This is a genomic window from Corynebacterium sp. HMSC05H05 (assembly GCF_001807265.1).
In the GTDB taxonomy this organism is placed as follows: domain Bacteria; phylum Actinomycetota; class Actinomycetes; order Mycobacteriales; family Mycobacteriaceae; genus Corynebacterium.
In genome coordinates this window covers 24378-138247 of the sequence record NZ_KV788391.1, presented here as the reverse complement: position 1 = coordinate 138247, position 113870 = coordinate 24378, and the positions used below count along the sequence as shown (strand labels likewise).

The following is a 113870-nucleotide window of genomic DNA, read 5'->3' as shown; positions in this document are numbered from 1 at the left end:
GTTGAACCGAGCCAGGCTCCGGCGGGCACCTCGTTTGCGCTGGCAGCGTCCTTCGATGCGGAAGGGTGGCAGGCCTCTGTGGACCCGAAAACGGGTGCCATTACGGCTGTCCGCAACGGTGATGAGGCTGACCCGCAGGCGACGCTGATCCCGGTGGTGGTGACCTTTGCTGACGGTTCCCAGCGTGTCGTGGAGGTGCCGGCAACTACCGTGCGCGGCACTGCGGCGCTAACGCAGGTGACGTACCCGCGTGTGACCATCAACGCTGGCCAAACCGCCATTTTGCGGCCGAATGTTTCGGGCGCGTCGTTCTCCCTGGTCAAGCCGATTCCTGGGCTGCGCACGAAGGTGGATTCGGTTACGGGCGAGCTCACCGTCGCGAGCTACGACGGCACTGTCCCGGGGCCGCGCGACATTCCGGTGCAGGTCACGTTCGAGGATTCCTCGCACACGATCACGTCTGCTCGGGTTGAGGTCCGCACCAAGTCCGGCAAGGACACGCTCGCTGAGAGCATCATGCTTAACGACGTCTCCGCTGTCGGCCGCCCCGACTCCACCACACGAGTCACGCTGCCGGTGCCCAGCAAGGCCGCAGACCAGCCGTTCAGCCTGGGCGAGTTCGACGCGGACGGCTGGGAGGTGTCTCTGGACCGCGCCCGCGGCGTGCTGGACGTGCATGTTCCGGCTGATGCCGCCGGGCAGGTCAAGGAGATTCCGGTGAACGTGTTGCTTGCCGACGGCTCCACGGGCCAGTTCAAGGTCGTTGTCGATGTGGATGGTGCGCGGCCGATGGCTCCTCGAAACCCTCGCCGGTGGTGTGGGTGCTTGCGGTGATTGGATTGTTGGGCGCAGCTGGCAAGGTTCTGTATGATAACCGAGATAGTTTTCAACACTTTTTAGAGCGGTGGATGTAGGCACATGATGCACACAGGGAAGAAAGTGATCGCGGCTGCTGTCGCGCTGGGCCTCACCGCCGGTGTCGCGCTGCCGGTTCAGGCGAACGCGGCCGTGGACCTGTCCAAGAGCCACCTGGTTGGTGTTACCACCGGTGTCGCCGAGGGCTTCCAGAACGTGGACGTGAACAAGGGGCGCGTGTCCTGGCTGATGTACAACAGCCTCACCTACGGCTTGATGCCCACCGCCTTCTACTTGGATGCGTACGCGGACGGGAAGAAGGTCGAGTTCGCTGGCGAGGCCACCAAGGTGGAGCCCGCTTCGAACGCGGACGGCGACGTAGTCACCCTCACCCACACCGACCCGAAGCTCGGCGTGCAGCTGGTGCGCACGTTTACCGTTACCTCCAAGGAAGTGGACGTGCGGGTGGAGCTGAAAAGCACCTCCGGCAACAAGGACCTGAAGCTGGTGCTCACGGACGCGCTGATCGGCCAGGACTACCCGATCAGCTCGTCGGCGGAAGGTACCAACGAGTACACCGTCGACGTGGGCAGCCGCTACCAGCTGCAGACCAAGTTCGAGGGCGCCGATTCCACCGGCAAGGGCAAGAGCCTGCAGTCCGCAGAGACCGACGCGGGGGACGGCGAGAACTACCTCGCGGGCGTGTGGGAAGCCAACGCCGAAACGCTGAGCGCCCGCATGACTATCGCCGGTGATGCGAACGAAGCGCTGCAGGATTCCGACGGCGACGGCCTCCCGGACGACTGGGAAATCAACGGCTACACCGACGCCGACGGAAACCAGTTCCCGCTGCACCGTTGGGGCGCGGACCCGAACAAGCCGGACCTGTTTTTGCAGTTGAACTGGATGAAGTCCGAGTGGGAGACCAATGGCTGCTCCGAGAAGCGCGACTATGCAGCTACGGAGCAGGACTTCGGCGAGTTCTTGGAGTGCGCCGACGCGAACGTGAACGTCTACCGCCCGTCGCGCAAGATTCTCAACGACCTGGTGGATCTGTTCGACCGCCGCGGCTACAACCTGCACATCGACGCAGGCGACTACTACAGCAACATCCCCGGCATCACGCCCCAGGGCGGCGACACGATCGACTTCGCGCCGATCTACTTCAAGGACGACAAGGGCCGCGCGGAGGTGCCTGGTGTGCGCCTGGTCAAGGACCGCAAGAACCTGCTCGGTGCGCGCCAGTCCGTCTTCCGCGTCGGCATCATCGGCGACCAGCAGGAGGCAGGCAACCTGTCCTCCGGCAACGGACTGATCTCCGACGGCGCGTTCTACGTGGCCAAGAACTACCTGATGACGTCCCAGGAGCAGATGCGCAACACCATCCTCCACGAATTCGGCCACAACCTGGGCCTGACCCACTCCGGCGCGTCCAACGTGGACAAGCCGAACAGTGACTACGTGCCCAAGTACAAGTCCGTGATGAACTACCTGTACCAGTTCAGCCACTTCGACTACTCGGACAAGAACTCCACAGCCAACGACAACATCAGCATCCCGCAGGCGTGCTTCGACGGCACCGCGAATTGCTTCACCGGCAACTACGACATTGCCCCGGACTGGCAAAACCTGGACATCGTCAACGGCGAGATTGCCAAGGCCACCGGTTCCGCCGGTGTGTCCGAGGACCCGTTGGAGTCCGGCCACAGCCACCCGCAGGTGGATGAACTCGTCCTCATGGCGGCGGAGGAGAACAACGGCAAGGCCGGCATCCGCGTGCTGGGCAAGCGCGAGGGCATCAAGAACGTGATCATCGCCAACCGCTCGGACTCCAAGGTGCACCTGGAGCTGTCCAACCTGGGCATCGACTTGCACAAGTTCACCCTCCAGGTGGACTACCCGGGCGGCAAGTTCCGCAAGACGTACCCGGTGGAAGGCGCACTGACCGACCACGACAAGCTCAACGTCGAGGTGCCTATCGCCAACACCGCGGGCTACAAGAACACCACCATGCCGGTGAAGTTCCGCGTGTACAACACGCAGGGCCACCTGGTCGCGGAGGAGACCAACGAGTTCTCGGTGCTCAACTACACCACCAAGCAGATGGACGATCTGGTCAAGGACTTGAAGAAGAACAACTCCAAGCTTCTCCAGGCTGCGCGCGACACCGTGGGCAAGAAGGACCCGGCGAAGCCCACTTTGGCCAAGCCGGCGCCGGTGCCCACCGCCGCGAATGAGCCGGTGCAGCCCGGCAACCGCCGCCCGGCGGTGACCGAGCTCAACGGCGCGACTCAGCCGAAGCCGGCGCCGAAGCCGGAGACGGCCCCGACGCAGAGCGAGCCGACCCCGAAGACCCAGGCCGGCGAAACCGGCAAGGGCGGCAAGGAGGCCGGCAGCAGCGCCGGCACCATCGTGGGCGTGATCATTGCGATCCTGGCGGTTGTCGGCCTCGGCGGCGCGGCAGCCATGATGGGCGGCTTCATCTAAGCACTCCCGCCCGAAACGGCCGCCGTAGTCCTGACAGATTACGGCGGCCGTTTGTGCTTACCTGGTCCGATGGGTCCGGTCTGACAGATTCCGCCGCGAAGTGTCGGCGGGCGCCCCGCCCAGCCGGACCCTAGAACCAGGTGGCGGGCCGGACCTTGTTGGCCAGGTCCACCAGCGCGTACCGGTGCTTCGGATACGGCGCCACCCGGGCCTGCTCCCGCAGCGTCTGGGCCAGGCCGCGGCGCAGCCCCCGGATGGTGAACGGGTACTCGAATAGCGCCACGTTTGTGGAGGCCTGGTGGGAGCGCAGGTACGTCAGTCCGGCCTCGATCACGGCCACCTTGATCTGCAAAAAGCGCGGCTCGGTGGAGGGGATCTGCTCCAGGCGACGGGCGGCAAGGCGGATCTGGTCTTCGGTGGCGCCCTCGGCAACCAGGCACAAAATGGCGGTCAGCTGCGCCATGCGGTAGTGCCGCGACGCGTTGGGCACCTTGTCCAGCGCCTTGATGGCCAGGCCCACTTCGCCCTCGCACACGAGCATGCGCGCCAGGCCGAACGCGGAGGAGACGGTGGTGGGGTTGGTCATCCACACCAGGGCGTAGAGGCGGGTGGCGTGGAAGCGCAGGCCTTCGGGTGAGGTCACGGTCAATGACCAGGTGCCGTCTGTGAATCCGGCGGAGGCCATGTGCTCGAACACGGAGTCCGGGATGTCGTGGAGGTGTTGGGTGAGGCCGGCGGCGGCGGGCGGGAGCTCGTCGTCAAGCAGTTCGCTCGATTGGTACCCGCCCTCCTGCAGGATGAGCTCGCTGACTGCGGCAAGCGCCAGCTTGGGTGCGGCCTCGCCGGGCAGCTGGTTGAGCACCTGCGAAAACGACAGTTTGGCGGAGGCGAAGTCGCCCAAAAGCGTCTCCACCACACCCGCGTACCAGGAGTAGCGCCAGTTGTCGCCGAAGCGTTCAGAGAGCGAGCGCAGCCAGGTTCGCGCCTGGGAGGTTAGGCCCAGGTCGATCATGGTGCGCACGACGCCGAAGGGGATTTCGATGGAGTGCTCGTACTGCGGGGTGGACATGGCCTGGCGCAGTGTTTCCAGCGTTTCGCGCGGCTCGGCATACGAGGAGCCTTGCAGCATCGCGGCGCCGACGTCTTCGCGGTTGATCAGCGGCGACGGCAGCGCGGCGACGACTTCTTGCGGGGTGATGTCCACGCTGCGGGCGATGCCGTCGATGAGCTGGTCGGTGCGGAAGACCAGGTGTTTGGTGCCGAACGTTGTGCGTTGCGGGGAGAACAGGGAGTGCTGCGCGGGGAAGGTGCGCCCGTCGCGCACGGCGATGATCTCGCGCAGGACGCCGAGCAGCTGCGCCTCCAGCTCGGTGAGGCTGGTGAAACGCTGTTCGGGGTCCTCGTTGCAGCAGCGCGCGAGCAGCCGGTACAGGGAGGTGTACTGGCGAAACAGCGGTTCGTCGATGGGGGAGGGTAGGCCCGGGTCGTACACCCCGTCGGTTTGCGGCAGGTCCACCACCAGCGAGGCGAGGGTGCGTCCCACGGTGTACACGTCGGAGGCGATCGACGGCCCCTCGGTGGCCACCTCCGGTGCCTGGAATCCCTTCGTGCCGTAGATGAAGCCGAAGGCGCCGATGCCGGAGACCGCGCCCATGTCGATGAGCTTGACCTGGTCTTCGGTGACGATGATGTTGTCGGGCTTCAGGTCGTTGTACACCACCCCGCGCGAGTGCAGGTAGTCCAGTGCGGGCAGCACTTCGAGGATGTAGGCGATGGCGATGTCTGGTTGGAGCACTTTGCTTGTCGACGCATTCCGCCACGCCCGCAAACTCGGCCCACCCACGTACTCCATCACAGTGAATCCGCCGGGCACGCGGGGGTCGTCGATGAAGTTGAAGATTTGCACGATGCCGGGGTGCGTCATCTCCGCCAGGAATTCGCGCTCGGCTGCGGCGGCCGCCGCCTCGTCGGGGTTGTCGGTGGAGTGCAGGCCTTTGAGCACCACCACGCGGCCGGCCACGTGGTGGTCTTGGGCCAGGTAGATCCAGCCCATGCCGCCGTGGGCGATGACGCCCATGATCTCGTATTGGCTGGCCACCACGTCGCCCGGATGCAGCACGGGCGGGGCGATGCCCTTCTTCACCACGGCCGGCTCCGGGTCGATCAGCGCTTCCTTCGGTTCGGTGGGCTCCACCCAGGGCAGCTCCACCATGCCGTCTGCGACGACGCGGGTGGCGCGCCGGGTGCCGCGGCGCTCGCGGAAGGTGTCCAGTGCCAGGCGGCGCGAGCGCTGGGAGGTGTCCTCCCGGTTGCCGCCCACGCGCAACTTGTCCAGGTCCTTGAGCAGGCCGGCCATCTCGCCCATGGCGGAGTAGTCCGTCTCGCCGTCGGAACCCCAGTCGTCGTCCCAGTCCTCGTCGTCGTCGGCGAAGGGGTCGTACGCGACGGCTTCGGTGCCCGGCTCCTCATCCTCCTCGTCGGCGAACGGGTCGAAGGCCACCGCCTCGGTGTGCTGCTCCAGCGGATCCAGCTCGTCTCGCTCGGTGCTCACTGTTCCTCCTTGCGGTACATCAGCGGCGGCGGGGACGACTCCGCGATGGAGCCCCCGAGCCAGGTGGAGTAGAGCTGCGACCACGTGCCGTCGTTACGCATCCGCTCCAGCGTCGAGTTGACCTGCCGCACCAGGTCCGCCTGGCCCTTCGGGATGCCCACGCCGTAGTACTGCGACGCGAGCGTGCCGGGCAGGATCGTCGCGTACGGGTCCTGGGCGGACAGGCCGGTCAGGATGGAATCATCCGCCACGATCGCGTCCGCCTGGAACTGTTGGGTGGCCATCAGGCAGTCCGACCAGGAGCGGGTGCGCAAAATATTCGAGTGCGGTGTGAAGGTGCGCGCGATCTGGGTCAGGTTGGTGCCGTCCACGATGCACACTGTTTTGCCGCTCAGCTGGTTGATGTCGTCCACACCACGGTCCCGCGGCACCAGCACGCGCACACGCGACGTCAGGTACGGAGTGGAAAAGTCGATGGCCTTCGCACGCTCCGGGGTGATGGACATGGTGCGGATGACCACGTCCACCTCCCCCTGGTTCAGCGCCTCGGCGCGCGCCGCCGAGTCCACGAACCGCAGGTCCAGCCGGTTCACCCCGGGGTTGTCCTCGCCGAAGATGTCGGCGGCGATCGCGCGGGCGAGGTCCACCTCCAGCCCGCGCAGCTCGCCGCTCGCGGTGTCGCGGAACGCCAACAGATACAGGGACTGGTCGATGCCCACCACCAGCCGGCCCCGGCGTTTGATGCGGTCCACGTTGGGGGTTTCCTCCGCAGTACTCCGCGGGTTCAGCGAGCCTTCCCAGTCCAGCTTCGACGGCACGTACGGCTCCGCAGGCACACCCTCCGCGTCCTCGAGCTGCGCGCCGGGCGGCAGGGGCAGCAGCTCGCGGGTGGTTGTGGTTTCCTGCTCCGGGGCGACGGTGGCGCGCACCGGCGACGGCTCGTCGGAGCACCCCGCCAACGACAACGCCAACGCCGTCACCCCCGAGCACACGGCCCACGTCCTTCTCACAAGTACTCACCCAGCCTTCTACGGATGCCCAGCCACGTGCACACCACGGCCAGCACGGACAGCAGCGCCACCACCGCGGAGACCTGCCGCGTCGCGTCCAACGAGGCGTCAATGTAGGCCTGCGTGCCCTCCCTTGAAGAGGCGATGAGCTTGGACAGCGTTGCGTCCAGCTCCCTGAACGGCGCCTCGCCCGCCCCGCCGCCGGAGGCCAGAAGCGCCGCCGCCTGCTCGTAGCTGCCCGAGTTCAGCGCGCCGACCAGCTCGTTGTGCTCGTAGGCCCAGGTGCGCAGGGCGTCGCGTGCGTCGTCGATAAGCTGCTGCTCCCCGCCGTACTCCTCGGCCGTTGCCAGCGCTGCGCTCACCGACGCATACGTGCCGTCAAATGCCCGCGACGAATGCACCACCGACTGGCGGCGCAAAAGCGCGAACGTCTCGTCCGTGCGCGTCTCCAGTGCATCAAAACGGGCGACGGTGAGTTCCTCCCACGGCTGCGCGGCCCGCTCGTACTCGACAGAACCGTTGCGCCAGGACTGGTAGTTCGACACCGCGGCCCAGCTCAACGCCACCACCACCGCGAGCGTGCCGGCGAGAAAACCCTTGTTCAGGCGGCGGCGGAACACCCGCCACAACCACCACTGGGTGAGCGCCAAGAACCCCAGCGCCGCCACCAGGCCGGACAGCGGCACCCACTGCGGCTCGGACAGACGCCGCATCTCCTTGGCCACATCATCGCGGGTCAGCGCGTTGATCTCCGAGGCCGCCACCAGCATGCGGGTGCGCATGATGCTGGACGCCTCGGACATGTACGCCACGCCCACCGGGTTGCCCATGCGCTGGTTCACGCGTGCGCGCTCGTTCAACCCTGCGTAGACGGGCAGGTCCCGCTGAATGTCGCTGACCAGCTCCTCGATGCGCGCGCTGGTGGCGGTGTCGGCTTCCACCGCGCCCTTGTAAATCTCGCCGGCGGAGCTGACCGCCGTGTCCAGCGCCGCCGAGTAGGCCTGTACGTCTTCGTGCGACAGCGGCCCGGGCTGGACAAACCCGCCCGCCGCGATGGTGTCCGCGCGCAGCAGGGAAGTGGACAGCAGGTGCGCGGCCGCGCTCATCGGCTCCGTGGCTTCGCGCACGGTGTCCAGCGCCTGGTTGCGGCTGGACATGGACTGGCTCATGGACAGCCCCGCCGCCAGCAGCATGGCGGTCAGCAGCACCATCACCACGATGATCTTGCCCGGGGTGGTTTGCGCGAACGCGTGGCCGCGCCGCCCCATTCTTAAGGGCCCGGCTAGCGGGCCGTGGAGGACCCCGTGCAGGCGCGGGTGCGCCGGGCGCGCTTCAAGCTCGTCGAGCCACGCGTCGTCGCTCGGCCTGCTTTGCGTCACCATTCCGCAATAATAACCGTTCGCACCTACAGTGGGGGCCATGCTTGGCGACGGAAACGGCTGGGTCACCACACCCGACGGCACAAAACTCTGGGGGCGCTTCGGCGCCGCCGGCCTGTTCCTTGTCGCCGGCCGGGGAACGGACGCGAAAGTGCTGCTGCAGCACCGCGCCGACTGGACCGCCCAGGGCGGCACCTGGGGCATCCCCGGCGGCGCCCGCGACAGCCACGAAACCCCGGCGCAGGCGGCGGTGCGCGAGTCCGTGGAGGAGTGCGCCATCGACCCGGGCCGCATCGACGTGGTCGAAGAGGTGGTGACCACGGACCTGCCGGAGTGGAGCTACACCACCGTCATCGCGCTGTGCGAGGCGCCGCTTGCCGTGACCGCCAACGAAGAGTCGGAGGAACTGCGCTGGGTTGCCCTGACGGACGTTTCGGGGTTTGAGCTGCACCCGGGCTTTGCGGCGTCGCTAAGCAATGTGCTCGCGAAAGCCATGGTGCATACTGAACCGCATGATTGAAGTGCAAGGCCTGACCAAACGGTACGGCGCCGTCCAAGCGGTTGACGACCTCACGTTCACCGTCAAACCCGGCGTCGTCACCGGCTTCCTCGGACCCAACGGCGCAGGGAAATCCACCACCATGCGCATGATCCTGGGCCTGGACCGCCCCACCTCCGGCACCGCGCTCATCGACGGCGTGCCCTACCGCTCGCTGCAGAATCCGTCGCGCAAAGTGGGCGCGCTTCTCGACGCCAAAGGTGTCCACCCCAACCGCTCCGCCCGCGCCAGCCTGCTCTGGCAAGCGCAAGCCGCCGGACTGCCCCGCACCCGCGTCGACGAGGTGCTCGAGCTGGTGGGCTTAAGCGACGTCGCCGGCAAACGCGTCGGCGGATTCTCCCTCGGCATGGGGCAACGCCTTGGCATCGCGGCGGCGCTGCTCGGCGACCCGGAATACCTGATCCTGGACGAGCCCGTCAACGGCCTCGACCCCGCCGGCATCCGCTGGGTGCGCGGACTGCTGCAGTCCCTGGCCGCCGAGGGGCGCACCGTTTTGGTGTCCTCCCACCTGCTCGCCGAAATGGCGCAGACCGCCGAGGACCTGATCATCATCGGCCGCGGCCGCCTCGTGGCCAACACGTCCATGGCGGAGTTCATCCGCGAAAACTCCGGCGTGACCACCATCGTGCGCACCCCCACCGAAGACGCCGCCGCCGCGCTGGCCGCGGCGCTGCAGCACGCGGATGTGGCCATGCCGTTCACGCGCGCGGTCGACGGCGACGGCCGCGCCGTGTTCGAGATCCCGGACCGCACCTCCGATGACGTCGGCCGCGTCGCCTTCGCCGCCGGGGTGCCGCTGTCCGAGCTTGCCGAGCGCCGCGCCTCCCTCGAAGAGGCCTACATGCAATCCACCGAGGGCCACGCCCAGTACGTCTCCGGAGGTACCAATGCTTAACCTGTTTCCCGCCGAGTGGACCAAACTGCGCTCCACCGCCTCCTTCTGGTGGACCTCCGCGCTGATCATCGTCTTCGGCGCCTTCTACGGAGCCCTGTTCGGGTTTGCTTCCAAACTCGGCGGCATGCCCTATGCGCCCCTGACCGTCGCCGCGACCATGGCCCTGACCGTCGCGATCGTCGTGATCGTACAGGCCTCCATGACCGTGACCACCGAGTACCGGTTCGGCATCCCACCGACAAACTTCAGGGTGGCGCCGAAGCGGTGGCAGGTGGCCGTCGCAAAGCTTGTGCTCGGGGCTGTTTTGGCCGCGCTTTTGACCTTCGTGGGGCTCGCCGTCGCGTTTATGGTCGGCGATCTCACCGCGCCCGTGCCCGCGAATTGGGTGAGCAACACCGCCTCCCGACGCGCCCTGTGGGCCATCCCCCTCGGCATGGCCCTGATCACCCTGTTCCAGCAGGGCGTGGGCTGGATCACGCGCAACACCTCGGGCGCAGTGGTCACCGGCATGGGCATGATGCTGCTGGTGGAATCCATCGTCGGCTTCATCCCGCGCTACGGCGCCGACGTGGCCAAGTTCCTGCCGTTTGGCAACCTCATGGCGTTCATGACCAACAGCCCCACCCAGGACTGGACGCTGCCCGTGTCGCTGTTGATCTTCGCGGTGTGGGCCGTCGCGGCGTGGATCATTGGCGTGGTGCTGCTGGAGACCCGCGACGCGTAGGGGGTTTGGGTCCGCCCCTCCTCCCGCCGCCCCTCCAGCCTTGCCGCCGCCCCGCCTCCCGCACCACAACGCGCAAACCGGCTACCTACAACCGGCTGCCTTGCCCTTTTCCGGCACACAGCCGGTACTAGGTAGCCGGTTCTTGTTTCGGGGAGGGGATCGACAGGCGCGTGCGGGTGCGCTTTGCTAGCCTTTACCTGTCAACGGGGGATGGCCAGAATCTGGGGGGACCATGGATCGCGCACGCCTAGCTGGGATGCTTATGTCTAAGCGAGCAGCCGAATCTCAAGAATGCCGACAGTTATCGGCAACGAAGTTCATCGCCATCGCTGACTGGAATGGCCTTGAATCTCACGAGCAGGAGTATCTCCGTTGCTATTCCGTTTCGGCGGCTGCGTACAAATCGGTGCTCGTAGGGAGATCCGCTGCCCGTATGCACGGCATGTGGGTTATCCCCAACAAGGATGAACTGGTTGAACTGGCGCAGTGCAACGGCAACCCTCCGCCGAAGAAGCAGTGGCCGACAGGGGTGGTGTACCGCCACATCAGCGTTCCCGAGATCGACACCGTGGTCCGTGATCCGATCGACCGTGCGGGCGCGGGAGCAACCCTTCGCCTGACGACGCCACCCCGCACCGTCGTAGACATCGCCAGGTTCCATGGTCTCGTGGACGCTACTGCGGCCATCGACGGGCAGTACCGCGAAATGGCACCGCTTCAGCAACAGATGTGGTGCGACGACATTATGGCGGTGGCGCAGCGCATGCGGGGCAAGCGGGGGATCGGCCGCGTGAAAGAGGCTGTCGCCTTGAGCTCATCACTGTCGGAGTCGCCGTTCGAGTCCGTTGTGAGGGTGCTGTTGGCGTTGCGCGGAATCAAGGTGAGAGAGCAGATGTGGATCGGGAGGTACTACCGGGTCGACCTGCTGTGGGGGACGCTGGTCATCGAGATCGACGGGTATCTCAAGTTCAAAGACAAGCCTTTCGAGGCAGTGATCAAACAGGAGAAACGCGAACGCTGGCTCAGGGAACAAGGGTATACGGTGATTCGTCTTTTCCCAGCCGAAATCATCAGGGACCCTGAAGATTGCATACGCCGCATTTTGGCCAGCAAGGCGGAGGCGGATGCCAACCCATCGGTGCGAATTTCCGCTACCTCTCGACGTCCACGCTAGGCCATAGTCGCTCCCGCGCCGCGGCATACTTCGCCCGCAACCGGCTCACTACAACCGGCTACCACGCCCTAAAACGCCTGATGGCCGGTTGTAGGTAGCCGGTTTAGCGGTGGGGGCGAGCAAGGAGTGGCGAGGCGTCGGGGACCGGCGCGGCGGGACAGAGGCACCACCGCGCACCACCGCGCACCGAAACCCCTACTGCAGCGCGGACGTCAGCTTCAACACGTTGTCCACGTAGCGCCGGTACCAGGGCCTGCGCGCCCACCGCTCAAGCGTCAGCTCGCGCGAGACGGCCTGGTAGTTCGCGCCCAGCTGTTCCAGCGCCTCAAGCAGCGCGCCGGAGGCGACGAACAGGGAGGATTCGTAGTTCAGCGAGAAGGAGCGGATGTCCATGTTGGAGGATCCGAGGACGCCGACGGAATCCTCCCGCCCCGGGTCCGCCAGCACGAACTTGGTGTGCAGCACGTACGGCGCGGGGAATTCCCAGATGCGTACCCCGGCTTCGAGCAGCGCCTCGTAGTACGCGGATTGTGCGTGGTGCACCATGAATTGGTCGGCCTTTTCGCCGACGAAGAGGTCGACGCGCACGCCGCGGTAACACGCGGAGGTGATGGCCTCCAGCAGCGATTCCTCGGGCACGAAGTACGGCGAGCACAGCGTGAGCTGCTCTTTTGCGTTGTGGACGATGGAGTTGAACATGCGCAGGTTCGGCTCGGTGAGGTAGCCGGGCCCGGAGGGGACAAGCTGGAGCACATCGCCTGTCGACGGCTCCGCCACCCCCTCATTCCTAGCTCCAGCCACAATGTCGAGTGTCTCGCCGGATTCGGTGTACCAGTCCACGGCGAACATGGACTCGACGGACTCGACGATCGGCCCCTCTAGCTCGACGAAGGCGTCGACCCACTGGCGGCCGGCGCGGACGTGGCCCGGCATGAGGTAGCCGCGGTCGATGAGGTTAAACGAGCCGACGAACGCCACCTCCGAGTCGATGACCACGACCTTGCGGTGGTTGCGCAGGTCGGGGCGGCGCCAGCGCCCGCGCAGGGGAGCCAGGGGCAGCATCATGTGCCAGTCCACGCCGATGTCGGTCAGCCGCCGCTTCAGTTTCCTAAAGCCGGGGTATTTGGCGGAGCCGATGTGGTCGAAAAGCAGACGCACGTGCACGCCCCGCGCCACGGCGCGCTCCAGCGCCCGGAACACCACGTCCGTGGTGTCGTCCCAGGCGACGGCATAGATTTCGATGGAGATGGAGGCGGATGCTTCGTCGATAAGCTTGGCAATGCGCAGCATGGTCTTGCGGTAGTCCGCCCACAGCGCGCGGACCTCGCCGCGGACGGCGGGGTAGCCGGTGAGTTCGCGGTTGAGGTGGATCAGCGAGGCGGTTTCGGGCGGCAGGTGCGCGCTCGTGTCGTCGGGGCCCGCCCACGCCCCGTCGAGCATGCGCCGCGCCTGGACTTGGATGCGGTGACGGCGCCGGGACACGAACGTGGAGCCGAACAGCAGGTACAGCGGCAGGCCCACCACCGGCAAAAGCAGGATCAGCAGCAGCCACGCGTTGGCCGAGGACGGCTTGCGCCCGCCGGGCACCACGCCGATCATCACGAACTTGATGGCGTAGTCCACGACCATGGCCGCGAACTGCCACCAGGACAAATCCAGGCTCATCGCACCTCGTCGTAGGTCAGGCCGCGGGTGTCGTAGTCCACGATCACGGGCGCGTGGTCGGACGCGCCCTTGCCTTTGCGCTCCTCCACGTCCACGAACGCGCGCTGGACCCGCTCGAACATGGGCTTGGTGGCCAGCTGGAAGTCGATGAGCATGCCCTCGTTCTTCTGAAAGCGCATGGCCTTGTAGTCCCAAAACGAGTACGGCTGCTCGTGCGTGACCTCGTACAGCCCGGCCTCCAGCAGCATCTGGAAGGCGGCGCGCTCCGGCTCGGTCACGTGCGTTTTGCCTTCGAACCAGGACACGTCCCACACGTCCGTATCGCGGGGTGCGACGTTGAAGTCGCCCATGTACAGCTGCAGCTCCCCGGGGTCGACCTGGTCGGCCAGGGACCAGAGGAACTGCAGTTTGTAGTCGTAGTGCGGGTCGCCGATGTCGCGGCCGTTGGGCACGTACAGGCTCCACACGTCCACCCCGCCGCACACCGCGCCCACGGCGCGCGCCTCCACGGACGGGTCGCCCTTTTTAGCAAACGCGGGTTGGCGGGTGAAGCTGTCGCGGACGTTGTCCAGTCCCACGCGCGAGGCGATGGCTACGCCGTTCCACTGGTTGACCCCCACGTGCGCGACCTCGTAGCCTGCGGCTTCGAAGGTGGCGTAGGGGAATTTGTCGTCGGCGGTTTTGGTTTCCTGCATCGCCAGCACGTCCACGTCCTCGCTTTCGAGGAAGGCGGCGATCCGCTCGGCGCGGGTGCGCACCGAGTTGACGTTCCATGTGGCGATTCGCATGCGGCCTAGCCTAGCGCCAGCCGCCTACGGTGGTGTTCCAGCGCCCCTTCGGGCACATTGCCTATCGACGCCACACCAAAGGACTCCCCCGCAACCCAGACAATTTGCTCGTCCTGGAGCTCCCACGCGCTATCGAGCACCTTCAACGCCGGTTTGCCGATCCGCTCGGGGATGAGCAGTCGCACCGGCAGTCCCCGCTGGTCGTAGAAGGACCGGATGGCGTCGAGAGGCAACGGCTCGAAGCCCGCCGAGGGGCCGAGCGGGACCGCGGAGCTGGCCTCATCGGTGTCGCCGACGCGCATGAGCCAGCCGCCGGCCCAGGCGGATTCGCGCACGTCGAGGCGGTCTGCGAGGCGTTTTTCCAGCCCGCGGATCTCCGAGTTGCGTACCGTGCGCGGGGAGAGCTTCTTGATGATGTGCAGGTCCGTGACCTCGATCGCCTCCTTGGAGGAAGGGAAGCCGCCGACCTCCTGCGGGCGGATTACCAGCGGCTCGAGGCTGAGCACGTGCCCGATGATGTCGCTGGCGTGCTCGCCGCGGCGCTGGCGCACCACGACGCGGTCGCCCACCGCCACCTCGTCGGAGCGGAAAATCCGGGACACGTTTACTTGCGGGCCCCGCGCGGGCGGATCGCGCCGGTGAGCACCAGGGCCGCGCCGATCATCAGCGAGAGCATGCCGATGGCGATCAGGGCGCGCATCGGGGTGCCGGTGTCGGCGAGGTCGTCGTCGCGCTCGTCGTCGTCCTCGGTCGTGGTGGTCGAGGAGGTCTTGGACGTGGTGGTCGAGGAGGAGGTGGTCGAGCTAGAGGTGGTCGAGCTAGAGGTCGCCGACGTGGTGCGGTTTTCCATCACCGAACGTGCAGAGCTGCTCGACGACGCGGTGGAGGCCCCGGTGGTCGTCTCTGCCGCCGTGGTGGTGGACGTGGCGGATTCGGTTGCCGTGCCCGTGGTGGTGGACGAGGTCTCCGTCGTCGTGGAGTCCGTCGTGGTCTCCGAAGAGGTGGTTTCGGTGGTGGTCTCGTCGTCGTTGTCGGTGTCCTGGAGGCGCTCTACGCGGTGGGTCACCTCGGGTCCGAACGCGGCGGAAGTGCTGGTCGCCGTGCTGGTCGCCGTGCTGGTTGGGGCGGTGGTCGACGTGGTCGGCTCCTCCACTACGGTCGGCTTGGTCGGCTTGGTCGGCTTGGTTGTAACCGGAACGGTCGGCTCGGCGTCCGCAACATCCTCATCGGCGGACTCCGCATCGCGTGTGCGTTCCGCGCCGGGGATGCCGTACACGATCGGGGCGTCGCCGGCCTCGGAGCGCTCGAACGCGTCAAACGCGGTGGTGCCGAGGAGCCCGCCGAGACCTTCGATGGGGGCGGGCACGACCACGGGTTCGTCGTCAGGCAGAAGCTCCGCGCGCAGCTGGCGCACGCCGGCGCGCTCGCGCTTGAGCGCCGCAGACGCCTCGTCGAAGGTGGCCTTTTCCTCCTCGGTCAGGCCGTCTTCTGCCGCTTCCTCGCGCAGCTCCGCAAGCTCGTCGGAGGCTGCGATGAGCTCCTTGCGCCACGCGATGAGCACGTCTCGGACCTCGTCGTCCGTCTCCGCGCTGTTGATTGCGGTGATGGAGGAGGTGTGGGTGACGGAGACGTCGTCAAGCAACTGCTCAACTGGCTCCACGGGCGTCGCGGGGGTGAGGGTGAGCGACGCGGCGGCGATAACGGCGGGGATACGCATGGCGAACATCTTAGCGTGTTAATCGTCGTGGCCGAACGGATCTTCGTCCGTGCCCGGAAGCCAAGTGTGGCCGGCTTCCTTCCAGCCGTTGTCGCGGATCACGCGCTTGGCCTCCTTCTTGTAGCGGCCGGTGAGCACGTCGGTGTACAAAAAGCCGTCCAGGTGGCCCGTCTCGTGCTGCAGGCAGCGGGCGAAAAAGCCGGTGCCCTCGACCTCGATCTCGTTGCCGTTCTCGTCCAGGCCGGTCACCTTCGCCCATTCCGCGCGGCCGGTGGGCCAGCCGTAGCCGGGCACGGACAGGCAGCCTTCGTCGTCCTCGCCGGTGTCGGCGGGCATGGTTTTGGGGATCTCGGAGGTCTCCAGCACCGGGTTGATCACGGTGCCGCGGCGCATCTGGTCGCCGTCCGGGCAGTGGTAGACGAAGATGCGCAGCGGCACGCCGATCTGGTTGGCGGCCAGGCCCACGCCGTGGGCTGCGTCCATGGTTTCGTGCATGTCGGCGATGAGCTCTTGCAGCTCCTCCACGGGCTGCGTGACTTCTTTGGTCGGTTCGTGCAGCACCGGATCGCCGTGGATAACGATGGGTCGGATGGTCATGCCAATATATTAGGCATGCTTACAGAGACCGACCTTTCCGTGCTCCGCTTCGCCGCGCGCGCCCCCAGGTCGATCGGCGCGCGCGAGGACGCGGTGCGCTCTGAGCTGGGCATGCAGCCCATCCGCTACTACCAGCATCTGAATCGCTTGCTGGACTCGCCCGATGCGCTCGCGGCCGAGCCCCAGCTGGTCCGGCGCTTGCAAAGGCTTCGCGACGGCCAAAGGTCCCCCAACCTCTAGTTCAGCTTTACGGTGTGTTGTGCCTGCTTTCCGGGGCGGTGTGGTTAGAGTTGCCGATGTGACTAACGACAACTTTGGCAACAACCGTCCCGACTCCGGCTCCGAGTTCGAGCCGGGTTCCGGCTCCACGCGCTACACAGGCAACACCGACTCGTTTGACGGCGCGTACGACTACGACGCCGAGCCGATCGAGGCCGAAATCGTCGACGATTACTCCGCCGCTGGCGCTGGTGTGGCTGGTGCCGGCACCGAGTACCGTGGCGCGCACCGCCGCGACGACGACTCCGAGTACATCGAGGACGTCGATTACGGCGCAGGTTACGCAGACGACACCCGCAACGCCGACGACGCCATCTATGAGGAGCCTTACGAGGGCGAACCGGAGGATCGTCGTAAGGCAGCTGCCGCAGGCGGCGCCGCGGAAGGCGGCCTGCCGAAGCGCGGCCTGGCGATGATCCTGATCGCCGTTGCGGCGCTGCTGGCGCTGTGGGGGATTTGGAAGATGACGCAGGACGACAAGGGCGGCGACGGCGAAGGCGCCGCGACGACCTCGTCCACCGTGGTGGGCACCTCCCCGGCCGCGCCTGCCGGCGACGGCGCTGGCCAGGGCGGCGCAACGCCGGGTGCTGGTCAAAGTGCTGATCAGGATGGCGCAGCAACTGGCGCTGAGGGCCAGCCGGGCCAGGAGGGCGACCGCGCAGATGACCCCAACGCCCAGGACCCGAACGCCCAGGACCCGAACGCGCATCGTCCGGAAGGCGCCGAGGGCCAGGGCGAGAACGGCCAGCCCGCACCTGCTCCGGCTCCGGCGGGCGCGGGCCTCGACAACGCTTCGGCCCAGGTCTACGTCTACAACAACTCCGGCACCCCAGAGCTGGCCAGCCGCACCGCCGACCAGCTGAAGGGCCAGTACAACGTGGCCAACAACTCCGCCGACGCCGCGGTGATGAACATGCCGGAGCAGGTCTACGGCGTCTTCCCGGAGACCTACGTCTTCTTCGACCCGGCCGTCCCGGGCGCCGAGCAGGTGGCAGCTGACATCGCCCGCCGCGTCGGTGGTGCCGCCCGCGCGAAGGGCGACCTGCCGGAGGGCGCGACGAGCATCCCGGAGCAGGCCGCGAACAACAGCTCCGCCGTGGCGGTGGTTCTGGCGGGCTAGTTCCCGCGTGCCCGGAGCGCTCCCTCCCAAAAACCGGCTACCTAGAACCGGCTACCAAGCGAAAATTAAGCTGGCAGCCGGTTCTAGGTAGCCGGTTTCGGCGCATTGGCGGGTTGGGGTGGCGTTGGCGGGGGCGTTGGTGGCGCGTAGCCCCAACGCCCAACCGCCTCGCGCATATAAACCCGCCTCCGGCACCTGCCCAGAGCGCGGCAGCGGATAGGCTCGTCCACTATGGATCCATTCCGCGACTTTGCCAGGTCTGACGGCCCCACCCTTGGCGTCGAGTGGGAGATTTGCCTCGTCGACCCGGTCACCCGCGACTTGGTGCCCCGCGCCGCCGAAGTCATCGACGAGGTGCAGGCCCGCTACCCGGACATCCACCTCGAGCCGGAGTTCCTGCAGAACACCATCGAGTTGGTCACTCCGATCTGCGCGAACACCAAAGAGGCGGTGCAGGCGCTCCAACGCGACCTCAACGCCGTCAAGGAGGTCGCCGACGAGATGGGCCTCAAACTCTGGGCGTCCGGCGGTCACCCGTTTTCGGATTTCCGCACGAATCCGCTGAGTCCGAAGCACACGTACGAGGAGATCGTTAACCGCACGCAGTACTGGGGCCAGCACATGCTGCTGTGGGGGATCCACTGCCACGTGGGCATCAGCCACGAGGACAAGGTGTGGCCGATTATTAACGCGGTGATGACGAAGTACCCGCACCTGCTGGCCATCAGCGCGTCGAGCCCGGGGTGGGACGGCATCGACACGTCCTACGCGTCGAACCGCACGATGCTGTACCAGCAGCTGCCCACCGCGGGGATGCCGTATCAGTTCCAGAGCTGGGACGAGTGGGTCGGTTTCATGCGCGACCAGCAGACGTCGGGCGTGATCAACCACACGGGCTCGATGCATTTCGACGTTCGCCCGGCCGCGAAGTGGGGCACCGTCGAGGTGCGCATTTCGGATGCGACGAGCAACCTGCGCGAGCTCGCGGCCGTCGTGGCGCTGACGCATTGCCTGGTCGTCCACTACGACCGCATGCTCGAGCGCGGCGAAAAGTTGCCGAGCTTGCAGCAGTGGCACGTCGCGGAGAACAAGTGGCGCGGCGCCCGATACGGCATGGACGCGCTGGTCATTACCTCGCGCGACACCGACGAGGATTGGATCAAGACCGAGTTGCAGTTGCTTATCGACGAGCTCACGCCCGTCGCCGCCGACCTGGGCTGCGTCGACGAGCTGAACTTGGTCCGCGAGATCATCGAGCGTGGCGCCGGCTACGAGCGCCAGCGCGCGATCTACCAGCGCACCGGCGATTGGAAGGACGTTGTGGACGCGACCTGCGCGGAGATGTGGGAGCTCAGCCTTTAGGGTTGATGCGCCGCGGGTGGTAGCTGGCGGGGCGGTCGTTGCGGGTGAGCTGCTCTTCGTCGCCGTACAGGCCTTCGCGTCGCGCGATACGGCCGAGACGCTGCGCGGTGACGGGGCTGGTCATCAGCGCGAACAGCACGAGTAGGACCATCATGCCGATGTCGCCGCGTTCGTGCACGCTGAAGTCTTCGGCGGTGACCACGCGGATGATGGTGCCGGTGATCATGAGCACCAGGCCGGTGGTCTGGGGTTTGGTGATCGCGTGCACGCGCGCCAGGGTGGAGTTGAACCGGGCGGTGCCCACGGCGGCGGAGAAGACCATGAACGCGCCGGGGAGGATGAACAGCAGTGAGATGATGTCGGCAATCATAGGGAACCGTCCCTCTTGCGGAAGCGTGCCACGGACAGGGTGGCGATGAAGCCGAGCAGGGCGATGACGATCATCACGTTGACCACCGTGGTGTCCAGCGTCCAGCAGATGTAGAGGGCCAGGGCGCACTGGAGGGAGGCGGTGATGCCGTCGTTGGCCAGCATGCGGTCCATGGAGTCGGGCCCGACGATGGCGCGCCAGGCAAAGATGAAAAACCCGGCCACCAGGAACACGGCGGCCACGGTGAGGCAGACGGTGTAGGCGGTGCTGTGCATGTCAGCGGCCTCCTTCGAAGATGGCGATCATTTGGCGCTCCAGTTTCTGCACGTTGGCGATTTCGCGTTCGATGGCGGCGTCGTTGTCGGCGTCGAGGACGTGGATGGTCCATTCGCGGTTGGCTAGGTCGAGATCGGTGACGGTGCCGCCTGGCTGCAGGTTGTAGGCGCAGGTGGCTAGGTACAGCACCAGTTCGTTGCTCAGGCGCATAGGCACCCGCAGCACGGCGTTTCGAGGCTGCGGCGCGCGGCGCAGGGACAACCACGCCACCTTCGCGGAGGCCACCAGCAGGTCGAAGAACCACTCCACCATGAAAGCGACGAGCTTCAGCCAGTCCACCCGGTTGCCGCTGCGGGGAACGGGTGGCAGGGGCAGCGCTAGCACGATGAGCAGTCCTAGGCCCAGCCCCGCGATGAGGTTGCCCCAGCTGAGCTGGCCCATCAGCAGGATCCACATGAAGGTCAGCCAGACGACGGTCAGCGGGCGGAAGCGGTGGGCGATACCGGTAAACATCAGCGGCTCACCTCATTCGGCTCCTTGTTGGACTCGGCGTCCGCGGGCTCGGGCACCATTTCGGTGGTCACGCCGGTGCTGGTGGGCCCGGCGGGGCGGGAGGAGTCCCGGTGCTCCAGGGAGTCCCGACCGCCGCCGGCGCCGGTCTGTTCGAGGAAGGCGTCAAGGTCGCGGGTCGGGGCCGAAGGGTCGTCGATAAGCACGGCGCTTCGGTAGATGGACAGGTCCTGGGCGGATTGGGCAGCGCGGTCCGTGATGTTGGAGATCGGGCCGGCCAAAAACGTGATGCCTGTCGACGCAAGCACCAAAAACGCGGTCGACAAAAACATGCCGGCGGGGACGCGGCCGACGTCGTCGCGGTCGCCCGAAGCGACCGTTTCTTCGCGCGCGGCAAGGTTTGCCGGGCGCGCCAGAACGACGTCGCCTTCGGGTGCGTCCGCGCGGTCGCGCAGGAAGCCCTTGGACCAGACGGTCATCATGGCGTACAGGGTCAACAGCGAGGTGACCACCGCGCCGCCGATGAGCACCCACGCCAGCCAGGAGCCGTCCTCCGCGCCGGCCTGGATGAGCATGACCTTGCCCAGGAAGCCGGAAAACGGCGGGATGCCGCCCAGGTTGAGTGCGGGGATGAGGTACAACAGCGCAATCACGGGCGCGGTGTAGAGCAGCGAGCCCAAACGGCGCAGCTGCGCGGAACCCGCCTGGCGTTCCACCAGGCCCACCACCAGGAACAAGGAGGTCTGCACCAGAATGTGGTGCACCGCGTAGAAGATGGCGCCGGACAGACCTGCGACGGAGCCGAGGGCGATGCCGAAGATCATGTAGCCGATGTGGCTGACCAGGGTAAAGGACATCAATCGCTTGATGTCGTTCTGGGCAATCGCGCCCATCACGCCCACAATCATGGTGAGCAGCGCGATGACCATCAGCGTGGAATCCAGGGCGCCGTCGGTGAATACCGTGGAGCGCACGCGGATGATGGCGTACACGCCCACTTTGGTCAGAAGGCCCGCGAACACGGCGGTGACGATGGAGGCGGCGGTGGGGTAGGAGTCCGGCAGCCAGGCGTCGAGCGGGAAGATCGCGGCCTTGATGCCAAAAGCCACGATGAAGGTGGCGAAGATGGCGGCGCGGGTGCCGGACGGCAGCTCCTCCATGCGGATACCGGCCTGCGCCATGTTCACGGTGCCCACCGAGGCGTACACCAGCGCGAGCGCGAACAAGAAAACCATCGAGGACGCCATAGAAACCATGACGTAGCCGATGCCGGCGCGCACGCGCTGCGGGGACGCACCCAGGGTGAGCAGCACGTAGGAGGCCACCAGGAACACTTCGAAGCCGACGTAGAGGTTGAACAGGTCGCCGGCGAGGAAGGACAGGTTCACGCCCATGCTCAACAGCATGTAGGTGGGCAGGAAGACGGCGACGGGGTCGTCGTCGTCGCCGTCGCGAAGCCCCTGCGAGATGCCGTACCACATCACCGCGAACAGCACGATGGATGAGACGAACAGCATGATCGAGCTCAGCCGGTCCGCCACCATGGTGATGCCCACCGGTGCTTCCCAGCCGCCCATCTGCACAGTCTGGATGCCGTGAGTGTCGGCGACGATGATCATCACCGCGGCGATCACTGTCAGCGCCGCCAGGGTGCCCAGGGCGATGAAGCGCTGCAGGTTCACGCCGCGGAACAGTGCGATGAGCCCGGCGGCGAACGCGGGCAGGATGATCGGCATCACCGTCAGGTACGGCATGGCGGGCAGCACCCAGTCGGCGAAGGCCATGAAGCTAGCTCGCATCGTGGCCTCCCTTGACTTCCTTCACCGGGTCCTCGAACGGCTTGGGGCCGAAGGCGTCGCCGGAGGGGCTGGCCTTGCCGGTTTGCGCGTCGTCGGATTTGTCGCGGTCCGGGGAGGCGGACTTCGGCCGCGCGGCGATTGCGCGATCCTCCTCGTCTCGCTCGACGATGTCGTCGGTGCGGTAGCGGTATTGGCGGTACGCCAGCGCGAGCATGAACCCGACCATGGCCATGGAGATCACGATGGCGGTCAGGATCATCGCCTGCGCCAGCGGGTCCGCGCTGTCGGCGGCCACTTTGGAGTCGCGCCCGATGATCGGTGGGCTTCCGGCGGGCCCGCCGGACTGCAGAAGCAGCAGGTTGGCGCCGTTGCCGATCAGGGTGACACCCATGATCATGCGGGTCATGGATTTGTCCAGCATCAGGTACACGCCGCACGCGATCAGCACGCCGGAGCCGATGAGAAGGAACAGGTTCGCTTCCATTTACTCGCCTCTCTTTCTGCGTTTGCTTATCGACGACCCGCTGGCCATCACCGCACTGCGCTCGTCGTAACGCGCCTTGCGGTCCCTGGCCATGAGCCTGCGCCGCCGTTCGTTCTTGGCCTGCAGCTCGCGCGCGCGGTCGCGGGCGCGCTGCTTTCTGGTGTCCTCTTCGCGGTCCAGGTAGGCGCCCATGGAGGCCAGCACGTGCATGATCAGCCCGACGACGATGACGTAGACGCCCGCGTCGAAGATCAGCGCCGACGGCACCGTGACATCGCCGATGAGCGGCACGTCGAACTCGGCGTACGAGGAGGTCAGCGGCGGCATCCCGAAGAACATCGGGGCGACCGCGGCCGCGGTGGTGAACATGATGCCGATGCCCAGCACCTTGCCCGGGTGCACCGGGAGCGTTTCTTCTGCCTCTCGACGTCCTCCGGCCAAGTACCGCAACGTCAGCGCAAGTGCCGCGACGAGGCCGCCGGCGAAGCCGCCGCCCGGGGCGTTGTGGCCGGAGAAGAAGAAATAGGCGGACAGCAGCATCATCGACGGGAAGAGCAGACGCGTGACCACGTCCACCAAGATGGAGCGGTTCTGCGCGGTCTCCGTCTCCACGCCGGATGCGAGCCAGCGCGGCTTGGTGGTGGACAGAGTGGGCCGGCGCGACTCGGGGTCGAAGCGGAAGGTGCCGAAGATCAGGCTGGCAATACCTGTGGCAGCGACAACCAGCACCAGCGTCTCGCCGTAGGTGTCAACAGCGCGCAGGTCCACCAGCAGCACGTTGACAGTGTTGCGGCCGTGCCCGATCTCGTAGGCCAACTCCGGCATGTACTTGGAGATCGGGTCCGCGATCCGCGCGGACATGGCCGTCATCGCCACCGTGACCACAGACACGCCGACGCCGATGGACAGCCAGGCACGCAGGCGGTTGTCCTCGTTGCGCTGCTCGGTGTCCGTGGGCATCTTTCGCAGCACGAGCATGAACACCACCATCACGATGGTTTCCACCAGTGCCTGCGTCAGCGCGAGGTCTGGCGCGCCGTGCAGGACGAAGATCAGCGCCATGAAGTAGCCGGTCAGACCCACCATGATCACTCCGGAGAGGCGGTTGCGCTGCACGGCGGCGAACAGTGCCAACCCTGCCATGACGGTGACGGCCAGGCCCTGCCAGACGTTGTCCCACACCTGCATGCGGATGTTGTTGGAGTCCCCCAGGATCAGCGCGGCCAGCGGCACCACGGCCAGGAAGGTGAAGATGACGGCCAGGTTGATGGTCAGCGAGCCGCGCTGCGTGGACGCGGTCAGCTTCAGCGACCAGCGGCGCAGCGTGTCCATGATGATGTCCCAGACCGCGTTGGCGTCGCCAAGCGCGGGACGCTCGAACTGCGCCTTGGCCACCACGGAGCGTTGCCAGAACATGATGGCGCCGGCGAAAATGATCACGCCGGACAGCGCCAGCGGCACCGTGAACCCGTGCCACAGCGCAAGCTCCGAGCCTTCAACATCCGGGAAGCGCACGTTGAGGTACTCGTTGATCGGCGACGACAACCCGGCCGGCACCACACCGAAGCCCACCGTGCAGGCGGTGAGCACAGCAGGGGAAAGCCACAGCTTCGGGCCGGGGGAGTGCATGTCGCGCACTGCCGGGGACAGGCCGTCTGCCCACGGCTGGCCCTTGGTGGCAAACGCGCCGTAAACGAAGTACAGCGAGTAGGCCATGGTGAGGATCGAGCCGGCCACCAACGCCACCAGGGTGATATTGCCCGGCATGCCGGTGAGCAGCTCCTCGTGCAGGATGGCATCCAGCGCAGTTTCCTTGGCCACGAATCCGAACAGCGGCGGGATACCCGCCATGGAGGCCGCGGAGATGATCGCCAGCGTGGCCAAAAGCGGCTGCTTTCGGCCCAGCCCGGACAGCTCGTGGATGTCGCGGGTGCCGGTGGTGTGGTCGATCGCGCCGACGATCATGAACAGCGTGGCCTTGAACAGCGAGTGCGCGAACGTGATGGCCAACCCGGCCATGGTGGCCTCGCGCGAGCCCACGCCAATGACGGTGGTGATAAAGCCCAGCTGGCTGACTGTGCCGTACGCCAAGATCAGCTTCAGGTCCCGCTGCTTCAGCGCCATCCAGCCGCCTAGCAGCATGGTGAACCCGCCGGTGGACAGCACCACCAGGTGCCAGGTGTTCACCGCTGACAGGTCCGGCGCCAGACGCGCCACCAGGTAGATACCGGCCTTCACCATCGCCGCGGAGTGCAGGTAGGCGGACACCGGGGTGGGCGCGGCCATCGCGCCGGGCAGCCAGAAGTGCCAGGGCGACTGGGCGGACTTGGTCAGCGCGCCCAGCATGATCAGCACGATGGCGGTGGAGATCGCCGGGGTGTTTTCGATGTCGGTGATTTGGGGGATGTCCGACAGCTTCCAGATCTGCGCCTTGAAGCCGAGCAGGTTGATGCCCACCAGCATGGCCAGCCCGCCGAGGGTGGTCACCATCAGCGCCTGCATGGCGGCCCGTCGAGAAGATGCGCGCTCGCCGTAGTAGGAGACAAGCATGTACGACAGCACCGACGTCAACTCCCAGAACACGTACATGAGCAGGAAGTTGTCGGCGATGACCAGGCCGTACATGACCGTGGCGAAGAACGTCAGCTCGAAGCCGAACTTGGCCAGGCGCCGCGGGTTGGAGTCGAAGTAGCCCCAGCAATACAACAGCACCAACGCGCCGACGCCCAGGATGATCAGGCTGAACAGGCCAGCGAGGGCGTCCAGGCGGAACTCGAGGTTGAGGTTCGTCGACGGCATCCACGTGAATACCGCTTTGACCTCGCCGCCGTCGCGGAACATACCGGTAGCGAATAGGCGCGCCACCCAGATGAACCCGCCCAACGGTACGAGCGCAAGAAGCCCGAACGCGGCGCGGCCCACCGTGCGGATGAGCACAGGGGCGGCCAGCGTGGCGGCGGTGAGCGCGATGAGCAATATCAGCACGAGGTGCGCAGCCCTCCTCTGGTCGTGTGCGTGCAGGGCACACCGCGCCTTAAGCGGGGGAGCTCATTGAGTTCACACAGAAAATACTCACTCCAGCCGTAACTGGGTATCTACGCGTCAACACCGGTGGCGCGGCCGTTGGCAATTAACTGTAGCGATTTTTAGTGCTACTTGCCGAAACGCTGCAAGAAAGCGGCCTCCGCCACCGCGATGCGCTCGATCTCCGTCGGATCCACGGATTCGTCCACGCCGTGGATGCCGCACATCGGCTCCTCCACGCCGTAGAGCGCGATCTCCGCATCCGGGAAGGTGTTCTGCAGCGTGATGGTCAGCGGGATCGAGCCGCCGGAGCCGACCACAGACAGCTTGTCTGCGCCGTAGGCCTCCTTGAGGCACTCACCGAGTGCGGCCACAGCACCTGCCGACGGATCCGTCGCAAAGGGCTCGTTGACGCCGCTGACCTCAACCTCGACCTTGGCACCCCACGGGGTGTGGGACTTGATGTGCTCCTCCATCTTCTGCGCGATCTCGGCGGCGCTCTGGCCGGCCGGCACGCGCAGGTTGAACTGGGCCTCCGCGCGGGCGTTCACCGCGTTCATCGCCTCAGCAACCGGGGTGGAGGTGAACCCGATCATGGTCACTGCCGGGCGGGCCCACACCAGGTCGGCCGGCTCATCGTCCGCGGTGCCGAGCAGCTGCACGCCCTCGAGCACGGTGGCGTCCTTGCGGAAGGACTCGCGGTCGTATGCGTCGCCGTCCCACTTCGTGGTGGTGTCCACGCCGTCGATCGTGGTGCGGCCGTGTTCGTCGAAAAGCGAGTTCGCAATGACCACGAGCGCGTGCGCGGCGTCCGGGGCGCCGCCGCCGTAGCTGCCGGAGTGGACCTGGTTCGCCAGCGTCTCCACCGTGACCTTCACCTGCGCGCCGCCGCGCAGCGAGGTGGTCAGCGTGGGCACGCCCACTGCCACGTTGCCGGAGTCGGCGATGAGGATCGCGTCCGCCTCGAAGACCTCCGGCTTTTCCACGATGAGCTTGCCCAGGCCGTCCTTGCCGCCGAGCTCCTCGGAGCCCTCGACCACAACCTTCAGGCCTAGGTCAGTGCCGCCGTTTTCCTCCAGCAGGCGCAGCGCCTCCAGGTGCATGGCCAGGTTGCCCTTGCAGTCTGCGGCGCCGCGGCCGTACCAGCGTCCGTTTCGCTCGGTCAGCTCGAACGGGCTGTTCGTCCAGGCGTCCGGGTTGTTCGCGGGGACGACATCGTAGTGGGAGTACAACAGCACCGTCGGCGCGCCGTTTTTGGGCTCACGCTTTGCGACGATCGTGTCCGCGTCATCCACAGTGGGGTAGCGAGTCACGTCCAGCCCCAGATCCTCCAGGGCCTTGACCGTCCAGGCGCAAGCGTCCTCGTGCTGGTCCGCCAGCTCAGGCGTGGAGTGCACCGAGTTGAAAGAGACGAGCTTGGACAGGTCGTTGAAGATGCGGTCGCGTTGGGGTGTGTAGTTCTGCGTAGTCATGGCACCACGCTAGCAGCGTTGGCGGGGCCGGTTTGGCGGTATTGGGGGGGGGCGGTGTTTGGCCGGACTTCGGCTGCAGGATGCTTACCCGGCTAGATGCTTACCCCAGGATGCTTATTGTTCGAGTAACCCTCGGCGTGCCAGCCCGCGCTACTCGAGAAGTAAGCATCCTGCAGTAAGCATCCTGGAACCGGTAAGCATCCTCGAACCGGTAAGCATCCTCGCCCCGGCACAACCACGCGCCCTTGCGTTCCTTGCACTCACCCCCGTCGAGTGCTAAAAATGTGGCTGGCACTCACGCAAACCGAGTGCCAATAAACGAACAAAGCGGGTGAGGCTGAGACCACTCGTCAGCCGTGCCGTCGCGGGCGCCTGCTTGCACCGACGACCTGAGTGATCGTCCACGAACGCCTATATACAAGGAGTGACACACTCGCATGGCAAAGATGATTGCATTCGACGAGGAAGCGCGCCGTGGCCTGGAAACCGGCCTGAACACGCTGGCTGACGCAGTAAAGGTCACGCTGGGCCCGAAGGGCCGCAACGTGGTGCTGGAGAAGTCCTGGGGCGCCCCGACCATCACCAACGACGGCGTGAGCATCGCTCGCGAGATCGACCTCGAGGACCCGTACGAGAAGATCGGCGCCGAGCTGGTCAAGGAAGTTGCGAAGAAGACTGACGACGTCGCTGGCGACGGCACCACCACCGCTACCGTGCTCGCTCAGGCGCTCGTGCGCGAGGGCCTGCGCAACGTTGCGGCTGGCTCCAACCCGATGGGCATCAAGCGCGGCATCCAGGCCGCCACCGACAAGGTGTCGAAGTACCTGCTGGACCAGGCCAAGGAAGTTGAGACCCAGGAGGAGATCGCTTCCACCGCCGGTATCTCCGCGTCCGACCCGGAGATCGGCAAGAAGATTGCCGAGGCGATGTACGCCGTGGGCAACGGTGCCGTGAACAAGGAATCCGTGATCACGGTTGAGGAGTCCAACACCTTCGGCGTGGACCTCGAGGTCACCGAGGGCATGCGCTTTGACAAGGGCTTCATCTCCGCATACTTCGCCACCGACATGGAGCGCGGCGAGGCTGTGCTGGAGGATCCGTACATCCTGCTGGTCTCCGGCAAGATCTCCAACGTCAAGGAGCTCGTGCCGGTGCTGGAGCAGGTCATGCAGTCCGGCAAGCCGCTGCTGATCATCGCCGAGGACGTCGAGGGTGAGGCCCTGTCCACCCTCGTGGTGAACAAGATCCGCGGCACCTTCAAGTCGGTTGCGGTGAAGGCGCCGGGCTTCGGTGATCGTCGCAAGGCGATGCTGCAGGACCTTGCGATCCTCACCGGCGGCCAGGTCATCTCCGAGGAGGTTGGCCTGTCCCTGGAGACCGCCGGCATCGAGCTGCTCGGCCAGGCCCGCAAGGTTGTGGTGACCAAGGACGAGACCACTATCGTCCAGGGCGCCGGCGAGCAGGCGCAGATCGACGGCCGCGTGAAGCAGATCCGCGCCGAGATCGACAACTCCGATTCCGAATACGACCGCGAGAAGCTGCAGGAGCGCCTGGCCAAGCTGGCCGGCGGCGTTGCGGTGATCAAGGTCGGCGCCGCCACCGAGGTGGAGCTGAAGGAGCAGAAGCTGCGCATCGAGGATGCTGTGCGCAACGCGAAGGCTGCCGTTGAGGAGGGCATCGTCGCCGGCGGTGGCGTGGCACTGCTGCAGGCTGCTAACGAGCTCGCCGACGACCTCGGCCTGGAGGGCGACGAGGCCACCGGCGTGAAGATCGTCCGCGAGGCCCTGTCCGCCCCGCTGAAGCAGATCGCTCTGAACGCTGGCCTGGAGCCGGGCGTGGTGGCCGACAAGGTTGCCAACCTCCCGGACGGCGAGGGCCTCAACGCCGCCACCGGCGAGTACGTGGACATGCTGTCCAGCGGCATCGCTGACCCGGCGAAGGTGACCCGCTCTGCGCTCCAGAACGCCGCGTCCATCGCCGCGCTGTTCCTCACCACTGAGGCTGTCGTGGCCGATAAGCCGGAGCCGGCTGGTGCGAACCCGGGCATGGACCCGGAAGCCATGGGCATGATGTAAATCAGCCTTAAGGTGTGAAAGCGCGTCCTTCGGGGCGCGCTTTTTTCTTGCCTATCGACGCCCCTCTGGCGCACCCCCGGAATGGTGTAAAAAGTCACGGAGGGGAGGAATTTTTGGCGTGTACAGATCGTCCGTGAAACCGGTTGAGTTACACGTTCGGCGGGATATTCAATTGGTGTTAACTTTCGATTTTCGGTCGAAGCAGGTTATCGGCTCAGTCGCGAAAAGGTTACGTTTCGGTGAACGTCTGCCAGCTTGAAGCTTCCTGTGTGGCGCAAATCTAGTTTTCAGAAAGCGCTTGACGTAGCTGGTTGATGTGGCAAAATTCCTCCTGTGACGCCCGTTGGGTGTCAGTACCTGTCAAGTTTTGCCAGACACACACTGGCACCTATCGAAAAGGGGAAATCAATGCCTTTCGATCTCAAGGCCATCCAGAAGCAGCTGAAGACCTTCAAGACCTTCTCCACCAACCTGGTGGACCTGTTCCAGAAGACCCCGAAGACCATCAAGGACTTCGCTGACAAGGTCTCCAAGTAAGCCTTCACCTCACTCGACACAAACTTTCTTTAAAGGAGAATCATCATGGAAGCATTGAACAACTGGGTTGCACTTTCCTCCGGTAACGGCGACAACGGTGTCACCCAGGTTCCGGGCGCTCTGCTCGACCTGCTCAAGAACCTCGGTGGCCTTGCTGGCAACATCGCTGAGCTGATCGGCCTGATCGCGTAACTGTAACGCGCATAGCCGAAGGTCTCGTCGCAAAGCGGCGGGGCCTTTTTTGCATATCCGGATACTTCTCCGGCATACCGTGCCCGCGCCGAATAGACTGGAAGACATGGCTGACAATAAAGACGACGAACTGCCGATGATCGACCTCGCCCAGACCGAGGGCTGGGTAGTGGACGACACCGACGAGGACGATCCGGTCCTGCTCATGCCGGACGGCACCGCCATCCAGACGTGGCGCGAGAACTACCCCTACGACGAGCGTCTGTCCCGCGACGATTACGAGAAGGAAAAGCGCGCCCTGCAGATTGAGCTGCTGAAGTGGCAGAACTGGACCAAGGACACCGGCCAGCGACACATCATCCTCTTCGAGGGCCGCGACGCAGCCGGCAAGGGCGGCACCATCAAGCGCTTTAATGAGCACCTCAACCCGCGTGGTGCGCGCACCGTGGCGCTGGAGAAACCGTCGCCGCGCGAGTCCACCTCTTGGTACTTCCAGCGCTACATCCAGCACTTCCCGTCGGCCGGCGAGATCGTCTTCTTTGACCGCTCTTGGTACAACCGCTCTGGCGTCGAGCGCGTCATGGGCTTCTGCACCGAATCCCAGCACGCCGAGTTCCTGCGCGAGGTGCCGATGCTGGAGAACATGATCCTCGGCTCCGGCATCTCCTTGACCAAGTTCTGGTTCTCCGTGACCCAGAAGGAGCAGCGCACCCGCTTCGCTATCCGTCAGGTGGACCCGGTGCGCCAGTGGAAGCTCTCGCCGATGGACCTAGCGTCCCTGGATAAGTGGGAGGACTACACCCGCGCCAAGGAAGAGCAGTTCCGCTACACGGATACGGACGAGTCGCCGTGGATCACCATTAAGTCCAACGACAAGAAGCGCGCCCGCCTCAATGCGATGCGCTACATCTTGTCCAAGTTCGAATACACGAACAAGGACCACGACGTCGTTGGCGAGCCGGATCCGCTGATTGTGAAGCGTGGCCGCGACCAGATCGGGGACTAGGGGCTTATCGCTTTTCGACGCTCGGCTGATTCCGTCAGCCGGGCGTTTTGCTGTCTATCCGTGGGGGGCGGCTGCCCAAAGGTTTCGAAGAGCGGATTTCGAAAACCATGGAAATTGGGCTGATCTTCGAAAGGTGGAACTCGAAATCTTTGGGGTGTTCAGCGGGTGGTGACGGAAAACACGTGGGCGATGGGACGCGTGCGAAGGGGGTCGTCCCCTCAAGGCAGAGCTCTGACGTGAGTTGCATAATCTCTTAACGTGCGGAAATGAGCTGCCCAGCCGAGGGGCTGGGAGAGGGCTGTGAAGAGCCGGCGTGTCCAACTTTTAAAATGCTGATTTCTCCGTGTTTTCATCTTCACGTTTCCCGCGTAGCATCCATGGCGTTATTGAAAAGTTCACAATGATCCGAGGATGCATGTCTCAGACTGGCCACCCCGCTTCCAGCCGCCGCCAGCATGGCGCCGCGGCTGTGTGGGCAGCGCTGTTCCTCGCCGCGATCTTGCTTGTCGCGGGCGTCGTGTCCCCGGGAGTGCAGCAGGCAGAAGCGCAAACTGCGTCGAGCGACGGCGTGAACTTCGGGGACTGCTCGTTCCGCAGAGGCACGGGAGTTGCCGAGACATGGGCCAACCAAATGTGCTGGCTGGATGTGTCGGACTTGACCACACCGGGCGCAAAGACGAAGAGGGTGGGCGATTACACCATCACCTTCAACCTCGGCATTGAAACGAGAAACACCAGCACCCAGTTCACCGCGAATTCCAACCCCAGCTGGTCTGGCACAGCATTTGCGAAAGCCGGCACGGGTTTCTTTGAGCGTTATCCGAGCTCGACGTCGCAGGACATCTTGCAGATGGAAGGGTCGGGTAGCCCCTTTGCCCGTTTCACTTTGTCGAACATTGTGGTGAAGCGAAACGGTGTTGTCGATCCGCTCGCGTCGTATCGCTTTGCGGTGGTGGACGGCGAGTCCACCGGTGCCGGCGGTGTCGGCGAAATGATCAGCGTCGACGGCGGGACCGTGGGCCAGCCGATCCGTCTCACCCCGCTGAACGCGAAGGATGCGTGCACCGGCGGCAGAAACTCGCAGTTCGGTCCTGGACCAGAACCACAAAACTGGGGCAGTATGTCCGACGGTCGCGACCGCGGTTTTGTCTGTTTCTCCCAGGCCACCGGCACCTACGGCACGTGGGTGGTGAGCGTGGACAACCCGAAGACGCTGCAGGTCAGCATGGGTTCCAACAGTGCCGGAACGCAGGGCGTGGCTATCGGCATCGCGCTGAGCCGCATCGCCTTCGACAAAGACGGCTCCGCCAAGGTGCAGGATGCGTTTGAGAAGGTGGCGGACCCCACGGAACGGACCGCCAGCTACTCGGCGTTTCTGCAGGACGGCTCCAACCGGACGACGCTGTCGACCCCGGCGGGCGGCTCCACCACGGCGCTTCGCCGCATCGGCTCCAACGGCGTTCCGCTGGACCAGCTGGGCTACACCTCCACGCTTAACCCGGCGGACCGCGCGTTCGTCCGCTACGACCCAGTGTGGAAGTGCACCCTCACCTCGGGCGGAACGAACAGCGAAACCTACCACATCCGCAAGGGGGCGGTGCCTACGGGCTACACGCTGACGGAAAACGCCCAGACCGGCACGTCGACGCTGCTGATCCCCGCGGCCGAAACCCGTGTCCCTAACTGCTCGGTCACTTGGGAATCCAGGTTCAAACCCGCCAAGCTCAACCTGGCAAAGACGGTGGATGGCAACGCCGCGAACTTCGCGGAAAACAGCTTGCAGAAGTACACGCTGCACTACAAGTGCACCGTGCCCGAAGGGTTCAAAGCTGCCTACCCCGACGTCAAGCTCGAAGACGACGTTGTTGTGGAAAAGGGGCGCTCCGCCAGCGTGGACAACCTGCCCCAGGGCAGCACCTGCACCATCACGGAGAAGGTCCCGGCGCCGCCTGCCGGAACGAAACTCACCCTGTCGTGGAACGGCACGGCTGCGCCGTCCGCTTCGGCACCGGTGACGGTCCAGCTGCCAACCACGGCGGCTGCTCCCACGGCTATCGGCTCGGCAAACGCCAACAACTCCTACACGTACACGCCGGGCAAGCTCGTCTTCAGCAAGACGATCGTCGGAGACCCGGTCACAGACGGCAAGGTTGGCGGGACCTACCGCTTCAACCTGACGTGCGCCGGGACCAACATCAGCCGAGAATTCACGCTGGATCTGACCCAGGCGAAGCCGTCCAACTCCGTCACCCTGGACAACATCCCGGTGGAGCGGGATTGCTCGATCACGCCGCTGACGGACCTCACCGAGGAGCAGCGAAAGACCATCGAGTTCACCGGCCGCGATGCCCAGCTCGCCGGCGCGCCGCTGAACCCGTCGGGCGCGGAGTACTACTTCACGCTCCACGAGGACGTCACGCCTGAGCTTCACTTCACCACGAGCTACGCCTACCTCACGTTCCCCCTGCACATCCGGAACCAGGTCAACGGTCTCGCCGCTGGCGATGCGGATGTGTCCAAGCTGTCCTACACGGTGCACTACAAGTGCGAGGTCGCTGGCCGCCCCGCGAAGGAGGGGACCGTCACACTAACCGGCTCCGACGGTGAAGCGGTTGTCGAGGGCGTGCCGGCCAACGCCGCGTGCAAGGTGTGGGAAGACGAACCGGGCGGAACCGCGAACACCAAGTTCATCGGTGCGCAGGTCAGCGCGTCCAGCGCCAGCGACCAAGTGACCACGCTGACCAACGCGCAAGCGAAAGACAAGGCGGTCCACACCATCCGGCAGGTCTCCGGCACAGACCGCAACCTGGTCACGGTGATCAACACCTTCGACCCGAAGCTGGGCAAGGTGCAGTTGAACAAGGTGGTCAACTCCACCGTCACCGGCAGACTTCCCAGCACGTACGCGTTCTCGTTCCGCTGCGGGACGCGCAACGTGGCCACCGGTGTGGCTGGGCAGTCCCGTTCCGTCGAGCTCACCGGCCGCGCAACCGTCGCGGCGAACGGCACCGTCACGCTCCAGGCGGACGACGCCGCGGCAAACGACCTCGGCGGCAACATGGGCGTGCCATACGGCAACACCTGCACCTTCACGGAGGACACCCCGCAGGTCGCGGGCGGCATCCTGTTCAGCACGGACGTGCAGAACGTCACTCCAACGATTTCCCAGGACACCACCACCGCCACGGTGACCAACACGTTCACGCCGGCGGGCAATGGACTGACGGTCAATTTGCGCACTGGTGGTCGGGCGACGCTGGCGCCATCGTCGTTAAGCTATGAGCTCACCTGCGACAACGGCTTCAGCGACACCTTCGACCTTGCCCCCGGCGGAAGCGCCGAGTTCACCGCCGGGCAGGTGCCGCAGGGCACGCAATGCACGCTCGCGGAACGCGGCGACAGCGCGACCCGCACCACGAAGGACGGGCGGCAGTACCCGATCAGCAACACCTCCGAGTACCTGTATGCCGCTGACACTGGCGGGAGCAAGGACGTGGGCGCCAACGGGCAGTTCACCATCGGCAAGCAGTCCACCATGGATGTGCACCACGAGTACGACCTGATCCAGGCACCGGTGCAGGGGACCAAGGAAGTGCGGTTCAACGACCCGGACAACCTGATCTCCAAGCCCCGCCGCGACATCAAGACCAACCGCGTGTTCCCCGTGACGTTGACGTGCACCAACCCGGACGGCACCGAAGGCCCGCGTCTGTCCACCACGGTGCAGCAGGGCCAAGAGCCCGGCGGCACGAAGGCTGCGGTCGGTTCCAGCTGCACCGCCACCGAAGGGGAAACCTCCACCGCGGTGGGCATCACGTTGGACAAGTCCGTGACTGTGGACGGCGCGCCGGTGGCCGGCGGCACGGCCGACTTCGTCGTCGGCGACGGCGGCACGACGCTGCTGTTCATCAACACATACTCCCGCCGAGTCACCCAGATCCAGCTGGACAAGGAAGCGATCCTTCCCACCGACAGCATCCGCACCCAGTACGCGAATGCCGGGAAGGACCTGCAGGACGCGCTGTACAACCACGCGTTCACCCTCGTGTGCCGCGACCCCGAGACGGGCGACACCGCGGTGCTGCAAGAGCAGCAGAAGTCCATCAAGGGTGAGGGCACTGCGCTTTTCGACGGCGTCCCGGTCGGCGCCGACTGCCAACTCACCGGCGATAAGTTCGGCTCCCTCGCCCTAGCGATGAACGACGGCCAGGACGACCTGAAGGCGTTCCTGCGCCCGGCCTTTGTGGACTGGGTTGTGGACCGCGAAGGCGGCAACGCGTACCCGGACCAGAAGCTGGACAACGGCACGACCACCTCGCCGGTATTCCTCACCGTGGACGACCCGGCCAACAACCATGTCCGCCTGGACAACCACTACGAGTACGAAACCTCCGCGGTGCGTCTGAGCAAGGACCTCGCCGGCGCGGCGGGCAACCTCGACGAAATCCCAGAGGACTACACCTTCAACTTCACGCTGCAGTGCAAGGCGATCGGCTATCAGACCAGCTCGGTGGGCGAGACCTCCTTCATCCCGGAGAAGCTGCGCCCGGAAGACGGCTACGTCATCCCGGCGAGCATCCGCAAGGGTGACTTCACCGACGGCGCGTTTGTCTCCGGCGAGGCGAAGGTGCCCGCCGGGTCGCTGTGCACGTTCAACGAGCAGGATGCGGAAAACGTGCCGGAGGCGCTGACCATCGCCCCGGAGCAGAAGATTGTGCGCGGCTACGCCCCCAATCCGGGCGAGACCGCACCGGCGGACCTCCACTTTGTGAACAAGGTGGAGCGACGCACCACCCCGGTGCGCCTGGCGGTGTTCAATTCCGGTTACTTCGCCGGCGCGGATGAGGCGGGCTACACCGCGCAGCTGCGTTGCGACGACCCCGCGAAGACCTCGGTGACCAGTCAGTTCCCGCTGACCGCCCTGTCAGGCTCGGAGATGCCCCGCACCTTTGAAGCCCCGGCGGGCGGACAGGTCGTGGACCTGCCAGTGGGCGCGAACTGCACGCTCGACCTCACCGGCAGCCCGGCGCTCGCCGCACGCGGCGAGCTCGAGGTGACAAATGGTGCGCGTACCCCGCTGGCGCAGTACGCCACGTGGGGGAGCGGCTCGCCCTCGTTGCCAACCGGATCCCTGTCCAACCTCGCCGCGGACGAGGTGAGCGACTCGGACAAGGTGTACTCGCACACCTTCGCCACCGCAGCGAACTTGCCGTCCGCGGAGACCGTCCTGACCGTCGGCGCGGACATCTACCATCCGCGCGCCCACTACGACGTCGCGTTCACCAAGACCGCCGCCGGGCCGAACTCCGGCACGTTCACGTTCCACCAGTCGTGCTCGGGTCACGGCGAAAAGTTCCAGCTGCGCGCCGGCGAAACCCACACCATCGCGGACGTTCCGGTCGACAGCGACTGCGCCGTGGACGAGCTCGACGACGGCAACCCGGACGCAGCATCGGTGTTCCAGGTGGTGTCCAACGGTGAATTGGTCACCCCGCTTGAAGGCGACACCGACTCGGTGGTGTTCACCGCACAGCCGGTCTCCGACCCGAAGGACCTCGCCCGCTCCGGCGACCGTTGGTCGCTCACCGCGAAGAACACCTTCCCAGGCCTGAGAGCACAGAAGCGTATCGACGGCACCCCGCTCGGCCAGCTGACCGGCGACGCCTTCGGCACCACGCTGCTGCGCCACGACGCGGCGTCCATGCGGATGACCTACACCGTGACCAACACCGGCGAATTCCCGCTGAAGGACTTCACGGTGACGGACCCCTCGCTCGCCGGCCTCGACGTCACCCGCGGCACGTCGGTCGTGCGCATCGGCGACGACGGTGTCGTCCCGCCAAGCATCTGCCCGACCACCGAGCTGGCCGCCGGCGAAGAGTTCTCGTGCACCTTCAACGTTTCCATCCCGGCGGGCGCCAACGAGACGTGGCGCTACCCGTCTGAAGGCGACGCCGCCGTGACGGTCTCCGCCACCGCGAACGCCGGCGGGGCGACCCAGACGGTGACGGCGAACGATGCGCAGGGGGCGTTGAAACCTTCGGCGTCGATAAGCATGTTGCTCCCCGAAACCGGTGAGCAGACCCTCGTCCTGTTCCTGCTGCTCGGCCTGGCGCTGTTCGGCTGGGGCGCCTGGCGGGTGAGCCGCCGCGACGAGCGCGCGGAAGGCGGTGAGCTCGTTGAGATGTAGAAAATTCGCCCGCTACAAGCGGACGGTGTACGGGCTCTCCTAAACCGGCACATGTAATTCCCAAAACCAACTCCACACACACCCCTCCAGAAAAGGAACTGCAACCATGTCGAACCTGACAAAGAAGACCTTCGCGCTCGCAGCCGCGGCCGCGTTCGCAACCGCCACCCCGCTCGCCGTCGCCCCGGACCTCGCGCCTGTCGCGGTCGCCCAGAACACCAGGCCGTTGACGTGAACAAGACGGCGAGCCTGACCATCCACAAGCAGGAAGGCGACCCGGGTAACGCCACCGGCGATGTCGCGGGCACCGAATTCACCATCGAGCGCGTGCAGATGAAAAACGGGCTGAACACCGCCGCCGGCTGGAAGGAAGCCGGCGATATCGTCAACGCAGGCGCCGATGAAGCGACGCTGGACGACACGTTCACCGCCCAGAACAAAAAGACCGGTGCTGACGGCATCGCCAAGTTCGACAACCTCAAGGTGGGCATCTACAAGGTCACCGAAAAGACCAACGGCAACTACACCGTCGCCGCCCCCTTCCTGGTCACCCTGCCGCTGACGCAGGAGGACGGTTCCCTCACCTACACCCCGACCATCTCCCCGAAGAACCAGAAGCTGGACCCGACCAAGGCCGCTGACGACGCGAACGCAAACGTCGGCGACGAAATCACCTACACCGTCAAGGCACCGGTCCCGGCCGGCGATGTGCTGCAGGACGGCACCCGCACCATCAGCCGCTTCCGAATCACCGATGACCTGCAGAAAGAACTGACCTACGTCGCCGACTCTGCTGCCGTTTCCCTCATCGGCGCCAAGGACGGGGTGGACGCTGCCCTGCAGTCCGGCGACTACACCATCACCAACGACGGCCAGAACCTCACCGTCGAGTTCACCGAGGCCGGCCTGCAGCGCCTGGAGACCCTGCGCGGCGAGAACCCGGGCCTGACTGCCCAGGTGGTGTTCAAGGCCAAGGTCAACGCGATCCCGGCAAACGGCAAGATCAACAACACCGCCAACGTCTACGTGCCCAACCGCGACGAGCCGATTTCGACCAAGCCGGAGACCACCAAGGACGGCGACCAGGACACCAACGACACCACCACGCAGTACGCCAACGTCGAGGTGACCAAGACCCTCAACGGCAATGCGGTGGAGGACGAAAAGACCGGCAACGGCGCCGAGTTCGAGATCTACCCCTGCGCACCGGAGGGCGACGGCTACAAGGTGGCCAAGGACGCCACGGCGATCAAGGGCACCGCAACCGCAGACGGCACCAAGATCGAGACCTCCTTCACCGCCCAGGGCGGCGACGTTGCCTCCGCGAAGGCCGCCGTGGCGTCCGGCTTTGGCATGCAGCTCAACCCGACCGTGCAGTACTGCGCAGTTGAGACCAAGGCCCCGGCCGGCTACCTGCTCAACCCGGACCCGCAGCTGCTCACCCGCACCACGGAGGGCACCGACACCACCCGCCCCGTGTACACCGTCGCGGTCAACGACGTGAAGGACAACATCTGGGGCCGCCTGCCTGCGACCGGTGAGCGCACCATGCTCTACATCCTGGCGCTGGGTCTCGTGCTGTTCGGCGGCGGCGCTGCGTACCAGCTGAGCCGCCGCAACGCCTAAGGCGCGCAGATGGTGAATCGCAAATGGTGAAGATGCCCCAAAGTGGCGCATTTTCACCATCCGCCATTCACCATCCGTACAAGCTCTCACTATGACAAGGAAGGACACCATGCACTCACGCACGGCACCCAGGCTCGCCGCCGCGCTCGCCGCTGCCTTCCTTGCTTGCGCGCCCACCGCTTCCGCCGCCGACCTGCGGGTCGATCTCCGCGAAAGCGTCGGCGCGGACTGGTTCGCGCGCATCGGGGACCGCGATGTGGAGCTGTTGCTTATCGACGACCTTCGGCCCACCCCCGACAACCTCCAATCCCTGGACATCCCGGCGATCACACGCGACCACCCCGACCGCCTGCGCAAGGTGGACACCAAAGTGTCGAAGGAAGGCACCGCCACCTTCACGGGCCTCAGCACCGGCGTGTACCTAGTGCGGGTGGCGGACAACCCGGACACGCAGGACGCGCGCGTGTCCTACGCCCCGTTCGTGGTGGCGGTGACCCCGGACAAGCCGGCGCAGGTGGTGGCACCGAAGGCGCAGGAGCTGGGGATCAGCGTGGACCCGCTGACGGCGTGCAACACGCTGGAATGGAAGGAAGCCGCAGCGCCTGGGACGTATGTGGAGTACGACTTTGTCTCCACCGTGCCCAACCTCTCCACGGACGGCACGCTGAACCAGTACGTGCTGACCTTGGAGTTCTCGCGGGGCCACACCGTGCAGTGGGACAACGGCGGCCCCCGCAGCGTGGTGGCGCAGGGCGACCAGGTGCTGCGCTTCGATGCAGCGGCGGCGACACCCTCCAAGCAGGTGCCGGGCACGGCGCGCAAGGAGCAGCCGGTAAACAAGCTCCAAGCCCCGCGCCTGACCATCCACGGCGCGGGCAAGAGCACCGAGCTGAAACGCGGCGAGGATTACGACGAGCAGCAGCAGGGCAACGACGAGGCGACCTTCACGCTCACCAGCGCGGGCCTGGCTAAGCTCGCCCGCGCGAAGTCGGCGGACCCCGCCACCACGGTGGAAACCTGGGTGCCGGCGAAGGCGAACGATAAGAAGCCCTGGGGCAGCGGCCCGGTGCGTGATGCCACGCTCGGGGACCTCGCCACCACCGCCACGTTGACTGCAGACGGCATGGACGCCACCCGCGCGCCCGTCACGGTCGAGCACGTCAACCACATCAACGTGGTGGAGCGAAGAAAGTGCTTCGACGCTGCCGCGGCAACCACCACCGTCACCGACGACGACCAGCGAAGCACCGAGACCGAAACCGAGACCCGAACCCCAACCAGTGCCATGCCGTCCGACGCCTCCGTCACCGAGGTGGTCACCCGCGAGACCACGCGGGCGGACGGTTCCCCGGCCACTGTGACTGAGACAGTGGTGAAAAGAGGTGAGGGGGACGGGACACCGTCGATAGGCGAGCGCGTCGGCGACCTCGCGTCCACCGGCGCGAGCGTCATCGGCATCACCGGGCTCGCCGTGCTGCTGATCCTCCTCGGACTCTTCTTGCGTAGGCGCAATGACAACGAAGAGGAGTAAGCGCCGCAGCAACGCCGTCTCTTGGATCGTGCTGATCCTGGGGGCGCTGCTGCTGCTGTACCCGATCGCGTCCACGCTGTCCGCGCAGTACCGGCAGATCCAGCAAAACGAGGAATATGCGGGGGCGGTGCAGGAGCTTAGCGACGACGCCAAGGCGCAGCAGCTGGAACTGGCACACCAGTACAACCAGCGTTTGTTGGCGAAGGGGCCGCACGCACGTGTACCGCGCGACGACGACCCGGGCTTCGACGACTACATGTCCCAGCTGACCCTGCCGGAGAGCTACCGCGTGATGGCGCGCGTGCGCATCCCGCGCATCAACGTGGACTTGCCCGTGTACCACACCACCAGGCCTGACGTGCTGTACGACGGCGCCGGGCACATGTACGGCTCCACCCTGCCTGTGGGCGGCGACGGCACAAACGCGGTGATCTCCGCGCACACCGGCATGGTCAACGCGGCGATGTTCGATCAGCTGCCCATGCTCAAGCCCGGCGACGACATCTTCATCGACGTGATGGGGCAGCGCCTGCGCTACCGCATGACCTCGCGCGACGTGGTCAAACCCGACGACTACGACGCCGTGACCTACGAGCCCGGCAAGGACAAGCTCACGCTGATCACCTGCACCCCGTACGGGCTAAACACGGACCGTCTGCTGGTGCACGCCGAGCGCGCGCCCCTGGACCCGGACACCCCGGAGCCGGCCGTGGATGCCTTCGTGTGGTCCTGGTGGATGATCGCGGTGCTCGTGCTGATCCTGCTGGTGCTCCTGCTGATCCTGTGGAAACGCTGGCGGGACCGGCGGAAGAAGCGACGCGAGGCGAAGCGGCAGTAGCTCCTCTACTGCGGCTCCACGGGGTTGCCCTGCCACACGGTCATGGCCGGCACCTCGTCGCCACGCATGACCAGCGAGCCCGGGCCCACCGTCGCGCCGGCGCCGATCGCGGACCCCGGCAGGGACACCGAGTGCGCGGCCAAGGTGGCCGAATCCTGGATGGACACCGTGTCCAGGGACATCACGCGGTCTTGGAACAGGTGCGTCTGCACCACTGTGCCCGGGCCGACCGACGCGCCGCGGCCGACTACGCACAGGTCGGTCTCCGGGAACCAGTAGGACTCGATCCACGCGCCGCGGCCCACGCGCACGCCCAGCGCGCGCAGCACCAGGTTCATCTCGCCGGAACCGGAGGCCCAGTTGAAGAACCAGGGCGCGGCGACGACCTCGACAAACTGGTCCTGCAGCTCGTTGAGCCACACGAACCAGGAGTACAGCGGGTGCTCGCCAGCCTTGTGGCGCCCGACTAGCACCCACTTCGCCACCACGGCGGACAGCACGGCCAGCACACCCACGGCCATCCAGACCAGGCCGCCGAGGAGGTACGTCCAGAAGCCGAAGCGCTCCAGCAGCGTGACCACTCCCGCGGCGAATACTGCAGCCAGCACGGCCTGGGTCATGGGCGCGAGCAGGCGCAGCGTCTCCACCACGCCGCGCTTGCGCATCAGCGACGCGGACGGCTTGTAGGTTGCCTCGCCGGCGGCCTCGACCTCGACGCGGCGCATGCGCTCCGGTGGCGAGCCCCACCAGTTGGAGCCCGCCTTGGACTTCTTCGGGGACGCGGACAGCACGGCCACCAGCGACTGTTTCGCCAACTTGCGGCCGGGTGCGACCATGCCGGAGTTGCCCACGAAGGAACGTTTGCCCACCACGGTGTGGTCGGTGCGGATCCAGCCGTCGCCGAGTTCGTAGGCGCCCACCATGGTGTCGTCGGCAAGGAATGCCCCGTCGCGCACTTCGGTCAGCTTCGGCACCATCACGGCGGTGGACACTTCAACGCGCTCGCCGATCTGCGCGCCCAGCGAGCGCAGCCACACCGGGGTGGCCAGGCCTGCGTAGATGGGGAAGTAGCGGGTGCGGGCGTCGTCCATAAGCCTGGTCACGGTCCACAGCGCCCAGCCATGCACGCTGCGCACAGGGAACACGCCGGGCTTTACGCCTATCGACGCCACCCTCACGGCCAGCCACGTCAACAGCAGCCCAGCTCCGATGTAGACCAGGCCGCCGACCGGGGCGAACACGAGCAGGCCCCACACCGACGAGGTATGCGCCAGGCGCGCCAGACCCACCGTCGCGGCCGCGCCGGCGATGCCCGCGGTGGCCGGCAACAGCGCGAGGAACAGCGAGGTCAAGCCGTAACCAAGCGCCCACAGCGGGCGGCGCGGCGGGCGCTTCTCGGGGAAGCGGTGCTTGGAACGACCCACCTTGCGGGCCGGCGAGCCCGCCCAGCGCGAGCGCTTCTTCACCGGCTTGCGGCCGGTGACGGTGGAACCGGCCTCCACGTGCGCGCCGTTGCGGATCTCGGTGCCGGGCATGAGCGTGGAGCGCGCGCCCACGCGTGCCTCCGCGCCGATGCGGACCTCGCCGACATGCAGTTCGTCGCCGTCGAGCCACACGCCCGACAGGTCCACCTCTGGCTCGATTGCGGAGCCTTCGCCGATGGAAAGCAGGCCCGTCACCGGCGCGAAGGCGTGCATGTCCACACCTTTGCCGATCGTTGCGCCCAACATGCGCGCGGTGACCTTCGCCGCGTTCGCGCTGGAGATGTTCAACGCGCCCGAGGCGGCCAGCCACCGCTCGGCCGCCCACAGCCGCACGTGCTGCGCGCCGCCGCGTGCGTACACGCCGGGCTTAATACGGCCGCGGATCAGGCGGGCACCCAGCGCGCCGACGGGGATGCGCCCGAACGGGGTGCACAGCACCACAAACGCCGCAGCCAGCCAGGACCAGCTCAGCTCGGTCAAGCCCAGCAGGTTCGCAGCGATGGCTACCCAGGTCACCGCCGTGGCGGCCTTCAATGTCATCACCGGCACCATCAGCGCAGTCTGCGCCACGCGGGTGCCGGCGCCGACGGGCTCCACCTCGCGTTCGCGCTTGGCGGTGCGGTTGGAGAGCGTGAGCTCGTCGATAAGCGACGCAAGCGTCTCCAACCTGGGGTGGTCGTAGAGGTCGCGCACCGCGATCGTGGGCACGCGCTCGCGCAGGCGCGTGATCAGCGCGGCGGCCGCGAGCGAGGAGCCGCCGAGCTCGAAGAAGTCCGCGTCACGGCCCGGCACGTCCAGGCCGAGGACCTCGACCCACTGCTGGGCCACCCAGGCTTCCGTCTCGGTCAGCCCGACCGCGTCCACGCTGGCGGGCAGCGGCCACGGCAGGGCCTTCTTGTCCACCTTGCCGGAGGTGCGGATCGGCAGCTCGTCCATCACGTGCAGGCGCGGCACCAGTGCTGCCGGCATGGCCTCGGCGAGACGCTCGCGCATCTGCGGCACGTCCAGCTCAGTGCCCTCGTTGGGGGAGACGTAGCCCACCAGCACCTTGTCGCCCGACGGCAGGGTCTGCACCGCCACGGCCGAGTTGTACACGCCCTCGAGTGCTGCGACGTTGGCCTCCACCTCGCCCAGCTCGATGCGGCGCCCGCCGATTTTGACCTGGTCGTCGGCGCGGCCGATGAACGCCAGGCCGTTATCGGTGAGCTTGACGTGGTCGCCGGTGCGGTAGGCGCGCTCCCAGTCGCCCATGGGCGCGTACTTCTCCGCGTCCTTCTCCGGATCTAGGTAGCGCGCCAGGCCAACGCCGCCGATGATGAGCTCTCCCTGTTCACCCTCGCCGTCGCTTGCGATGGCGAGATCCCAGCCGTCCAGCGGCCAACCGATGGTCACCGCCTCGCCCGGGAACAGCTGCTTCGCGCTGGCCACCACGGTCGCCTCGGTGGGGCCGTAGGTGTTCCACATCTCGCGGCCGGCGGCCAGGCGGTCGGTCAACTCCTGCGAGCAGGCCTCGCCGCCCACGATGAGCAGGCGGATGTTGTCCAGCGCCTCCTTCGGCCACAGTCCGGCCAGGGTCGGCACGGTGGACACGACCGTGATGTCGCGGCGGATCAGCCACGGGCCCAAGTCTTGGCCCGAACGCACCAGCGCGCGCGGCGCCGGCACCAGGCACGCGCCGTGGCCCCAGGCCAGCCACATCTCCTCGCACGACGCGTCGAAGGCCACTGACAGGCCAGCCAGCACGCGGTCGTCCGGGCCGAGCGGGTTGTCCTGGCAGAACAGGCGCGCCTCCGCGTCCACGAACGCGGCCGCAGAACGGTGCGTCACCGCCACACCCTTTGGTTTTCCGGTGGAGCCGGAGGTGAAAATGATCCAGCAGTCGTGGTCCGGGGTGACCTCGCCGAGCGGGGTCGGCTGCGCAGGCTTGAGTACCCGCAGGCCGTCGTCGGTCCAGATCGCGTCCACGTCCGCCTCGCCGAAGACGGTCTCCGCGCGCTCGTCCGGGTCGTCCGCGTCCACCGGCACGTACGCGCAGCCCGCGCGCATCGTGGACAGGATCGCAAGGTAGAGCTCCCTGCTTCCCGACGTCATCCGGATCCCCACGCGACCCCCATCACGCACGCCCATTGTGCGCATCTCGGCGGCACGGCGCTCGATTTCCTCCACCAATTCGGCGTAGGTGAGCACACCGTCGTCCGCGGAGTTGGCGCCGCCGTCATCGATGGCGGCGGCATCGGGGTACTCGGCGGCGGTGGCCGTCAGGACGTCGATAAGTGTGCGTTCGGGCGGGGCGAGGTGGCTGCGGAGAAGCGGATTGTCGGCCTGAGACATGCGGATAAGGCTAATAGCGCGCTATAAATCCGCAAATCATGGGAAATACCAACTATTTGCGCTTGCCCACGTTGTTGGTGTTGCGGCTCCCGGCGGCTGCCCCGGCCGGATCCAGCTAGTCGTACCTCGTTTTTCGCCCCCAGGGGCCGATTAGCCGGATCCTTGTAGCTGGATCCGCGGAAGCGCTGCGCGGTTTCGCACTCGCTGCTACTGTCAAGGCCGGTCTCGGGGGAGACAACAAGAAAATGGGGGACTGATGGATCAAGCGAAATTAGCCGCGTTGCTTGTGGCGCGCGGGGACGCCGAACACCAAGAGTGCGTGCAGCTTTCTGCGACAAAGTTTGTCCCTGCCACCAAGTGGGCAGGGCTGAAGCGCTACGAGCAGGAATTCCTGCGGTGCTACGCAATCGGCGTGAGCGCGCACAAGGCCGTGCTGATCGGCCGGTCTGCGGCGAGGGCGCTCGGCCTCGGGGTGCTGATCCAGAACCCGGAGATTGTGGAGTTGGCGCAGCGAGGGGGCCGGCCGCCGTCGAAAAGCCAATGGCCCGACGGGGTGATCTACCGCAACATCCCGGTCCCAGACATTGACATCCTCGGGCACGAAGCCTTCGATCCGGCAGGTGGCGACGGGAGCATTCGCCTGACGACGGCACCTCGCACCGCCGTCGACATCGCCCGGTTCCACGGAGTGCGCGACGCGGTTGCGGCGATGGACAGCCTGTATCGCGAGCAGACGCCGTTTGGTCAGGAGTCGATTCAGCTCGAGCTGGCGGCCACGATCAACCGGTTGGCGGGGAAGAAAGGGGTGGGGCTGGCGCGCCGGGCGCTCGAGCTCAGCTCGATGAAGTCGGAATCGGCGTACGAGTCGCTGTTCCGAGTCATCCTCATCGAGCTGGGGATTCAGCCGCAGGAGCAGATGTGGGTGAGCAGGCGTTTCCGGGTTGACCTGCTGTGGGGCACCCTCATCATCGAGATCGACGGGTACATGAAGTTCGAGGACATGCCGCACGAAGAGGTGATGAAGATGACCAGGCGGGAAAACTGGCTGAAGGAGCAGGGCTACGAGGTGCTGCACCTGTTTCCCATCGAGATCATCTTCGACGAAGCCGGGTGCATCCGCCGCCTCTACGCGGCCAAGGCGAGAGCGGACATGCGCGGCGCGGTTTCGGTGCCGGCGACGCCGTACCGGCCGCGCGCGTGACCGCACGGCCAGCGCGCCGGGAGCCCGCCCGGCCCGCGCGCCAAATCCAGCTAGTAGGACCCAGCTAATCGCTTCTCAGAGCGAGATAGCTGGGTCCTACTAGCTGGATCCGCGGAAAACGAGCGGCGGGAGTGGCGGAAAAGAAGCGGCGGAAACGCGATCCCGCGCCCTATTCCTCCGCCGCGAGGGCCTGGGAGAGCTTGCGCAGGCTCTTTAACTGCTTGTCGGAAGACGCCTCGAGCGCGCGGTCTTCCGCCTCGGCCACGTCTGCGGCGAGTTTGGCCAGCGCCTTTGTGCCCTTTTTGGTGGCGGCGACGATCTGGCGGCGGCGGTCCTTCGGGTCGCGTTCGCGGGTGACCCAGTTGTTGTTTTCCAGGTTGTCGATGAGGCGGACCATGTCGGAGGCGTCGATGCCGAGCAGTTCGGACAGCTGACGCTGGCTCATCGGTTCGCCGTTCACGCACGTGAGGATCCAGTACTCACGCATGGTGGCGGTGTGTTTGGCCAGGGTGCGCTCCACCTCGTCTTTGGTGTGTCTGCGCACGCGTTCGACCTGGAAGTGGGGGGACTTGACCAGTGCGGATGGCAGTTCGGGGAGGGCGGACATGCCCTCATCATAACTACGTTTCCGCGCCCAACAATTGGGAACGCCTAATTACTGCACTAATTCTGGTGGGGCAGCCCTTGTTCGACCCAGGCGGTGGTGCCGCCGGCGACGTTGATGACGTTGTCCCAGCCGCGGGCCTGCTCCAGGTATTCGCCGGCCTGCGCGCTGCGGCCGCCGGATTTGCAGATCAGGTAGATGTCGCGCTCCGGGTCGATTTCGTCGGTGCATGCGACGAACTCGGACAGGGGGATGTTCACGGCACCTTCGGCGCGCACGGCGCTGTACTCGTCGGGCTCGCGGACATCGATGAGCTGCGCGCCTGCGGGGACTTTATCTACGGAAACTTCCTTCATGGCTCGTATGATAACTGCCGTGAAGTACCACGTCCGCCGCATTGCCGCCCTGCTGATTCTGTTCCTTGTGGTGCGCGCAGGTTTCAAGGCATTGCTTCACGACGAACCTTCGGACCCCCCAGCGCCAGAGCAGGAGACGTCGGTGTCGGCGGAGCCTCGTCGACAAGCTGCTGCCTCGATCGCGCAGGGGCGCCCGGTGGAAATGGTGGTGCCGGTGCTGGGGCTGCGCGCCGGGTTTGAGCAGGGGGAATGTCGCGTGGTGGACGGCAAGATCGACCCGAAGAGCATGGATAAAGCCTGCGCGTTGACGGGGGAGGACTACCCGTACGAGCTGCCGGGCACGGATGCCAGCGACATCGTGGTCGTGGCGGGGCATACAGGTGCGGGGGTGGATGCTGTGTTTAACAAGCTTTACGACGGCAAAGCCGAACGCCACACCGTAGCCACGGGCGACACGCTGTTCGTCCGCACGGAGGCGTCGGGCGACGACTGGTTGAAGTACACCGCGACCGACCTGCACGACCCGGACAAAGGTGCGCTGGCGGGCAACGCGGAAATCTGGGGCACGGGGCCGATGCCGGGACGGCTGCTGACCATTTCCTGCATCCAGCCGGCGAACCTGCTGGCGGACAGTGTGCGCAACGCGGTGGTGGGGTGGCAGCTGGCCGGAACGGCGACCGGCGACGAAGTTGAGATGGCCTTCGAGCCGCGGTAGCCAAGATTTTTGCGTTTATATTGGCGTTGAACTGCGCATTTACAGTTGCTTTCCAAAAAGTCTGAAGTTTTACTTGAGGCTTGTGTGAAATGTGTTTACTGTTGTGGCGTAACCTTCGACCTGAGGTTTAGACTTTCCGATAGGAGCCCCAATGAAGCGCACCATCCGTACGCTGGCCGCAGCCGCAATGGCCGGCGCGATCGCAATTTCCGTGACCCCGGCCGCCGGCGCCCAGACCGAAACCGACACCACTGCTGTGTACAAGCAGCTGACCAAGGTTTTGGAGTCCGAGATGCCGAAGGTGTTCACCGACGGTAACGGCAACTACTTCCAGCTGGTCAACGGCGAGATCATCCAGACCGAGCTGCCGGCTGGCGCTGACAACGTGCCGGTGGTCAGTGCTACCGAAAAGGGGGAGCTGAAGATCAGCTACCCGGATGGTTCCAAGGACGACGTCGTGATCTCGCTCGTCGACGGCGTCGACGGCGCGGTTGAGGGCACTGTCGAGGTTCCGGCTCCGGAGCAGCCGCAGGGCCCGGGCAAAACCCTCACGGTGGAACCGGCCGACGAGGTTGGTGGCACCGTGGTGGCCGAGCCGCAACCGGAGGGCGAGGCTGACGTTGAGGGCGAGGCCGGCGCCGGCGCTGACGTCGAAGGTGACGTCGAGGCAGGCGGCGAGGTGCAGGCTGAGCTTTCCCCGGGTGCGATCGCGGGCATCGCTGCCGCTGCGATCGGCATCCCGGTCGTTATTGCTGGCGTGACCTACTTCCTGAACCAGGATGGCGAGACTCTCGTTGGGTCCTCGGATCGCGTGAACCAGCAGCCGACTCCGGAGGAGAAGGCGAAGTCTGACCAGCTCCGCGCTGAGCACGCTGACGAGATCGCTGCGCAGCAGGTTGCCGCGGCCGCGAACCGTGGTGTCGAGGCTGAGACTGGCTCGAACACTGTCGCACGCGCCCTGTTTGCACTGGTGATTGCATCTGTTCTGGGTGCAGCTGTCTTCGCGGCCGGCCGCCGCTTCCTGGTCTAGATTTCGGTCTGGGCAACTTAGTCTGCCCTCCCAGGGGCCCGGTTGCTGGATCGTAGCCGGGCCTCACCTGCACCTACCGGTAAGAAACCCGTGTTGCTGGAGTGAAAATTGAGGGCAACGTGTGTAAACTCTCAACCAATGCTTGAGGTTCTACTCCTCGAGCTTCCCCGAGCCTCTTAGGAGACCGTCATGTACCGCACCACCCGCGCCGCCGCCGTCGCTACCGCCGCAGCCGCAGCCCTGCTCGCAGTTCCGGTTGCCGCGACTGCGCAGGACCTGCCGACTGAAACCGCTGACGTACGCGGTGAGCAGTACTTCCTCAATGAGGAAGGGTCCCACTACGTGCGCACGCTCCAGGAGGCGGCGCAGCCGTTCGCGCAGCTGGACAGTGGCCAGCAGGAGCGTGCGGTCGCTGTTGCAGATGCCGCAGTCGCCGGGCTGATCGAGTCGGGCGTGATCCAGGGCCAGCCCGCAGATCAGCCGACCGGCGAGCCGGTGCCGACCGATCCGGAGGTCGCCGACGCCGCCGAGATGTCTGTCGCAACTTCCGCAGAGGCCCCCGCCGTCCCGGCTCCGTCCCCCGATGACGCGGCGGAAGAGCCGCTCGGGGCTGAGGATGTGAACCCTGCCAGCGAGGATCCGGTTGCCCACGGTCTGGTGAAGTTCCCGCCGGTGCTCACGCTGAACGGCGAGACGTTCTTCCTAAACAAGGACGGCCACACCTTCGTTGCCGACATCACCCGAGTCAATGCGGATGTCACCCCGGAGGAAACCGCCGACTCCGAGGCGATGGTCCGGGCCAATGCGGGTGAGATTGGACGCCAGGGGCTCGAGGCGGCGCGTGCTGCGGGCGAGGCTGTCGAAGCTGCAGCTGATAACCAGGTCGCGGCGCCGTATGCCGCGCCTGCCCGCGGCCTGGGGGCGGAGACCGGCTCCAACACTGTCGTCCGTGCGCTGTTCGCGCTCGCGCTGGCCAGCGCACTGGGTGCCGGCTTCTTCGCTTTCGCGCGCCGCCGCCTGATTTAGCCCGCAGATTTGCGCCAGCTTGGAGAATGGTGTTCTCTGGGTTGGTGAATTATAGACATCTGATTGCAGCGTGCTGTGCCGCCGCCGTCGTGGCAGGCACCGTCGCCACCCCGGCCCAGGCCGCAGTTGACCCAGTCGGCCGGGAGTGCCGCGCCGCCACCGCAGCGGCGAACATGGGCGAGCCGATCCCGAACATCGGCAACTATCTGCTGAGTAGCAACGAAAACGCCGTCGACAACGGCGTGCTGCGCATCTTCGCGCCGGCGAAGTACAAGCCGTACATCACTCAAGCAACCGACCAGTGGGCCAGCGCCACCGGCGGCTTGATGCGCTTTGAGTACGTGGATCACCCGGGCTACAAGGTAGTCACGGTGCGCGAAGCGAACCTCGGCGGTTACGTGGTTGGTCGCGTGCAGGGCAACGTGAACAACATGGAGCTTTTGCTCAACCCGGACATTCTGCGCAACGGCTATTACGAGAGCCTGGTCATGACCATCGCGCACGAACTCGGCCACGCCATGGGCCTGGCACACTCCTGCGACGGCGCGCTGATGAAGGACGGCTCTAACCGCGGCAAGGTGGCCAAGACCCCGCAGCCGCTGGATACGCAGGTGCTCATCCAGGCGAACAACCTGCGAGCAGTTCGCCTATCGACGAGCTCCGCCACCCCCACCCCAGAGCCCACCCCGACGCCAACCCCGGCGAACAACGGCAACGTCTACGAGTGGGTCGGCGAGCGCAACTCCACGACCATCGAGGTTGCCCCGACACCGATCCGGACGACGGTGACGAGGGAGCCGGAAGCGCAGCCGTCGACAAGCGAAACCCCCACCGAGCGGCGCACGACCGTGATCGACACCACGATCGCGCCGGAGCCCACCCCCGAGCGTCCGAAGCACGTCTCGCCGCTGGCGCTCATCCTGCCGGTGGCCGCGGCCGCGATCTCCGCAATCGGCCTCGGGTTCGCGTTCATGCGCAGCTGGTTCTAGCAGCGCAAAACAGAAGCCGGGCCAGCGCACGAATGCGGGCCCGGCTTTAGCCGTCGATAAGCAAATTAGTTGGCGGTCTTGGCTTCCTTCTCTTCCTCGAGGCTCTTGCGGGAGTTGTCGCCGACGCGCTCGAACTCGTCGAGCGCGGCCTGAAGAATCTTCTCCGCCTCGGCCTTGTCGCCCCAGCCGGAACCGGTGACTTCCTTGTTCGGCTCGAGGTCCTTGTAGTGCACGAAGAAGTGCTCGATCTCGTCCTTGACAAAGTCGGAGACGTCAGAGATGTCCTGGTAGGACTCGTAGCGCACGTCGTCGATGACGCAGAGCAGCTTATCGTCGCCGCCGGCCTCGTCGGTCATCTTGAACACGCCGATCGGGCGCGCGATCACGGTGACGCCCGGGAAGACGGGCTCCGGGGTGATCACAAGCGCGTCGAGCGGGTCGCCGTCGTCCGCGAGCGTGTTGTCGATGAAGCCGTAGTCCGCCGGGTACGCCATCGGGGTGAACAGGTAGCGGTCCAGGAAGACCTTGCCGGTCTCGTGGTCGACCTCGTACTTGTTGCGGGAGCCCTTGGGGATCTCGATGATGACCTCGATAGCCATTACTTCTCCTTTGTTCGGTGCCTGAAATTGGTGAATGTCCGCACGCCATCATACTTCGGCTACCATTTTGGCCGATGAAGGTATGGACTTGGGTCGCAGGCGCCGTCGCGCTCGCTGCGGTCGGCGGTGTCGCAGGCTTCGGCATCGCGGCGCACGAGCAGCTCTCGGAGATCACGCACGCGCCGCCGTACCAGCTGCAGTCGGCCCCGTCCGCGTTGGAGCCGGCGGTGCCTTCGCCTATCGACGACGCTTCGCTGCGAACCACCCTGGCAACACTTGCCGACAACCCTGACCTGGGCGTGTTCCACGGCCACGTCACGCAGTCCAGCAGCGGCGACGCGGTGTTCGACCGCGCCTCCGACGAGGCACTGAAGCCGGCGAGTGTGACGAAGGTGCTCACCGCGTCGGCGGCGCTGCTCAGCCTGGGCGCGCAGGACCGTATCACCACCGAGGTGGTGCGCGGGGCAAACCCGGGGGAAGTGGTGATCAAGGCCGCCGGCGACGTGTGGCTGGATGCCGAAGCACTCGACGAGCTCGCAGAGCAGGTGGGCCAGGCCGACACGGTGCTCATCGACACCTCCGCGTGGGACGGCATGCCGGAGCTGATGCCGGGCTGGGATCCGCTGGACATCGACGGCGGGTTCGTCGCGCCGCTGCAGCCGGCGATGCTTTCCGGCGGGCGCATAAACGGCGAAACTTCCGGCGACGTGGCCCGCTCCCACACCCCGGCGCTCGAGGTGGCGCAAGCGCTGGCGAACCGCGTCGGCGCGCAGAACGTCGGTGAAGGCCACGGCGACGGCGAGGTTGTCGCCGCGGTGGAATCGCCGACGCTGGTGGAGCGGCTCGAGCTGATGATGAAAAACTCCGACAACGTCTACGCCGAGGCCATCGGCCGCGAGGTGGCACTGGCGCGTGGCACCACGGACGCGCCGGGCGCGACCCTGAGCGTGCTGGAGGAGCGCGGTTTCAACACGGCCGGGCTCGTGCTGCGCGACAACTCCGGGCTGTCCGCGGACAACCTCATCGCGCCGAAGCTTTTGGACGCGTTGCTGTACGACGCCACCGCCCAGCCCGCGCTGCGCCCCCTGCTTGCCACGCTGCCCGTGGCCGCCGGCGAAGGCACGCTCCTGGACCGCTACAGCGACCTCGCCGGCCGCGGCTGGGTGCGCGCGAAAACGGGCACGCTCGACGGTACCGCGTCGCTTGCCGGCACTGTGACCAGCGTGAACGGCAATGTCTACACGTTCGCCCTGATCTGCAACGACGCCGACGTCCTCGCCGCGCGCCGCGCCATGGACGAGTTCACCTCCGCCCTGCGCGAATTCTGATGGAGCCGTTCTGGCCGCGCCGCTCGCCGCACTTCCTTGCCTGTCGACGAGCACTCCGCCCCTTCGGCGCCCCCGCCATCATCGGCCTGTCCGGCGGGCCCGACTCGCTCGCCTTAGCCGCCGCGGCAGCGGCAGAGAAGAGGGACGTGCGCTGCGTGGTGGTGGACCACGGGATCCAGGACGGGTCGGCGGAGGTGGCCAGGCGGGCAGTTCGGGCAGTAGAAGCCTTCGGCCTCGCAGCCGAAGTCGTCCGCGTCGAGGTTGACGGGGGCAACCTGGAGGCGGCCGCACGAAGCGCCAGGTACGAGGCCCTGCTGGCATACGGGGCCGACGTCTGGGTCGGCCACACCGCCGACGACCAGGCGGAAACGCTCCTGCTCGGTGCGCTGCGCGGCAACCCGTCCGGCATGGCTCCGCGCAACGGTCGCATCGTCCGGCCGTTTCTGGGCATCCGCCGCGCGGACACCGTCGGGGCTTGCGAGGAGCTCCGCCTCGATCCGTGGCACGACCCCATGAACGCCGACCCGGCCTTCCGCCGCGTGGCAATGCGCAATCAGGTGCTGCCCCTGCTCAGCGAGCTGCTCGGCGGCGACGCCGTCCCCGCGCTCGCGGCAACGGCAGACCGGATCGCGGCGGACCAAGCCCTCATTGCGTCGCTGACCGACCTCGCGCCGACGACCTCCTGTGCGGAGTTGGCAGACGATGCAGGGCCGGTCCGGAGGCGTCGATTAGCAGCATGGCTTCTGGGACAAGGCGTGCCGCTGCAAGGGGACCAGCTCGACGCGGTGGAAGCCTTGGTTGTCGATTGGCACGGGCAAGGGCCCGTGGCTGTCGCGGGCGGGCGTGCGGTGGTGCGCGAGGGTGGACAGCTGGCTATGCACTGACCCGAACCCCGCAGATGGTTGTACCTACAGCCTGGCAGGTGGCAAGATGTGGAAGTTACGCGCACGTAAACGCAAACTGAAGCGCTAGAACCGCGAAAGGGAAGGGCCAGCCCATGACCGAGTTGCACGACACCAAGGACTTCAACGTCCCAGCGAACCGCTACGGCGATGACGTCGAGGCGATTCTCATCCCGGAAGACGTACTCCAGGAACGCATCCAGGAGCTGGCGGACATGGTCTCGGAGAAGTACCGCGACTCGGAAGAGGACCTGATCCTGGTGTGCGTGCTCAAGGGCGCGGTGTTCTTCCTCACCGACTTCGCGCGCAAGCTGACCATCCCGGCGGAGATGGAGTTCATGGCCGTGTCTTCCTACGGCAACTCCACCACCAGCTCCGGCGTGGTGCGCATCCTGAAGGACCTGGACAAGGAGATCGCCGGCCGCGACGTGCTCGTGGTGGAAGACATCATCGATTCTGGCCTGACCCTGTCCTGGCTGCTGCGCAATCTGCGTAACCGGAACCCGAAGAGCCTCGAAGTCGTTACTCTTCTGCGCAAGCCGGAGGTGCAGACGGCCAAGATTGATCTGCTGGACATCGGCTTCGACATCCCCAACGAGTTTGTCATCGGCTACGGCCTGGATTACGCCGAGCGTTACAGGGACCTGCCGTATGTGGGCACGCTGCACCCGCGCGTGTACTCAGACGCTGACTAGAACAAAGGTTTATGAGCAAAAATAAAAAGGTTTTGCGGTGGGGCATCATTGGCGCCATCGCGCTGATCGTCCTGTATCTGCTCACGCTGATCGGGGACGATTCTCGCGCCTACCAGCGTGTGGATACCTCTGTTGCCATTGAGCAGCTGCAGAACCACAACGCGGAAGAAGTGCAGATCGACGACCGCGAGCAGCGCGTGCGCATCGACCTGCGCGAGCCGATCACCGTGGACGAGCGCGAGGGCGTCGAGGCAATCTCCTCGCAGTACCCGGCACGCACGACCCCGGAGATCTTCGGCGCGGTGCGCGAGTCCGGCGCGGACAAGTACGAGACGAACGTGACGCAGGAATCCTTCCTGATGTCCATGCTCGGCTTCATGCTGCCGATGATCCTGGTGTTCGGCCTGATCTTCTACTTCATGTACCGCATGCAGGCGGGCGGCGGTGGGCCGTTCGGCATCGGCGGCTCGAAGGCGAAGCAGCTGACCAAGGACAACCCGACCAATACGTTCGCGGACGTCGCCGGCGCCGACGAGGCGGTGGACGAGCTGCACGAGGTGGTGGACTTCCTCACCGACCCGACCGTGTACGAGGAGCTCGGCGCGAAGATTCCGCGCGGCGTGCTGCTCTACGGCCCGCCCGGCACCGGTAAGACGCTGCTCGCCCGCGCCGTGGCCGGCGAGGCGGGTGTGCCGTTCTACACCATCTCCGGTTCCGACTTTGTGGAGATGTTCGTCGGTGTGGGCGCCTCGCGTGTGCGCGACCTGTTCAAGCAGGCGCGCGAGAACAGCCCGTGCATCATCTTCGTCGACGAGATTGACGCGGTGGGCCGCCAGCGCGGCTCCGGCATGGGCGGCGGCCACGACGAGCGCGAGCAGACCCTGAACCAGCTGCTGGTGGAGATGGACGGCTTCTCCGGCCGCGAGGGCGTCATCCTCATCGCGGCGACGAACCGCCCGGACATCCTGGACCCGGCGCTCCTGCGCCCGGGCCGCTTCGACCGCCAGATCCCGGTGACCAACCCGGACATCGCTGGCCGAGCGCAGATTCTCAAGGTGCACGCCAAGAACAAGCCGCTTGCGGACGACGTCTCGCTCGACGCTTTGGCCAAGCGCACCGCCGGCATGTCCGGCGCAGATTTGGCCAACGTGCTCAACGAGGCCGCGCTGCTGACCGCCCGCATCGGCGGCAACGTCATCACCGCGGACGCGCTGGAGGAGGCGACGGACCGCGTCATCGGCGGCCCGCGCCGCTCCAGCAAGGTCATCTCCGAGCACGAGAAGAAGGTCACCGCCTACCACGAGGGCGGCCACACGCTCGCCGCCTGGGCGCTCAAGGACATCGAGCGCGTGTACAAGGTGACCATCCTCGCCCGCGGCCGCACCGGCGGGTTTGCCATGACCGCCGACGAGGACGACAAGGGCATGTACACCCGCGACGAGCTGTTCGCCCGCATGGTCTTTGCCATGGGCGGCCGCTCCGCCGAGGAACTGGTCTTCGGCGCGCCGACCACGGGCGCGTCCAACGACATCGAGCAGGCCACCAAGATCGCCCGCGCGATGGTCACCGAGTACGGCATGACCTCCGCACTCGGCCCTGTGAAGTACGGCCAGGAGCAGGGCGATCCCTTCTCCGGCCGCGGCTCGGGCGGCTCGCTGGAGTACTCGCCGGCGGTGGCCGCGAAGATCGACGAGGAGATGCAGATGCTTCTCGACGAAGCGCACCAGGTCGCCTACGCCACCCTGGAGCGCTACCGCGACGAGCTGGACACCCTGGCGTCGAAACTCCTGGAGAAGGAGACGCTGCGCCGCGGCGACCTGGAGGCCATCTTCGACACCGTCGAGCCGACCCGCCCCGCACTGCCGGCGCACGACGTGCGCTTCGGACGCCAGGCGGACCGCGAGCCGGTGAAGACCCCGGTTGAGATTGCGAAGGAGCGCGGCGAGGAGCCGCCGAAGCGTTTCTCCATCCTGGAGGCGTCCAAGGCCACCCGCGAGCGCCGCCGGAAGGAGCGCGAGACAGAGCAGAACCAGCCGCCGAAGAAGGGTTCCACCCGCTGGCAGCAGCCGAAACACAACGAGCCGCAGTACGGCGGCCCGAAGCCCCCGGAGGGCTGGACGTACAAGGGAGCACCTGCGCCGAAACAAGAGCAGCCTCAGCAGCACCCGGGCGCCCGCAACTACCCGACGGAAAACACAGAGCAGATCGGATTCCGTCTGCCGGAGAACGAGCGCCCGGACCACGCCTCTCGCGGCCCGGAGCCGGAGACGACGCCGGATGCGGAGACCGCCCAGTTGCCGCGCGAGGAGCGCGCGCCGAAGCACAGGAGGGACGATGACTAACGCGAACTTCGACCGGGAGCGCGCAGAGGCCGCCGTGCGCGAGCTGCTCATCGCGGTCGGCGAGGACCCGGACCGGGAAGGCCTGGTGGAAACCCCGGCCCGCGTCGCGCGCGCCTACGAGGAGGTCTTCGCGGGCTTGCACGAGGACCCGAAGGTGCACCTGGAGAAGTCGTTCTCCGAGAACCACCGCGAGCTGGTGCTCGTGCGTGACATCCCGATCTACTCCACGTGCGAGCACCACCTGGTGCCGTTTTACGGCGAGGCGCACATCGGCTACATCCCGGGCCCGGAGGGCAAGGTCACCGGCCTGTCCAAGCTGGCGCGGGTGGCGGACATGTACGCGAAGCGCCCGCAGGTGCAGGAGCGGCTGACGGCGCAGATTGCGGACGCGATCGTCGATAAGCTCAATGCTTCTGCGGTGATCGTGGTCATCGAGTGCGAGCACCTGTGCATGGCCATGCGCGGGATCCGCAAGCCGGGCGCGACCACCACCACCTCGGCGGTGCGCGGCGGCTTCCAGAACAACGCGGCCTCGCGCGCGGAAGTGCTGAGCCTGATTAGGGGATAGAAGATGACTACCGTTGCCGATCTGACCGTGCCGGGGCGCACCAGCGTGATGGGCATTGTCAACGTCACAGAAGATTCGTTCTCCGACGGCGGCAAGTGGCTCGCCACTGACGACGCCATCGCGCACGCCCACGAGCTGGTGCGCTTGGGCGCGGACATCATCGATGTCGGCGCTGAATCCACCCGCCCCGGCGCCACCCGCGTCCCGGCGGAGGTGGAGGCGGAGCGCATCCGGCCTGTGATCCGTGCGTTGCATGCCGACGGGATCCGCACCTCCGTGGACACCATGCGCGCCGCAACCGCGCTGGCCGCGGCCGAGGAGGGCGTGGATCTGATCAACGACGTCTCCGGCGGCCTCGCCGACAACGACATGTACCGCGTGATGGCGGAAACGAAACTCCCGGTGTGCCTGATGCACTGGCGCGCGGACGCGTTCGTCAACGCATCCGGTTCTGCGGACCACGGCGGCGACGTGGTGGGGGATGTGCACGAGGTGCTGGCGGAGCTCGTGGAGAAGGCGACCGCTGCGGGTGTGGACGAAAGCCAGATCACCCTGGATCCGGGCCTCGGCTTCGCCAAGACGGCGGCGGACAATTGGGCGCTGCTCAACGCGTTGCCCGAGTTCATCGCGAGCGGGTTCCCCATCCTCGTGGGCGCCTCGCGCAAGCGCTTCCTCATGGAAGTCCGCCAGCAGCGCGGCCTGGAACATTCGCCTATCGACGCCGACCCCGCCACCGCCGCAGTCACCGCACTGTCTGCCCAGGCCGGGGCTTGGTGTGTGCGGGTGCACGAGGTGGCGGTCTCGCGGGACGCGGTGGACGTGGCTGAGAGGTGGAAAAATGGCTGACCGGATTGAGCTGAAGGGCCTGCAGTTCCACGCCAACCACGGCGTGCTCGAGCACGAAACCGAGTTCGGGCAGGCGTTTTCGCTGGACATCACCTGCTGGCTGGATTTCGCCGGCGCGGCGCGCGACGACGATCTGACGCAGACTGTCAACTACGCCGAGCTTTCCGAAGCCGCGTTGAAGATCGCCACCGGCACCCCGCGCCAGCTCATTGAGACGGTGGTGGTGGAAATCGCCGAAACCGCGATGCGCAGCTACGACGCCCTGCACGCCGTGGAGGTCACCCTGCACAAGCCTCACGCGCCGATCCCGGCCGTGTTCGACGACGTCGCGGTGGTGGCGCGCCGCTCCCGGAAGCGGATGTAGCCGATGCGTGCCGTGCTGTCCTCCGGGTCCAACATGGGCGACGCGCGCGCCCACCTGCAGACGGTCGCCGACGAGTTCGCCCGCGAAACCCTCGCAGCAAGCTCCGTCTACGCCACCGCGCCGTGGGGAAACACAAACCAGCCGGAATTCCTGAACCAGTCCCTGCTGGTGGACGTCACCGACACCCCGCGGCAATTACTAGCCCGCTGCCAGGAGCTGGAGCAGCGCGCCCACCGCGTCCGCGAAGAGCGGTGGGGCCCGCGCACGTTGGATGTGGACATCATCTGGATCGAGGGCTACACCTCCGACGACCCGGAGCTGACCGTGCCGCACCCCCGCGCGCACCTGCGCCAGTTCGTGCTCGAGCCCTGGCTCGAGATTGATCCAGGTGCGGAGCTCAACGGAGCGTCGATAAGCCAGCTGCTTGAAAACCTCGAAGACCAGGGGGTGCGCAAACTGTGAAGCGCACGCCGTACGAGGGCTTGATCGCGGTTGCCGGGTTCTTCGCGGCAGCGGCGGTGATTCTGGTGCGCCGGTTCTACAACCTGCTGGAGTCTTTGAGCATGGTGGTGCCGCTGTCGCTGTGGGTGATGGCCGTGATCGCCGCGTGGCTCGCGCTGGTGGTGCGCAAACGCCGCAAGGAAGGCAAGGTCGGGCTGGACCGCAGCCAGCTCAACCCCATGCAGGCGGCGAACTTCATGGTCTTCGGCAAGGCCAGTGCCTGGGTGGGAGCCGTGTTCGGCGGCCTGTACGGCGGCACGCTGAGCTTCGTGGTGACCAAACTTGGCGTGCTCGAAGCGGCGCCTGGCGACGTCCCGCCGCTGGTCGCCGGCACCCTGGGCGGATTGGCGCTGTGCGCAGCCGGGGTCTGGCTGGAGAAAAACTGCGAGGTGTCGCCGCCCAACGAGGGCCAAGGCGTTAGCTAGAGTGTTGGGCATGAGTGCCCAGAATGCGTCCCCAGACCGCGCGAGCCTGTGGGTCATCGTGCCTTTTGTGGTCGCTGTCATCGGCACCGTGGTCATGCTGTTCACCAACTCCGCCAACGCGCTGAAGGTCGCACTGATCTTCGCGCTGTGGGCGGGTGCCGCCGGGATCCTGATCAATTCCAAGGTGCGCCGGGACCGCGACGCCGCCACGGCCGAGGCCGCAGCCGCCGAGCAGCGCATCCAGGAGCAGGAGCAGCGTCACCGGGAAGCGCTCGAGTCCAATCCCGCGTCCTCCGTGGACGTGGAGACGCTGCGCGAGCTGCAGGAGCAGATCCAGGCGCTGCGCGCCCAGCTGGAGGAGCTCAACGGCCGCGTCTTCGAGTACGAGCCGGCCGCCGTGCAGGCCCGCGCCCGCCGCATCAGCGAGTTGGAATCGAGGCCGGAGCCCAAGCCGGAGCCAACCCCGGAACCCGCACCTGAGCCGAAGCCGCAGCCGGCACACAGCCCGTCCACGGACGACACTGTCGTGATCAGCCGCGTGCGCCCCTCCCGTCCGACCGGCGCGCCGAGCTCGGACGCGATCGCGGGGCGCATCGGCACTCAGCCGTCGGCCCGCCCGGCGCGCAACCCGCTGTCGGACCTGATCAGCGAGCGGGAGGCGGAGAAGGCGAAGTCAGAGCAAACCCCAGAGCCGCAGCCGGAACCAACTCCTGAGCCGCAGCCGGAGCGCCGTCCGGGCCGTCGCCGCGCCGATGAGCGGGGCGAGAACGCGGTTTCCGTGGCCGAGCTGCTCGCCCGTCGGGGGAAGTAGATGCCGCCTCGCCTGTTGGTGGGGGCGGTGTTTGGTGCTTCACCGCTGGCGGAGCGTTTCGAGCGCGCCGGCCACACGGTGCGTCCGCTGGATATCGCCAATGACCCCGGCGCGGTCGCGCACGTGGATCTTGTGCTTCTCGACGCCCCAGCGGCCGACATCCGCACCGCCTGCGAGGTCCTGGCCGAGCACGCCCGCCCGCGGCAGATGTTTCTGCACACCGCGCTGGACGAGGGCCAGCAGTTGCTGGATGACGTAGAGGTTGCCCAGGCCATCACTATGTGCGCCCACAACATCTTCGGCAACGTGTGGGTCACCTCAGCCGCCGACGAGCTCGGCGAGACGGTGGTGGGGTTGCTCATCGCGGAGATAGGCGGGGTGAGCTTGCGCATTAACGACGACGCACGCCCCGCGATCGCCGCCGCCCAGGAGCTACGGTCGATGGAATCCGTTATCCGCGACGACGCGCAGGCGATCCTCGCCGACGCGGTGCCGGGGTTCGATGCGGTGGCGCACCAGTTTCTTCAGGCCCCGCCGGCGCCCCGAAGCGCCTACAGCACGCAGCAGTTGGACAAGCTCGTCCACGCGTTGCCGGATCCGGGCGTTCGCCGCCTGTTTGTGGATTTGGCGCGCAGGCGCGGCGAGGTGGACCAGGACACCGACACCGAGTTGTGGGTGATTCAGAAATACGAGGGAGGATAAATGGCTTTCGAACCAGGTCAGGCGGTGGTGGTCACCGACGAACGGATGCTGGCCACTTACGGCCGGGCATTCCGCAAGATAGGCAAGTCGGTGGTGGTTGTGCCGCTGGGCACGGACATTCACGGCGGGCACGTGGAGCTCATCCGGGCGGCGAAGTCGCTGCTCGGTTCCTACGTGGTGGTGACGTTCTCCGGCGACGAGGTCCCCGAGGTCTTCGCCCGGGAGAAGGTGGATGTGGTCTTCCACGGGGAGCTGGCCACGACCGTGCGGGTGGATTCCGGCGTGGAGCCGCTGGAGGACCCGCAGGACACGCAGAAGGAGGTCGCGCGGATCCTCGCCGCGATCAACGCCACCCACGCCACGGACGTGGTGCTGGGGGAGAAGGACTTCGAGGTGCTGGTGGCTACCCAGTACGCGGTATCCGGGCTGCGCATGGAGTGCAAGCTCCACAGCGTGCCCACGGTGCGCACACCCGATGGTTTGGCGCTGTCGAACAGGAACGCGCTTGTCGCCGTCGATAAGCGGGATGCTGCGCTCGCGCTCTCGGCCGCGCTGACGGCCGGGGCGCACGCCGCGGAGCACGGAAAAGCCAAAGTCATCGAAACCGCGCGCGGTGTCCTCGACGCCGCCGGCGTCGCACCCGCATACCTGGAACTGCGAGACCTCGCCATGCGGGAGGCGCCCGAGGAGGGAGACGCGCGGCTGCTGGGCGCGGTGGATCTGGACGGGGTGCGCTTAACCGACAATGTCGGGCTGCCGCTCGGGGTCGGCTTCAAACACGTCGAAGCATGACACCCGGTAGACTCTCGCGCATGTCCAACGCCACCATCGCCGGAATGCTCGCAGAACGCTTCGGGTTCACCTTCACCCCGGAGCAGGTTGAACAGACCGGGACCACTGAGACGTCCACGCTGTACACCGCCACCGACGATACGGGCCACGGCGTGGAGGTGGAGGTTTTCAACGCCCCTGTGGATTCCGCAGTCGGCGACGACGTGAACACCCTGAACTCTCGCCTTGCGCTGGCGGCGCACCCGGGCGCGTTCCAGCCGCGCAGCGTGGGCACCACCGAGGACGGCAAGCTGTTCGTCCTGCGCGAGGTGCCTACCGGCACCCCGCTGTCGGACGTGATCGCTGAGAAGGGCGCCGCGTTTACCCCGCAGGAGGTGCGCGATCTGCTTGCGCCGGTGGCCGAGGCGATCGACGATTACGACCTGAAGGGCCTGTCTGGCTTCGTCTCCCGCTCCATCACCCCGGATCGCCTGTTGGTGCAGCCGCAGTGGTCCACCACCCCGGTCAAGCTCACCCTGGTGGGGCCGAGCACTGACCCGGCGGAGAGCGACGAGGCCGCGGCGAAAGGCAACGTGGAGAAGTTCGCCAACGTGGTCGCGCTGATGACTGGCGACGCGCCGCGTACCGGCGCCCGCACCTGCGCCGGAGTGCTGGAGACCGCCCCGGCGGAGCAGGTGGCTATTGAAAAGCCTGACCAGTCCGTGGCGCCGCGCCCGCAGGACGGCTACCGCAAGCCACCGGAGCCCTACGCTTACGGCGCGGACGGCAATTACGTGCGCTCGGTTCCGACGAAGCAGAAAAAGACGGCGCCGTGGCCGTGGATCATTGCCATCCTCGCGTTGCTGCTGATTGCGCTGGCGGCGCTGTGGTACTGGAGCACCCACCGCGGCGAGGACTGGGCCGGTGCGGAGACGCAGATCGCGCAGGACTACCCGAATGTCGTGTCCGAGCGCGCCGGTCAGAAGGGCTGGAAGGATCTCGCGTGCGAGCCGGGCTCGCTGGACACCGACCAGGTGGGCAAGATCCGCTGCGCTAACGATGAGCTGGGTGTTTCTGTCGCGCAGTATGCTTCCGAGTCTGACCGCGACGATGCTGTGCCGGACCTGAGTGAGGCCGTGGTCCTGGGCTCTGGCGAGTGCACGATTTACTCCTACGAGCTGCCGGAGGCTAACCCGCCAGCGTATGTGATGACACCGCAGGACAAGCCGGAGTACCTGTTCATCGTCAATGGTTTCGACGCGGAGAACCAGCGACTGGACCTCCCCGTGTGCGAATAAGCTACGATTATTCGCCGTGACTACGCAGGACTTTTCAGAGCAGCAGCAAATCCGCCGGGAGAAGAGGCAGAGGCTTATCGACGAAGGGCGGGACGCCTACCCCGTCGAAGTCGATCGAACTACGTCTCTGAAGGACCTTCGCGCCAAGTACGACGGCACGCTGGAAGCGGGCGAGGAGACGCAGGACGAGGTCGCCGTTGCCGGCCGCATTATGTTCCAGCGCAACACCGGCAAGCTGTGCTTCGCCACCCTGCAGGAGGGTGACGGCACGCAACTGCAGGTCATGCTTTCCCTGGCTGAGGTCGGCGAAGAGGCGCTGGGCCGGTGGAAGGCCGACACGGACTTGGGCGATATCGTCTCCGTGCGCGGCCGCGTCATCTCGTCGCGTCGCGGCGAGCTGTCCGTGATGGCGAAGTCCTGGCACATGGCCTCGAAGTCGCTCAACCCGCTGCCGGTGGCGTTCGCGGACATGAACGAGGAGCAGCGGGTGCGCCGCCGCTACACCGACCTGATCATGCGCGAGGATGCGCGCACCAACGCCATGACCCGCATCAAGGTCATCGCCGCGGTGCGTAAGTACCTCACGGGTCTGGACTTCGTTGAGATTGAGACGCCGATGCTGCAGACGCTGCACGGCGGTGCCGCGGCACGTCCGTTTGTCACCCGCTCCAACGCGCTGGACATCGACCTGTACCTGCGCATCGCGCCGGAGCTCTTCCTCAAGCGTGCTGTGGTCGGCGGCATCGAGCGCGTCTTCGAGATCAACAGGAACTTCCGCAACGAGGGCGTGGATTCCTCCCACTCCCCGGAGTTCACCATGCTGGAGACCTACCAGGCGTGGGGCACCTACAAGGACGGCGCGGCCACCATGAAGGGGCTTGTGCAGTTCTGCGCCGAGGAAGTCTTCGGCTCCCAGAAGGTCACGCTTGCGGACGGCACGGAGTACGACTTCGGCGGCGAGTGGAAGGTCTTGGAGATGTACCCGAGCTTGAACGAGGCGCTGCAGCGCAAGTTCCCGGGGCAGCCGGAAGTGACCATCGACACCGACGTGGACACGCTCAAGGGCATCGCGGAAACCATCGGCCTGAAGGTGCCGGAAAACGCCGGTTGGCTGCACGGCAAGCTGGTGGAGGAGATCTGGGAGGAGCTGTGCTCCGACCAGCTCTACGAGCCGACCTTCGTGGTCAACTTCCCGGTGGAGACCTCGCCTTTGACCCGCGACCACCGAAGCAAAAAGGGTGTGACCGAGAAGTTCGACCTGTACGTCCGAGGCTTCGAGCTGGCCACCGGCTACTCCGAGCTGGTGGACCCGGTGGTCCAGCGCGAGCGCTTCGAGGACCAGGCCCGCCTGGCCAGCGCCGGCGACGACGAGGCGATGCAGCTCGACGAGGACTTCCTCGCCGCGATGGAGCAGGGCATGCCGCCGACAGCCGGCTGCGGCATGGGCGTGGACCGCCTGCTGATGGCCCTGACCGGCCTGGGCATTCGCGAGACGGTGCTCTTCCCGATGGTGAAGCCGGAGGCCTAACTTCCGCAGTTGTGTGTGGTGGTTATAACCAACTAACGTTTGATGCGACCAACCGTTGTGGTTGAAAGGAGCATCAGCATGGCAACCACCAAGGCGAGCCTGCAAGACCAGGCCGCCGACATCCTCGCCGGCATCGGCGGGGCGGAAAACATCGCGTCGATGACGCACTGCGCGACACGTTTGCGCTTCGAGCTTTACGACGCTTCCCTGGCCGACAAGGACCGCCTCGAGGCAAACCCCAAGGTCATGGGTGCCGTCCCGCAGGGCGGCAACCATTACCAGGTCATCGTCGGCGGCGACGTGGCCACCGTGTACAATGCGATGAACAAGCTGCCCGAGATGGCCGGGCGCGACGTGTCCAACGAGGACCTCAAAGCCCAGCAGCGCGAACGCGCCAAAGGCAAGATGCCGTGGCTGGACGCCTTCTTTGAGTACCTCTCCGACTCCTTCCGCCCTATTTTGGGTGTGCTGCTCGGCGCCTCGCTGATCATTGCCTTCGCCGCGGTGCTCGACGCGTTCCACCTTGTGGACTTCCGCGCCGAGGTGAAGACCCCTGGCTGGCAGTTCGTGGATGCAATGTGGAGCTCCGTGTTCTTCTTCCTGCCGGTGGCGGTGGCCTACAACGCGGGTAAGAAGCTGGACATCGACCCGTGGGTGCCAGCCGCGATCATGCTGGCGCTGTTCACCCCGAACTTCATGGAACTGCCCGACCACCCGGACGCGCGAGTGATCGATCTGTTCGGCGCGCCAACCGACGTCGTCGATGTCTTCGGTCTGCCCATGATCCTCAACGGCTACGACGGCAACGTCTTCGTGCCGCTGATCATGGCTGCCGTGGCTGCCCTGGTGTACAAGGGCCTGCAGAAGATTATCCCGTCCGCGGTGCACATGGTCTTCGTGCCGTTTTTGACCATGCTGATCATGATCCCGGTCACCGCGTTTCTTATCGGCCCGTTCGGCTACCTGCTCGGCGCCTGGATCGGCACCGGCCTGGCCTGGATGAACGGCAACGCGCCGTTCGTATTCGCCCTGCTGATCCCGATGCTCTACCCGTTCCTGGTGCCGCTGGGCCTGCACTGGCCGCTCAACGCGCTGATGCTGGTGAACATTGACACCCTCGGATACGACTTCATCCAGGGCCCGATGGGCGCCTGGAATTTCGCGTGTTTCGGTGCCACCGCGGCGGTGCTGGCGATCTCCCTGCGCGACCGCGACCCGTTGATGCGCCAGACCTCCGGCTCCGCGCTTGCCGCGGGCCTGCTCGGCGGCATCTCCGAGCCGTCGCTCTACGGCATCCACCTGCGTTACAAGAAGATCTACCCGCGCATGCTCGTGGGCTGCTTCGCTGGTGGCCTGACTATCGCGATCCTGGGTACCCCGTTCGGCGGCGTGAAGACGAACGCCTTCGTGTTCACCTCCATCCCGACCATGTTCGTGTTCGACCCGATGTGGGTCTACATGATCGCCATCGCCGTGGCCTTCTTCACCTCCTTCATCATCATCTTCATCACGGACTACCGCACCCCGGAGGAGAAGGCGGACGCGCTCGCCCGCGCCGCTGCCGCGCGCAATGCCGACGAAGCCGAGGAGGCCGAGCTGGTCGAGGACGAGGTCACGGCCACGGATGACCCGGCGAAGCTGACGTCGGCAAGCGATGCGGATGCCACTGTGCTCGCGCCCGTTGCGGGCCAGGCGGTCGCGATGGAAGCACTTTCTGACGCCGCGTTTGCCTCCGGCGCCCTCGGCCAGGCCGTTGGCATCACCCCCGAAAACGCCAAGCTCACCGTGGTCGCCCCGGCGGCCGGCAAGGTGATTTCCGTGGCGAAGACGGGTCACGCCTACGGCATCAAGACGGATAACGGTGTGGAGCTGCTCGTCCACATCGGCGTGGATACGGTCAAGCTCGGCGGCGAGGGTTTCACCCCGCTGGCGGAGAAGAAGCAGATGATCAACGCGGGCGACCCGCTGGCGGAGGTTGACTTCGCCGCCATCGCTGGCCACGGCGTGGACACGACGGTTATCACTACAGTGGTGAACTCGAAGAAGCTTGGCGGCGTGGGTGACGTTGCGGACGGCACGGTCGTCGCCGGCGATCCTATTCTCGAGGTCACAACTGAGGTGAACACGAATGTCTAACCGCACCGTCCTGCACGGCATCGGCGTATCGGCCGGCACCGCGTCCGGTCCGATCGCCGTGGTCACGCCCGCCGTGGGCATCGACGAGCACGAGCCCGCCTCCACTGATCCGGAGGCCGACAGCGAGCGCATCCGCGCTGTGCTTCACGACGTTGCGGCGTCGCTTTCCGCACGCGCCGAGCACGCCAACTCGGACTCGGCGAAAGCCGTGCTGGACGCAACCGCGGGGCTGGCAACCGACAAGGGGTTAATCCGCGGCATCGACAAAGAGCTGAAGAAGGGCACCGGCCCGACGAAGGCGATCCACGACGCGGTGGAGCTCTACGCCAACAAGCTGCGTAAGATCGGCGGCTACATGGCAGAGCGCGTCACCGACCTCTACGACATCCGCGACCGCGCAACCGCGCGCCTGCGGGGCCTGCCGGAGCCGGGGATCCCGGACCTGACCGAGCCGTCCATCCTGATCGCGCACGACCTCGCGCCGGCGGAAACGGCGACGCTGGACAAGAACCTGGTCCTCGGCATCGTCACCGAGGCAGGCGGCGCGACGTCGCACACCGCCATCCTGGCGGCGCAGCTGGGCATTCCGTGCGCTGTGCAGGTCAAGGGCATCGCGGAGGCGACTGTCGACGCACCGCTGATCGCCCTCGACGGCGGCGTCGGCGAGGTGATCGTCGCACCGAACGCATCCGACGTCGACGAGCTGGAGGAGCGCTCCCGCCGCCGTGCGGCTGCCCTGGCCGGCTCCTCCGGCGAGGGCGCGACCCGCGACGGGTACAAGATCAAGCTGCTGGCGAATACCGGCACCGCCGAGGACGCGCAGACGGCTGCGGGCTACGACCTCGAAGGCTCCGGCCTGTTCCGCTCCGAGTTCCTCTTCCTCGACCGCGACTCCGCACCCAGCCTGGAAGAGCAGACCGAGACCTACACGAAGGTGCTCGAGGCCTTCGGCAACCGCCGCGTTGTGGTGCGTACCCTGGACGCCGGCGCGGACAAGCCGTTGTCCTTTGCGGACCTCGGGGAGGAAGAAAACCCCGCGCTGGGGCGCCGCGGTCTGCGCCTCTCGCAGGCGCGCGAAGACCTCCTGGACACCCAGTTGAAGGCGCTTGCAAACGCAACCCGCAACGTCCCCGGCTCCGAGCTGTGGGTCATGGCCCCGATGGTCGCAACCGTGGAAGAAGCTAAGTGGTTCGCCGAGCGCGCCCGCGGCGCTGGGCTGAAGAAGGTCGGCGTGATGGTGGAAACCCCGGCGGCCGCCATCCGCGCCTGGCAGGTGCTGGAAGAGGTGGACTTCGCCTCCATCGGCACGAACGATCTGTCGCAGTACACGATGGCGGCGGACCGGATGCAGGGTGAGCTGGCCGAGCTGCTCTCCCCGTGGCAGCCCGCGGTGCTGTCCATGATCCGCGAGACTTGCCGCGGCGGCGACGCCACCGGCAAGCCGGTCGGTGTGTGCGGCGAAGCGGGCGGCGACCCACTCATGGCGCTCGTACTGGTGGGCCTCGGCGTGAAGTCCCTGTCCATGGCCCCGGGCAAGGTCAACGCCGTGCGCGCTGCTCTGCGCCTGCACGACTTCGACACCTGCCGCCAGATGGCCAACTTCGCCGTCGACGCCCGCACCGCCGCGGGCGCCCGCGAAGCCGTGCTGAACCTCGCTGATCCGGTGCTGAAGGATCTGCTGTAAGTAAATCTTCCGGAGAAAGACTGTGCTGTCTAATCTACATAGACAGCACAGTCTTTCTATATGAGGAGAGTTTCCATGAAACGTTTCGCAGCAGCCGCGTTGGCCACTGCTCTGAGTTTCGCTGCCGTTGCGTGTTCGGCTGAGTCCGCTGAAGACGAGCCGATCACGGTGCTTGCACAAGCCACCCCGCATGCCGAAATCCTGCGGTATGTGGACGAGTCCAATCCGGACTACGAGCTGGACGTCAAAGTTGTTCCCGGCGGGCCGGACCCGAACATGTCGGTATCTAACGGCTCTGCGGACGCGAATTTCTATCAGCACCCGCCGTACCTCCACGATTGGGAGAATGAGACCGGCGAACATCTGGTCAACGTCGTCGGCGTCCACATTGAGCCGTTGGGAATGTACTCGAACGCTATCGACGCCATTGATGAGCTGGAGGACGGCGCGAAAATCGTGACGCATAATTCACCGTCCAATCTCGCTCGAGCGCTTATACTGCTCGAGGCGAATGGGGTCATCGGTTTGGATCAGGGCGTCGATCCGGACAATGTGTCCAAGATCAACCTGCAGTCAATCGCTTCGAACCCGAAGAATGTAGAGATCGTGCCGGTGGAGGACACTCTGGTCATCCAGTCGCTTTCGGATAAGACCGTCGACGGCGTTATTGCCACATCCAATTTCGCGCTGGAGGTTGGGCTCAGCCCGGCGCAGGATGCAGTCATCGCGGAGAGCCCGGAGAACAACCCCTACGTGAACATCCTCGCGGCCAACGAAGAAGCGGCGAAGGATCCGCGAATGGAGAAGTTGGCTGCGGACCTCTCGTCGCCGGAAACGGCTGAGTGGATCCGGCAGAAGTACGAAGGTTCGGTCATCCCGGCGAACTCATGATGATCTACGGAATCGACGTCGACGGGCAAGGGCGTTGCGCTCACTGGCACTCCGAGCGCGACGTCGCTGCCAACACGTGCGGGGCCTGCGAGAAATTATGGGCCTGTTCGCTGTGCCACGATGAGTTGGCCGATCACGGCTTTGTGCCCGTCGATAGGCAATTGCCCTCCGTGATGTGCGGCGCGTGCGGGCGCATGATGACGCATGCCGAATACGGCGCGTCCTGCCCCTCGTGCGGGCACCCTTTTAACCCCGGCTGCAAGGCCCACGAGGACGTGTATTTCAGGCCTGTTCGCTAAGGGTGAACATTGCCTCTCACCTGCGCTTATCGACGACCTTGCGGGTACATGCGAACAAACCAGGGAAGTGATGTCGGACCCCAGCGTTATGGTGGTGGACAACTGATTTAGGAAAGAAGGGGTCAGCCACATGTTCGAGCGGTTTACAGACCGGGCCCGCCGCGTCATCGTCCTTGCACAGGAGGAGGCGCGCGAGCTCAACCACAATTACATGGGCACCGAGCACATCCTGCTCGGCCTGATCAAGGAAGGCGAGGGCGTCGCAGCGAAGGCGCTCGAGTCCATGGGCATCAACCTCGACGACGTGCGCCGCGAGGTCATCGACATTATCGGCCACGGCACCCAGCCGGTGACCGGCCACATCCCATTTACTCCGCGCGCGAAGAAGGTGCTGGAGCTTTCTCTGCGCGAGGGCCTGCAGATGGGCCACAAGTACATCGGCACCGAGTTCCTGCTGCTCGGCCTCATCCGTGAGGGCGACGGCGTGGCAGCCCAGGTGCTGATCAAGCTCGGCGCGGATCTGCCGCGCGTGCGCCAGCAGGTTATCCAGCTGCTGTCCGGCTACGAGGGCGGCGAGGGCCAGAACCCGGAGTCGCCGCAGCAGGGCCAGCCGGGCTTCGCGGGTGCCGGCGCGGGTCCGCGCGCTGGCGGCGGCCCACAGGGCGGCGAGCGCTCCAACTCGCTGGTGCTGGACCAGTTCGGCCGCAACCTCACCGCAGCGGCGAAGGAAGGCAAGCTCGACCCGGTTGTCGGCCGCGACAAGGAAATCGAGCGCGTCATGCAGGTGCTGTCGCGCCGCACCAAGAACAACCCGGTGCTCATCGGCGAGCCCGGTGTGGGTAAGACCGCCGTTGTGGAGGGCCTCGCCCTGGACATCGCCAACGGCAAGGTCCCGGAGACGCTGAAGGACAAGCAGGTCTACTCCCTCGACCTGGGCTCCCTTGTCGCCGGTTCCCGCTACCGCGGCGACTTCGAGGAGCGTCTGAAGAAGGTGCTCAAGGAGATCAACCAGCGCGGCGACATCATCCTGTTCATCGACGAGATCCACACGCTCGTCGGTGCAGGTGCCGCCGAGGGTGCTATCGATGCGGCGTCGCTGCTGAAGCCGAAGCTGGCCCGTGGCGAGCTCCAGACCATCGGTGCGACCACGCTGGAGGAGTACCGCAAGCACATTGAGAAGGACGCGGCTCTTGAGCGCCGCTTCCAGCCGGTGCAGGTGGACGAGCCGTCCGTCGAGGACACCGTGCAGATCCTCAAGGGTCTGCGCGACCGCTACGAGGCGCACCACCGCGTGTCCTACACCGACGACGCGCTCAAGGCGGCGGCAACGTTGTCGGACCGCTACATCAACGACCGTTTCCTGCCGGACAAGGCCGTCGACCTTCTCGACGAGGCCGGCGCCCGCATGCGCATCAAGCGGATGACCGCCCCGGAAGACCTGCGCGAGGTGGACGACCGCATCTCCGAGGTGCGCAAGGAAAAGGAAGCGGCGATCGACGCCCAGGACTTCGAAAAGGCCGCCGGCCTGCGCGACACCGAGCGCAAGCTGGGGGAGGAGCGCTCCGCCAAAGAGAAGAAGTGGCGCTCCGACGACCTGGAGGAGATTGCCGAGGTCGGCGAGGACCAGATCGCGGACGTGCTGGCCAACTGGACCGGCATCCCGGTGTTCAAGCTCACCGAGAGCGAGTCGAACCGCCTGCTCCACATGGAAGATGAGCTGCACAAGCGCATCATCGGACAGGATGAGGCAGTCAAAGCCGTCTCCCGCTCCATCCGCCGCACCCGTGCCGGCCTGAAGGATCCGAACCGTCCGTCCGGCTCCTTCATCTTCGCCGGCCCGTCCGGTGTGGGTAAGACGGAGCTGTCCAAGGCTCTGGCTGAGTTCCTCTTTGGCGACGACGACTCCCTGATCCAGGTGGACATGGGCGAGTTCCACGACCGCTTCACCGCCTCGCGCCTCTTTGGCGCCCCTCCGGGATACGTCGGCTACGAAGAGGGTGGCCAGCTCACCGAGAAGGTGCGCCGCAAGCCGTTTAGCGTGGTGCTTTTCGACGAGATCGAGAAGGCGCACAAGGAGATCTACAACACCCTGCTGCAGGTCCTCGAGGAGGGGCACGTCACCGACGGCCAGGGCCGCAACGTGGACTTCAAGAACACGGTGCTGATCTTTACCTCGAACTTGGGCACCTCGGATATCTCCAAGCCGGTCGGCCTGGGCTTCACCGGCGACACCGCCGCGGATTCCGATGCGCAGTACGAGCGCATGAAGGGCAAGGTCCACGACGAGCTGAAGAAGCACTTCCGCCCTGAGTTCCTGAACCGCATCGATGAGATCGTGGTGTTCAAGCAGCTCAGCCAGGACGAGATTGTCAAGATGGTGGACCTGCTCATCGGCCGCGTGGACAAGAACCTGGCCGCGCAGGACATGGGCATCGAGCTGACCGAGAACGCGAAGAACCTGCTCGCGGTCCGCGGCTTCGACCCGGTGCTGGGCGCCCGCCCGCTGCGCCGCACGATCCAGCGCGAGATCGAGGACATCCTGTCGGAGAAGATTCTGTTCGGCGAGATCGGCGCCGGCGAGATCATCACCGTGGACGTCGAGGGCTGGGACGGCGACGTCGAGGCCGCACGCAAGGAGCGCGGCAAGGCTGCGCCGGACGCGAAGTTCACCTTCACGCCGCGCCCGCGCCCGCTGCCAGCCGAGGCCTTCGACGTGGAGCCCGAGGACGAGGTCCGCGACATCGAACCGGAGCACACCCAGCCGGAGTCCGAGGCCTCAGAGTTCCCGGACGAGCGCGAAGATCAGAAGGGCAACGAGGGCAAGGACGGCAACGAGGGCAACGGCCCCGAGCCGGTGTAAGCCCACAAGCCCAAGGCGCCGAGGATTGCGACAACGATTGCTGTGATCTCTACGGCGTTGAGCCCCTCCACCACCTCATACTCGGGGTGGTCGGAGGGGCACACCTGTTTCATGGGCTTGCCTTTGAAGCGGTCGGACAACCAGTCTGAAACGTTGCCGGTCTGCAGCACCAGCGGCAGCGCGTGGCCGGAACCCGGAGCGCGCGGGGTGAGCTCGCGGCGGCCGGACGACAAGGGTTGCGTCGGCGACCCCGGCACCACCACGCGGCGGTACTCCACGTCGGCGTCGATTGCGCAGTAGTCCTCGGCCAGTTGGGTGGCCTGCGGCTCCGGGACAAGGTCGTCGTCCGGGTTGGTCAGCACCATGATCGGCGCGTTCGGCTTCACCTTGCCCAGTTTGTTGTGCTCGAGGTATTTGCCGATGCGCTCGTCTTCTTCCGCGATCTCGGCGAACGTCTTTCCGTCGACGAACATGTCGTCGGTGATCTTCGGGGCGTTCATCGACGCATCGATAACGCACGACGTTTTCAGGTCCTCCAGCAGGGCCTTGCCGTTGTCGGTGAGATAACCGTCGAGAGCCTCGTGGAATTCGGGGTAGGTTTCCGAGTAGCTGGCGGCGGCGAAACCCGCCACGGCGGTGAGCATCGGTGCGGACGCCTGCTGCAGCACGCCCAAGGGGTCGGCCGGGGGAGCGCCGGAAAAGGTGCCCACCACGTTGAGCTCCGGGGCGTAGTCGCCGACGAGCTCCGCGGCCGCCGCAGCTGCTCCACCGCCCTGGGAGTAGCCCCAGAACGCCACCTTTTCGCCCCGTTTGGCTACGGCCCGGGCGGCGTCAATCACTGCCCGGCCCTGGTCGACGCGGTTGAGGTAGGTGTGCAGGCCGTCGGTGCCCAGGCCCATGTAGTCGGTAACTACCACGCGGTAGCCGTCGTCGAGAAGCATCTGCACCATTGGCACCTCGTAGTTGATGTTCACCGTGCCGTTGGGCCCAAGGGAGGACAGCATCGACGACGCCGCCGACGGCGCGCACTGGTCTCCCAGGCCGCGCGTGCCGGGGGCGAGAACGATCAGGCCCTTTGCAAACGGACGGTCGTATAGCGCGCCGGTGACCGGCACCTTCTCGCCGCGCTCGTTGACGGAGGTGTAGCGGATGCGCTTGCCGTTGGTGCCCAGCACCCACTTTTTCGCGTCGAGCTTTCCAGGAGTGTTACCCGCCGCGCCGTCAAGCGCCCGCGATGACATCTCTGGGAGAGACGAAAGCGACGACGCGTCACCGATCACCTCGAAGGTGGACGAGCCGACCGACGACAACGACGACAGGGACTCCGCGCTCAAATCCTCAGCGTGCGCAGAGGGACAAATCAGGAGAGGGACAGCAAAAAGACACCACCGTTTACGCATGGAAAGCAGTGTAAGCTCCCGCCCATGGGAATTCAGTACCGCAAGCGCCAAAAGATCAGCGACGGCAGCTGGCTCAACTACTCCAAGTCCGGTGTGTCCGCGTCGAAAAAGATCGGGCCGGTCACCTTCAACTCCCGCGGCGGCGTGTACGTGAAGCTACCCGGCGGGCTGCACTACCGCGGCAGGTGGAAGTAACCCTTCTCGTCTTGTTCGGCCAGGCCGTCCTCGAGCAGTGAAAACAGCGCGCGGGAAAGCTGTGCGGGGTCGTGCCAGAGGTCGTCGATAAGCTTTTGCTCCACTGGGCTGTCGGACTCCCGCAACAGACGCATGATCTTGCCGCGCACTTGGCGGTCGGTGCCGTGGAACTTCTGCGAGCGCTTCTTCACCTCGGCTTCCGGTTTGCCGGCTGCGAGCCATGCGCACTCAGCGCTCACCGGGCACTCCCTGCATTTCGGCGCCCGCGCCGTGCACACGAGCGCGCCGAGCTCCATCAGCCCAACAGAAAACTCGGGGCCATTCTGTTCCGGCAAGAGCTCCGCAACCTGCTCGATTTCCTTCTTGCCGGGCGCCCCGAGCGCCTCGCCGCGCTCCACGCGGGCCACCACGCGCCGCACGTTCGTGTCCACCACCGGCACATTTTTGCCGTACGCGAAGCACGCCACCGCCCGCGCGGTGTAGTCGCCGATCCCGGGGAGCGCCAGCAGCTTATCGACGTCCTCCGGCACCACCCCGCCATGCTCATCCACGATGACCTGCGCACATTCTTTCAAGCGCAGAGCCCGGCGCGGGTAGCCCAGACTGCCCCAGGCGCGCAGGATCTCGTCTGTGCCAGCCTGCGCGAACGCCGCCGGGGTGGGCCATCGCCCCATCCATTCCTGCCAGATCGGAGCGACGCGCTCGACCTGGGTTTGGTGGCTCATCACCTCGCTGAGCAGCACGCCCCAGGGAGACGTCGACGAGTTTCGCCACGGCAGCTCGCGGGCGTTGGCTCGGTACCAATCGATGATCTTGTTTGGGCGCAGTTTCGTCACAATGCGTGCAACAATAGTGGTCATGACTGACGTAACCGATCTCCAGGCCGCGACCACACCCCGCGAGGTGTGGGAGCTGCTGAAAGCCGGCAACGAGCGCTTCGCCACCGGCAACACCGCGGACCCGCGCCGCGACCCCGCTACCCGCCAGCAGCTCACCTCCGGCCAGAACCCGGCGGTGTGCGTGGTGGGCTGCTCGGATTCCCGCGTGCCCATTGAGCTGCTTTTCGACGCCGGCTTCGGCGACATCTTCGTCATCCGCACCGCCGGCGGTTGCGTGGACTCCGCAGTGTCCGCCTCCGTCGAGTTCGCAGTGGACGGCCTCGGGGTGGATCTGGTGCTCTTCCTCGCCCACGAGAAGTGCGGTGCGGTAGGTGCCGCTGTTTCCGCGCTCGAGTCGGGCGACATCCCTCCGGGGCTGACGCGCGTGTTTGTGGAGAAGATCTCGCCGGCCGTGGCCGAGGCGAAGACCCGCGGTGAACAGGTGGAGCAGGCGCACGCCCGCAATGGCGCGGAGCACCTGGTGGCGCGTATCCCGTCTGTCATTTCCGGACTGGAGAAGAAGACGGTCGGAGTGGTCGGCGCGCGGTACCGCCTGTCCGACGGCCGTGTCGAGACCACCTACGAAAACTTCGGCGATTAAGTTATAGGCATGTCGAACCAGCGCCCACTTCCTCCGGAGATCTACATGCGCCGCCGCGTGGCGGCCCTCGTCATCCTGTTGGTGGTTGTGGCGCTTTTGGTCTGGGGGCTGTCCGCGTTCGCCCGCAGCGGAAAGACGGACGAGGCGGAAAACACTCCCGAAACCGTAGCCGAGGCCCCGTCTACCACCCTGGCCACCGAGCCGACGGTGCAGCTTTCCGAGGAGAGCACGGCACCGTCATCTTCGGAGGCGCCTACCGAATCCACCCAGCCGAGCGAGGAAACCGCCGCCGCCCCGGTGAAGAAGGGCAGCTGCGAGCTGGCTGACCTGAAGATTCACGCCTCCAGCAACCAGCCCTCGTACGCGGTTGGGGTCCAGCCGGTGTTTTACATGGAGGTGGAAAACCCGACCGACACCGACTGCGTGATCAACCTGGACGACAACCTGCTGCGCTTCGAGGTCTACGACATGGCCACCAACGACCGCATCTGGTCCGACACCGACTGCTACCCGCCGGTGGCGGCAGGAAACGTCGAGTTCGCGCCGGGCGAGAAGCGTCGCTGGGAAGCCCGCTGGTCCGCCACCGCATCGCAGCCGGGGCAGTGCGAGAACCGCCCGGAGGTAACGGCCGGCTCCTACTTCCTGCACGGCGTGATCGGGGACAACGCCTCCGACGCCAGCCCCTTCAACATCACCTAAGCCGCTCGAGCGCCTGCGAATACGCGGGCGAGCCCGAGAACACGCCGAAGTCGCGCAGGTAATTCACGGCCCACCCCATTGCCTCGGCATCGCCGGCTTCGCGCGCCCGCTGGTGCACCGACTCAAACACCATCGCGGATTCCTCGAAGCGTTCGCAGCAAAACAGTGACACCGCGTTGTCGCAGAGCGTAAACAGGGTTTCCCTCGAGTTGTTCGACTCCGCGGCGACTGGCAGGGCCCACGACGACAGGTCCACCGCCTCCGCCGCGCGCTGTGTTTTCTGCAGCGCGGTGACCACGTTGCCTACGTACTGAGAACCCAGACCGTCCGTCGCGCCACTATCCATGTACTCGGAAAAAGCGAGCTCAAGACGTTTCCGCGCCGACGGCCACAGCTCGCCGAACCCGGGGTCTGCCGCGGAGGCGACCCACTGCGCCACCGCGGACGCCCCGTGCAGGCGCCACCAAAGCTCCCCCTCTCCAGAGTCCACGATCTCCTGGGTGGGGGAGACCAAATACAGCGCGGTATCGAACTCGTCGGCACGCAACAGCCTGCGCATCACCAACGAGTAGCGGCGCAGCGCGGTGTCCGGGTCTGCACCGGCGGTGTCCATGAGCAGGCAGGCCACGGCGTCGCGCACCGCGCCCAAGTCCATGTAGTTCGCGGCCTTCACCAGAGCCAGATCGATCTCCTCCATGCCAGGGCACATTCGCTCCGGAAGCTGTGACAGCGCATCCAGAAACGCGAGGGCGTCCAGGGGCCGCTGCGCTTCGTCCGCAAGCAGGGCGAGCTGGAACACCACCACGTAGTCCAGCGACGGGTGGAACGTCACCGCACCTGCCGCGTCGAAAATCTGGCGGGCCTGCTCCGTGCCCAGGTCCAGGTCCTGCAGCACCATCACCTGTTCCACCAGCTCGTCCGGCTCCGGCAGGTGCGCCCCGACCGGAAACGTTAAAGAAAACACCACCGTGTCCGCGAAATCCGCCAGGTCGAGGGAATACCCATCCACGCGCCTGCACGTTCCCCCGAAAGCCTCCGTCAGCGACGCCACCCGCGGGTCCGTGCCCGGCCAGCGCGGGGAGGTGTACCGCACGAGCGGATATTCCCCCAACCCAGCGTCCACCGCGACCGCGAAGAACTCCCCGAGGGCACCCATCGCCTCCGCCGGATCCTCGATGAACGGCTCGGTGCCGGAGACCAGCCCCAACGCCTGGCCGTGCAACCCTCCCCGCAGAAGAAACGTCGCCGTCTCAATCACTACAACAACATGGTCTGAATCTGCCGTGTGTTCGCGGAGCACGTGAATAGCCCGCTGAATTTCCCCCGATTTCATGGCGCCTACTGTAGCAAGGACAGCGCCTCCGCGAGGGTGGAGACGGGGCGGACCGTCAGGCCGTCGATACGCAACTGCTCTCCCGCGGGCACGATGGCGCCGGTGTAGCCCATGCGCGCCGCTTCCTGGAGGCGCCGGCCGAGGTTGGGCACGCGCCTGATCTCGCCCGCCAGGCCTACCTCGCCCACAACCACGGTTTTCGCAGGCAGCGGCTTCTCGTGCAGGCTCGACCACGTGGCAAGCGCGACGGCGAGGTCCGTGGCTGTCTCCGTGATCTTCACCCCGCCGACGGTGGCCACGTATGCGTCCTTGTCGTTCGTGCGCTCCCCGCAGCGCGCCTGCAGCACCGCCAGCACCATGGGCACCCGGTTGAAATCCAGGCCGGTGACCACGCGCCGCGGGCTCTTGTTCACCGGGTCCACGGTCAGCGCCTGCACCTCCGCGAGGATGGGGCGCACGCCGTCCATCGCCACCGTCACCGCCGACCCGTCCGGCGTTTGCCCGCGGTGCGACAGGAACAGCCCCGACGGGTCCGGCACCTCCCGGATGCCGCCGGAGGTTTGCTCGAAGCAGCCGACCTCATCGGTTGCGCCGAAGCGGTTCTTGATGCCCCGGAGCATTCTTAACGACGACTGCCTGTCCCCCTCAAAGTTCAACACCACGTCCACCAGGTGCTCCAGCACGCGCGGGCCAGCGACGTTGCCGTCTTTAGTCACGTGCCCCACCAGCAGCACCGGGATATTCGTGGTCTTCGCCAGCGTGGTCAGCGCCGCCGTCACCGCGCGCGACTGCGCCACGCCACCCGCCACGCCTTCGACGCCGGCGGCGTGCATGGTCTGCACCGAATCCACGATCAGCAGCGAGGGTTTCAGCTGCTCCACGTGGCCGAACACCACGTCCAGGTTGGACTCGGCGGCCAGATACAGCGTGTCCACCAGCGCCTCCGTGCGCTCGGCGCGGGCGCGGACCTGGCCCGCGGACTCCTCCGCCGTGACGTAGAGCGCTTTGCGCCCCTGCTTCGCCCAGCGCGACGCCACCTCCAGCAGCAGGGTGGACTTGCCCACGCCGGGCTCGCCAGCCATCAGCACGACAGAGCCGGGCACCACGCCGGAGCCGAGCACGCGGTCCAGTTCCCGGATACCGGACTTCACCGTCTTCGTCGCCGCTGCCTCGACCTTCGTGATCGGGCTTGCGGGGGCGGACGGCGTCAGCGAGGACGTCTTCACCGGGCCCGACGCAACCGGCGACTCCTCTTGGAGCGTGCCCCAGGACCCGCACTCGGGGCAGCGGCCGAGCCACTTCGGGGAGGAGTAGCCGCACTCGGTGCAGGTGTGGATAACACGGGGTTTCTTTGCCATGCGCCACACCGTATAACACGGCCCCGACACGGCGTTCGAACACGAAAAAACCGCTGGTCAAACCAGCGGCAAATTCTAAAAGAAGAACTAAACCTCGCGGTCCACCTGGCCGGAAGCCAGCGTCGGGGCGGACACGGTCGCGTCCACATCCACCGAGCCGGTGTCGAACTTGAAGGTGACCGGGACGTTGCCGCCGTAGGCGAAGCCCTCGTTCACCAGGGAGGTGGCGGTGTACTCGATGCAGTTGTCGTTCTTGTCCTGCGGCATACGCTCCAGGCCGTCCTTGGAGTCCGCGACCAGCGCGCAGTTGTAGGAGATAGCGGAGGTGCTGGACACGGTCGCCGGCTTACCGTCCACCTCGACGGACTTCAGGGTGTGGTCCTTCATGGAGGTGTCCTGGTTGGTGGCGGTGAACTTCAGGGCGGCCTGGCCGTCCTCAGCGAGCACCACGGTCACGTCGTGCACAGCGACGGAGCCGTCCTCGGTGGAGGCGCTAGCGCCGTCAACGGCCGCGACCTGGTTCGAGGTCTGGGTGATCTGGCCGGCGGAGCAGCCGACGAGGGCCAGGGTTGCGCAGCCAGCGACGGCGGCGGCAGCGACGCGCTTCAGGGACTTCACGGGGGTGTCCTCCATCATCAAACTCATTCGAGGGTTTTCTCCGCATTACTCTAGCGTCCGCACAGCAAGTTTTCCCACTTGCTCCCCCTATTGGGCGAGCCGACCTTTGGTCGTCGATAAGCAAAATGCTCGGTGGTAGGGTGTTGGGGTCTGAACTTCGCCTAACGACGCAAGGAGCCGCAATGGAATTCAAGGTCGGAGAAGTGGTCGTGTACCCGCACCACGGAGCGGCCCGCATCGCCGACATCGAGCAGCGCGAGATGCGCGGGGAGACGCTCGATTACCTGGTGCTGCAGATTCTCCACTCGGACCTTGAAGTGCGCGTTCCGGTGAAGAACTCCGAGCTGGTCGGTGTGCGCGACGTCGTCAACGAGGAAGGCCTGCAGAAGGTGTTCTCCGTCCTGCGCGAGACCGACGTGGAGGAGGCGGGCAACTGGTCCCGCCGCTACAAGGCCAACCAGGAGCGCCTCGCGTCCGGCGACATCAACAAGGTGGCCGAGGTGGTCCGCGACCTCTGGCGCCGCGACCAGGGCAAGGGCCTTTCCGCAGGTGAGAAGCGCATGCTGGGCAAGGCGCGCCAGATTCTCGTCGGCGAGCTCGCGCTGGCGGAGCCGGTGGACGAGAAGAAGGTCGAGGAGATGGAAAAGCAGATCCAGGCCATCATCGACGCGCAGGTCAAGGCCGGTATTTCCGAGGATCCGGGCCAGATCGACGACGATGACGAGGTGGATCTGGACGACCTCTCCTTCGACGACGAGGATGACGACAAGTAAATTGCGCCGCGAAACAGTGGCGGTCGTCGCCGCCGCCGGCCAGGGAACCCGGTTGGGCGCCGAGGTGCCCAAGGCGTACGTGGAGCTCGGCGGCCGCACGCTGCTCGAGCGCTCCGTGGCCACGATGTCCGAGGTAGTCGACCATGTCGTCGTTGTGGTCGGCCCGTCGATGGAAGCGCGCGCCCGCGAACTTCTCGCGGACTATACGGTCCAATTCGTGCACGGGGGCGCGGAGCGCGCGGACTCCATCTTCGCCGCTTTGCGGGCAATTTCGCTTGACGACGCCTGCGTGGTCGTCCACGACGCCGCCCGCGCGTTAACCCCCGCCGCAATGGTCTCCCGCGTGGTCGACGCTGTGCTGGGTGGCGCCCCCGCCGTCGTTCCGGTGGTGCCGGTTGCGGACACGGTGAAGCGGGTATCGGGACAGACTATCGAAGCAACCCTGGACCGGTCCGCGCTGCGCGCCGCCCAGACGCCGCAGGGCTTTGACCTGCGGATGCTGCGTGAGGCGAACGAGAAGTACCTCGCCGAAACGCCTGCGTTTGTCGCCACCGACGACGCCTCGTTGATGGAGTGGTTCGGGGTGCCGGTGGTGTCTGTAGAGGGGGATCCCATGGCGTTCAAAATCACCACCCCGCTGGACCTGAAGCTCGCGGAAAGCGTGGCCGGCGCAGTCTAGGGCCCGTGTCGGGGTCGTTTGCTATAGGTATGCGTGGGGGATTTTCGCGTTTTTAGGCGTTCGAAAAAGTTGCCGAAAAAAGTTTTGAAAACCCTTGACTCTGGTTACTGGTCGGCATTATGTTCGATATTAGTTTCGGGAAGGAGGGTGAGACATGAGCGGAACATTTGTCACAGAAAAGGAAGGTTGTCCGGTCGCAGCTGCAGGCCAGGCGATGCGGGAAGCGGAGTTTGCAATCTTTCACCGGTACGCCAAACCGTTGGTGGAGGTAGAGGACTTCGAACTAGAGGCCTATTCCATCGCGATGGCAGTCGGCGAGAGCCAGAGTTGGGCTGAAAGCGGGATCCTCGGGTACTCGGTGCTGGCGGATTTGCCGAAGCTGTGTGCGCTGCAGGAGGAGACCCGCAGGTTGGACGTTCGGAGGTTGTCGGCCATCGAGTCCACACTGAACCGTCTCAATGACCTGGCCACGCCAGGCATTCTCGCGGACATGGATGAGTACCTGGTCAAGGTGTTCACGCCGAAGCGGGTGGGGGCGGAGTTGCCGTCGCCAAGCTCGCTGCGTCGCCGCCTGCGCGAGCGGATCCAGCGCATCGATTCCGACCTCGCGCCGAACCAAAAGAAGATCAAGGAGCGGAAGAAAGAAAAAGACATGCCGTTCGGCACCTGCCGGAGCCACTTCTACGGCCAGGACGACGGCGACGCGGGACTGAACGTCGAGGGCGATCCCGCCACGGTCGGCCTGATGGAGCGCTACACCGAACAAGTGGCGCGCGAGCACAAGCTCTCGCAGGACGATGCGATCAAGGCCATCCTCACCGGTGACATTCGCGCGACGCCCAAGGTCGTGCTCTACATGTTCACCTCGAAAACGCCGGGCAGCTCCTACTACATTCCCAACTTCGGCTGGACGGACGCCGACGGCACCGCCGCGGTGGAACAGATGCTGGAGGACAACCCGCCCCACATCGTGGACCTGGACGAAGCCGAGCGTGCCGAAACCGAGGCATACGTGCCCACCGCTGCCACCCGCGCGCTGGTGCAGGCCCGCGACGGGGTCTGCCTCTGGCCCGGCTGCAACGTGAAGGCCGAAAACTGCCAGCTGGACCACCGCATCCCGTACGACGAGGGCGGTAAGACCGCCGCGTCCAACCTGTTCAGCCTGTGTGCACACCACCACAACGTCAAGACCGATCGTCGCGTGTACTACGTGCCAGACCCTGTCACCGGCGAAATTGTGTGGCTGCACGCGGACGGCACCTTTCAGGTCTCCGCCCCGGAAGGGTTCATCACCGATTACCTCCAGCCGACGAACCCGAGATGGAAGACGACGCTTGAGAAACGCCGCCAGAAACGCAAGGACCGCGCCGAGTTCTACAACCGGTGTCACTCCGCGGTGGAGAAGTACGAAAACGACTTCGACTACGACGCATGCATGGCCACGATCCGCGCGATGGAGGACCGGTTCGGCATGACATTCGAGTATCCGCCGGAAAAGCAACCGGAGGACTCATTGGATATCCTCGCCGCGCTGGAAAAGCAATGGAAGGAAATGGAGTGCGAGGAGATGCAGGAGTACTACGCCGTCCGCGACTACCCGCCGGACCCTGAAGTAGCTTCGTACGTATGACAAATCTTCGAGTAGGCACGGCGTTCGACGCCCACCAGATCCAACCCGGGAAAGAATGCTGGATCGCCGGCATCCTCCACGAAGGCCAGGACGGCTGCGAGGGCCACTCGGACGGCGACGTGGTCAGCCACGCCATCGTCGACGCCGTGTTGTCCGCCTCCGGCCTGGGCGACCTCGGCTCCTTCGTCGGCGTCGGCCGCCCGGAGTACGACGGGGTGAAAGGTGTCCAGCTTCTGCAGGAGCTCAAAGAGCTTCTCGACGCCCACGGCCACAGCGTCGTCAACGTCTCCGCCCAACTCATCGGCCAAACCCCGAAGATGTCGCCGGTGCGGGAGGAAGCGGAACGGGTGCTCTCGGAGGCGCTTGGCGCCCCGGTATCGGTGTCGGCGACGACGACGGACCACATGGGGTTCACCGGCAGCGGGGAGGGCCGTGCGGCCATTGCAACGGCGTTGGTGGAACGAAAGTTCCCTATTTCGTAACGAAAGTTCCTTACCTGCGGTTTTAGCTTCCGTCCAGGAAGTTGCAGGGTTAGCGTGACCGCATGCGAAAAATACGTACAGCGCTCGCTGCGGTGCTTGGAACGGTCGCGGTGGCCCACGCCCCCATCGCGGCGGCAGTCCCGGCGATGCCGCAGGGGTACCCCATCGAGAACCTGGACACGGAGTGCGACGCCGGTGTCACGCCGGAGTGGCGCTACGGCGAAACTGCGCGCCGCTACCTGGCGGACGGCACCCTCCAGTTCACCAACCGCACCGACCAGACCGTGCCCTACACGGCAACGGTAGAGACGGGCACGAACCGCAAGATTGAGGCCAACTCGAAGGCGGTCCTGCCGAACGGCTGGGACACCACCGCGAAGGCCGACATCGGCCTGAAGGAGTCCAACGGCTGGATCGAGGGCGAGACCTTCGGCCCGATCGAGCTCGGCCCGGGCGAGTCCTTCCGCGTGGATTACGGCGTGCTGGAGAAGGACTTCATCTCCATGTTTGTCACCTGCGACAACGGCGTGCTGCGCAACGGCCCCGGCGCGAACGTCATCCGCGGCACCGGCCCTGCGGAGCGCTACGCGTTCGCATACATCATTAAGGCGGACGGCTCTGTGTCCAACCTGGCCATGGAGATCCCTGCCCGTGCTGAGGGCGCGAACTCGAAGCCTGCCGGCGACACGTACACCGCCACCTCTGGGCCGAGCTTGGAGAAGGTGGCGGGGGAGCGGGATGCCGTCGTGAAGCCTGATGCTTCCTTCCGCCGCGACGCAGAGTGGCCGCAGCTGAACGAGCCGGCACGCGAGGGCGACAAGTCCTGGTACCCGCACGACATCGAGGCGGTCGCGCCGACCTTCCGCAAGCCGGGCTACTCGCAGGACTTCCTTAACTGGTCCAAGGGCGACTACACCTTCCGCCCCGTGACGGATTATGTCGTCGGCGCGGAGAACGACCAATACCTGAATTGGATGGGCGAAGACGGCCGGCTGCCGGAAGGCTGGCTCACCTCCGTCGGGGCGGTCAAGCGCGCCTACATGCCGGTGAACACCCCGCTGAAACCCATCGACCTGAAGCCGGGCGACCGCGTCCGCGTCGAGTACGGCACGACGATGACGCGCATCAACTACAGCGAAATCTCCGCCGGCCGCGACGGCAAGTACTCCCGCGTGGTCACACACCCGCAGTCGGCGGCGCCGTCCGGTTTCTGGGCGGAAGCCACCGTGACCAGCAAGGACGGAACCGAGCGGATCATCGACGTCACGCCGGACGAGTACCGCAACCTCCCCGTACCCACCCAAACCTACCTCTAAGGAACAACCATGAAACGCACCATCGCTTTGCTCACCACCGCCGCCGTCGTCGCTCTCGCCCCGGCCGCAAACGCCCTGCCGCAGCGCACCTACGACGAGACGAACCCGACCACCATCGGCGACAAGTGCGCCAACCCGGGCGACCGCGGCCAGACCGTGGAGATCGTCCGCAGCTACTTCGACGGTTCCGCAGGCACCTGGACCGTGGCCAACTACAACGACGAGCCGCTGCCCGTGACCCGCTCGATCACCGAGACCAAGACCAAGACGTGGAACGTCACCGCGGGCCTGAGCTTCGACGTGGCCAAGCTGATCCAGTTCACCTTCTCCACCAGCTACACGAACGAGCAGTCCTACGAGGTCGGCGAGAAGGTCGGCCCGTACAACATCGCCCCAGGCAAGACCGCCGTGCTGCAGGCCGGCTGGATCGTCTCTGACTTCAAGGGCCAGGAGACCGTGTGCGGCGAGGGCGGCACCTGGGAAGCGGCCGGCAACACGTTCACCGCGACGATGCCGAAGGAGCGCCACGTCCGCGTGAGCACCCGCGAGAACACTGACTGGGGTGCGTAAATGAAACGGGTCATCCCTGCGTTGGCGGCCTGCCTGGTTTTCGCTGCCCCCGCTAACGCGCAGTCCTACGACTTCGAGCTCCCGCAGCGCTGGAACGAGAACCTCGCCCCGGGCAGCCACTGCGCCACCCCGGGCATGACCGACACCTACGTCGACGCCACCCGCCGCTGGTTCAAGCAGACCGACGCCGCGAGCGTTGGCAACGACACCGAAGGCCCGGTGCCGGTGGAGCAGACCGTGAAGCAGAAGCGTGTGCAGACCCTGGAGGTGTCCGGAACCTTCACACCGAAGGGCGACCTGGTGAAGAACGTCTCCCGCGCGTACGGCTGGAACTACGTGCACCAGGCCACCTGGTCGCTGAACCAGGTGGTCGGCCCGTACACCCTCGACGCCGGCAAGCAAGGCCGGCTGGTGTGGGGCTTCACCATGCTCGACGGCGACGCGCAGGACGTGAAGTGCAGCGCGGACCAGGTCTGGGAGCCGGTTGGCAAGCCATACGAGTTCAGCGTTCCGGAGGCACGCTACTCGGAGCTCAGGGTGGACGAGTCGTCTCTGTAGACTGCGGAGTTGTGAAGCAACGCATTTTCGACACCAAGACCCGCACGCTGCGCGACTTCGAGCCGATCCGGCCCGGCCACGTCTCGATCTACCTGTGCGGTGCCACCCCGCAGGCCAAGCCGCACATCGGGCACCTGCGCTCGGGTGTCGCGTTCGACATCGTCCGCCGCTGGTTTTTGGCCAACGACTACGACGTCGCGTTCGCACGCAACGTCACGGACATCGACGACAAGATCCTGACCAAGGCGCGCGAGCACAACCGCCCCTGGTGGGAGTGGGTCTCCACCTACGAGCGCGAGTTCACCCGCGCCTACGACACCCTCGGGGTGCTGCCGCCGTCCGTCGAGCCGCGCGCGACCGGGCACGTCACCCAGATGGTCGACTACATGCAGCGGCTTATCGACGCAGGCTTCGCCTACACCCGCGAAGGATCCGTCTACTTCGACGTGAATGCCTGGGTGAAAGCCGGCGGGGACTACGGTTCGATCTCCGGCAACAAACTGGAGGACATGACGGGCGACGACCCGGACTTCGCCCTGTGGAAGGCCGCGAAGCCCGGCGAGCCGAGCTGGCCCACCCCGTGGGGCCCGGGCCGCCCCGGCTGGCACCTCGAGTGCTCGGCAATGTCCACGTGGTACCTCGGCTCCGAGTTCGACATCCACGGCGGCGGTCTGGACCTGCAGTTCCCGCACCACGAGAACGAGCAGGCGCAGTCGCATGCGGCCGGCGACAATTTTGCGCGCTTCTGGATGCACAACCACTGGGTGACCATGGCGGGCGAGAAGATGTCGAAGTCTCTCGGCAACGTGCTGTCCATCGACGCGATGCTCGAGCAGGTACGCCCGGTTGAGCTGCGCTACTACCTGGGTTCGGCACACTACCGCAGCGTGCTGGAGTACTCGCCGGAGGCGTTGCAAGAGGCGGCTGCCGGCTACCGGCGCATCGAAGAGTTTGTCAAGCGCGCCGGTATGCCCGAGCCCACGACCTGGACCGACGGGTTCGCCGAAGCGCTCAACGACGACTTCTCCGTGCCCAAGGCGCTCGCCGAGATCCACAACCTAGTCCGCGAGGGCAACAAGGCTTCTGATCCTGCTCCTATCGCAGCTCAAGTGCGTGCGATGGCGGCGGTGTTGGGGGTGGATCCGGGGGCGTGGCCGTCGTCGACAAGCAATAGCAACGCGCTGGATGTGCTGGTGCGCGCCGAGCTGGATCGCAGGGCGGCTGCCCGCGCGGAGAAGGACTGGGCGACCGCCGACGAGGTGCGCGACAGGCTGGCCGCGGCCGGCATCGAGGTGACCGACACGGCCGACGGGCCGCAGTGGCAGGTGAAGGAGTAAATCATGGCGAAACCGTACGAGCGGCCCGACAAGCAAAAGAAGAACAAGAAAGGCCCCACGAAGGGCTCCGGCGGGCAGCGCCGCCGCGGGCTGCGGGGCAAGGGCGCGACCCCGAAGGCGGAAGACCGCGTCTACCACGCCGCGCACAAGCGCAAGCTGGACCGGCAGCGCCGCGCGCAGGGGCGCCACGACCGCGAGGTCGCCGACATGGTGGTCGGCCGCAACCCGGTGGTGGAGTGCCTGAAGGCGAAGGTGCCGGCGGAGGCGCTGTACGTGGCGGCTGGTACCGGCCACGACGAGCGACTGAGCGAGGCCGTCGGGATGGCCAATTCGAAGGGCATACCGGTGCACGAGGTACCGCGCCAGCAACTCGATGCGATGACCGGCAACGGCATGCACCAGGGCCTCGGCCTGAAGATCCAGCCGTATAAGTACGCGGACTTTGATGATTTGCTCGAGTCCGTGGACGGCCCCGGCATGTTCGTGGTGCTGGACAACATCACGGATCCGCGCAACCTCGGCGCGGTGATCCGCTCGACCGCGGCCTTTGGCGGCAATGGTGTGATCATCCCGGAGCGCCGCTCGGCGCAGGTCACCGGCGTGGCCTGGAGGACCTCCGCGGGCACCGCGGCGCGCCTGCCGGTGGCGCGGGTGACCAACGTGACCCGCACTGTCAAGCAGTTCCAGGACAACGGCTACACCGTCGTCGGCCTCGACGCCGGCGGCGAGCACACCTTAGACACCTTCGACCAGGCCACCGACAACGTGGTCATTGTCGTCGGGTCCGAAGGCAAGGGGATTTCGCGCCTGGTGCGCGAGAACTGCGACGTCATCATGTCCGTGCCCATGGAGGACTGGGTGGAATCCCTCAACGCCTCCGTCGCGGCGGGCGTGGTGCTAAGCGAATTCGCTAGGCAAAGAAGAACTCGCGGATAAGTTCCCCGCCGGTCGGGGACTTCGGGTTGTGGCCCAGACGCGGGTCGAGGTCCTTATTTACCGGCACCATGTGCCCGGCGCCCTCGAGGGAGACGAGGCGGACCGGGTGCTCGCCGGCCCAGTCGTCGACGCGGAGCTTCTCGCTTCTCGACGACTCGTGGCCGACGCACCCGTTAAGTTCCGCAAAGAACTCTGCAGAGTTGAGGGCGGAACGGGTTTCTCCCCGGTTGTTGCCGCCGATGCCGGCGATTCCGCCGTCGTAAGGCACGAGCTTGTCTTTCGTGCCCTGAACGGCGAGGAGTTTCGTCGGCTGGTAGTTGTCGGCGGTGGTCAGGGTGTTGTCTTCGGTGGGCATCGACGCGCCGAAGGTGGCGGCGCCGGTGAGCAGGCCTGGGGCGTCGAAAAGCAGGCGCATGATCATTTGCCCGCCGTTGGAGAACCCGCAGCCGATGACGGTGTCGGCGTTGTAGCGCTCGACGACCTTTGTGAGGAAGCCGACGTCGTCGATGCGCATGCGGCGCGCGTCCTCGTTGAAGCCCGCGCGCAGGTCGTTGAAGTGGTGCTTGATGCCGTCCGGGTAGACCACGGTGGGGCCGAGGCCCTCGAAGGTGCGGTCGGTGAAGTTGCGCAGCACGTTGCCGGATTGCAGCGAGCCGTGCAGGACCACAAGGAGGGCAGTGGCGTCTCCCGGGACTTCAATCCAGCGACGCTCGTGGCCCTGGTGGACTAGCGCGTGGCGCTCCATGCTTCCCTTTCGTCGGCGAGTTGGGTGAGCAATTGTGCCATGGCGTCGACGTCCGGTACCCGGCGGGTCGCCCGCGATGGCTTTGTGCCGACCTTGATACCGAGGTCGGTGTCATCGAGGACCGCCATGGCGTGCTCGTCCGTGTCGTCGTCGCCGGCGAAAATGGTGCGGTCGAAGGCCTGCTTGTACGCGTTGAGCCAGGTGCCCTTGGTGACCTCCACCGCGGAAAACTCCACCACGTTGTGGCCCTGGGTTTTCGGGCGGCCCTGGGTGTCGATGGCGTTCGCAGCGGCGAGGATGGCTTGTGCGGTATCCGGGTTTTGCACCTTCGCCACGTGGAGGACACGCTGGTACGGCTTGACCTCCACGTATGCGTCGTTGGTGGCGAGGGCGTGTAGCTGGTCCTCGATACGGTCGAGGTAGGCGCGGTCTTGGTCTTCGAGTTGCGGACCCGGCTCCGCGCCGTGGGAGCCGACGAGAGTGACCGGTAGGTTTTGCGGGAGGACCTGTTTGATGCCCTCGATATGGCGGCCGGTGAGGACCGCCACTTCCGTTTCTGGGATGGCAGCGAGGCGGCGGATGGCGGCTTCTGATTCTGGGTGGATGCGGACCGCGTACGGGTCCGGGTCCAGCTCGGCGAGAGTGCCGTCGAAATCCAAGCACACGAGAAGTCTCATCGCATCAGCCTTAGCGTTTCGCCGGATTCTGCCACAAGGATCATCTCGAAGTCCGCGGGGTGGGACACCCGGAAGGTCGTGTTCGCGGTGAGCAATTGTTCTATCTGGTCGTGCGTGTGGCGGGCCCAGCCGGAGCAATCGCCTGGGTCGCTGAGCTTGATGTTTTCCAGGGTGATGGTGTCTTCGCCCTCGAACGAGCCGGACACGTCGGCGCAACCGGTGGTGCCGGTGAACCTTTGGTCGTCGATACGCACGCGCGCCACCGAGGCCTCAGTGGCGGGCTGGTCCTCGCTGGTGCGCAGCGAGACAACCTGCCATGTCGGGGCAGAAACGCAGGCGGCCAGGGTGAATAGCGGCAGGATTGCTAGAGCGCGCTTCACAGCTCCTCCAGGAAAGACTTCGCCCACGCGGCCACATCGTGCTCCATCACCCAGTCGTGCATGTGGCGCATACGCGCCGGGTCCGGGTCGGTGGCCTCGAGGATCGCCTCCTTGATGGACTCCAAATCGAACGGGTTGCACAGGTACGCCTGGTCGAGCTCCACGGCGGCGCCCGCGAACTCGGAGAGCACCAGCGCGCCGTCCGCGTCCGGGTGGGCTGCCACATACTCCTTGGCCACCAGATTCATACCGTCCTTGAACGGGGTGACCAGCATGATGTCCGCGGCGGCGTAGAAGGTGCCCAGGTGCTCCTTCGACACGCTGCGGTGCACGTAGTGCACGATCGGACGGCCTACCTCGCCGAAGCGGCCGTTGATGCGCCCGATAGCTTCCTCAACCTGCTTGCGGGTGGTGCGGTAGTGCTCAATGCGCTCGCGCGACGGGGTCGCGATCTGGACAAACGCGATGTCGGAGAGCTTGCCCTCCTCCAGCAACGACTCTATGGCCAGCAGGCGCTGCAGGATGCCCTTCGTGTAGTCCAGGCGGTCCACGCCGAGCAGCAGGTGCCTCGGGCTGCCGACGGCGCTACGTAACGCTTTGACCTGATCGTCTGTCGCAGTTGCGATCTCCCCCGAATCGATGGAGATGGGGAAGGTGCCGGTGCGAATCTCGTCTGTGAGTAGGAGGAAGTTGTCCTCGTCGGTGTGGCGCTGGAAGCCGATCAGATCGCAGCCCTTCAGCCCCTCGAGGATCTCCTCGCGCCACGGCAGCTGCTGGAACAACGCGGGAGCGGGGAAAGGGATGTGCAGGAAGAAGCCGACGGTCACGTCCGGGCGGATCTCCTTGAGCATCCCCGGGACGAGCTGGAGCTGATAATCCTGCACCCACACCGTGGCGTCTTCGGCGGCGGCCTTCGCGGCTGCCTCCGCGAACTTGCGGTTCACCTCAACGTAACGGTCCCACCATGCCTGGTTGTACTCCGGCTGGACAATCAGATCGTGGTAAAGCGGCCACAGCGCAGAGTTGGAAAAGCCCTCGTAGAAGCCCTCAAAATCATCCTGGTCGAGGGAGACAGGCAAAAGAGAGATGCCGCCGAACTCGAACGGCTCGAGCGCCTCCCCGATGTTGCCGGGCCACCCCACCCAACAGCCCTCACGGGCACGCAACACCGGAGCGAGGGCAGCGACCAGGCCGCCAGGGGAGACCTCGTAGTGGTCTCCCACCTTGTCCACCGGCAGGCGGTTCGCCACAACGACGAACTCGTTGTCCCCCATTTAGGCCTTCTTGGCAGTCTTCTTCGTCGACTTCTTGGTGGCCTTCTTCTTCGTGGCTTTCTTCTTGGTGGCCTTCTTTTTAGTCGCCTTCTTCTTCGTGGCTTTCTTCTTCGTCGCCTTCTTCTTGGTGGCCTTCTTCGGAGCTTCCTCCTCGGCCTCCTGCTCCAAATCCTCCACGTAGCGCTTGTACACGAAGCCCTTCGGGGCGACCCCCAGCATGGACATCAGAGTCACGCCGTCCAGGAAATCCTCGGCGTACGTTGCCACGATCCGACGGGCACCCGAAGCCGTCTGCTCCTCAACAGCATGCATCGCCTCGGCAGTAGGGCGCGAATCGGTGATCTTGGGTGGCACTACGTTCTCCTCCTTGCATCAGGCGTCAAGGGTTTTCATCCTACGCGATGAACTTATCTCCGTCGCCGCACCCTGAGCAGCTGCTCGAACGTGAAGCGGCCCGCGCGCTTGAACGCTTGGTACGGCACGTACAGCTGCGGCCGGCGGATGCGGCGCGCAACCCACTCGCCGAACACCACACCGGCGGCCAAGGCCATGCAGGTGCCGATGGCGGTGAACAAATTCATCATGCCCAGCAGCATCTGCTCGTTCATCAACGCGTACATGCCGCGGTAAATCCACGAACCGGGCAAGAACGGGGTCACGCCCGCCACTGCTGTGATCACCGGGTTGATCAAGAACCGGCGGGAAATCAGGCCGCCGACGAGACCCACCACGATGGCGCAGGCGGCGGTTGCCGACAGCCTGCCCAGACCGAGCGGGGCCAGCAGGATGTAGTAGCAGGCAGAGCCGAGCGCTGCGGTGACAAACGACAGAATGATCGCGGCGCGCTCCGCGAAACAGCACACTGCGAACGCCGCCGCAGCCATCCCACCACCAACTACGGTGAGCAGGGCGTTCGAGTACGCGGCGCTGCCGGGCAGGAGTTCGATCGGTGGCAAGGGCATGCCCACCATCTCAGAGACCGCTACGCCGCTGGCAACCCCGGCCACGATGCCGCCGGTGTTCAGCATGGCGGAAAAGAAGCGGGCGGAGGCGTTGAGCGGGGAGCCGGTCACGCCGTCGAGAAGCGACTGCACAAGGGTCAAACCCGCGAGCAGCACGATGATGCCCGTCGCAATCAGCTGGCTGGGCACGATTGTGCGGCCGATCGACGCGGAGAAGTCGTAGGTAATTGCCGCGGGGACGGTGGCGAGGAAGCCGCCGATCACGTTGTGGAAAAACGCCGGCAGGCCGCCGCGGGACAACAACTTGTTGAAGCCCATGATGAGAAACGCAGTGAGACCGCCGACAGCCATCATGAGAAGGTCCCCGCCGAGGAGCATCGCCACGAAGAAACCCATCACCGTCCAACCCGCCAGGTTGCGGGTGTTGCGGTGGGGGATCGGCGCGGTGTCGATGTCGTTGAGGATCCGCTCCGCCATCTCCGGCGGGGTCGCGCCAGAACGAATCGAGCGGATCAGGCGATCCACTTCCTGCAGCTTGTGGTAGTTCTCGCTGATCATGGTGACCACGCGGAACACATTCACCGGAGTGCGCTGATCCACGCCGATGATCGTGTTGAGCGTGATCGTGTTCACCGTGATCGACACATGCACGTAGTGCAGGCCGTAAGAAGAACACACCGTGTGGATCTGCTTCGCCGCATCCGCCGACGTCGTCGCGTTCGCGATGAGGATTTCCCCGATGCGTGCCGCGATGTTCATCACCGCCGCGACCTCGGCTGGATCTGCCAGGTTGATGGGCGCGAGGACGGACGGTGGCGGGGACGTGCGGGCCTCGTCAATCGTTGCCACACGCTGCCGCGAACCGGAGATCCTCTCCCACAATGAGTTACCTTCTGCCACACGCTCACACTATCGGTTGGCCAGTTGTGACGCAGGTGTGGGGCGTGTGTAAGATTTTGCTGCACTGCTGGAGTGGCGCAATTGGTAGCGCAACGGTCTTGTAAACCGTAGGTTGCGGGTTCAAGTCCCGTCTCCAGCTCCAATTCTTTTCTGGGGCTTGTCGGTTTCTTGTCGGGGAGACATTTCGGGGGAAGTCCGCTAGAGCCATTCAGTGGACGTACAGGAAACGTGCAGAGTTGTGCGGTTTAATCGCTCTATCTTGTTGGCAACGCAGAAATTGCCGCAGAACTTGCAACGAAACGGAAAGTGATTGACATGGCAGAGAACTCGCAGAACCTCAAGGTGCTCGTCGTAGACGACGAACCGAACATTGTGGAGCTGTTAACGGTTTCCCTGAAGTTCCAAGGGTTCGATGTGGAGACCGCTAACTCTGGTCCCGCCGCCATCGAGCTCGCACATTCCTGGAAACCGGATGCGTACATCCTCGATGTGATGATGCCGGAAATGGACGGCTTCGAGCTGCTGAGCAAGCTGCGCGCCGAAGGTTTGGATGCGCCGGTGCTGTTCCTCACCGCCAAGGACGCGGTGGAAGACCGCATCCACGGCCTGACCATCGGCGCGGACGACTACGTGACCAAGCCGTTCTCCCTCGAGGAAGTGATCACCCGCCTGCGAGTGATCCTGCGCCGCGGCAACGTCAGCGAAGATTCCAACGAAGACACCACCCTGCGCTACGCGGACCTGACACTCAACGACGACACCCACGAGGTGACCAAGGCCGGCGAAATCGTGGAACTGTCGCCCACCGAGTTCAACCTGCTGCGCTACCTTATGCTCAACGCCGAGGTTGTCGTGTCCAAGGCGAAGATCCTGGACAACGTGTGGCACTACGACTTCGGCGGCGACGGCAACGTGGTGGAGTCCTACATCTCCTACCTGCGCCGCAAGGTGGACACCGGCGACGTGCAACTGATCCACACCGTCCGCGGTGTCGGCTACGTGCTGCGCACCCCGCGCCAGTAATCCCATGCCCTACTCGGTGTTAACGGCGCCGTCGAAAAAGCCGCTCAAGCGCCAGCTTGTCGCGGTGGTGATGGCAGCGCTCACGATCGGCATCACACTGAGCTCGGTGCTGATCTACTTTGTCATGCGCCACTTCCTGTTCGACCGGGCTGACGACCAGCTGCGCGAGGGCATGGCGACGTGGGCGCAGCAAACACCCGCCTGGCAGTTCAACATCTTGAGCCTGCCCAGCGAGTTCAACCAGGCAACCCTGTACCCCGGCTACGACCAGCTGGTGCCGCGCAGAGGATCTGTGAACCCGCCTGATTACTCGAAGGTGGAGCGCCTCGACCACCCCACGACCATCCCGTCCGTCAACGATAAAGGCCAAGGCGTGAAATGGCGGGCGATGGCGCACCAACAGTCCGACGGCACAGTGCAGTACGTTGCCAAGTCGCTGGAAACCGAAGCGAAGATGCTGCGCGCGCTCGCTTGGGTGGAAGCCGGTGTGGGCGCGCTGGCGCTCTTCGGCATCGGCGTGGCCGCGAACTACATGGTGGCCCGCGCGCTCGCGCCGCTGAAGATCGTGGAGAACACGGCGCTGGCGATCGCCAACGGCGAGACGGACAGTCGCGTGCCCGCATGGCCGCGGGAGACCGAGGTGGGCAGTCTGTCCTACGCGATGAACACCATGGTGTCCAAGCTGCAGGATTCCCTGGACAACGCTCGCACCCAGGAGGAGCAAATGCGCCGCTTCGTCGGCGATGCTTCTCACGAGCTGCGCACGCCCCTGACCAGCGTTCGCGGGTACACGGAGCTGTACCGCAAGGGTATGGCGAACGACCCAGACATGGTCCTGGGCAAGATCGATGAAGAATCCGCCCGCATGCAGCTGCTGGTGGAGGACCTGCTGGCGTTGACCCGTGCCGAGGGCGCACGGCTAGAAAAGAAGCCGATGGACGTGCTGGAATGGGTGCTCGCCGCAAAAAGCACCGTCGATGCCGCGTTCCCGGACCGCACGGTGGAAGTCATCACGGACACCCCGGACATCGCGCAGGTCAACGGCGACCCGGACCGGCTGCACCAAGTGCTGGTGAACCTGATCACTAACGCCTACAAGCACGCGGGCCCGGACGCTGAGGTCACAGTGACCATCCGGAAAAACCTCGACCGCATGGTCATCGACGTCGCCGACAACGGCTGCGGCATGGAGGCCAAGGACGCGGAGCACATCTTCGAGCGCTTCTACCGCGCAGACTCCTCCCGCAACCGCGCCACCGGCGGTTCCGGGCTGGGCTTGGCCATCACCAAATCCCTCATTGAGGCGCACGGCGGCACCGTGAAAGTGACCACCGCGCCGGGGGAAGGCTCGACGTTTACTATTTCGCTTCCTGCGCTTTAAGAGCTTCTCGGATGGTTTCCGCGGCGGCGTCCATCTTCGCTGCGTCGGTTTCGTCGTGACGCATCGCGGCAGACAGCGAGTAACCCGACATGTCGTTGGCGGGGAAGACGTGGATGTGGGCGTGCGGCACCTCGAAGCCGGCGATGAGGTAGCCGGCGCGCTCTGCGTTGAACTTGTCCACGATGACCGCGCCAATGTTTTGGGCGACCTCGTTCATGTGCGCCCACAGGTCCGCCGGGATGTCGGTCCACTTGTCAATCTCCTCGACCGGCACGACCAGCGTGTGGCCGTAGGCGACCGGCTCGATGGTGAGGAAGGCGGCGACGGTGTCGTCCTGGTACACGATCCGGCCCGGGATGTCGCCTGCGATGATCTTGCTGAATACGGTGCTCATGCTTCTCGACGCTACCGGTAAATTGGGGCGCATGCGCATCCTTGTCATCGGCTCGGGCGGCCGCGAACACGCCCTTCTCAACGCAATGCAAGGCCACGATCTCACGGTCGCACCGGGTAACGCGGGCATGTCCCGCTTAGCGACGGTACGCGCCGTCGACGTCGCCTCTCCCCAGGCCATCGTGGAGCTGGCCCGCGAAACCAACGCGGAGCTTGTGGTGATCGGTCCGGAAGTGCCCCTGGTAGCGGGTGCGGCGGACGCGCTCGTTGAAGCGGGCGTGCCGGTGTTCGGCCCGACGAAGGCCGCGGCGCAACTCGAGGGGTCCAAGGCCTTTGCCAAGGACGTGATGTCCGCGGCGGGTGTGCTGACTGCGTCCGCGACCCGCGTTGAGAAGCCGGAAGACGTTGAACCCGCGCTGAACGAGTACGGCCCGCGCTACGTGGTCAAAGACGACGGCCTGGCAGGCGGCAAGGGCGTGGTGGTCACCGAGGACCGCGCCGAGGCGAAGGCGCACGCGGAGGCGGTGCTCGAGGCTGGCAACCCGGTGTTGTTCGAATCCTTCCTGGAAGGCCCCGAGGTCTCCCTGTTCTGCCTGGTGGACGGCGAGACGGTGGTGCCGCTGCTGCCGGCGCAGGACCACAAGCGCGCCTACGACAACGACGAGGGGCCCAACACCGGCGGCATGGGCGCCTACGCGCCGCTGCCGTGGCTGCCCGAGGACGGTGTCCAGACCATCGTGGATGCGATCGCGCGCCCGGTTGCGGAAGAGATGGTGCGCCGCGGGACCCCGTACCAGGGCCTTTTGTACGTCGGCGCCGCTTGGGGGCCGGAAGGCCCGGCAGTGGTGGAGTTCAACGCCCGCTTCGGCGACCCCGAGACGCAGGCTGTGCTGTCGCTACTGGAAACCCCGCTGGCGGACGTGCTGCTCGCCGTCGCGGAGGGCCGCCTGGACGAGGTGGAGCCGCTGCAGTGGCGCGACGGCTTCGCCGCCATGGTGGTGCTGGCCGCCGAGGGCTACCCGCAGGCGGCCAAGACCGGTGGGGTTGTGAGCGGCGAGGCGCTGGACGATCCTTCGCGGGTGCTGCACGCCGGCACTGCGTTGGAGGACGGCGAGTATGTTGCCTCCGGCGGCCGCGTGCTCGGCGTGGTCGGGCAGGGCGCGACGCTCGAGGAAGCCGTGGCGGAGGCGTACGAGGTTATCTCCGGCATCGAACTTCCCGGGGCGTTTTACCGCAAGGACATCGCCCGCCCCGCGATCGAGGGGGCGATCTCCCTATGATGAATGCCGTGAAGCCGAACAACGCGAATGTTTTGAGTAACCGTTACGCCTCCCCGGAGATGGCCACCCTGTGGGCCCCGGAGCACAAGATCATCCTGGAGCGCCAGCTCTGGATCGCGGTGCTGAAGGCGCAGCAGGAGCTCGGTGTCGCCGTGGAACCGGGCGCGATCGAGGACTACGAGAAGGTCATCGACCAGGTGGACCTGGATTCCATTGCTGAGCGCGAGCGGGTCACCCGCCACGACGTGAAGGCGCGCATCGAGGAGTTCAACGCGCTGGCGGGCCACGAGGAAATCCACAAGGGCATGACCTCGCGCGACCTCACCGAGAATGTGGAGCAGCTGCAGGTGCGCCGCGCCCTCGAGCTCACACGTGACAAGGCGATTGCGCTGCTGAAGGCCGTGGGCAACCGCGCCGGCGAGTACAAGTCCCTGGTCATGGCCGGTCGCTCCCACAACGTGGCGGCGCAGGCCACCACCCTGGGCAAGCGTTTCGCCTCCGCCGCCGACGAGATTCTAGTTGCGGTTGAGCGCATTGAGGAGCTTTTGGAGCGGTACCCGCTGCGCGGCATCAAGGGGCCGATGGGCACCGCGCAGGACATGTTGGACCTCATGGGCGGCGACGAGGAGAAGCTTTCCCAGCTCGAGCAGGGCATCGCTTCAGGCCTCGGCTTTGACCGCGTGTTTGATTCGGTGGGGCAGGTCTACCCGCGCTCCCTCGACTTCGACGTCGTGTCCTCACTGGTGCAGCTGGGCGCGGGCCCGTCCTCGCTGGCCACCACGATCCGGCTCATGGCCGGCAACGAAACCGTCACCGAGGGCTTCAAGGAAGGCCAGGTTGGCTCTTCCGCCATGCCGCACAAGATGAACGCGCGTTCCTGCGAGCGCGTCGGCGGCTTCCAGGTCATCCTCCGCGGCTACCTCACGATGGTGGCGGATTTGTCCGGCCAGCAGTGGAACGAGGGCGACGTGTTCTGCTCCGTGGTGCGCCGCGTGGCGCTGCCGGACGCGTTCTTCGCCATCGACGGCCAGCTGGAGACCATGCTCACCGTCCTCGACGAGTTCGGCGCCTTCCCGGCCATGATCAACCGCGAACTGGACCGCTACCTGCCTTTCCTGGCCACCACGCGCATCCTCATGGCATCCGTGCGCGCCGGCGTGGGCCGCGAGACGGCGCACGAGGTGATCAAGGAAAACGCGGTGTCCATGGCGCTGGACATGCGCGAGCGCGGCGCGGAACAGAACCTGGTGGAGCGCCTCGCGGACGACGAGCGCCTGCCGCTGGATCAGGCGCAGTTGGAGGAGGCACTTTCGGATCGCCACGCCTTCATCGGCGCGGCGGAGTCCCAGGTGGACCGGGTGCTCGCGAGGGTGCAACAGCTTGTCGACGCGCATCCGCAGGCCGCCGCCTACACCCCGGGCGACATCCTGTAGTTACTTCCACGTGAGGGTGGCGTCGCGGCTTTTCAGCTCGACGCCGCGGCCGACAATTCCCGGGTCGGCGCTGCCAGCCCAGGAGGCCACAAAGCCGGTGTAGGTTTCGTTGGCTTCCAGCTCGCCGGTGTAGCCGGTGATGTCCCAATCGCCGCAGTAATTTGGGTCGGCCACGTTGGCGGCGAGGTCGCCGTCGATAGGCAACAGCTCCGGCAACGCGACCGTGACATCCATGGGGAACTCGCCGATGGCAGCCGGGGTGAAGCTGACAGGGAAGCACACGATGGAGCGGGCGTGTTCGGCGCTGCGGGGCGCGCGGGTGGTGGTGGGCTCATCCACCGTGACTTCCCACTGCACCGGCACGTGGTAGCGCACGTCCTCGGTGACGATCTTGGCGGTCTGCCCGAAACGGAACGTGGCGCCGTCGCGCGAAGGGTAAAACTCCGGCATCTCCCCGCTGAACTCCGAAGGTGCGGTGCACGCTGCGAGAAGAAGCGGGAGGAGGACAACGGTAGCGCGGTTTTTCACGGCGCATATACTAGCGCGCATGCGTCCAGAGCTTTCAGATTACTCACACATCTCCGGCGGCAAGGTTCGCGAGATCTACGAGGTGGATGAGCAGACCCTGCTCATGGTCGCGACCGACCGCATCTCCGCCTTCGACTTCTCCCTCGAACCGGCGATCCCGGACAAGGGGCGGATCCTCACCGCCACCTCCATGTTCTTCTTCGACCTGCTGTCCGACGTGCCGAACCACCTGGCCGGCCCGATCGACGACGAGCGCATCCCCGAAGATGTCCTCGGCCGCGCAATGGTGGTGAAGAAGCTGGACATGGTGCCGTTCGAGTGCGTGGCCCGCGGCTACCTCACCGGCTCCGGCAAGAAGGAATACGACGCCACCGGCCGCGTCTGCGGCGTGAAGCTGCCCGAGGGGCTGACCGAAGCGTCCAAGCTGGACGAGCCGATTTTCACCCCCGCCACCAAGGCCGAGCAGGGCGACCACGACATTAACGTCACCTTCGAGCACATGGCGGGCAAGCTCGGCGCGGACCTTGCCGAGCGCCTGCGCGACGCCACGCTCGAGGTGTATCGCCGCGCCGCCGACTATGCGGAGACCAAGGGCATCATCCTCGCCGACACCAAGCTCGAGTTCGGCCTGGACGAAAACGGTGAGCTCGTGCTTGCGGACGAGGTGCTCACGCCGGATTCCTCCCGCTACTGGCCCGCCGACAGCTACGAGGAAGGCCGCAGCCAGCCCAGCTTTGACAAGCAGTACGTGCGCAACTGGCTCACCGGCCCGAAGTCCGGCTGGGACCAGGAGGAAGGCACCACGCCGCCGGAGCTGCCCGGCTCCGTGGTGGAAGCCACCCGCGACCGCTACATCGAGGCCTACGAGCGGCTTTCCGGCCGCCGCTTCTCCGAGTGGCCGGGGGAGCATGCATGATCCCACCCGTAGCTGACAAGCGCCCGATTGTCCGCACGTTCCACGGCCGCGAGTTCGTGGACAACTACGAGTGGCTGCGTGACAAGGACAACCCCGAAGTCCTCGCGCACCTGGAGGCGGAGAACGCGTATACGTCTGAGCGGACTTCCGCGTGGTCCGGGCTGGTGGACGAGGTCTACGGCGAGATTAAGTCCCGCATCAAAGAGACCGACATGTCCGTGCCGCAGCGCCAGGGCGACTGGTGGTACTACGGCCGCACCATCGAGGGCAAGGACTACGGCATCTCCTGCCGCATCCCGACCGCGGAAGACCCGTGGACCCCGCCCGAGGTCACCGAAGACATGCCGGGCGAGCAGGTGCTTCTCGACGTCAACGAGCTCGCCGCCGGGCACGAGTTCTTCTCGCTCGGGGCGTCGTCCGTGTCCACCTCCGGGCGCCTGCTCGCGTACTCCTTCGACACCGAGGGCGACGAACGCTTCACCATGCGGTTCAAGAATCTGGAGACCGGCGAGCTGCTCGACGACGAGCTCGAGGGCATCTTCTACGGCGCGACCTGGGCGGGCGAGGACTACCTGTTCTACGTCCGCTGCGACGACGCCTGGCGGCCCCACCAGATCTGGCGCCACAAGCTGGGCACGCCTTCTGCCGAGGACGTGCTGGTGCACGAGGAGACGGACGAGAAGTTCGGCGTCGGTGTGGGCGCGGACCGCGCGGAACGCTTCCTCATGATCATCGCGTCTTCGTCGCTGACCTCCGAGTACCGCGTGCTCGACATGACTGATCCCACCGGCGAGTTCGAGGTGCTGTGGGAGCGCGAGGCCGGCATCGAGTACCACCCGGACTTCTGCGTCGTCGACGGCGAAGAGCAGTGGGTGGTCACGCACAACGCGCACGGGCCGAACTTCTGCGTGGCGACGACACCCGTTGGCGCTGTGGCGCCCCTGCGGGAGATCGACGTGCTGGTGGAGCACTCCGAGACCGTGCGCGTCGAGGCGATCGATACCTACCGTGACTTCATGTTCATGGCCTACAGGCGCGGCGGGATCCCGCGGCTGGCAGTGGCATCGCTCGACGGCGGCTTCGGCGAGTTCAAAGAACTGGAGTTCTCCGAGGAGCTCTACACCGTCGGCCTCGGCGGCAACCCGGAGTGGGACGCCCCGGTGGTGCGCATCGTGTACTCCTCCTACATCCAGCCCTCGCAGGTGCTGGACTACACGGTCGCGACCGGCGAGCTGACCCTGCTGAAGGAAAAAGAAGTCGAGGGCGGCTACAACCCGGACGAGTACGAGGCTTACCGCGAGTGGGCAACCGCCCCCGACGGCGAACAGGTGCCGATTTCGGTGGTGCGCCGCAAGGGCGTCGAAGGCCCCGCGCCCGCGCTGCTGTACGGCTACGGCTCGTACGAGGCATCCACGGACCCCGGGTTCTCCGTGGCGCGGTTGAGTTTGCTCGACCGCGGCATGGTGTGGGTGTGCGCCCACGTGCGCGGCGGCGGCGAAATGGGCCGCGCGTGGTACGACAACGGCAAGATGCTGCACAAGACCAACACGTTCACGGACTTCATCGCGTGCGCCGACCGCATCGTGGAGCTGGGCCTGACCACCCCCAAGCAGCTGGTGGCCGAGGGCGGCTCCGCCGGCGGCCTGCTCATGGGCGCGGTGGCAAACATGGCGCCGGAGAAGTTCGCCGGCATCCTCGCGATCGTGCCATTCGTGGACCCGCTGACCTCCATCCTCAAGCCCGAGCTTCCGCTGACGGTGGGGGAGTGGGAAGAGTGGGGCGACCCGTACCACGACCCTGAGGTGTACGACTACATGGCGACGTACGCCCCGTACGAGAACATCACCGCCCAGGACTACCCGGACATCCTCGCGGTGACCAGCCTGAACGACACCCGCGTGCTCTACGTCGAGCCCGCGAAGTGGGTGGCAAAGCTGCGCGAGGTGGGCACCGCAGGCGAGGTCCTGCTGAAGACGGAGATGTCCGCGGGGCACGGCGGCGTGTCGGGCCGCTACGCCAAGTGGAAGCAGACCGCGTTCGAGTACGCGTGGACGCTGGTGAAGGCAGGGGCGGTTTAACCGTCCGGGTCGAATAGGGCAGGGTCCGGCGGGCGGTTGTGGTTGCCGCCGTGCCGGGATCTCGCCTTCTTGGCAAGCCTCTGACCAGGTGAATTGCGGTACTGGTAGGTGGTTGTGTGCCCAGGTGGGCCCCCGTTGCCGGGGTGGTAGTGCACCTCGCCGGTGTCGGGGTCCCGGCCGAAGTGGCCCTTGTTTCCGGCGCCGTCTTTGTTGTCGTTGTTGCACATGTGGTGCTCGCGGCACAGCAGCACCAGGTTTTCGATGCTGGTGAGCCCGCCGCTGAGGTAGGAATCCAGGTGGTGTGCTTCGAGCTCGACGCCCGGCTTGGTGCAGCCGTTCCACGCGCACACGCCCTGCATGGCCAGTAACACAAGCTTCTGCTCCACGGAGGCAAGGCGGGTGCGGCCGAGGGAAAGCGGGACGCCGGTGGCCGAGTCGAGCTGGAGGATGAAGCTGTCCCCGGCAAGCCCCAAACGCACGATGTCGAGCGGGGTCAGCGACACCGAGGTGTTGGTGGCGAACTCGGTGAAGGCGTCCGCCTCTAAGAGGTCGTCGAGGGTCAGCGAGATCACCACCGTGCCCACGCCGCCGCGCGATTTCGTGGCGGCATCGCCGTAGCGGTCCAGCACGTTCATGAGCTGGTCCAGGCGGCGCTGGTGCTTGCGGCGGCTGTCACGCTTCGCGGCGTCCTCGCCTTCCATGTTGGACCCCATGTGGTCGCCGGCGGCGAGGCAGGCCTCCAGCTTCGCCCGTGACGCAGCATCGAGGTAGCCATTGAAATAGGAGCCGCCGTCCGCGTCCGGTTCCCCGAGCCAGATGCCGCGCTTCTTCCATGCGGCGAGGGGGTCTTTCTCGCCGTCGTAGTCGCGTCCTCGCTTGTTGGCGCGCTTGACCTGGTCGCGGACGAACTTCCGGAGCTCCTCGGCGGTGAGGGATTCGGCTGCCTCCATTGCTTCGGCGAGGATCTCCTCGTAGCCGGGGTTGGCGTGCTCGTTGAGGTCTTTGAGCGCGTTGGTGATGATGCGCTTCTTCTCTGCGTTGGCCTTCTCGGCTGCCCGGCGTGCCCGCTCCCGCGCCTCGCGCGCCTTCTTTCGCCGCGCTTCCGCCTCCTGCTCCTTGCGTTTGCGGTCCTCTTTGTTTTCGCTCGGCTCCGGCTCGGGCACCTCGGGTTCGCCGTAGAGCCTCTTGCCCTGCTCCAAGAGAGCGAATGCTTCTCGACGGGACAAGCCCAAGCTCCGTGTCAGATACTCCACGGCGTGGTTCGCGCCGACAAGGGCGCCGGCGCCGTCCCGGTCGCAGAGGAAAGCGAACGCGGCGTCTGCGTTGGACAGCAGCGGCAGGCAGGCGTGGAGGCGCTCCATGGCCACGTGGGTGGAGGCGAGGTGGAGCGAGTCCGGTTCCCGCATCTCGTTGGCGAGCGAACGCAGTCCGTCGACGATTTGGTTGACCGCTTGGTCGAGCACTGCACTCATCTGGAGCACCTCCTTTCATTGCACTTGAATTCGCATAGTAGAACCCCGTCTGACACGAGCCAGACAAAGGAGAACACCCGTTCGAACAACACTGGTCTGCCAGCGGAAACGCTGTCTGCAACTTCACCCGGCACTAACTGTCTAGGTGTGCGATAATTTCCCCTATGCCTGGGCGCGTACTTGTTTCAATTTCCTCCATCTTCGACGCGACGTTGGAGGACGTTGCCAGCATGGTGCGCGACCTGGATCGGGAGGGGGTGCCGGTGTCGTTGTTGGTGGCGCCGCACATCGACAAGAAGTGGCACCTGGCTAAGGACGACGCCACGCGCTCCTGGCTCACCGAGCAGTTCGAACACCGCGCCCTCATGCTCAACGGCTTCGACCAGCCGGTGCAGGGGCGCCGCAGCGAGTTCGCCAGCCTGGGGGAGCACGAGGCGCGGCTGCGTCTCAAAGGCGCGACGCGTCAGATGTCCGCGCTGGGATTCGACTTGGACATGTTTGCGCCGCCGCGCTGGCGCATGTCGGACGGCACTCTGAAGGTGCTCGGTGAGTTCGGGTTCACCGTCGCCGCCTCCACGAAGGGCATCTACCGCATTGAACAGGGTGAGTTCTCGCAGGCCCGCAACTTGTCGGTGGGTGAGGGGTACGGCGCCGCGAAGTGGTGGCGCCGCAATGTGATCAAGGCCGCCGAGCGCGGCGCGGAGAAGGGCAACACAATCCGTTTGTCGGTCTCCGGGCGCGAGCTGGGGCAGAAGAAGGTGCGCCGCGACTTCCTCGCCGCAGCCGCCGCAGCGGTGGACAAGGGTGCTCAACCGGCGGATTACAGGGAGTACCGCTAGCTAGTCCCGCACCCTGCCGATCACCCGGCACACCAGGTAGATCCCGAACGAGATAAAGGCCACGAACACGCTCACTGGCATGCCGGGGGCGAGCGAGAGCACCATTCCGCCGACGGCCGCGACCTCCGCAAACACCACGGACAGCACCACCGCAAGCTTCGGGTTCGCCGTGACTTGAGCGGCGGACGCGCCGGGGGTGATCAGCAGCGACATCACCAGCAGCGCGCCGACGATCTGCACTGACTGCGCCGACGCGATGCCGACCAGCACCGCGAACACCAGGGCCATCGTCCGTACGGGAACCCCGCACGCGGCGGCCATTACGGGGTCCGCGGAGGAGAACAGCAGCGGCCGCCACAGCACCAGCACCGCGCCGGCTACTAATACCGTCGTCCCCGCCAGCAGCGCCACGTTCTGCGCCGACACGCCGACAATCTGGCCCGTCAGCAGCGCCAAAGCCCTGTTCGAGTTCCCCGGGTACAAGTGGATGAACAACACGGACAGCGCCATGCCGAAGCTCATGGCCACGCCCACGGCGGAGTCTTGCTGGCCCTTGAGTCCAAGCGCGGCCAACACTAGCGCTGCCACCACAGCACCAGCCACCGCGCCGAAGCCGACGTTCAGCCCGAACAGCAGCGCCGCGGAGGCGCCCATGAGCGCGAGCTCCGAGGTCGCGTGCACCGAAAACGACATCTGGCGCAGCACGATCAGCGGCGCCATCACGCCGGACAGCACGCCCAGCAGCGCGCACGCCACCAGCGTCGTCTGCACGAACCCCTGCCCGAGCAGGTAGGACGTGTCCGCCCAAAATGCACTCACAGGACCACCATCCGTCCGTCAACTTCGACCACGTCCACGCGGGTGCCGTAGAGCTCGCTGAGCACCTCGGAGCGCATCACTTCGGAAACACTTCCCACCACGTGCCTCTCCGGGCCCAGGTACAGCACCCGGTCCACCACGCCCAGTACCGGGTTAATCGAGTGCGTTACGCAGATCACGGCCGCCGGGTGCTCGGCGAGGCGCTGCACTGTGTCGCGTGCGCGGGCGGGGTCGAGGGAGAGCAGGGGCTCGTCGCAAAGCAAAAGCTCCGGGTTTTGTGCAAACGCCTGCGCCTGGCGGATGAGCTGCTGCTGGCCGCCGGAAAGCACACCGACGCGGCGCTCGGCAAAACCTTGCGCCCCCACCGAAGCCAATTGCCTATCGACGTCCTCCGGCCTCGCCCCTTTCCCCATCGCCAACGCAACCAGATCGCGCCCGCGCACCGGAAGGTCCTTCGGAAACATGTGCTGCTGCGGGATGAACCCGATCGGGCCGTGGACTTTCGCTTGCCCAGAAGTGAGCTTGCGCGTGCCCATCAGCGTGCCCAGCAGGGTGGACTTGCCCACGCCGTTGGGGCCGAGGACCGCAATGAATTCGCCGGGTTCGACGGTGAGGGTGAGGTCGCGCCAGAGTGGTTCGACTGCGGCGCTGCGAAGCTCAGCGATCAAATTGGCAATTCCTAGTGGTGGTGGCCGGTCGGCTCAGCATGGGCTGCGATGTCGGTGATCTGACCCACGATCTCCTCGAAGTAGTCCAGGAAGTTCTGGCCGGCCGGGGGCGTCTCCCGGATTTCAACAACGGGAACATTATGCGCCTTCGCCGCATCCGCCAACCGTTGGGTGGCGCTGTTGGTGCTCTGCGGGTTCACGAACAGCATGTCCAGCTCGCCGCGCTCGATCTGCTCCAGGAACGCCGCCACTGCAGATGCGGACGGCTCCTGGTGGTTCAGGCTGGCCTTGACGTACTCCTCGGGCGTGATGTCGTGCAGCTCTGTGCCCCACACCAGGCCGGCCGCGATCGTCTCAGTCATGCCGATGTGCACGTGCGGCACCGCGTTGAGCTTGGATTGGATGTCGCCGATGCGCTGCTTGACGTCTGACGCGTCCCCACCGGTGCGATCCGCAATGTCCTCCGCGACCTGCAGCACCTTCTCCGGCGCGAACCAGGCGTGCTCGAGCTCGTCCAGGGAGTTGGGCATGTGCGCGTGGTCGTGGGCATGTTCGTGGTCGTGGTCGTGCTCGTGGGCCTCGTGCTCGTCGAGAAGCGGGATCGCGTAGATGATGCGGTCCTGCTCAGCGGCGGTGTAGAGCGCGGCGTCGTACGCGCCGCCGTTGGCCACGACGGTGTCCGCTTCCTTGATGCGCGAGAGGTCCTTCGCGGACGGCTCGTAGTGGTGCGGGTCCACAGCATCGCCGGTGATGATCGCGTCCACGTCGCTGCCCGTGACAGCGGAGGCCACGTCCGCCCACACGTTCGTGGTGGCGATGATGTCGCTGCCGCTCGCATCATTGCTTTCCGACGAGCATCCGCCCAGCGCGCCAACCAGAGCAGTAGCCGCAACCGCGGCCAAAGGAGTGAGATGAAAACGATTTCGCATAGGGGATATCCAACCACTATTGGAAACTGTTTTCAATGCGGGAAGCCCCGATCCGGGAGATTCCCGGGTCGGGGCTGACGCGTGGTGTGAGTTGCGGTCCTACTTAGAGGAACCATCCTCGGTGCTGCACGCCGTTGCCAAAGTGGCGATCGCCGCGATTGCCACGGCGGCGCCAGCGATACCGGCGGCAGTCTCCACCGGAACCGGCAGCTGCTCGCCGACCTTCTCGATCTGCGCCTTCACCGGAGCCAGCGCCGGAATGTCCATGGTGGCTGCCAGACCGAGCGGGATCAGCGCCAGCAGAGGCAGGGCAGTGATGCCCACCGCCGGTAGGCAGCGGTCGCTCGCGCTGGAGCCTTCATCGGCCGGGGCGTTGGTGCCGTTGGCGCCGTCCTTGCCATCAGCGCCGTCGCGGCCATCAGCACCGTCTGCGCCCTTCTCGCCGTTCTTGCCGTCGGTGCCCGTCACGCGGCCCAGGTTCTGGGTCTCGCCGTCGGTGTAGGTGAGGACAAGCTCGCCGTCTTCGTTGAGGACAGCCTCGGCGATACCGCGGCCATTCTCGCCATCCTTGCCATCGCGGCCATCGACGCCGTTTTCGCCGTTCTTACCGTCCTGGTCTGCAGCGCCGGTGTCACCCTTGTCACCCTTCGGGCCCTTCTCGCCGTCGCGGCCGTCCTTACCGTCGGCGCCGTCCTTGCCTGGCTCGCCGTCAGAGCCCTTGTCGCCATTAGCGCCGTCCTTGCCCGGCTTGCCGTCTACGCCGTCGTTACCGTCCTGGCCCGCGGCGCCGGTCTCGCCCTTGTCGCCCTTCGGGCCCTTCTCGCCGTCGACGCCATCGCGACCATCCTTACCGTCAGCGCCGTCCTTGCCTGGCTCGCCGTCAGCGCCCTTGTCGCCGGTGACCTTGCCGAGGTCTTCGGTCTCGTCATCCGAGTAGGTAACGATCAAGTGGCCCTCGTCGTTGACCTCGAAGGATTTCACACCGTGACCGTCCTTGCCGTCGACACCGTCGCGACCGTCGGCGCCGTCCTTGCCAGGCTGACCGTCTTTACCGTCGGCACCGTTCTTGCCGTCAGTGCCCTTGACCTTGCCGAGGTTCTCAGTTTCACCGTTGTCGTAGGTGACAACGAGCTCGCCAGCGTCGTTGACTTCTGCCTTGACGATGTAGCGCGGCTGATCTTCCTCCGGCTGCGGTTCTTCCTCTTCAGCCTTCGGCTTCACATTCACAACGACCTTCACCGTGTCGACGGACCCGTCCGGGTAGGTGACGGTGATCTCGCCTTCCTGGTCGTCGCCGACAGTGTCGGTGTTCGCAGGCTTGGTCCACTCGAACTTTGTGTCCGCCGGCAGCTGGTCTGCGTCCTTCACTGTGGTCTTCGCATCGGGCAGCTCATCGCCCTGGGTGACGGTGACGGCCTCGCTTGCTTCTGGGGCGAACTTGTCAGCATCATCCTTCTCATCGAGCTTGGTGCCGAAACCGACCTTGACCGGGTCGTGGTCGGAGGAACGGAACGGGTTGCCGTAGCCGTAGAGCGGGTTGTCGCCGTCGCCGAAGAAGTCTTGGACGTTGTAGTTACGACGCGAGTACTCGAACGCAACCGACTCGTCGCCGTTGATGTTCCAGACGGCGGAGTCCTGGACGAGCGCGTTGGCGGCGTCGTTGGCGAAGACGTGGTCCAGGGAGCCGAGCTGGCCGTTGAACTGGTAGGACTCCTGCGGGAAGTCCTTCTTGTGGTGGATCAGCGTGTAGCCGCCACCGCGCAGCGTGTTCAGCGCGTTTTCCATGGTGTAGGCGTTGAAGTCGCCGACGAGGAAGGTCGGCAGCTCCTGCCAATCGTCCTGCTTGGCCATGTGGTCGAGCAGCGCCTGCGCTTGCGCAACGCGGACATTGGCGTTGTTGCCCTGACCGTCGCCCGAATCTTTATCGCCGTTTGCCACGGAGCCCTTGGACTTGAAGTGGTTGACCACGGCGACGAAGTTGTCGTCGTCGTCGTCACGCTTGACCGTATTGAACTCCTGCGCCAGCGGCTGGCGCGCCATGCGGGTGAAGGCCGGGTCGTCGAAGATGCGGGACTCGCCGACCGGCTCGACCTCAGCCGGCTGGTAGATGAAACCGACGCGGATGAAGTCCTCGGCAGTGCCGAGCGCAGACGGGGACTTTACGTAGTCCCACTTGTTCTCGCCAGCGGCCTTGTTTAGCTCCTTGACCAGGTTGGACAATGCGTTGTCGCGCTGCGCGACATCGCCGGTGACGCGAGCACCGTTTTCAATCTCGGACAGGCCGAGCACGTGCGCGTCGAGTTTGTTGATCGCGGTGACGATCTTCGCCTGCTGATCGTTAAACGCAGCCTGGGAGTACGCGCCGCGGACGTTGCAGCGGTTGGTGCCGACCTTGTTGCCGTCCTTGTCGGAGTACGCCTTGCAGCCCGACTCGTCATTGCCCAGGGAGGTGAAGTAGTTGAGCACGTTGAAGAAGCCGATGGAATTGTCGCCTTCGACGGTGTCCGGCACGTCGTAGGACGTCGCGCGCGAGTCCTCCCACGTGATCGGGAGCTCCTCGGCGTCGTTCTTGCCGGTGATCGGCCGCAGCGGCTGGAAGCGCCACTGGTCCCACGAGTAGTCGACGACGACGTCGGTTTGGAAGTCCACCTGATCGCCAGTGCGGATGGACTTCACGCCGTTGTCGGAGGTGACGAGGTACGGCAGCGGGGTGTTTTTGTCTGTCTTGAAGTAGTCGCGGGTGCGGCCGTCGTCGAGGTAGACAATCTTTGCAGCCTGCTGCGCGTTGATCTCCGCGACCTTCGCCTTATCCGGGACGATCTCGTCGGTCGGGTTGCGGAATGCCTTGGTCCCCGGCGCGAGACCCAGGTTGCCGGTGGTGTTGAGCTCGTAGTTGTTGGTCACCGTGTACGCGCCAGTCGGACGCACGAGCATGCCCTCGTACGGCTCGCGTGCGTCGTCGCCAAGCGGAAGCGTGTCAATCTCGACAGCCTTCGGCGCTTCCAGCGCTTCTTCGAGCTTGCCTATCGACGACACCGTGATCTGCGTCTGCGAAAAGTGCTCCTTCACCTCGCCGGTGACCTGGAGCGAATCGCCGATTGCCGGGAAGTTCTGGTTGCGGCCCATGTAGACGAAGATGCCGTCGGAGGCATCGCCCGGGTTCTTGATCTCGCCGGTGCCGGCGGTCTGGAGGAAGAAGCCGTTTTTGCCACCCTCTTCGTACACCGCCGTGACGACGCCTTCGGTGGTTACGGTCTTGCCTGCCAGCGGGGAGTCGGCGCCGGTGCCCTGGATCTCGGCAATCGGGGTGATCTCGCCCGGCTGCGGCTGCTCAGGCTGAGGCGTCGGATCCGTCGGATCCTCCGGGGTGGGGTCAACGGGAGTCTCGCCAGCGTTGCCTGAGTTCTGCGGTGTCGGCGCGTCGACGGTGAAGTCATTCGCGTTGTTGTCGGTGTCAACGCCGACGGTCTTGCGCTGGACGGATGTCCCGTTTGCGGTGCCGGAGACTGCTGTGCCCTCCGGCTTTGTGGCACTGCCCCAACCGACGCGGTCTACCTCGCCGTTAGCGTCTGCGAGAACTGCAATTGCACCCTTGGCTCCGAAGTTGAAGCCTGCCTCCTGGTCGGGAGTGGGGAGTGATTCGCCCGCGCCAGTGTCGCCCGGATTTCCCTGGATGAGGAAGTATCCGCCGGCGGGGATAACGCCCTTCAGAGAAACGATTGCGCCAGAGCCGCCCTTGGCAGACTGCTGGTCCAGCGTCCAACCGGTGATGTCGATGTCCTTGTCAGTCGGGTTGTACAGCTCGACGAAGTCGTGGGTGTACGCGGCACCCGAGTTGCCACCGCCGCCGTACGCCTCGTTGATGACGACGTTGGAGCCGTCCGGGGCTGCGGATGCAGTCGGGGCGACGACGGAGACGGTGCCTGCTGCCAGCGCGATCGCAAACGCGGCGCCGAGGCTCTTACGGGGTGTGGACATGGTTACCTCTCGGAAACTCAAGAAAGACGGTTGATAGCAAAAACAAACTAACTGCGACTCTCAGATTGCGCTCGGCGAGATGACAGGTTTTCCCAAGAATTCACCATGCGTTCACTTTTTGCCGGTCAGCAAGGGTTTCGGGCCGTGTCGGGGCGTCCGATATACTGACGCGCGTACCGCAAAGGTCGTTCAACCTCCCGAAACGTGAAGGATTCTCATGGCACGAGTCGTCGTTAATGTCATGCCCAAGGCCGAAATTCTTGACCCGCAGGGTCAGGCGGTGCTCCGCGCACTGGGCCGAATCGGAGTCGAGGGGGTGACCGACGTCCGCCAGGGCAAGCGCTTTGAAATTGAGGTGGATGATTCGGTCTCCGACGCCGAGCTGCAGCGCATGGCTGAAACGCTGCTGACCAACACTGTTATCGAGGACTTCGAGGTTGTGCGATGAGCGCAACTATCGGAGTCATTACTTTTCCGGGCACGCTTGACGACGTCGACGCGCTGCGCGCCGTCCGTCTCGCCGGTGCCGAGCTGCGCCAGCTGTGGCACGCGGACAATGACCTGACCGGCGTGGACGCGGTTGTCGTCCCGGGCGGCTTTTCCTACGGCGATTACCTGCGTTCCGGCGCGATCGCTGCGCAGGCCCCGATGATGGGCGCCGTGGTGGAGGCTGCCAAGAAGGGCATGCCGGTGCTCGGCATCTGCAACGGCTTCCAGATCCTCACCGAGACTGGCCTGCTGCCGGGCGCGCTGACCCGCAACAAGGGGCTGAACTTCCACTGCGTGGACACCTACCTTGAGGTGGAGAACACCGACACCGCGTGGACCAGCCAGCTGGGCGAGCGCATCTACGTCCCCGCTAAGCACGGCGAAGGCCGTTTCCAGGCCGCCCCGGAGACCATTGAGGCGCTGGAGAAGGAAGGCCGCGTGGTGTTCCGCTACTCGGACAACTTCAACGGCTCCATCAACGGCATTGCCGGCGTGACCAACGAGACCGGCCGCGTGGTCGGCCTCATGCCGCACCCGGAGCACGCCATTGAGACGCTGACCGGCCCGTCCACGGACGGTCTCGGCCTGTTCACTTCCGCCATCGACGCGATTTCGAAGATCGGAGCGTAGACCCGAAATGACCGTGCACAACGACACCGTCGACAACGCCTTCGACACCCCGGAGCTCGAGCAGCCGTACGCCGAGTTGGGCCTGAAGGACGACGAGTACGCCAAGATCAAGGCCATTCTGGGCCGCAGGCCTACCGACGCGGAGCTGACGCTGTACTCCGTGATGTGGTCCGAGCACTGCTCCTACAAGTCCTCGAAGACGCACCTGCGCTACTTCGGCCAGACCATGACCGAGGAGATGGCGTCGAAGATCCTCGCCGGCATCGGCGAGAACGCCGGCGTGGTGGACATCGGCGGCGGCGACGCGGTGACCTTCCGCGTGGAAAGCCACAACCACCCCTCCTTCGTGGAGCCGTACCAGGGCGCTGCCACCGGCGTCGGCGGCATCGTCCGCGACATCATGGCCATGGGTGCCCGCCCGATCGCAGTGATGGACCAGCTGCGCTTCGGGCCTATCGACGCTGAAGACACCAAACGTGTCCTGCCGGGCGTGGTCCACGGCATCGGCGGCTACGGCAACTGCCTGGGCCTGCCTAACATTGGCGGCGAGACCGTCTTCGACCCCGCATACGCCGGCAACCCGCTGGTCAACGCGCTGTGCGTGGGCACGCTGAAGGTGGATGATCTCCACCTGGCGTTCGCGTCCGGCACCGGCAACAAGGTCATCCTGTTCGGCTCCCGCACCGGCCTCGACGGCATCGGCGGCGTGTCCGTGCTGGGCTCCGCCACCTTCGAGGAGGGCGAGGAGCGCAAGCTGCCGGCTGTGCAGGTGGGCGACCCGTTCGCGGAGAAGGTCCTCATCGAGTGCTGCCTCGAGCTATACGCCGCCGGCGTGGTTGAGGGCATCCAGGACCTCGGCGGCGGCGGCCTGTCCTGCGCCACCTCCGAGCTGGCCGCGTCCGGCGACGGCGGCATGACCGTCAACCTGGACAACGTCCCGTTGCGCGCGGAGAATATGTCCGCCGCAGAGATCCTCGCCTCCGAGTCCCAGGAGCGCATGTGCGCGGTGGTGGCACCGGAGGACGTAGACAAGTTCATGGAGATCTGCGCCAAGTGGGACGTGCTCGCGTCCGTCATCGGCGAGGTCACCTCGGACGAGGACCGCCTGCAGGTCTTCCACAACGGCGAGCTCGTGGTGGACGCCCCGCCATCAACTATCGACGAAGGCCCGGTCTACGAGCGTCCCTACGCGCGTCCGGATTGGCAGGATGGTGTGCAGGCCGGAGGTGACGTTGAGAAGCAAAGCGACATCAAGGACGCATGGCTGAAGATGGTCGCATCGCCCGCGCTGTGCTCCCGCGACTTCATCACCGAGCAGTACGACCGCTACGTGCGCGGCAACACCGTGCAGGCCAAGTACGCCAACTCCGGCGTGCTGCGCATCAACGAGGAAACCAACCGCGGCGTGGCCGTTTCCGCCGACGCGTCGGGCCGCTACACCTACCTCGACCCGAACATGGGCGCGCGCCTGGCGCTCGCGGAGGCGTACCGCAACGTCGCCGTCACCGGCGCCACCCCGGTTGCGGTGACCAACTGCCTGAACTTCGGCTCCCCGGAGAACCCGGATGTGATGTGGCAGTTCCGCGAGGCGGTGCACGGGCTTGCGGACGGCTCCGCTGAACTCGCTATCCCAGTCTCTGGCGGCAACGTGTCCTTCTACAACCAGACCGGCGAGACGCCGATCCTGCCCACCCCGGTGGTCGGCGTGCTGGGTGTGATGGAGGACGTGGAGAAGGCCATCCCGCACGCGCTGCCGTCCGCGGACGAGCAGTACACCCTGATCCTGCTGGGCGAAACCAAGGACGAGTTCGGCGGCTCCGTGTGGCAGGACATCTCCGGCGCGGGCCTGGCCGGCCTGCCGCCGCAGGTGGACCTGGCCAACGAGGCGCGCCTGGCGGAGTTCTTCGCCGGCAACGCCGCCGGCATCGCAGCCGCGCACGACCTGTCCGAGGGCGGCCTGTCCCAGGCGGTGTTCGAGCTGCTGCTCGGCTCCGACAAGGGCGCGGAGCTGAACCTGGAGGGCGTGCACGAAGACGCGTTCACCGCGTTGTTCTCCGAGTCCGCCTCCCGCGTCGTGGTCGCCGTGACCAGCGACCGCGCAGAGGCCGCCGTGGAGCGCGCGAACTCCGCGGACATCACGGTCGCCGTGCTGGGCGAGACCACCGACGACGGTGTGCTGCGCGTGGCCGGCCAGGAGGTCCAGGTCGCGGAGCTCGCCGGCGCGTGGGCTGCGACCATGCCGTCGCACTTCGCCGCTGCAACGGCGCCGAACGCGGCGGTCTAGCTCGACCACCAATAGAAGCGTTTGGGGAATGTGGCAAATATTTGCCACATT

101 protein-coding genes and 1 tRNA gene (1 of these 102 only partly in view) are annotated in these 113870 nt (G+C 65.9%); 65 read left to right on the top strand and 37 right to left on the bottom strand.

What is annotated here, in order from left to right:
- Positions 1-834 carry the 3' end of a Rib/alpha-like domain-containing protein gene (locus HMPREF3151_RS06565; RefSeq protein ID WP_168160609.1) on the top strand. Its footprint begins 2529 nt before the window's first position, so only the last 834 of its 3363 coding nucleotides appear in the window; its start codon lies off the left edge, out of view; its stop codon occupies positions 832-834.
- Between the two features lie 84 nt (positions 835-918).
- The gene (locus tag HMPREF3151_RS06560) at positions 919-3342 is read left to right on the top strand and encodes a hypothetical protein (RefSeq protein ID WP_070474770.1); all 2424 of its coding nucleotides are present in this window, start codon (positions 919-921) and stop codon (positions 3340-3342) included.
- 130 nt (positions 3343-3472) lie between these two features.
- Here the strand turns inward: HMPREF3151_RS06560 and HMPREF3151_RS06555 are convergent, their stop codons facing one another.
- Genes HMPREF3151_RS06555 through HMPREF3151_RS06545 form a run of 3 tightly spaced genes read right to left on the bottom strand, consistent with a single transcriptional unit; the run spans position 3473 to position 8285 of the window.
- Positions 3473-5893, bottom strand: coding sequence for a serine/threonine protein kinase (locus HMPREF3151_RS06555; RefSeq protein WP_070474769.1), 2421 nt, complete (start codon positions 5891-5893; stop codon positions 3473-3475).
- Positions 5890-6903 (bottom strand): glutamate ABC transporter substrate-binding protein, encoded by a 1014-nt coding sequence (locus HMPREF3151_RS06550; RefSeq protein WP_070474768.1) that lies wholly within the window; start codon positions 6901-6903, stop codon positions 5890-5892. Before HMPREF3151_RS06550 ends, HMPREF3151_RS06555 begins: the two co-directional genes overlap by 4 nt.
- Positions 6900-8285, bottom strand: a complete 1386-nt coding sequence (locus tag HMPREF3151_RS06545; RefSeq protein WP_070474767.1) for a hypothetical protein — start codon at positions 8283-8285, stop codon at positions 6900-6902. The genes HMPREF3151_RS06550 and HMPREF3151_RS06545 overlap by 4 nt, the downstream gene beginning before the upstream one ends.
- Positions 8286-8322: 37 nt before the next feature.
- Between HMPREF3151_RS06545 and HMPREF3151_RS06540 the strand changes: the two genes are divergently transcribed.
- The 4 genes from HMPREF3151_RS06540 to HMPREF3151_RS06525 all read left to right on the top strand — a co-directional run bounded on the left by HMPREF3151_RS06540 (position 8323) and on the right by HMPREF3151_RS06525 (position 11634).
- Positions 8323-8802 (top strand): NUDIX hydrolase, encoded by a 480-nt coding sequence (locus tag HMPREF3151_RS06540; RefSeq protein ID WP_070474766.1) that lies wholly within the window; start codon positions 8323-8325, stop codon positions 8800-8802.
- Entirely contained in the window at positions 8795-9736 is a 942-nt protein-coding gene (locus HMPREF3151_RS06535; protein ID WP_070474765.1) for an ABC transporter ATP-binding protein, read from the top strand. Before HMPREF3151_RS06540 ends, HMPREF3151_RS06535 begins: the two co-directional genes overlap by 8 nt.
- Positions 9729-10460, top strand: a complete 732-nt coding sequence (locus tag HMPREF3151_RS06530; protein WP_070474764.1) for a hypothetical protein — start codon at positions 9729-9731, stop codon at positions 10458-10460. Before HMPREF3151_RS06535 ends, HMPREF3151_RS06530 begins: the two co-directional genes overlap by 8 nt.
- Positions 10461-10722: 262 nt before the next feature.
- The gene (locus HMPREF3151_RS06525) at positions 10723-11634 is read left to right on the top strand and encodes an endonuclease domain-containing protein (RefSeq protein WP_168160608.1); all 912 of its coding nucleotides are present in this window, start codon (positions 10723-10725) and stop codon (positions 11632-11634) included.
- Positions 11635-11829: 195 nt separating this feature from the next.
- Here HMPREF3151_RS06525 and HMPREF3151_RS06520 read toward each other — a convergent pair whose 3' ends face one another.
- Genes HMPREF3151_RS06520 through HMPREF3151_RS06500 form a run of 5 tightly spaced genes read right to left on the bottom strand, consistent with a single transcriptional unit; the run spans position 11830 to position 16401 of the window.
- Positions 11830-13299 (bottom strand): phospholipase D-like domain-containing protein, encoded by a 1470-nt coding sequence (locus HMPREF3151_RS06520; protein ID WP_070474762.1) that lies wholly within the window; start codon positions 13297-13299, stop codon positions 11830-11832.
- Positions 13296-14087, bottom strand: coding sequence for an exodeoxyribonuclease III (locus HMPREF3151_RS06515; protein WP_070474761.1), 792 nt, complete (start codon positions 14085-14087; stop codon positions 13296-13298). The genes HMPREF3151_RS06520 and HMPREF3151_RS06515 overlap by 4 nt, the downstream gene beginning before the upstream one ends.
- Before the next feature lie 5 nt (positions 14088-14092).
- Positions 14093-14689 (bottom strand): GNAT family N-acetyltransferase, cg3035/Rv0428c family, encoded by a 597-nt coding sequence (locus tag HMPREF3151_RS06510; RefSeq protein WP_070474760.1) that lies wholly within the window; start codon positions 14687-14689, stop codon positions 14093-14095.
- A gap of 2 nt (positions 14690-14691) precedes the next feature.
- Entirely contained in the window at positions 14692-15804 is a 1113-nt protein-coding gene (locus tag HMPREF3151_RS06505) for a hypothetical protein (protein ID WP_141741348.1), read from the bottom strand.
- A gap of 18 nt (positions 15805-15822) precedes the next feature.
- The gene (locus tag HMPREF3151_RS06500; protein ID WP_070474758.1) at positions 15823-16401 is read right to left on the bottom strand and encodes a peptide deformylase; all 579 of its coding nucleotides are present in this window, start codon (positions 16399-16401) and stop codon (positions 15823-15825) included.
- A gap of 15 nt (positions 16402-16416) precedes the next feature.
- Here HMPREF3151_RS06500 and HMPREF3151_RS06495 point away from each other — a divergent pair, with 15 nt between their 5' ends.
- The 3 genes from HMPREF3151_RS06495 (at position 16417) to HMPREF3151_RS06485 (ending at position 19162) form a co-directional block, all read left to right on the top strand.
- The gene (locus HMPREF3151_RS06495; protein WP_070474757.1) at positions 16417-16641 is read left to right on the top strand and encodes a DUF3263 domain-containing protein; all 225 of its coding nucleotides are present in this window, start codon (positions 16417-16419) and stop codon (positions 16639-16641) included.
- A gap of 58 nt (positions 16642-16699) precedes the next feature.
- On the top strand, positions 16700-17800 hold the full coding sequence (locus tag HMPREF3151_RS06490) for a LytR C-terminal domain-containing protein (protein WP_070474756.1): 1101 nt from the start codon (positions 16700-16702) through the stop codon (positions 17798-17800).
- 231 nt (positions 17801-18031) lie between these two features.
- The gene (locus tag HMPREF3151_RS06485; protein WP_070474755.1) at positions 18032-19162 is read left to right on the top strand and encodes a glutamate--cysteine ligase; all 1131 of its coding nucleotides are present in this window, start codon (positions 18032-18034) and stop codon (positions 19160-19162) included.
- Here HMPREF3151_RS06485 and HMPREF3151_RS06480 read toward each other — a convergent pair.
- The 7 genes from HMPREF3151_RS06480 to HMPREF3151_RS06450 all read right to left on the bottom strand — a co-directional run bounded on the left by HMPREF3151_RS06480 (position 19152) and on the right by HMPREF3151_RS06450 (position 27097).
- The gene (locus HMPREF3151_RS06480) at positions 19152-19532 is read right to left on the bottom strand and encodes a monovalent cation/H(+) antiporter subunit G (RefSeq protein ID WP_070474754.1); all 381 of its coding nucleotides are present in this window, start codon (positions 19530-19532) and stop codon (positions 19152-19154) included. The two genes, HMPREF3151_RS06485 and HMPREF3151_RS06480, sit on opposite strands and share 11 nt — an antisense overlap.
- Positions 19529-19807 (bottom strand): monovalent cation/H+ antiporter complex subunit F, encoded by a 279-nt coding sequence (locus HMPREF3151_RS06475; protein ID WP_070474753.1) that lies wholly within the window; start codon positions 19805-19807, stop codon positions 19529-19531. Before HMPREF3151_RS06475 ends, HMPREF3151_RS06480 begins: the two co-directional genes overlap by 4 nt.
- Position 19808: 1 nt before the next feature.
- Positions 19809-20321 carry a Na+/H+ antiporter subunit E gene (locus HMPREF3151_RS06470; protein WP_070474752.1) on the bottom strand — a complete coding sequence of 171 codons (513 nt, stop codon included), beginning with the start codon at positions 20319-20321 and terminating at the stop codon, positions 19809-19811.
- A complete protein-coding gene (locus HMPREF3151_RS06465) occupies positions 20321-22117 on the bottom strand; it encodes a Na+/H+ antiporter subunit D (protein WP_070474751.1) in 1797 nt (598 codons plus the stop codon). Before HMPREF3151_RS06465 ends, HMPREF3151_RS06470 begins: the two co-directional genes overlap by 1 nt.
- The gene (locus HMPREF3151_RS06460; RefSeq protein WP_070474750.1) at positions 22107-22601 is read right to left on the bottom strand and encodes a Na(+)/H(+) antiporter subunit C; all 495 of its coding nucleotides are present in this window, start codon (positions 22599-22601) and stop codon (positions 22107-22109) included. The genes HMPREF3151_RS06465 and HMPREF3151_RS06460 overlap by 11 nt, the downstream gene beginning before the upstream one ends.
- Positions 22602-25586 (bottom strand): Na+/H+ antiporter subunit A, encoded by a 2985-nt coding sequence (locus HMPREF3151_RS06455; RefSeq protein ID WP_070474749.1) that lies wholly within the window; start codon positions 25584-25586, stop codon positions 22602-22604.
- Between the two features lie 167 nt (positions 25587-25753).
- Positions 25754-27097: a dipeptidase gene (locus HMPREF3151_RS06450; protein WP_070474748.1), complete on the bottom strand. Its 1344-nt coding sequence runs from the start codon at positions 27095-27097 to the stop codon at positions 25754-25756.
- A gap of 437 nt (positions 27098-27534) precedes the next feature.
- Between HMPREF3151_RS06450 and groL the strand changes: the two genes are divergently transcribed.
- The 9 genes from groL to HMPREF3151_RS06420 all read left to right on the top strand — a co-directional run bounded on the left by groL (position 27535) and on the right by HMPREF3151_RS06420 (position 41092).
- Positions 27535-29172 carry a chaperonin GroEL gene (gene groL, locus HMPREF3151_RS06445; protein ID WP_070474747.1) on the top strand — a complete coding sequence of 546 codons (1638 nt, stop codon included), beginning with the start codon at positions 27535-27537 and terminating at the stop codon, positions 29170-29172.
- Positions 29173-29580: 408 nt separating this feature from the next.
- Positions 29581-29709: a hypothetical protein gene (locus HMPREF3151_RS12225; protein ID WP_256365529.1), complete on the top strand. Its 129-nt coding sequence runs from the start codon at positions 29581-29583 to the stop codon at positions 29707-29709.
- Positions 29710-29754: 45 nt separating this feature from the next.
- Positions 29755-29901: a hypothetical protein gene (locus tag HMPREF3151_RS12015; RefSeq protein WP_168160607.1), complete on the top strand. Its 147-nt coding sequence runs from the start codon at positions 29755-29757 to the stop codon at positions 29899-29901.
- Positions 29902-30007: 106 nt separating this feature from the next.
- Entirely contained in the window at positions 30008-30907 is a 900-nt protein-coding gene (gene ppk2, locus HMPREF3151_RS06440) for a polyphosphate kinase 2 (RefSeq protein WP_070474746.1), read from the top strand.
- A gap of 415 nt (positions 30908-31322) precedes the next feature.
- Positions 31323-37097 carry a DUF5979 domain-containing protein gene (locus tag HMPREF3151_RS06435; RefSeq protein WP_141741347.1) on the top strand — a complete coding sequence of 1925 codons (5775 nt, stop codon included), beginning with the start codon at positions 31323-31325 and terminating at the stop codon, positions 37095-37097.
- A 106-nt stretch (positions 37098-37203) separates the two neighbouring features.
- Complete coding sequence (locus tag HMPREF3151_RS12220; protein WP_256365528.1) at positions 37204-37332, top strand: hypothetical protein; 129 nt, start codon at positions 37204-37206, stop codon at positions 37330-37332.
- A complete protein-coding gene (locus HMPREF3151_RS06430) occupies positions 37329-38723 on the top strand; it encodes a SpaH/EbpB family LPXTG-anchored major pilin (protein WP_070474744.1) in 1395 nt (464 codons plus the stop codon). Before HMPREF3151_RS12220 ends, HMPREF3151_RS06430 begins: the two co-directional genes overlap by 4 nt.
- Before the next feature lie 109 nt (positions 38724-38832).
- Positions 38833-40254, top strand: a complete 1422-nt coding sequence (locus HMPREF3151_RS06425; RefSeq protein ID WP_070474743.1) for a hypothetical protein — start codon at positions 38833-38835, stop codon at positions 40252-40254.
- On the top strand, positions 40235-41092 hold the full coding sequence (locus tag HMPREF3151_RS06420) for a class C sortase (RefSeq protein ID WP_070474742.1): 858 nt from the start codon (positions 40235-40237) through the stop codon (positions 41090-41092). Before HMPREF3151_RS06425 ends, HMPREF3151_RS06420 begins: the two co-directional genes overlap by 20 nt.
- A gap of 5 nt (positions 41093-41097) precedes the next feature.
- Here the strand turns inward: HMPREF3151_RS06420 and HMPREF3151_RS06415 are convergent, their stop codons facing one another.
- The gene (locus HMPREF3151_RS06415) at positions 41098-44907 is read right to left on the bottom strand and encodes a Pls/PosA family non-ribosomal peptide synthetase (RefSeq protein ID WP_070474741.1); all 3810 of its coding nucleotides are present in this window, start codon (positions 44905-44907) and stop codon (positions 41098-41100) included.
- Positions 44908-45163: 256 nt separating this feature from the next.
- Here HMPREF3151_RS06415 and HMPREF3151_RS06410 point away from each other — a divergent pair, with 256 nt between their 5' ends.
- A complete protein-coding gene (locus tag HMPREF3151_RS06410) occupies positions 45164-46108 on the top strand; it encodes a PDDEXK family nuclease (protein WP_070474740.1) in 945 nt (314 codons plus the stop codon).
- 169 nt (positions 46109-46277) lie between these two features.
- Here HMPREF3151_RS06410 and HMPREF3151_RS06405 read toward each other — a convergent pair whose 3' ends face one another.
- Positions 46278-46715 (bottom strand): MarR family winged helix-turn-helix transcriptional regulator, encoded by a 438-nt coding sequence (locus HMPREF3151_RS06405; protein ID WP_070474739.1) that lies wholly within the window; start codon positions 46713-46715, stop codon positions 46278-46280.
- Positions 46716-46771: 56 nt separating this feature from the next.
- Positions 46772-47068, bottom strand: coding sequence for a rhodanese-like domain-containing protein (locus HMPREF3151_RS06400; RefSeq protein WP_070474738.1), 297 nt, complete (start codon positions 47066-47068; stop codon positions 46772-46774).
- Positions 47069-47087: 19 nt separating this feature from the next.
- On the opposite strand from HMPREF3151_RS06400, the gene HMPREF3151_RS06395 reads away from it, so the two are divergent.
- The 4 genes from HMPREF3151_RS06395 (at position 47088) to HMPREF3151_RS06380 (ending at position 50828) form a co-directional block, all read left to right on the top strand.
- Complete coding sequence (locus HMPREF3151_RS06395) at positions 47088-47783, top strand: hypothetical protein (protein WP_246815219.1); 696 nt, start codon at positions 47088-47090, stop codon at positions 47781-47783.
- A gap of 151 nt (positions 47784-47934) precedes the next feature.
- Positions 47935-48813, top strand: coding sequence for a hypothetical protein (locus tag HMPREF3151_RS06390; protein WP_070474737.1), 879 nt, complete (start codon positions 47935-47937; stop codon positions 48811-48813).
- Between the two features lie 189 nt (positions 48814-49002).
- Positions 49003-49839, top strand: coding sequence for a hypothetical protein (locus tag HMPREF3151_RS06385; RefSeq protein WP_070474736.1), 837 nt, complete (start codon positions 49003-49005; stop codon positions 49837-49839).
- A gap of 44 nt (positions 49840-49883) precedes the next feature.
- A complete protein-coding gene (locus HMPREF3151_RS06380; protein WP_141741346.1) occupies positions 49884-50828 on the top strand; it encodes a zinc metalloprotease in 945 nt (314 codons plus the stop codon).
- 65 nt (positions 50829-50893) lie between these two features.
- On the opposite strand, the gene HMPREF3151_RS06375 is transcribed toward HMPREF3151_RS06380, so the two are convergent.
- On the bottom strand, positions 50894-51427 hold the full coding sequence (locus HMPREF3151_RS06375) for an inorganic diphosphatase (RefSeq protein ID WP_070474734.1): 534 nt from the start codon (positions 51425-51427) through the stop codon (positions 50894-50896).
- Positions 51428-51501: 74 nt separating this feature from the next.
- On the opposite strand from HMPREF3151_RS06375, the gene dacB reads away from it, so the two are divergent.
- The 19 genes from dacB (at position 51502) to HMPREF3151_RS06280 (ending at position 72378) form a co-directional block, all read left to right on the top strand.
- Positions 51502-52755, top strand: a complete 1254-nt coding sequence (gene dacB / locus HMPREF3151_RS06370; protein WP_070474732.1) for a D-alanyl-D-alanine carboxypeptidase/D-alanyl-D-alanine endopeptidase — start codon at positions 51502-51504, stop codon at positions 52753-52755.
- Entirely contained in the window at positions 52755-53639 is an 885-nt protein-coding gene (gene tilS / locus HMPREF3151_RS06365; RefSeq protein ID WP_070474730.1) for a tRNA lysidine(34) synthetase TilS, read from the top strand. The genes dacB and tilS overlap by 1 nt, the downstream gene beginning before the upstream one ends.
- A 113-nt stretch (positions 53640-53752) precedes the next feature.
- A complete protein-coding gene (gene hpt, locus HMPREF3151_RS06360) occupies positions 53753-54352 on the top strand; it encodes a hypoxanthine phosphoribosyltransferase (RefSeq protein ID WP_070474728.1) in 600 nt (199 codons plus the stop codon).
- A gap of 11 nt (positions 54353-54363) precedes the next feature.
- A complete protein-coding gene (ftsH, locus tag HMPREF3151_RS06355; RefSeq protein WP_070474726.1) occupies positions 54364-56694 on the top strand; it encodes an ATP-dependent zinc metalloprotease FtsH in 2331 nt (776 codons plus the stop codon).
- Positions 56687-57262 carry a GTP cyclohydrolase I FolE gene (folE, locus tag HMPREF3151_RS06350; RefSeq protein WP_070474724.1) on the top strand — a complete coding sequence of 192 codons (576 nt, stop codon included), beginning with the start codon at positions 56687-56689 and terminating at the stop codon, positions 57260-57262. The genes ftsH and folE overlap by 8 nt, the downstream gene beginning before the upstream one ends.
- A 3-nt stretch (positions 57263-57265) precedes the next feature.
- Positions 57266-58108: a dihydropteroate synthase gene (gene folP, locus HMPREF3151_RS06345; protein ID WP_070474722.1), complete on the top strand. Its 843-nt coding sequence runs from the start codon at positions 57266-57268 to the stop codon at positions 58106-58108.
- Positions 58101-58472 (top strand): dihydroneopterin aldolase, encoded by a 372-nt coding sequence (gene folB, locus HMPREF3151_RS06340; RefSeq protein ID WP_070474720.1) that lies wholly within the window; start codon positions 58101-58103, stop codon positions 58470-58472. Before folP ends, folB begins: the two co-directional genes overlap by 8 nt.
- 3 nt (positions 58473-58475) lie before the next feature.
- Entirely contained in the window at positions 58476-58934 is a 459-nt protein-coding gene (gene folK, locus HMPREF3151_RS06335) for a 2-amino-4-hydroxy-6-hydroxymethyldihydropteridine diphosphokinase (RefSeq protein WP_070474718.1), read from the top strand.
- Positions 58931-59398: a DUF3180 domain-containing protein gene (locus tag HMPREF3151_RS06330; protein WP_070474716.1), complete on the top strand. Its 468-nt coding sequence runs from the start codon at positions 58931-58933 to the stop codon at positions 59396-59398. The genes folK and HMPREF3151_RS06330 overlap by 4 nt, the downstream gene beginning before the upstream one ends.
- 10 nt (positions 59399-59408) lie before the next feature.
- Positions 59409-60209 carry a DUF6779 domain-containing protein gene (locus HMPREF3151_RS06325; protein ID WP_070474781.1) on the top strand — a complete coding sequence of 267 codons (801 nt, stop codon included), beginning with the start codon at positions 59409-59411 and terminating at the stop codon, positions 60207-60209.
- A gap of 27 nt (positions 60210-60236) precedes the next feature.
- On the top strand, positions 60237-60911 hold the full coding sequence (locus HMPREF3151_RS06320) for a 6PGD fold domain-containing protein (RefSeq protein WP_141741345.1): 675 nt from the start codon (positions 60237-60239) through the stop codon (positions 60909-60911).
- Entirely contained in the window at positions 60912-61703 is a 792-nt protein-coding gene (locus HMPREF3151_RS06315; protein WP_070474712.1) for a pantoate--beta-alanine ligase, read from the top strand. It abuts the gene before it with no gap.
- Between the two features lie 20 nt (positions 61704-61723).
- The gene (locus HMPREF3151_RS06310; protein ID WP_070474710.1) at positions 61724-62980 is read left to right on the top strand and encodes a hypothetical protein; all 1257 of its coding nucleotides are present in this window, start codon (positions 61724-61726) and stop codon (positions 62978-62980) included.
- Between the two features lie 16 nt (positions 62981-62996).
- Positions 62997-64508 (top strand): lysine--tRNA ligase, encoded by a 1512-nt coding sequence (gene lysS, locus HMPREF3151_RS06305; RefSeq protein ID WP_070474708.1) that lies wholly within the window; start codon positions 62997-62999, stop codon positions 64506-64508.
- 78 nt (positions 64509-64586) lie between these two features.
- Positions 64587-66644 (top strand): glucose PTS transporter subunit IIA, encoded by a 2058-nt coding sequence (locus HMPREF3151_RS06300; RefSeq protein WP_070474706.1) that lies wholly within the window; start codon positions 64587-64589, stop codon positions 66642-66644.
- Positions 66637-68328, top strand: a complete 1692-nt coding sequence (gene ptsP / locus HMPREF3151_RS06295; protein WP_070474704.1) for a phosphoenolpyruvate--protein phosphotransferase — start codon at positions 66637-66639, stop codon at positions 68326-68328. The genes HMPREF3151_RS06300 and ptsP overlap by 8 nt, the downstream gene beginning before the upstream one ends.
- 75 nt (positions 68329-68403) lie before the next feature.
- A complete protein-coding gene (locus tag HMPREF3151_RS06290; protein WP_070474702.1) occupies positions 68404-69219 on the top strand; it encodes a MetQ/NlpA family ABC transporter substrate-binding protein in 816 nt (271 codons plus the stop codon).
- The gene (locus HMPREF3151_RS06285; RefSeq protein WP_070474700.1) at positions 69216-69518 is read left to right on the top strand and encodes a CHY zinc finger protein; all 303 of its coding nucleotides are present in this window, start codon (positions 69216-69218) and stop codon (positions 69516-69518) included. Before HMPREF3151_RS06290 ends, HMPREF3151_RS06285 begins: the two co-directional genes overlap by 4 nt.
- A gap of 130 nt (positions 69519-69648) precedes the next feature.
- The gene (locus tag HMPREF3151_RS06280; protein WP_070474698.1) at positions 69649-72378 is read left to right on the top strand and encodes an ATP-dependent Clp protease ATP-binding subunit; all 2730 of its coding nucleotides are present in this window, start codon (positions 69649-69651) and stop codon (positions 72376-72378) included.
- Here HMPREF3151_RS06280 and HMPREF3151_RS06275 read toward each other — a convergent pair.
- The gene (locus tag HMPREF3151_RS06275; protein ID WP_070474696.1) at positions 72321-73712 is read right to left on the bottom strand and encodes a lipase family protein; all 1392 of its coding nucleotides are present in this window, start codon (positions 73710-73712) and stop codon (positions 72321-72323) included. The genes HMPREF3151_RS06280 and HMPREF3151_RS06275 overlap by 58 nt on opposite strands.
- A gap of 90 nt (positions 73713-73802) precedes the next feature.
- On the opposite strand from HMPREF3151_RS06275, the gene HMPREF3151_RS11565 reads away from it, so the two are divergent.
- Positions 73803-73973 carry a DUF4236 domain-containing protein gene (locus HMPREF3151_RS11565; protein ID WP_074432070.1) on the top strand — a complete coding sequence of 57 codons (171 nt, stop codon included), beginning with the start codon at positions 73803-73805 and terminating at the stop codon, positions 73971-73973.
- Here the strand turns inward: HMPREF3151_RS11565 and HMPREF3151_RS06270 are convergent.
- Positions 73952-74833, bottom strand: a complete 882-nt coding sequence (locus HMPREF3151_RS06270) for an HhH-GPD family protein (RefSeq protein ID WP_070474694.1) — start codon at positions 74831-74833, stop codon at positions 73952-73954. The genes HMPREF3151_RS11565 and HMPREF3151_RS06270 overlap by 22 nt on opposite strands.
- Between HMPREF3151_RS06270 and HMPREF3151_RS06265 the strand changes: the two genes are divergently transcribed.
- Positions 74832-75452: a carbonic anhydrase gene (locus tag HMPREF3151_RS06265; RefSeq protein WP_070474692.1), complete on the top strand. Its 621-nt coding sequence runs from the start codon at positions 74832-74834 to the stop codon at positions 75450-75452. The genes HMPREF3151_RS06270 and HMPREF3151_RS06265 overlap by 2 nt on opposite strands.
- Before the next feature lie 9 nt (positions 75453-75461).
- A complete protein-coding gene (locus tag HMPREF3151_RS06260; RefSeq protein WP_070474691.1) occupies positions 75462-76151 on the top strand; it encodes a hypothetical protein in 690 nt (229 codons plus the stop codon).
- Here HMPREF3151_RS06260 and HMPREF3151_RS06255 read toward each other — a convergent pair.
- From HMPREF3151_RS06255 to HMPREF3151_RS06245, 3 genes are all read right to left on the bottom strand, one after another.
- Positions 76144-77409, bottom strand: coding sequence for a hypothetical protein (locus HMPREF3151_RS06255; protein WP_141741344.1), 1266 nt, complete (start codon positions 77407-77409; stop codon positions 76144-76146). The two genes, HMPREF3151_RS06260 and HMPREF3151_RS06255, sit on opposite strands and share 8 nt — an antisense overlap.
- Positions 77410-77489: 80 nt before the next feature.
- Complete coding sequence (gene radA, locus HMPREF3151_RS06250) at positions 77490-78842, bottom strand: DNA repair protein RadA (RefSeq protein ID WP_070474687.1); 1353 nt, start codon at positions 78840-78842, stop codon at positions 77490-77492.
- 87 nt (positions 78843-78929) lie between these two features.
- Entirely contained in the window at positions 78930-79475 is a 546-nt protein-coding gene (locus tag HMPREF3151_RS06245; protein ID WP_070474685.1) for a hypothetical protein, read from the bottom strand.
- Between the two features lie 167 nt (positions 79476-79642).
- Here HMPREF3151_RS06245 and HMPREF3151_RS06240 point away from each other — a divergent pair, with 167 nt between their 5' ends.
- The 9 genes from HMPREF3151_RS06240 (at position 79643) to rlmB (ending at position 87741) form a co-directional block, all read left to right on the top strand.
- On the top strand, positions 79643-80233 hold the full coding sequence (locus HMPREF3151_RS06240) for a CarD family transcriptional regulator (RefSeq protein WP_070474683.1): 591 nt from the start codon (positions 79643-79645) through the stop codon (positions 80231-80233).
- Positions 80220-80912, top strand: a complete 693-nt coding sequence (gene ispD / locus HMPREF3151_RS06235; RefSeq protein WP_083290218.1) for a 2-C-methyl-D-erythritol 4-phosphate cytidylyltransferase — start codon at positions 80220-80222, stop codon at positions 80910-80912. Before HMPREF3151_RS06240 ends, ispD begins: the two co-directional genes overlap by 14 nt.
- A 154-nt stretch (positions 80913-81066) precedes the next feature.
- Positions 81067-82542, top strand: a complete 1476-nt coding sequence (locus tag HMPREF3151_RS06230; protein WP_141741343.1) for an HNH endonuclease signature motif containing protein — start codon at positions 81067-81069, stop codon at positions 82540-82542.
- Entirely contained in the window at positions 82539-83024 is a 486-nt protein-coding gene (gene ispF, locus HMPREF3151_RS06225; protein ID WP_070474676.1) for a 2-C-methyl-D-erythritol 2,4-cyclodiphosphate synthase, read from the top strand. Before HMPREF3151_RS06230 ends, ispF begins: the two co-directional genes overlap by 4 nt.
- 62 nt (positions 83025-83086) lie before the next feature.
- Entirely contained in the window at positions 83087-84340 is a 1254-nt protein-coding gene (locus tag HMPREF3151_RS06220; RefSeq protein ID WP_070474673.1) for a hypothetical protein, read from the top strand.
- Between the two features lie 9 nt (positions 84341-84349).
- A complete protein-coding gene (locus HMPREF3151_RS06215) occupies positions 84350-84910 on the top strand; it encodes a hypothetical protein (protein WP_070474670.1) in 561 nt (186 codons plus the stop codon).
- Positions 84911-85468, top strand: a complete 558-nt coding sequence (locus HMPREF3151_RS06210; protein ID WP_070474667.1) for a hypothetical protein — start codon at positions 84911-84913, stop codon at positions 85466-85468.
- Between the two features lie 11 nt (positions 85469-85479).
- Positions 85480-86805, top strand: a complete 1326-nt coding sequence (cysS, locus tag HMPREF3151_RS06205) for a cysteine--tRNA ligase (protein ID WP_070474665.1) — start codon at positions 85480-85482, stop codon at positions 86803-86805.
- A gap of 3 nt (positions 86806-86808) precedes the next feature.
- On the top strand, positions 86809-87741 hold the full coding sequence (gene rlmB / locus HMPREF3151_RS06200) for a 23S rRNA (guanosine(2251)-2'-O)-methyltransferase RlmB (protein WP_070474662.1): 933 nt from the start codon (positions 86809-86811) through the stop codon (positions 87739-87741).
- On the opposite strand, the gene HMPREF3151_RS06195 is transcribed toward rlmB, so the two are convergent.
- The 6 genes from HMPREF3151_RS06195 to HMPREF3151_RS06170 are packed head-to-tail and all read right to left on the bottom strand — an operon-like array spanning position 87716 to position 92538.
- Positions 87716-88486, bottom strand: a complete 771-nt coding sequence (locus tag HMPREF3151_RS06195; RefSeq protein ID WP_070474660.1) for a CE1 family esterase — start codon at positions 88484-88486, stop codon at positions 87716-87718. The genes rlmB and HMPREF3151_RS06195 overlap by 26 nt on opposite strands.
- Entirely contained in the window at positions 88468-89163 is a 696-nt protein-coding gene (locus HMPREF3151_RS06190; RefSeq protein ID WP_070474658.1) for a trehalose-phosphatase, read from the bottom strand. The genes HMPREF3151_RS06195 and HMPREF3151_RS06190 overlap by 19 nt, the downstream gene beginning before the upstream one ends.
- Positions 89160-89543 carry an META domain-containing protein gene (locus HMPREF3151_RS06185; protein WP_070474655.1) on the bottom strand — a complete coding sequence of 128 codons (384 nt, stop codon included), beginning with the start codon at positions 89541-89543 and terminating at the stop codon, positions 89160-89162. Before HMPREF3151_RS06185 ends, HMPREF3151_RS06190 begins: the two co-directional genes overlap by 4 nt.
- Positions 89540-90817, bottom strand: a complete 1278-nt coding sequence (locus HMPREF3151_RS06180; RefSeq protein WP_070474653.1) for an alpha,alpha-trehalose-phosphate synthase (UDP-forming) — start codon at positions 90815-90817, stop codon at positions 89540-89542. Before HMPREF3151_RS06180 ends, HMPREF3151_RS06185 begins: the two co-directional genes overlap by 4 nt.
- The gene (locus HMPREF3151_RS06175; RefSeq protein ID WP_070474650.1) at positions 90818-91171 is read right to left on the bottom strand and encodes a hypothetical protein; all 354 of its coding nucleotides are present in this window, start codon (positions 91169-91171) and stop codon (positions 90818-90820) included.
- Between the two features lie 53 nt (positions 91172-91224).
- Positions 91225-92538 carry a threonine/serine exporter ThrE gene (locus HMPREF3151_RS06170; protein ID WP_141741351.1) on the bottom strand — a complete coding sequence of 438 codons (1314 nt, stop codon included), beginning with the start codon at positions 92536-92538 and terminating at the stop codon, positions 91225-91227.
- A gap of 207 nt (positions 92539-92745) precedes the next feature.
- Here HMPREF3151_RS06170 and HMPREF3151_RS06165 point away from each other — a divergent pair.
- The 3 genes from HMPREF3151_RS06165 (at position 92746) to HMPREF3151_RS06155 (ending at position 95083) form a co-directional block, all read left to right on the top strand.
- A tRNA-Thr gene (locus HMPREF3151_RS06165) sits at positions 92746-92821 on the top strand.
- Between the two features lie 173 nt (positions 92822-92994).
- Entirely contained in the window at positions 92995-93702 is a 708-nt protein-coding gene (locus tag HMPREF3151_RS06160) for a response regulator transcription factor (protein ID WP_070474645.1), read from the top strand.
- Between the two features lie 4 nt (positions 93703-93706).
- Positions 93707-95083 carry a sensor histidine kinase gene (locus tag HMPREF3151_RS06155; protein ID WP_070474642.1) on the top strand — a complete coding sequence of 459 codons (1377 nt, stop codon included), beginning with the start codon at positions 93707-93709 and terminating at the stop codon, positions 95081-95083.
- Here HMPREF3151_RS06155 and HMPREF3151_RS06150 read toward each other — a convergent pair.
- On the bottom strand, positions 95061-95477 hold the full coding sequence (locus tag HMPREF3151_RS06150) for an HIT family protein (protein ID WP_070474640.1): 417 nt from the start codon (positions 95475-95477) through the stop codon (positions 95061-95063). The genes HMPREF3151_RS06155 and HMPREF3151_RS06150 overlap by 23 nt on opposite strands.
- 31 nt (positions 95478-95508) lie before the next feature.
- On the opposite strand from HMPREF3151_RS06150, the gene purD reads away from it, so the two are divergent.
- Both purD and purB read left to right on the top strand, forming a co-directional pair.
- A complete protein-coding gene (gene purD / locus HMPREF3151_RS06145; RefSeq protein ID WP_070474780.1) occupies positions 95509-96756 on the top strand; it encodes a phosphoribosylamine--glycine ligase in 1248 nt (415 codons plus the stop codon).
- Positions 96756-98189 (top strand): adenylosuccinate lyase, encoded by a 1434-nt coding sequence (purB, locus tag HMPREF3151_RS06140; RefSeq protein ID WP_141741350.1) that lies wholly within the window; start codon positions 96756-96758, stop codon positions 98187-98189. The genes purD and purB overlap by 1 nt, the downstream gene beginning before the upstream one ends.
- Here the strand turns inward: purB and HMPREF3151_RS06135 are convergent, their stop codons facing one another.
- Complete coding sequence (locus HMPREF3151_RS06135; RefSeq protein ID WP_070844575.1) at positions 98190-98717, bottom strand: hypothetical protein; 528 nt, start codon at positions 98715-98717, stop codon at positions 98190-98192.
- 19 nt (positions 98718-98736) lie between these two features.
- Here HMPREF3151_RS06135 and HMPREF3151_RS06130 point away from each other — a divergent pair, with 19 nt between their 5' ends.
- Both HMPREF3151_RS06130 and HMPREF3151_RS06125 read left to right on the top strand, forming a co-directional pair.
- Positions 98737-99633 (top strand): phosphoribosylaminoimidazolesuccinocarboxamide synthase, encoded by an 897-nt coding sequence (locus HMPREF3151_RS06130; protein WP_070474631.1) that lies wholly within the window; start codon positions 98737-98739, stop codon positions 99631-99633.
- A complete protein-coding gene (locus tag HMPREF3151_RS06125) occupies positions 99630-101711 on the top strand; it encodes a S9 family peptidase (RefSeq protein WP_070474628.1) in 2082 nt (693 codons plus the stop codon). Before HMPREF3151_RS06130 ends, HMPREF3151_RS06125 begins: the two co-directional genes overlap by 4 nt.
- On the opposite strand, the gene HMPREF3151_RS06120 is transcribed toward HMPREF3151_RS06125, so the two are convergent.
- Positions 101708-103183: an HNH endonuclease signature motif containing protein gene (locus HMPREF3151_RS06120; protein ID WP_070474625.1), complete on the bottom strand. Its 1476-nt coding sequence runs from the start codon at positions 103181-103183 to the stop codon at positions 101708-101710. The genes HMPREF3151_RS06125 and HMPREF3151_RS06120 overlap by 4 nt on opposite strands.
- A 164-nt stretch (positions 103184-103347) precedes the next feature.
- On the opposite strand from HMPREF3151_RS06120, the gene HMPREF3151_RS06115 reads away from it, so the two are divergent.
- Positions 103348-104022, top strand: a complete 675-nt coding sequence (locus tag HMPREF3151_RS06115) for a DUF2334 domain-containing protein (RefSeq protein WP_070474622.1) — start codon at positions 103348-103350, stop codon at positions 104020-104022.
- On the opposite strand, the gene HMPREF3151_RS06110 is transcribed toward HMPREF3151_RS06115, so the two are convergent.
- From HMPREF3151_RS06110 to HMPREF3151_RS06095, 4 genes are all read right to left on the bottom strand, one after another.
- Positions 104023-104841: a metal ABC transporter permease gene (locus tag HMPREF3151_RS06110; protein WP_070474619.1), complete on the bottom strand. Its 819-nt coding sequence runs from the start codon at positions 104839-104841 to the stop codon at positions 104023-104025.
- Entirely contained in the window at positions 104838-105509 is a 672-nt protein-coding gene (locus HMPREF3151_RS06105) for a metal ABC transporter ATP-binding protein (protein ID WP_070474616.1), read from the bottom strand. Before HMPREF3151_RS06105 ends, HMPREF3151_RS06110 begins: the two co-directional genes overlap by 4 nt.
- An 11-nt stretch (positions 105510-105520) precedes the next feature.
- Entirely contained in the window at positions 105521-106438 is a 918-nt protein-coding gene (locus HMPREF3151_RS06100; protein WP_083290217.1) for a metal ABC transporter solute-binding protein, Zn/Mn family, read from the bottom strand.
- Between the two features lie 99 nt (positions 106439-106537).
- Positions 106538-110416, bottom strand: a complete 3879-nt coding sequence (locus tag HMPREF3151_RS06095; RefSeq protein ID WP_070474610.1) for an ExeM/NucH family extracellular endonuclease — start codon at positions 110414-110416, stop codon at positions 106538-106540.
- A gap of 217 nt (positions 110417-110633) precedes the next feature.
- Here HMPREF3151_RS06095 and purS point away from each other — a divergent pair, with 217 nt between their 5' ends.
- The 3 genes from purS to purL are packed head-to-tail and all read left to right on the top strand — an operon-like array spanning position 110634 to position 113819.
- A complete protein-coding gene (gene purS, locus HMPREF3151_RS06090) occupies positions 110634-110864 on the top strand; it encodes a phosphoribosylformylglycinamidine synthase subunit PurS (protein ID WP_074432067.1) in 231 nt (76 codons plus the stop codon).
- A complete protein-coding gene (gene purQ, locus HMPREF3151_RS06085; protein WP_070474608.1) occupies positions 110861-111535 on the top strand; it encodes a phosphoribosylformylglycinamidine synthase subunit PurQ in 675 nt (224 codons plus the stop codon). The genes purS and purQ overlap by 4 nt, the downstream gene beginning before the upstream one ends.
- A gap of 7 nt (positions 111536-111542) precedes the next feature.
- Positions 111543-113819: a phosphoribosylformylglycinamidine synthase subunit PurL gene (purL, locus tag HMPREF3151_RS06080; RefSeq protein WP_070474605.1), complete on the top strand. Its 2277-nt coding sequence runs from the start codon at positions 111543-111545 to the stop codon at positions 113817-113819.
- The last annotated feature ends 51 nt before the right edge of the window (positions 113820-113870 follow it).

Excerpts from the sequence above, each read along its gene's own strand:
- HMPREF3151_RS06560 (WP_070474770.1), top strand. The coding sequence starts at position 919 with ATGATGCACACAGGGAAGAAAGTGATCGCGGCTGCTGTCGCGCTGGGC.
- HMPREF3151_RS06545 (WP_070474767.1), bottom strand. The coding sequence starts at position 8,285 with ATGGTGACGCAAAGCAGGCCGAGCGACGACGCGTGGCTCGACGAGCTT.
- HMPREF3151_RS06540 (WP_070474766.1), top strand. The coding sequence starts at position 8,323 with ATGCTTGGCGACGGAAACGGCTGGGTCACCACACCCGACGGCACAAAA.
- HMPREF3151_RS06535 (WP_070474765.1), top strand. The coding sequence starts at position 8,795 with ATGATTGAAGTGCAAGGCCTGACCAAACGGTACGGCGCCGTCCAAGCG.
- HMPREF3151_RS06530 (WP_070474764.1), top strand. The coding sequence starts at position 9,729 with ATGCTTAACCTGTTTCCCGCCGAGTGGACCAAACTGCGCTCCACCGCC.
- HMPREF3151_RS06525 (WP_168160608.1), top strand. The coding sequence starts at position 10,723 with ATGTCTAAGCGAGCAGCCGAATCTCAAGAATGCCGACAGTTATCGGCA.
- HMPREF3151_RS06520 (WP_070474762.1), bottom strand. The coding sequence starts at position 13,299 with ATGAGCCTGGATTTGTCCTGGTGGCAGTTCGCGGCCATGGTCGTGGAC.
- HMPREF3151_RS06515 (WP_070474761.1), bottom strand. The coding sequence starts at position 14,087 with ATGCGAATCGCCACATGGAACGTCAACTCGGTGCGCACCCGCGCCGAG.
- HMPREF3151_RS06505 (WP_141741348.1), bottom strand. The coding sequence starts at position 15,804 with ATGCGTATCCCCGCCGTTATCGCCGCCGCGTCGCTCACCCTCACCCCC.
- HMPREF3151_RS06500 (WP_070474758.1), bottom strand. The coding sequence starts at position 16,401 with ATGACCATCCGACCCATCGTTATCCACGGCGATCCGGTGCTGCACGAA.
- HMPREF3151_RS06495 (WP_070474757.1), top strand. The coding sequence starts at position 16,417 with ATGCTTACAGAGACCGACCTTTCCGTGCTCCGCTTCGCCGCGCGCGCC.
- HMPREF3151_RS06485 (WP_070474755.1), top strand. The coding sequence starts at position 18,032 with ATGGATCCATTCCGCGACTTTGCCAGGTCTGACGGCCCCACCCTTGGC.
- HMPREF3151_RS06480 (WP_070474754.1), bottom strand. The coding sequence starts at position 19,532 with ATGATTGCCGACATCATCTCACTGCTGTTCATCCTCCCCGGCGCGTTC.
- HMPREF3151_RS06475 (WP_070474753.1), bottom strand. The coding sequence starts at position 19,807 with ATGCACAGCACCGCCTACACCGTCTGCCTCACCGTGGCCGCCGTGTTC.
- HMPREF3151_RS06470 (WP_070474752.1), bottom strand. The coding sequence starts at position 20,321 with ATGTTTACCGGTATCGCCCACCGCTTCCGCCCGCTGACCGTCGTCTGG.
- HMPREF3151_RS06465 (WP_070474751.1), bottom strand. The coding sequence starts at position 22,117 with ATGCGAGCTAGCTTCATGGCCTTCGCCGACTGGGTGCTGCCCGCCATG.
- HMPREF3151_RS06460 (WP_070474750.1), bottom strand. The coding sequence starts at position 22,601 with ATGGAAGCGAACCTGTTCCTTCTCATCGGCTCCGGCGTGCTGATCGCG.
- HMPREF3151_RS06450 (WP_070474748.1), bottom strand. The coding sequence starts at position 27,097 with ATGACTACGCAGAACTACACACCCCAACGCGACCGCATCTTCAACGAC.
- groL (WP_070474747.1), top strand. The coding sequence starts at position 27,535 with ATGGCAAAGATGATTGCATTCGACGAGGAAGCGCGCCGTGGCCTGGAA.
- HMPREF3151_RS12225 (WP_256365529.1), top strand. The coding sequence starts at position 29,581 with ATGCCTTTCGATCTCAAGGCCATCCAGAAGCAGCTGAAGACCTTCAAG.
- HMPREF3151_RS12015 (WP_168160607.1), top strand. The coding sequence starts at position 29,755 with ATGGAAGCATTGAACAACTGGGTTGCACTTTCCTCCGGTAACGGCGAC.
- ppk2 (WP_070474746.1), top strand. The coding sequence starts at position 30,008 with ATGGCTGACAATAAAGACGACGAACTGCCGATGATCGACCTCGCCCAG.
- HMPREF3151_RS06435 (WP_141741347.1), top strand. The coding sequence starts at position 31,323 with ATGTCTCAGACTGGCCACCCCGCTTCCAGCCGCCGCCAGCATGGCGCC.
- HMPREF3151_RS12220 (WP_256365528.1), top strand. The coding sequence starts at position 37,204 with ATGTCGAACCTGACAAAGAAGACCTTCGCGCTCGCAGCCGCGGCCGCG.
- HMPREF3151_RS06425 (WP_070474743.1), top strand. The coding sequence starts at position 38,833 with ATGCACTCACGCACGGCACCCAGGCTCGCCGCCGCGCTCGCCGCTGCC.
- HMPREF3151_RS06420 (WP_070474742.1), top strand. The coding sequence starts at position 40,235 with ATGACAACGAAGAGGAGTAAGCGCCGCAGCAACGCCGTCTCTTGGATC.
- HMPREF3151_RS06415 (WP_070474741.1), bottom strand. The coding sequence starts at position 44,907 with ATGTCTCAGGCCGACAATCCGCTTCTCCGCAGCCACCTCGCCCCGCCC.
- HMPREF3151_RS06410 (WP_070474740.1), top strand. The coding sequence starts at position 45,164 with ATGGATCAAGCGAAATTAGCCGCGTTGCTTGTGGCGCGCGGGGACGCC.
- HMPREF3151_RS06405 (WP_070474739.1), bottom strand. The coding sequence starts at position 46,715 with ATGTCCGCCCTCCCCGAACTGCCATCCGCACTGGTCAAGTCCCCCCAC.
- HMPREF3151_RS06400 (WP_070474738.1), bottom strand. The coding sequence starts at position 47,068 with ATGAAGGAAGTTTCCGTAGATAAAGTCCCCGCAGGCGCGCAGCTCATC.
- HMPREF3151_RS06390 (WP_070474737.1), top strand. The coding sequence starts at position 47,935 with ATGAAGCGCACCATCCGTACGCTGGCCGCAGCCGCAATGGCCGGCGCG.
- HMPREF3151_RS06385 (WP_070474736.1), top strand. The coding sequence starts at position 49,003 with ATGTACCGCACCACCCGCGCCGCCGCCGTCGCTACCGCCGCAGCCGCA.
- HMPREF3151_RS06375 (WP_070474734.1), bottom strand. The coding sequence starts at position 51,427 with ATGGCTATCGAGGTCATCATCGAGATCCCCAAGGGCTCCCGCAACAAG.
- dacB (WP_070474732.1), top strand. The coding sequence starts at position 51,502 with ATGAAGGTATGGACTTGGGTCGCAGGCGCCGTCGCGCTCGCTGCGGTC.
- tilS (WP_070474730.1), top strand. The coding sequence starts at position 52,755 with ATGGAGCCGTTCTGGCCGCGCCGCTCGCCGCACTTCCTTGCCTGTCGA.
- hpt (WP_070474728.1), top strand. The coding sequence starts at position 53,753 with ATGACCGAGTTGCACGACACCAAGGACTTCAACGTCCCAGCGAACCGC.
- ftsH (WP_070474726.1), top strand. The coding sequence starts at position 54,364 with ATGAGCAAAAATAAAAAGGTTTTGCGGTGGGGCATCATTGGCGCCATC.
- folE (WP_070474724.1), top strand. The coding sequence starts at position 56,687 with ATGACTAACGCGAACTTCGACCGGGAGCGCGCAGAGGCCGCCGTGCGC.
- folP (WP_070474722.1), top strand. The coding sequence starts at position 57,266 with ATGACTACCGTTGCCGATCTGACCGTGCCGGGGCGCACCAGCGTGATG.
- folB (WP_070474720.1), top strand. The coding sequence starts at position 58,101 with ATGGCTGACCGGATTGAGCTGAAGGGCCTGCAGTTCCACGCCAACCAC.
- folK (WP_070474718.1), top strand. The coding sequence starts at position 58,476 with ATGCGTGCCGTGCTGTCCTCCGGGTCCAACATGGGCGACGCGCGCGCC.
- HMPREF3151_RS06325 (WP_070474781.1), top strand. The coding sequence starts at position 59,409 with ATGAGTGCCCAGAATGCGTCCCCAGACCGCGCGAGCCTGTGGGTCATC.
- HMPREF3151_RS06315 (WP_070474712.1), top strand. The coding sequence starts at position 60,912 with ATGGCTTTCGAACCAGGTCAGGCGGTGGTGGTCACCGACGAACGGATG.
- HMPREF3151_RS06310 (WP_070474710.1), top strand. The coding sequence starts at position 61,724 with ATGTCCAACGCCACCATCGCCGGAATGCTCGCAGAACGCTTCGGGTTC.
- HMPREF3151_RS06300 (WP_070474706.1), top strand. The coding sequence starts at position 64,587 with ATGGCAACCACCAAGGCGAGCCTGCAAGACCAGGCCGCCGACATCCTC.
- ptsP (WP_070474704.1), top strand. The coding sequence starts at position 66,637 with ATGTCTAACCGCACCGTCCTGCACGGCATCGGCGTATCGGCCGGCACC.
- HMPREF3151_RS06290 (WP_070474702.1), top strand. The coding sequence starts at position 68,404 with ATGAAACGTTTCGCAGCAGCCGCGTTGGCCACTGCTCTGAGTTTCGCT.
- HMPREF3151_RS06285 (WP_070474700.1), top strand. The coding sequence starts at position 69,216 with ATGATGATCTACGGAATCGACGTCGACGGGCAAGGGCGTTGCGCTCAC.
- HMPREF3151_RS06280 (WP_070474698.1), top strand. The coding sequence starts at position 69,649 with ATGTTCGAGCGGTTTACAGACCGGGCCCGCCGCGTCATCGTCCTTGCA.
- HMPREF3151_RS11565 (WP_074432070.1), top strand. The coding sequence starts at position 73,803 with ATGGGAATTCAGTACCGCAAGCGCCAAAAGATCAGCGACGGCAGCTGG.
- HMPREF3151_RS06265 (WP_070474692.1), top strand. The coding sequence starts at position 74,832 with ATGACTGACGTAACCGATCTCCAGGCCGCGACCACACCCCGCGAGGTG.
- HMPREF3151_RS06270 (WP_070474694.1), bottom strand. The coding sequence starts at position 74,833 with ATGACCACTATTGTTGCACGCATTGTGACGAAACTGCGCCCAAACAAG.
- HMPREF3151_RS06260 (WP_070474691.1), top strand. The coding sequence starts at position 75,462 with ATGTCGAACCAGCGCCCACTTCCTCCGGAGATCTACATGCGCCGCCGC.
- radA (WP_070474687.1), bottom strand. The coding sequence starts at position 78,842 with ATGGCAAAGAAACCCCGTGTTATCCACACCTGCACCGAGTGCGGCTAC.
- HMPREF3151_RS06245 (WP_070474685.1), bottom strand. The coding sequence starts at position 79,475 with ATGGAGGACACCCCCGTGAAGTCCCTGAAGCGCGTCGCTGCCGCCGCC.
- HMPREF3151_RS06240 (WP_070474683.1), top strand. The coding sequence starts at position 79,643 with ATGGAATTCAAGGTCGGAGAAGTGGTCGTGTACCCGCACCACGGAGCG.
- ispD (WP_083290218.1), top strand. The coding sequence starts at position 80,220 with ATGACGACAAGTAAATTGCGCCGCGAAACAGTGGCGGTCGTCGCCGCC.
- HMPREF3151_RS06230 (WP_141741343.1), top strand. The coding sequence starts at position 81,067 with ATGAGCGGAACATTTGTCACAGAAAAGGAAGGTTGTCCGGTCGCAGCT.
- ispF (WP_070474676.1), top strand. The coding sequence starts at position 82,539 with ATGACAAATCTTCGAGTAGGCACGGCGTTCGACGCCCACCAGATCCAA.
- HMPREF3151_RS06220 (WP_070474673.1), top strand. The coding sequence starts at position 83,087 with ATGCGAAAAATACGTACAGCGCTCGCTGCGGTGCTTGGAACGGTCGCG.
- HMPREF3151_RS06215 (WP_070474670.1), top strand. The coding sequence starts at position 84,350 with ATGAAACGCACCATCGCTTTGCTCACCACCGCCGCCGTCGTCGCTCTC.
- HMPREF3151_RS06210 (WP_070474667.1), top strand. The coding sequence starts at position 84,911 with ATGAAACGGGTCATCCCTGCGTTGGCGGCCTGCCTGGTTTTCGCTGCC.
- rlmB (WP_070474662.1), top strand. The coding sequence starts at position 86,809 with ATGGCGAAACCGTACGAGCGGCCCGACAAGCAAAAGAAGAACAAGAAA.
- HMPREF3151_RS06195 (WP_070474660.1), bottom strand. The coding sequence starts at position 88,486 with ATGGAGCGCCACGCGCTAGTCCACCAGGGCCACGAGCGTCGCTGGATT.
- HMPREF3151_RS06190 (WP_070474658.1), bottom strand. The coding sequence starts at position 89,163 with ATGAGACTTCTCGTGTGCTTGGATTTCGACGGCACTCTCGCCGAGCTG.
- HMPREF3151_RS06180 (WP_070474653.1), bottom strand. The coding sequence starts at position 90,817 with ATGGGGGACAACGAGTTCGTCGTTGTGGCGAACCGCCTGCCGGTGGAC.
- HMPREF3151_RS06170 (WP_141741351.1), bottom strand. The coding sequence starts at position 92,538 with ATGAACATCGCGGCACGCATCGGGGAAATCCTCATCGCGAACGCGACG.
- HMPREF3151_RS06160 (WP_070474645.1), top strand. The coding sequence starts at position 92,995 with ATGGCAGAGAACTCGCAGAACCTCAAGGTGCTCGTCGTAGACGACGAA.
- HMPREF3151_RS06155 (WP_070474642.1), top strand. The coding sequence starts at position 93,707 with ATGCCCTACTCGGTGTTAACGGCGCCGTCGAAAAAGCCGCTCAAGCGC.
- HMPREF3151_RS06150 (WP_070474640.1), bottom strand. The coding sequence starts at position 95,477 with ATGAGCACCGTATTCAGCAAGATCATCGCAGGCGACATCCCGGGCCGG.
- purD (WP_070474780.1), top strand. The coding sequence starts at position 95,509 with ATGCGCATCCTTGTCATCGGCTCGGGCGGCCGCGAACACGCCCTTCTC.
- purB (WP_141741350.1), top strand. The coding sequence starts at position 96,756 with ATGAATGCCGTGAAGCCGAACAACGCGAATGTTTTGAGTAACCGTTAC.
- HMPREF3151_RS06130 (WP_070474631.1), top strand. The coding sequence starts at position 98,737 with ATGCGTCCAGAGCTTTCAGATTACTCACACATCTCCGGCGGCAAGGTT.
- HMPREF3151_RS06125 (WP_070474628.1), top strand. The coding sequence starts at position 99,630 with ATGATCCCACCCGTAGCTGACAAGCGCCCGATTGTCCGCACGTTCCAC.
- HMPREF3151_RS06120 (WP_070474625.1), bottom strand. The coding sequence starts at position 103,183 with ATGAGTGCAGTGCTCGACCAAGCGGTCAACCAAATCGTCGACGGACTG.
- HMPREF3151_RS06115 (WP_070474622.1), top strand. The coding sequence starts at position 103,348 with ATGCCTGGGCGCGTACTTGTTTCAATTTCCTCCATCTTCGACGCGACG.
- HMPREF3151_RS06100 (WP_083290217.1), bottom strand. The coding sequence starts at position 106,438 with ATGCGAAATCGTTTTCATCTCACTCCTTTGGCCGCGGTTGCGGCTACT.
- HMPREF3151_RS06095 (WP_070474610.1), bottom strand. The coding sequence starts at position 110,416 with ATGTCCACACCCCGTAAGAGCCTCGGCGCCGCGTTTGCGATCGCGCTG.
- purS (WP_074432067.1), top strand. The coding sequence starts at position 110,634 with ATGGCACGAGTCGTCGTTAATGTCATGCCCAAGGCCGAAATTCTTGAC.
- purQ (WP_070474608.1), top strand. The coding sequence starts at position 110,861 with ATGAGCGCAACTATCGGAGTCATTACTTTTCCGGGCACGCTTGACGAC.
- purL (WP_070474605.1), top strand. The coding sequence starts at position 111,543 with ATGACCGTGCACAACGACACCGTCGACAACGCCTTCGACACCCCGGAG.